Here is a 113,937-nt window from a genome sequence, read left to right on the forward strand (position 1 = left end):
CGAAAACTGATGCTGCTGCGCGCCTCGCTCGGGATGGCGATTGCCATTCTGCTGCAGGCCTTCGTCACCAACGTCTGGCAGCTGTTTTTCCTGCGCGCGGTGATGGGGCTGACATCCGGGTACATTCCGAATGCCATGGCGCTGGTCGCCTCTCAGGTGCCGCGCGAGCGTAGCGGCTGGGCGCTGAGTACGCTTTCCACGGCACAGATCAGCGGCGTCATCGGCGGTCCGCTGCTGGGGGGCTTTCTGGCGGACCACGTCGGGCTACGCGCGGTATTTATCATCACTGCGGTTCTGCTGGTGGTCAGTTTTCTGGTGACGCTCTTTCTTATTAAAGAGGGGGGCCGTCCGGTTATCAGTAAATCTGAACGCCTCAGCGGCAAGGCCGTCTTCGCCTCGCTGCCCTATCCGGGACTGATGATCAGCCTGTTTGTGACCACCATGGTGATCCAGCTTTGTAACGGTTCGGTCGGTCCGATTCTGGCGCTGTTTATCAAGTCGATGGAGCCGGATAGCACCAATATCGCTTTTCTGAGCGGCATGATTGCCGCCGTGCCGGGCGTATCCGCCCTGATTTCCGCGCCGCGTCTGGGCAAGCTGGGTGACAGGATCGGCACGGCGCGCATCCTGATGGCGACGCTGATCTTTGCGGTGATACTCTTCTTCGCGATGTCGTTTGTCACCTCTCCGCTTCAGCTTGGCGTATTGCGATTTCTGCTCGGGTTTGCTGATGGCGCCATGTTGCCTGCGGTGCAGACCCTGCTGGTTAAATATTCCAGCGACCAGGTGACGGGGCGTATTTTTGGATATAACCAGTCATTTATGTATCTGGGGAATGTTGCCGGTCCGCTTATTGGCGCATCCGTTTCCGCGATGGCCGGTTTTCGCTGGGTATTTGCGGCGACAGCGATTGTTGTTTTAATCAATATTATCCAGCTGGCTATTGCGCTGCGACGCCGCAGACAAATGGCGGAGGCCAAATCGGCGAGATAACACTTTCGCAGATGTATTATATATTCTTATGGTCGCCACATTTTTATATAACAAAATGCGGCGTCTTTTTATAGAAAAACGTTTCGATCACGGCGCTACCTCTTTATTTCTGTTCCTGTGTCACTTTTGCATACCATAATTAATTTCTTCTCTTTGCAATATGGATTCAGAGTGATAACGTCAGACAAAACTGAAAAAGGAACTGGCACGATGAAAAACCTCATTGCTGAATTGCTGGTTAAGCTGGCACAAAAGGAAGAAGAGTCAAAAGAGCTGGTGGCTCAGGTCGAAGCGCTTGAAATTGTCGTCACCGCGCTGCTGCGACAAATGGCAAAAACCGATCAACAGGCGTTGATAGAGAGCGTGGAAGGCGCGCTGGACAGCGTCAGGCCTGAATCGCAGGTTCCGGTTGAGGATGCCGAGATGCTCCACCAGTACGTAAAGAAGCTGTTAAGGCATCCGCGCAGCTAAACCGTCACAGGACGTAACGACGTGTCATAGAATTGTCATGCAGGATGCCTATAGTCGCTCTGTTTTTATTTTTATGTATTTGTACATGGAGAAAATAAATTGAAACAGAGCGCACTTTTCATTGCATTACTTCCCCTGTTAATTACCCCTGCCATTTATGCTGATACGACGCAAACCAGCGTGCTGGATAATCGTGCGGCAAAAGGGGATATCACCCAGCCTGGCGGCGCGCGCCGTTTATCAGAAGATCAAACTGCCGCTATTCGCGCTTCGCTGAATGATAAGCCGGCGAAAAATATTATTCTGCTGATTGGCGATGGAATGGGCGATTCCGAAATCACGGCGGCGCGAAATTATGCCGAGGGAGCGGGCGGCTTTTTTAAAGGTATCGACGCCTTACCTCTGACCGGACAATATACCCATTACGCGCTGGATAAAAAAACCGGTAAACCGGATTACGTAACGGACTCAGCGGCCTCTGCCACGGCGTGGTCCACCGGCGTGAAAACCTATAATGGTGCGCTGGGCGTGGATATTCACGAGAAAGATCATCAAACCCTTCTGGAGATGGCAAAAGCGGCGGGCCTGGCGACCGGCAACGTCTCCACTGCGGAACTCCAGGATGCAACGCCCGCGGCGCTGGTGGCGCACGTGACCTCGCGTAAGTGCTACGGCCCGTCAGTGACCAGTGAAAAATGCCCAACGAATGCGCTGGAAAAAGGCGGCAAAGGCTCGATTACGGAACAGCTGCTGAACGCGCGTCCTGACGTGACCCTGGGCGGCGGCGCGAAAACCTTCGCGGAAACCGCGACGGCGGGCGAGTGGCAGGGCAAAACGCTGCGCGAGCAGGCGCAGGCTCGCGGCTATCAGCTGGTGAGTGACGCAAATGCTCTGGCGGCGATAAGCGAGGCGAACCAGGACAAGCCGCTGCTGGGGCTGTTCTCTGACGGCAACATGCCCGTGCGCTGGGAAGGACCAAAAGCCTCGTATCACGGCAACATCGATCAGCCTGCTGTGACCTGTACGCAGAACCCGAAACGTACGGACAGCATTCCGACGCTGGCGGCGATGACCGATAAAGCGATCTCTCTTTTGAGCAAGAGCGAAAAAGGGTTCTTCCTGCAGGTTGAGGGCGCGTCGATTGATAAACAGGATCATGCTGCGAATCCGTGCGGTCAGATTGGTGAAACCGTCGATCTGGACGAAGCGGTGCAGAAGGCGCTCGCGTTCGCGAAAAAAGACGGTAACACCCTGGTGATCGTCACCGCGGACCATGCGCACGCCAGCCAGATCATTCCGCCAGATACCAAAGCCCCTGGCCTGACGCAGGCGCTGAACACCAAAGATGGCTCCGTCATGGTGATGAGCTACGGCAACTCTGAAGAAGAGTCCATGGAGCACACGGGCACCCAGCTGCGCATTGCCGCCTACGGTCCGCATGCGGCCAACGTGGTAGGCCTGACCGATCAAACGGATCTGTTCTACACCATGAAGGCGGCGCTGGGTCTGAAATGATAAAAGCCCGGCGGAAATCACATCTGTCGGCTGGTTTTTTTCCTGTCACGAACCAGACTTACAGGGAATGTTCACAAAAGGATGGTGCAATGAAAACAACATTACTGGTTACTCTGCTCTCCGGCCTGTTCCTGGTCGCATCGGCGAACGCGGAAGAGAAAACGTTAACGCCGCAGCAGCAGCGTATGACCACCTGTAATCAACAGGCGACGTCTCAGAGTCTGAAGGGCGATGCTCGCAAGACCTACATGAGCGACTGCCTCAAAAACGGCGCCGCGAAGCCGGCTGAAAAAAGCCTGACCCCGCAGCAGCAAAAAATGCGCGAGTGTAATGCGAAGGCAACCGAACAGTCCCTGAAAGGGGACGACCGCAGCAAGTTCATGAGTGCCTGCCTGAAGAAAAAAGTGTAGTTCTAACGGGTGAGCGGCACCGGCGGCTCACCCGAAATTTCATACTTTCCCCGCAGACCCCCTCTCTATAATTTGGGAAAATGTTTCAGAATATTCCCAAAAATGATGAATGATGAAACGTATTACAACAAAAAGCGCATTCGGGAAGAGTGGAATTTAACCCTTTCTCAGGATGACCCTCACCGCGCCGGCATTCAGTTTGCCCGGCGAGTTAGGCTGGCGCGCGCCGTGGGGCTGGCGGCGATGTTTTTCCCGGTTGCGGGAATGCTGGTCACCCATTTTTTACCCGGAGGCTGGTGGCTTTTACTGGTGGGGTGGTCGTTCGTCTGGCCCCATTTCGCCTGGCAGCTATCCTGCCGGGCCACGTCACCTCATCAGCAGGAAACTTTCAATCTTAAAATAGATGCCATTATTGCCGGGCTCTGGATCGGCGTGATGGGGATGAATGCGTTACCCACGGCAGCGCTGGTGATGATGGTGGGGATGAATATGATGGGCTCCGGGGGCTGTCGTCTGTTCATCCCGGGGATCGCGTTGACGCTGCTCTCCGCGCTGGTGACCCTGCCACTCGTCGGGAAGGTGGCCGTCTTCAACCCCGACCCCGTGGAGTGGGGCTTAACACTGCCTGTTCTCGTATTTTATCCTATGCTGTTTGCCTGGCTCAGCCACCGCACTGCCGTCAGGCTTGCGGAGCACAAGCAGCGGCTGGAAATGATGAGCACCCGCGACGGCATGACCGGGGTCTTTAACCGCCGACACTGGGAAATGCTGTTGCGAAATGAATTTGAGCATTGTCGGCGCGACCACAGCACCGCCACGATACTGCTGATTGATATCGACCACTTTAAAAACATCAACGACACCTGGGGGCACGACGTGGGCGATGAGGCGATCATTGCTATTACGCGCCAGCTCCAGCGGTCAGTACGGTCAGGCGATGCTATCGGCCGGTTTGGTGGGGATGAGTTTGCGGTGATCATGTCCCAGACAGCAGCTGAAAGCGCCATCGCCGTGATGTCGCGGTTGCATGAGCGGCTGGAAAACCTGACGTTACCATGCGCGCCAAAAGAAGCGCTGCGCATCAGCGTAGGCGTTGCCCCCTGGGGACCGCAGTTTGGACATTATCGGGAATGGCTAAAGGCGGCTGACGTGGCGCTGTACAGGGCGAAAAATGCCGGGCGCGGCCGCACCGAAGTGGCGGCCTGAAACCCGATGGAGAGTATCAAGATTTACTCAGCTTCTCTGATTTTTCCATGCATTTTGCCATCGCTTCAATGACCGCCGAGCGGAACCCGCGCTCTTCCAGCACCCGCACCGCTTCGATGGTGGTACCGCCCGGGGAGCAGACCATATCTTTCAGTTCACCCGGGTGTTTGCCGGTTTCCAGCACCATTTTGGCGGAGCCCATGACGGCCTGCGCGGCGAACTTATACGCCTGCGCGCGCGGCATTCCGCCAAGCACGGCGGCGTCGGCCATCGCTTCTAAAAACATGAAAACATAGGCAGGGGCTGAGCCACTCACGCCGACCACCGGATGGATCATCGATTCGGCAATCACTTCAGCTTCACCGAAGCAGCGGAAAATGTTCAGCACATCGGCCACTTCTTCCGTGGTCACCAGCGCGTTAGGCGTGACGGAGGTCATGCCGGCGTTGACCAGCGAAGGGGTGTTGGGCATCGCGCGGACGATTTTACGATCGTGACCCAGCGCGCGCGCCAGCTGATCGAGCGTGACGCCCGCGGCAATCGACACGACCAGCGTTTCTTTGTTCAGGCTGGAGGTGATATCGCTCAGCACTTTGATCATGATGTTCGGCTTGACGGCGCCAAAGACGATATCGGCGACCTGGGCCACTTCCTGCGCGCTTTCGGCAGCGTTGATCCCGTATTGATCGCGCAATGCGGCGACCTTGTCCGGTGACGGGGTATAGACCCAAATCTGACCCGGCAGCACCTGCCCGCTGGCGATCAGACCGCCCAGGATGGCTTTGCCCATGTTACCGCAGCCGATAAACCCGATTTTCTTGTCCATCACGATTCTCCGTCATTATGCGTTGTTTTCTCTGATTGATAGCTTAACAACGAAATGCAGGCGACAATAGTCGACAGAGTCATTATGGGGAGACAATATGGCGATTTGGGTTGATGCGGACGCGTGTCCGAATGTGATTAAAGAGATTTTATTTCGCGCCGCCGAGCGCGTTCAGATGCCGCTGACGCTGGTGGCAAACCAGAACATTCGCGTGCCGCCTTCGCGGTTCATCCGCTCTTTGCGCGTGCCGGCCGGGTTCGACGTGGCGGATAACGAAATTGTTCGCCTGTGCAGCGCGGAGGATCTGGTGATCACTGCGGATATTCCGCTGGCCGCTGAAGTGCTCGAGAAAGGGGCGGCGGCGCTCAATCCGCGCGGGGAGCGTTACTCGCCTTCGACCATTCGGGAAAAGCTCACCATGCGCGATTTTATGGATACGATGCGGGCCAGCGGCGTGCAGACCGGTGGACCGGACAGCTTGTCCCAGCGCGATCGCCAGCAGTTCGCTGCCGAACTGGATAAATGGCTGCTGGAAGTGAAGCGCCGCACAGCGTAATGATAATTATTGTCAATTTGTGGTACAGTGTGGCCTCCACAGGGTTGTCATCCCGTACCGCTTTGCAGTAAAGTAATCGAAACATCTTCTGCAATTATTTCTTTACACTCTTCAGCCATTCGGCATCAAGGGGAACACCTGGCATGACCCAACCCATCTTTTTAGTTGGCCCCCGCGGCTGTGGGAAAACCACCGTTGGCCTGGAGCTGGCACGCGTGTGTCATCGCCAGTTTGTTGATACCGACCACTGGCTGCAAACCGAGGCCGGAAAAACCATCGCTGAGATCGTTGAGCAAGAGGGATGGGAGAGCTTTCGCGCACGCGAAACCGCCGCACTGAAAGCGGTCACTACCCCGTCTGCCGTGATCGCGACCGGGGGTGGCATTGTTCTGGCGGAGTGTAATCGACACTTTATGCGCGAAAAGGGGATCGTGATTTATCTCAGCGCGCCGGTGTCGGCTCTGGTAGGGCGTCTGGAAGCTTTTCCGGAAGAGGGGCAACGCCCTGCGCTGACCTCCAGGCCACTCAACGAAGAGGTGAGTGAAGTGCTGGCCGAACGCGATGCGTTATACCGCGAAGCGGCTCACCACGTGGTGGATGCGTCAGCCACTCCCGAAGACGTTGTGATTCAGATTATTACCGCCCTGCGTTTGGCGTGTGCCAGCTAAGCGGCGTCTATACTTATAGCTCAGACATAAAAAAAGGATGAGCTATGCCAACCAGACCTCCCTATCCGCGTGAAGCGCGCATTGTTACCGTTGAAAAAGGCCATACGGGTCATACCGTGACCTGGTATCAACTGCGTGCGGATCACCCAAAACCGGACTCGCTGATCAGTGAACACGAGACTGAGCAGGAAGCGCTGGATGCGAAACGGCGCTATGAAGATCCCGACATAACCTGAATGTTTTCCTAAACGCTCCAGGATCGTGCCTGAATCACACTTTTTACTCATCGGGAAAGTTAAGCAGGAGTTAATATTTAGTTATTACAAGTAACTCCGGTATCGGCAGGCGATCTTTACATTTCGATGTCGGGATCACCTGCTACGCTTGGTGCTGTTTTGTTGAAAAAATGAACTGTGCAGCGTAGTGAGCCTGTACCTGTGTACACGATGTTGGAGTAATGGAAGGCGATAAAAATGAAGGCAACGTTGGCGATCCTCACCATTGGTGTGGTCCCTGTAAGCGAAGTGTTACCGCTCTTAACCGAGCACGTATCTGAACAACAGATAACGCATCTCAGCCTGCTGGGGAAGATGAGTCGGGAAGAGGTCATGGAAGACTACGCTGTCGAGGCGGGGGAGGATCCCCTGGCGACGTTATTAAGTGACGGTAAACTGGCGCACGTTTCACGCCAGAAAATCGAGCGCTCGCTGCAGGGCGTGATAGAAGTGCTCGATAATCAAGGTTATGACGTTATTTTGCTGATGAGTACTGCCCCCATTAAAGGTCTCACGGCGCGTAATGCGATTTTGCTGGAACCGATGCGCATCATTCCGCCGCTGGTGGCCTCTATCGTTGATGGTCATCAGGTGGGGGTGATTGTTCCCATTGAGGAGCTCATGGATAACCAGGAGGCAAAATGGCACGTGCTGGAAAAAGTGCCCTTGTATGCGCTGGCAAATCCGTTCTGGGACAGTGACGCTAAACTCATTGCTGCCGGGAAGGAACTGCTGGAGAGAGGGGCAGATGTCTTGATCCTGGACTGCCTGGGGTTCCACCAGCATCATCGTGATTTGCTGCAAAAAGCGCTGGATGTGCCGGTGCTGTTATCCAACGTTCTGATGGCTCGCCTGGCCTCGGAACTCCTCATGTAATGATTTTGCGTGACAGGTGATGAGCATGGCCCCTATAGTGAATTTTTATCTAAAAATATAAGGGCCAGTTCATGCTTCAGAGTAACGAATACTTTTCCGGTAAAGTGAAATCCATTGGTTTTACCAGCAGCAGCACTGGCCGCGCCAGTGTCGGCGTAATGGCGGAAGGGGAATACACCTTTGGCACCGCGGAAGCGGAAGAAATGACGGTGGTCAGCGGCGCGCTGAACGTCCTGCTGCCGGGTGAAACGGAATGGAAAGTTTACGCTGCCGGGCAAGTTTTCAACGTCCCTGGCCATAGCGAATTTCATTTGCAGGTGGCTGAGCCTACCTCTTATCTGTGCCGCTACCTGAAATAAAAAATTAGCCGGGTGGCGCTAACGCTTACCCGGCCTACGTTTTACCCGTTATCTCTGCGCTTCGCCGCCGAGACCTTCCACCAGATTCTGAATCAACGCGGCCAGCTCGCCGGTCATCAGGATGAAGTCCGCGTCAAAACGCTGGGCGTAATCTTCCCTGTCGATATCTTCGTTCTGATCGCGCAGCTCATCGCAGAACTTCAGACGCTTCACGGAGCCGTCGTCGCACATCACGAACTGAATACGCTGCTGCCAGTCGAGCGCCAGTTTGGTGACCACTTTACCCGCTTCAATGTGTACGGCGATCTCGTCGCTGACCAGATCCTGCTTCTTCGCGCGGATTACGCCACCGTCTTCCAGCAGGGCTTTCAGCTCGGCTTCATCTAGGATCTGGAAACCCTGTGCCGCAGCACCGCTGCGTACCCATTCGGTCAGCGTTAACTCAATTGGCGTTTCCAGCGCCAGCGGAACGACCGGTAACGAGCCGATGCTCTTACGCAGCAGGGCCAGCGTATCTTCTGCTTTCTTGGCGCTGGCGCAGTCCACCATGATCAGCCCGTTAACGGTGTCGATCCACATCATGGTCTGGCTGAAGCGGCTGAAGGCGCGCGGCAGCAGAGAGTGCAGCACTTCGTCTTTCAGCGAATCTTTTTCGGTCTTTTTCAGCTTGCGGCCCTGCTCGGCTTCCAGCTTGAAAATTTTCGCCTCGAGCGCCTGCTTAACCACCGGCGTCGGCAGGATTTTCTCTTCTTTACGGGCGCAGACGATGATTTGACCCGTGCTGCTGGCGTGGGTCAGTGCATCGCTTTGTGAACCCATTGGCGGAACCCAACCGGTTTTCGCCATATCCTGGCTACCGCAAGGGGAAAAGGTATAAGCGGCTAACTGTTTTTCCATCTCTTCTGCACGCAGCGAAACGTCGCGGCTGAGACGGTAAACCATCAAATTTTTGAACCACAGCATGATAATTTCCACGGCCTTGTCGTTAAATCAGCGGGCATGATAACGAATTGTCGCATCGCTTGCATTGCTAATCGGGAAGCGTGCTTCTACTCTGTTGATAATCAAAATAATGAGGAGAGTCTTGTGCGTATTGGGATCGATTTGGGCGGCACCAAAACAGAAGTTATCGCACTGAGCGAGCAGGGGGAGCAGCTGTTTCGCCATCGTCTGCCGACGCCGCGCGATGATTATCACCAGACTATCGAGACGATTGCCAGGCTGGTTGAGATGGCAGAGCAGGCGACTGGGCAAACCGGCAGCGTCGGGATGGGGATCCCGGGGTCGATCTCGCCGTATACCGGCGTGGTTAAAAATGCTAACTCCACCTGGCTCAACGGCCAGCCGTTTGATAAAGATTTAAGCGCGCGTCTGAACCGGGACGTGCGTCTGGCCAACGATGCCAACTGCCTGGCGGTCTCTGAGGCCATCGACGGCGCGGCAGCGGGTGTCCAGACCGTGTTTGCCGTTATTATCGGCACCGGCTGCGGCGCGGGGGTGGCGTTCGGGGGGCGCGCCCATATCGGCGGCAACGGCACGGCGGGCGAGTGGGGACACAACCCGCTGCCGTGGATGGATGAAGACGAGCTTAAATACCGCGCTGAAGTTCCGTGCTACTGCGGAAAACAAGGCTGTATCGAGACGTTTATCTCCGGCACCGGGTTTGCGACCGACTACCGCCGTCTGAGCGGCCAGCCGCTCAAGGGCAACGAAATCATGCGTCTGGTCGAAGAACAGGATCCTGTCGCCGAACTGGCGCTTAGCCGCTACGAAATGCGGCTGGCGAAATCGCTGGCCCACGTGGTGAATATTCTCGATCCTGACGTGATAGTGCTGGGTGGCGGCATGAGCAACGTCGATCGGCTGTACGCCACGGTGCCGAACCTGGTGAAACAGTGGGTCTTCGGCGGTGAATGCGAAACCCCGATCCGCAAAGCGCTGCACGGGGACTCAAGCGGCGTGCGCGGCGCGGCGTGGTTATGGCCAGAATAAACGTTTATTCCCTCTCCCTGTGGGAGAGGGCCAGGGTGAGGGCATCAGACCGCACGATCACCCCATTCATTCCACCGCAAACACCTTATCCAGCCTGCTATACCCCAGGCCGTTGATCTTCTTCACCTTGATCTGCACCGGAATACGCTCTTTCATCGCCTCAACGTGGCTGATCACGCCGATGGTTTTCCCGGTGGCGTTCAGCGCGTCGAGCGCATCCAGCGCGGTATCCAGCGTTTCACTGTCGAGCGTGCCGAACCCTTCATCCAGGAACAGGGAATCGATCCGCGTCTTATGACTCACCAGATCGGAAAGGGCCAGCGCCAGCGCCAGGCTGACCAGGAAGCTTTCACCGCCCGAGAGCGTACGGGTATCGCGAACCGCATCCGCCTGCCAGGTATCGACCACTTCCAGCTCCAGCGCGTCGCTGGCCTTACGCTGCAGCAGATAACGCCCGTGCAGACGGTTAAGCTGCTGGTTTGCGAGCCAGACAAGATTGTCCAGCGTCAGCCCCTGGGCGAACTTACGGAACTTGTCGCCGGTGCTGGAGCCGATCAGCGCGTTCAGGTACCCCCAGTCGTCCGCCTGGCGCGCGGTCTCTTCAATTTGCTGCATCAACGCCAACTGGTGCTGACGGTTATCGCTGTCCTGCTTAAGCTGCTGGCGGATCTCGCCCTGATGCGTGGTGTTCTCGCGCAGCCGCTGCGCCAGCTGCTGCAGCTGGCTTTGCAGCGCAGGTGCATCGGCGTCGAGCCCTTCCGGCCGCAGCGCCAGATGAGCCTGCAGCTGCTGGTTAGCCTGGCCGGAAAGGGCCGCGGCCTGCTGTATCTGGCTTTCCAGCGACTGTTTCAGCTGTGCGAGGTGGCGAATAGCGTCGTCATCCAACAGCGCGGCAAGGAACGCGTCCCGATCGGCAAAGCAGCTTGCCGAGAGCGCCGCGGTGAACTGCGTCTGCGACTGCTGCAGACGCTCTTGCTCCAGCGTCTCCTGCTGCTGTTGCGCGGTCAGCTGGCTCTGTAGCGACACGCACTCGTCGTGGATGTCGCGCCAGTTATCAGGAATAACCGGTTCGGCGTCTGCGCTGTTCGTTGCCGGAAGCGCGTCGAGCAGCGGCTTCAGGGCGTTTATGCGTTCCTGAAGCACGCCGTGCTGCGTTTGCTTCTCCTGCCACTGCGAGAATTCCGCTTCGCGGGCGTGCAGCCAGGAGGCTTCATTTCCGTCTTCAGGTACGTTGAGTGATAGCGAGAGCAGGGCGTGTTCCAGCGCCTGGCGCGCGGTAGTCAGCTGCTGCTGATACTGTCGCTCCTGCGCTTCCTGCTCGTTCAACTGGTTTTGCAGGGTCAGACGCTGGCTGAGCTGATAAAGTTGGCGCTCGTACTGTTCCTGCTCGTTCATCCATGGCGTGATATCGTCCTGAATATTCAACGCTATATTCAGGGAAGCACAGGCCTCAATCCACTCTTTAGTGAGTGCTTGCTCTTCCTGAGAGAGCGTCTGAAATTCGTCTGTCTCGCGCTGGATCTGCTGAGTCAGGGCATTAACCTGTCCCAGCACAAGCAGGCCTTCCTCTTTAAGCGCGGCGACCTCTTTTTCCAGGGCATCACGGCGGCGCTGGTTATCCGTCAGCTCAAGCGACTGGTATTGCTCAACGGCGGGATGCTCGCTGGAGCCGCATAGCGGACAGGGTTTGCCGGCCTCAAGCCGGGCACGATAGCTTTCCAGGTCTTTAATCGTCGCTTCGCGTTCGCACAGGGCCTTCAGGTCCAGATAGTGCTGGTGTTTCTCTTTGTACTGCTGGCGGCGCAGCGTCAGCGTTTCATTGAGTTTATTTTGTTCGGCCTGGGCCTTCTGCACGCTTTCACCGCTCTGGCGCAGGCGCTTTTGCAGCGGCTGATAGCGGGCATGCAGCGACGTTAGCCGCTGGCGCAGCGTGCGTGACCGGGACTGCTGCTCCATGGCCGCGCTGACCTCATCCGCCGTCAGGGTCAGCGCATTTTCCGGCATCTCAGCCAGCCTGTTGCGTAATTCACTCATCCGCGCAGCAAGCGAGGCTAACTGCGTTTTATCGCGGTTAAGCTGCGAGAACTGGGCGCGCCAGCCGGCAATCTCCTGGCCCAGCAGCCGATAGCGCTCGTGCTCCGCCAGCCACTGCGCCAGCGCCGTCAGTTCGGTCTGAAGCTGCTCGTGGTTACGCAGGGCGGTATTGCGGATACGTGAGCGCAGCGCGGTTCTGGCTTGTAAGCGAGTATTTACTTCGATAATTCGCTGCTGTGTCTGTGCCAGACGCGCGGTTTGCTCCTGCTGATGTTCCCAGAGCGGTCGAAGCTGGGCGGCGGGCAGAGCAAGCTGGAGCTTTGCCAGCTCTGGCGCAGCGTTCGTCAGCGCCTGTTGCGCCTGCAGCTGCGTCGCGGTGACGCGCTGTTGCTCGCGCACGAGCTCATCATGACGCGTAAGCCACTGAAAATCTTTCTGCTGGCTTTGCTGCTGAACCAGCAGGGTTTTCTCTTCGTCAGTAAGTGCCTGCAAACTTTGCTGTAACTGCTGCTGCTGTTCTTCGCTCAACAGCACGACGCCCGCCGCCTGCGCCTCGCACTTTTCAAGCACGCTGCGGGCGGCTTTATGTTTTTCAAACACCATGGCGGAAATCTGGCCGTAGATCTCGGTGCCGGTCAGCTCTTCCAGCAGCTCGGCACGATCGCTCGGTTTGGCATTAAGGAAGGCGGCAAACTGCCCCTGTGAGAGCAGCATCGAGCGGGTAAAGCGCCCGTAGTCCAGCCCGGTAAGCGCGGCGGTTTGCTCCAGCTTATCCGACACTTTGTCGGCCAGGATTTTGCCATCTTCACAGCGCGCCAGCTCCACGCGCGGCGCCTGCAGGTTCCCGTCCGGCTGGTTGCGCGCCCGGTTCTGGCTCCAGAAGGCGCGATAGGCGGTGCCTTTTACCTCGAACTCCACTTCTGCCAGGCATTCGGCGGTGTCGCGCGTCATCAGATCGTTTTGCGCCTGAGAGACCTTCTGCAGTCGCGGCGTTTCGTGATAAAGCGCCAGACAGATGGCGTCGAGCAGGGTAGTTTTTCCTGCTCCGGTCGCGCCGGTGATGGCAAACAGCCCGTTGCTGGCAAACGGCTCCGCGGTAAAGTCAATTTTCCACTCGCCCTTGAGTGAGTTGAGATTTTTCAGGCGCAGGCTCAAAATTTTCATGCGTTTTCTTCCTCATCATTGAGCGCATGCAGGGTATGGCTGAACAGTTCGCTGAGTCTTGCGCGCTTCGCGTCGTCAATCTCTTCCTGCGAGAGCCTGCGTTCAAACACCTCTTCAACCCGCAGTTCACTGAGCGTTTCACGTTGAGCGCTTAACAGAATTTTCTCGCGCTGCTCGCGGCTGCGGCGGACCAGTAAGACTTCGACGGGCAAATCCTCCGTCAGCGCCTGAATTTTGCGCTGCATATCGTGCAGGTAGTCATCGGTGGTGATTTCGATATCCAGCCAGACGGGGGGATCTTGTTCGACACCGCGCCACTGCTCCAGCTGGGCGGTGATGGCATCGAGATCGCCTTTCAGCACCGCCAGCGGCTGGGTGACCGGTACTTCCAGCGTCTCGACGGCGCGGAGTTTTCCCTCGCTGAAGCTCACCAGATGCACGGATTTGGCTTTGCCAGTTTCGTCAAAGCTGAGCGAAATAGGGGAGCCGCAGTAGCGGATGTGCTCGCTGCCGCCAATAACCTGCGCGCGGTGGATATGCCCGAGCGCAATGTAGTCGGCTGGCGGGAAGTTTTGCGCCGGAAAAGCATCCAGCGTGCCGATATAGATGTCACGCACGGCGTCACTTTTACTGGCCCCGACGGTGGTGAGATGCCCGGTCGCAATCACCGGAATAGGCTGGTCACCCCGCAGGGCACAGGCTTCGGCGTGCTGCTGGTGGTAATAGTCTGTGATGGCCTGTAAGAGATGTTGCTGCTTTTCTGTACCCGACAGCCCCGCCTGGCTTTGCACGATGTCCCGCGGACGTAAAAACGGTATCGGACACAGCACAGCCCCCGGCGACCCGTCGCGTTTATTCAGGATCTGTGGGGCGTGCCCGGCGCTGGCGACCACGGTGGTATTGAGAAATGCCAGGATATCGCGGGATTCATTGAGCGTGGCGACGGAATCATGGTTGCCGGCGACAATCACCAGGTGACAGCCAGTTTGCTGCAGATTCACCACGAAGCGGTTATACAGCTCACGCGCATAGCTGGGGGGCGAGCCGGTATCAAAGATGTCACCCGCCACAATAATCGCGTCCACCTCGTGCGTCCGGGCCGTTTCCAGCAGCCAGTTCAGGAACGCTTCATGTTCAGCCGCACGGCTTTTGCTGTAAAAATTTTGACCCAGATGCCAGTCCGAGGTGTGAAGTATGCGCATAGCTGATCCGTGGCAAAAAAGAGAAAGCAGGATTATAAACGTTCAGAGAAGGGAAAATAACCGCTGTAATAAAACAACGGTTTGCCCGTTATCGTGGTACTGTTTTTCATAAATCTGTCATAAATCTGACGCATAATGGCGCCGAATTACAAACTTGTAACTTAAATAAGATAAGACAGGGCAAAGTATGGCGAGACGTATTCTGGTCGTAGAAGATGAAGCTCCAATTCGTGAAATGGTGTGCTTCGTGCTCGAGCAAAACGGTTTCCAGCCGGTTGAAGCGGAAGATTATGACAGCGCAGTGAACCAGCTGAATGAACCCTGGCCCGATCTGATTCTGCTGGACTGGATGTTGCCTGGCGGCTCCGGACTGCAGTTTATCAAACACCTGAAGCGTGAAGCGCTGACCCGCGACATCCCGGTTGTGATGCTCACGGCGCGCGGAGAAGAAGAGGATCGCGTGCGCGGTCTTGAGACCGGCGCGGACGATTACATTACCAAACCGTTCTCCCCAAAAGAGCTGGTCGCCCGCATTAAAGCCGTGATGCGCCGTATTTCGCCGATGGCGGTGGAAGAGGTGATTGAGATGCAGGGGCTGAGCCTTGATCCCACCTCACACCGCGTGATGACCGGTGAAAATCCCCTCGACATGGGGCCTACCGAATTTAAACTCCTGCACTTCTTTATGACCCACCCGGAACGCGTGTACAGCCGCGAGCAGTTGCTGAATAACGTCTGGGGAACTAACGTGTATGTCGAAGACCGGACGGTTGACGTACATATTCGCCGCCTGCGAAAAGCACTGGAACTGAGCGGCCACGATCGCATGGTGCAGACGGTCCGCGGCACGGGTTATCGTTTTTCTACCCGTTTCTGAACAATGACAGGAGTGTGACGCGTGCTGGAACGTCTGTCATGGAAAAGGCTCGTCTTTGAACTGATCTTATGCTGTATTCCGGCCTTCCTTCTTGGGGCCTTTCTTGGACACCTGCCGTGGTTTCTGCTGGCGTCGGTCACCGGGCTGCTGATCTGGCATTTCTGGAACCTGCTGCGCCTCTCCTGGTGGCTGTGGGTTGACCGAAGTATGACGCCGCCGCCGGGAAGCGGCAGCTGGGAGCCGCTGCTGTACGGTCTGCATCAGATGCAGATGCGTAATAAAAAGCGTCGCCGCGAGCTGGGAAGCCTGATTAAGCGTTTCCGCAGCGGTGCAGAGTCGCTGCCGGATGCCGTGATTCTGACGACCGAAGAAGGGACGATCTTCTGGTGTAACGGCCTGGCGCAACAGCTGCTGGGCCTGCGCTGGCCGGATGACAACGGTCAAAATATCCTCAACCTTCTGCGCTATCCCGAGTTTACGCTGTACCTGAAAAAGCGTGATTTTACCCGTCCGCACAATCTGAAGCTCAATAATGGTCGCCATCTGGAGATCCGCGTGATGCCCTACAGCGATAAGCAGTGGCTGATGGTGGCGCGCGATGTTACCCAAATGCACCAGCTGGAAGGGGCGCGTCGCAACTTCTTCGCCAACGTCAGTCACGAACTGCGAACCCCGTTGACCGTGCTGCAGGGCTACCTGGAGATGATGCAGGAGCAAACGCTGGAAGGCGCGCCGCGTGAAAAAGCGCTGCACACCATGCGCGAGCAAACGCACCGGATGGAAGGGCTGGTGAAGCAGCTGCTGACGCTCTCGAAGATTGAAGCGGCGCCAACGCTGGCACTAAATGACACCATTGATGTCCCGATGATGCTGCGGGTCGTGGAGCGTGAAGCGCAGACGTTAAGCCACAAAAAGCATCACCTGACCTTTGAGGTCGACAATACGCTGAAGGTGCTGGGCAGCGAAGATGAACTGCGTAGCGCTATTTCCAACCTGGTGTATAACGCGGTGAATCATACGCCTGAGGGGACAAATATCGTGGTGCGCTGGCACCATGCCCCAACGGGGGCGGAGTTTAGCGTGGAAGACAATGGGCCGGGGATCGCGCCGGAGCATATTCCGCGTCTGACCGAGCGCTTTTACCGTGTGGATAAAGCGCGATCCCGGCAGACGGGCGGAAGCGGCCTGGGGCTGGCAATTGTGAAACACGCGGTGAATCACCACGAAAGCCGTCTCGATATTCAGAGTACGCTGGGTAAAGGAACCCGTTTCAGTTTCGTTATTCCGGAACGATTAATTGCCAAAAAGATCGCCTGACGGCAGGCGTGTCATTTTACCTTTCCACGGGTCAGCCATCGCTGGCCCGTTTGCTTTGCAGTCAAGCGAAACGCGGATGAATTTTATACGGCTGTCTGTTTTTTGTTCGCATGATTAGCCATGGGTTTTTCTTATAAACAGCGTATTATTCTAACGTGTATTTTCATGCTGGCATATTGTTCTGGTTTTGCGATCCCACCTTGCCTTTAAACGTTATAAGCGTTTAAATTGCGCCCCAGATACTGTCAGACCGACTGTATTTGCGTGGTAAATCGAAAAACTATTCTTCTCCACGCCAGGACGGGAGCATTTCCCGCTGAAATTGAGCAAATTTTCGGCTGTATCGTCCCGTCAGGGATATCGAAAATCTCAATGTTTTCAACACCACATCCACAGGCAGTAAGGTTTTATGACCCATCACTTAAAATCGCGTGACATCATCGCGCTGGGCTTTATGACATTTGCGCTGTTCGTTGGCGCAGGCAACATCATTTTCCCTCCAATGGTTGGCTTACAGGCGGGTGAACACGTCTGGACCGCCGCGTTTGGTTTCCTGATTACTGCCGTGGGTCTGCCGGTTCTCACCGTCGTCGCGCTGGCGAAAGTCGGTGGCGGTGTGGATAGCCTTAGCACCCCGATTGGTAAAGTGGCGGGCGTTCTGCTGGCAACCGTCTGCTATCTGGCCGTGGGCCCGCTGTTTGCGACCCCGCGTACGGCGACCGTTTCCTTTGAAGTGGGGATTGCTCCTCTGACCGGTGACGGCGCGATGCCGCTGTTTATCTACAGCCTGATCTACTTCGCGATCGTGATTCTGGTTTCCCTCTATCCGGGCAAACTGTTGGATACCGTGGGTAACTTCCTGGCTCCGCTCAAAATTGTGGCGCTGATTGTTCTGGCGGTAGCGGCCATCGTCTGGCCAGCGGGCCCGATTAGCGATGCGATGGATGCCTATAAAAACGCCGCGTTCTCTAACGGCTTTGTGAACGGCTACCTGACGATGGATACGCTGGGCGCCATGGTGTTTGGTATCGTTATCGTTAACGCCGCGCGTTCCCGCGGTGTGACCGAAGCGCGTCTGCTGACCCGCTATACCATCTGGGCTGGCCTGATGGCCGGTGTGGGTCTGACGCTGCTGTATCTGGCACTGTTCCGTCTGGGTTCCGACAGCGCCATGCTGGTCGATCAGAACGCCAACGGTGCGGCTATCCTGCACGCCTACGTTCAGCACACCTTCGGCGGTGCGGGCAGTATGCTGCTGGCGGCGCTCATCTTCCTGGCCTGTCTGGTCACCGCGGTTGGCCTGACCTGCGCCTGCGCAGAGTTCTTTGCACAGTATCTGCCGCTCTCTTACCGCACCCTGGTGTTTATCCTCGGCATCTTCTCTATGGCGGTGTCAAACCTCGGTCTGAGCCACCTGATTCAGGTCTCTATTCCGGTGCTGACGGCGATTTATCCGCCGTGCATCGTGCTGGTGGTGTTGAGCTTTACTCGCCCGTGGTGGAACAACTCTTCACGAATTATTGCGCCAGCCATGTTTATCAGCCTGATTTTTGGTATCCTTGACGGGATTAAAGCATCAGCTTTCGCGCACATACTGCCGGCATGGACACAGCGTCTGCCGCTGTCCGAGCAGGGTCTGGCCTGGCTGATGCCTACCGTTGTTGCACTGGTTCTGGCCATTATCTGGGACCGTGCTGCAGGGCGTCAGGTCGCATCGAACGCCCATTAATCAACGGCAACAAACTGTTTAACCACGGGGCTTAAGGCCCCGTGGTTTTTTGTTTTTTTCGTGTTGAATGGCAAGATTTAAATGGAAAGCACTAACAAACTTAAACGTGGATTGAGCACGCGCCACATCCGCTTTATGGCGCTGGGCTCTGCTATCGGCACCGGTCTTTTTTATGGCTCGGCAGATGCCATCAAAATGGCCGGTCCCAGCGTGCTGCTGGCGTACATCATCGGCGGCGTGGCGGCGTATATCATCATGCGCGCCCTCGGCGAAATGTCGGTTCACAACCCGTCTGCCAGCTCATTCTCCCGCTACGCGCAGGAAAACCTCGGCCCGCTGGCCGGGTTTATCACCGGCTGGACCTACTGCTTTGAAATCCTGATCGTGGCGATTGCCGACGTGACGGCGTTTGGCATCTATATGGGCGTCTGGTTCCCGGCGGTGCCGCACTGGATATGGGTGCTGAGCGTGGTGCTGATCATTTGCGCCGTCAACCTGATGAGCGTAAAGGTGTTCGGCGAGCTGGAGTTCTGGTTCTCCTTCTTCAAGGTCGCCACCATCATCATCATGATTGTGGCCGGTTTTGGCATCATCATCTGGGGAATCGGCAACGGCGGGCAGCCGACCGGCATCCATAACCTCTGGAGCAACGGCGGCTTCTTCAGCAACGGCTGGCTCGGCATGGTCATGTCGCTCCAGATGGTCATGTTCGCCTACGGCGGTATCGAGATTATCGGTATTACCGCCGGGGAAGCGAAAGACCCGGAGAAGTCTATTCCGCGCGCCATCAACTCGGTGCCAATGCGTATTCTGGTGTTCTATGTGGGCACCCTGTTTGTGATCATGTCCATTTACCCGTGGAACCAGGTGGGCACCAACGGTAGCCCGTTTGTTCTGACCTTCCAGCACATGGGGATTGCGTTTGCCGCCAGCATTCTGAACTTTGTGGTGCTGACCGCGTCGCTCTCCGCGATCAACAGTGACGTCTTTGGCGTGGGCCGTATGCTGCACGGCATGGCGGAGCAGGGCAGTGCGCCGAAGGTGTTCGCCAAAACCTCACGCCGCGGCACGCCGTGGGTGACCGTCGTGGTCATGACCGTGGCGCTGCTGTTCTCGGTTTACCTGAACTACATCATGCCGGAGAACGTCTTCCTGGTGATTGCATCGCTGGCGACCTTCGCGACGGTGTGGGTGTGGATCATGATCCTGCTGTCGCAGATTGCCTTCCGCCGTCGCCTGACGCCGGATGAGGCGAAAGCGCTGAAGTTCAAAGTACCGGGCGGCGTTGCGACGACCGTCGTCGGGCTGATCTTCCTGGTGTTTATCATTGCCCTGATTGGCTACCATCCGGATACCCGCATTTCCCTGTACGTGGGCTGCGCGTGGATCGTCCTGCTGCTGGTGGGCTGGGTGTTTAAATGCCGTCGCGACCGTCAGCTGGCAGAAGCGCAGTAATCTTTTTTCTCCCTCTCCCTGTGGGAGAGGGTTGGGGGGTGGGCATCAGGCCGCACTGATGCCTCCTCCTCCTTTCTCCTCCCCCAATAATCCCGATCGTGATGAGCTATCCTTAACCACCCTGTGGCAAGGTGACGTCAATTTCATCAAAGGGGATTCGTGATGTTAAACGCCTGGCACCTTCCGGTTGCCCCATTTGTTAAGCAAAACAAAGACAACCTTGTGATTACGCTCTGGCTGGCGGGGGAAAATCAGCCTGAACGCGTGACGCTCCGCGCCGAAATCGATAACGAAGAGACCGGGCTGAAAATGCACAAGCTGCGCAGCCAGCCGCAGCCGGGGATCACCGCCTGGCGGGCGAATATCGACCTGAGCCGCGGGCAGCCGCGCCGCCGCTACAGCTTCAAACTGCTGTGGAATAACCGCCAGCTGTGGTTTACCCCGCAGGGGTTTAGCCGTTTCCCGCCCGCACGGCTGGAGCAGTTTGCGGTCGATTATCCGGATAACGGCCCGCAGTGGGTTAACGACCAGGTCTTTTACCAGATTTTCCCGGACCGTTTTGCGCGCAGCGAAAAACGCACTGCCGACCAGGATAAGGTCTATCACCATCATGCGGCGGGCCATGACATTATCCTGAAAGCGTGGGACGAGCCATTAACCGCGCAGGCTGGCGGATCGACGTTTTATGGCGGCGATCTCGACGGTATCAGCGAAAAGCTGCCGTACCTGAAAAAACTGGGCGTGACGGCGCTGTATCTCAACCCGGTGTTTAAGGCCCCGAGCGTACACAAATACGATACCGAAGATTATCGCCACGTTGACGCGCAGTTTGGCGGTGACGAGGCGCTGCTGCGCCTGCGTAAGAACACCCAAAACGAAGGCATGCGCCTCATTCTTGACGGCGTGTTCAACCACAGCGGAGATTCACACGCCTGGTTTGACCGTCATAATCAGTCGATGGGCGGGGCATGTCATAACCCGGATTCGCCGCAGCGCGACTGGTACAGCTTTAACGAGGAGGGCCGTGCGCTGGACTGGCTGGGCTACCCGAGCCTCCCGAAGCTGGATTTCCAGTCGCCAACGCTTGTGAACGAGATTTACGGCGGGGAAGACAGCATCGTGCGTCACTGGCTGAAGGCGCCGTGGAATATGGACGGCTGGCGCCTGGACGTGGTGCATATGCTCGGCGAAGCGGGCGGGGCGCGGAATAACCTTCAGCACGTCGCCGGGATTACGCGCTCGGCAAAAGTAGCCCAGCCGGAGGCGTTCGTCTTTGGCGAGCACTTTGGCGACGCGCGCCAGTGGCTGCAGAACGATGCGGAAGATGCGGCGATGAACTATCGCGGCTTTACCTTCCCGCTGTGGGGATTCCTCGCTAACACCGATATCTCCTACGATCCGAATCATATCGACGCTGAAACCTGCATGGCGTGGATGGAGAACTACCGCGCCGGCCTGTCGCATCAGCAGCAGCTGCGGATGTTTAACCAGCTCGATAGCCACGATACCGCGCGCTTTAAATCCCTGCTGGGCAAGGATGTCGCGCGTCTGCCGCTGGCGGTGACCTGGCTCTTCACCTGGCCGGGCGTACCGTGCATCTACTACGGAGACGAGGTGGGGCTGGACGGCAACAACGATCCGTTCTGCCGCAAAACTTTCCCGTGGGAGCCAGCGAAACAGGACAAGGTGCTGTTCAGCCTGTATCAGCGGCTGGCAAAGCTGCGTAAGCAGAGTCTCGCCCTGCGCTACGGCGGCTGTCAGGTGCTGTACGCCCACGATAACGTGGTGGTATTTGCTCGCGTTTATAACCAGCAGCGCGTGCTGGTGGCCATCAACCGGGGCGAGGCCTGCGAAGTGGTGCTGGATGATTCACCGCTGCTGAAGGTGGTTATGTGGAAGAATAAAGAGGGCAAGGCGACGATACAGGACGGCGTGCTGGCGCTGCCTGCGGTATCCGCAACGATCTGGTCCGGCAGCTAAGACCTGCTAATGTTTCCACCTTTTAAGATGGCGCAAATGCAACGATTTGTGTCAATCTTAACGGATCGTTTACGGTGAAGGTGGAAACATGGACGAGCTTTACATCCTTGGCTGTTTGTTCCTGGTATTTGCGCTGGTGGTGGCACCCGTGCTTGCGGTTATAGGCTTTAATCGAAGTACGGCGGCGCGACAGGAGATTGCCCGGCTGCGCCAGCGCATTGAGGCGCTTGAGCAGCGCGGCGTGCCTGAGGACGCGCCGGAGCCGGTGCAGACCACGGCGCCGTCGCCTGTGACCGCGCCGGTGGTTGAGGACGCTCCCGCGCCTGTCGACCCCTGGCGCCCCGATACTCCCGCTGCCGTGGCAGAACCTGCCCCGGCCCCGGCGCCTGCGGCAAAACAACCTTCTGCCTTTGGCGGCATCCTGACGTCGCTGGTACGCTGGTTTATGCAGGGTAATCCGCTGGCGAAGCTTGGGATCCTGCTGCTTTTCCTTGGTCTTTCATTCCTGCTGCGCTATACCGTGGAACATTCCCTGTTCCCGCTTGAGCTGCGCCTCGTGGCAACGGCGCTGTTTGCCATCGTTCTGCTGGCTGTCGGGTGGCGGCTGCGGCACAGGCAGCGCGTCTATGCGCTGATCCTCCAGGGCGGGGCGACCGGCGTGCTCTACCTGACGGTGTTTGGCGCCTTCCGGCTCTGGCAAATGTTGCCGATGACGCTGGCCTTTGCGCTGCTGGTGGTGATTTGCGCGGCGAGCGTCGGGCTGGCGGTGCTGCAGAAGGCACTGAGCCTTGCCATGCTGGCGAGCCTCGGCGGCTATCTTGCGCCGCTGCTCTTGTCTACCGGGGGCGGCAGCTTTGTCGCGCTGTTCTCTTTCTATCTCCTGCTGTCTATCGGCATTCTCGCTATCAGCATCTGGCAACACTGGCGCGAGCTGAACCTGCTTGGGCTGCTGTTCACGTTCGGCGTCGGCGGCCTGTGGGGGCTGAGTGACTACCAGCCTGAAGACTATTGGATCTGCCAGCTGTTCCTGATTGCCAATACGCTGATATTCGGCGTCCTGAGCGTGGCGCTGTCGCTGCGGGCGCAGGAGAAAGGGAAGCAGATTATTGACGGCGTGCTGCTGTTTGCCCCGCCGCTGATCGGTTTTGGGATGCAGTACGGCATGACCCGGCACTGGGAATATGGCCCGGCCCTGAGTGCGCTGGGATACGGCGCATTTTATCTTACCCTCGCGTTCCTTGCGCTGCGGCGCTATCCCTCCCTCGGACGACCGCTGGTCATGGCGGCGCTGGCCATCGGCGGCGGGTTCGCGACGCTCGCGATTCCGCTGGCGCTGTCAGCGCGCTGGACGGCGATGGCCTGGGCGCTGGAAGGGCTGGGTATCCTCTGGCTGGGCGTGCAGCAGCACCAGCGTCGCATGAGCTATAGCGGGACGGTGCTGCTGGTGCTGGCGCTCGGCAGCGCGCTGTGGGCACAAACGAACGGCGTTACGTCGCTGAGTCTGCTGCTGATCTTCGCCATCCTCAGCCTTTGCTGGCTGGCGGCTGGCTGGCTGTGGCGGACTCTCTTCCTGCCGGTCAGCTGGGCGCTGCTGGCTGGCGGGCTGCTGTTCTGGCTCGTGGCGCTATTGGGCGCAGCGCGGCTGGCGCTGACGAAGGAATTACCGATTCTGGCGGGCGTGCTGGCGCTGACGGCGGCGTCGGTCTGGGGCTGGCGGCAGGTGGCCGCTCGTCTGGCGTGGCGGGAACTGGATGCCAGCAAATGGCTGCTGTGGCCGATTATGCTGCTGATGGTGGGCTATCAGCTCTGGCACCAGCAGATCGTCTCCGCTGGCTGGTCAAATCTGGCCTGGTGCGTTGCGCTTCCTGCCGCGCTGGTACTGCTGCGGCGCGACGGTGAAAGACTCCTGCCACGCATCGCAATGGGGCTGCATTTGTCGCTCTTCTGGATGATTTTACTGGCGCTGGCCGCCGAGCTTTACTGGTTTGCCCGGTCTCTGCCCTGGGGCATGGCGGCCTGGGGTAGCGGTTTAGCGATGGCCGCAGGCGGCGGGGTGATTATGGCGCTCTCTGCTGCGGTACGGCGTCGCGTGTGGCCGTTCCGGGAGTGGCCTGCGCTCTACGCCTGCCTGGCACCGATTCCTGTAGTCGTGGCGCTGCTGGTATTGCTGGTGGTGACCAATTTCCAGGACGGCGTGGTCTATCGTCAGACCTGGCTGCCGCTGGTGAACCCGCTTGAGGAAGGTGCTGCGTTCGCGTTGCTGGGGCTGGTCGTCTTTTATCGGGCGGTGGATCGCTACTACCCGGCGTGGCTTGCGCAAGCGCGCCCGTGGCCTGCCGTCGCGCTCATGGCGTTTGGCTTCTGGTGGCTTAACGGTGCGCTGATGCGCGCCCTGGCCTGGTACGGCGACGTGGCCTGGAATATGGCATCGCTGTGGGATTCGCGGCTTATCCAGACCAGTTTTGCCCTGTTCTGGATGCTGAGCGCGCTGGTGGTCATGATCCATGCCACCCGTCGGGCTTCCCGGCAGGAGTGGCTCTGCGGTGCCGCGTTGCTGGGTGTGGTAATGGTTAAACTGATGCTGGTGGACAGCGCGGGCGGAGGCGGTTTGTCGCGCGCGGTAGCGTTTATCGGCGTGGCGATACTGGTTCTGATTGTGGGGTATTTCTCACCGCTACCGCCCAAAACAGGAGATGAAAAATGAAATGGATGAAAGCGGTAGCGTGTACCGCGCTGCTGGCGCTTTCCGGCCCGGCATTTTGCGACGAGGGACAAACGGAATCGCCCCGGGACTATGCTTTTGGTCTTTCACTTGATACGTCTGTTCCTTCCCAGTGGTATCGGGTGATGCTGCCGCTCGCCGTCTATGAGCAAAGCACGTCGCCAGATCTGCATGATGTCCGCGTCTTTAACCAGTCGGGCGAGCCGGTTCCCTTCAGCCTGGTCAGCGCGACGCGTCCGCAGGCGTCAGTGCAATCCACGGCGCTGCGCCTCTTCCCGCTGGATGCCTCGCCGCTTGCGGCTTCGCAAGGATCCGGTGATAGCGATAAGATCCTGCTCCGCTCCGGAAACGGCGTTGAGATTGTGCTGGAGGGGCAAAAAGCCGCCGCAGCCGGGCAACATTATCTGCTGACCCTGCCGGAGCAGGCTACGGGGGAGATGGCCATATCCCAGCTGCAGCTGCTCTGGAATTCTCCTCAGACGCCGTGGCAGGGAACGGCGTCGGTCTATTACAGCGAGGATCTTAAGCGCTGGTATACCCTGCGCGAGGATATGCCATTGCTTGACGCCGTCAGCGGCCAGGATCGTCTTAAGCTCGATCGGATCGATACCGATACGGTTTTATCTCCCGATGCGAATCGCTATCTCATGGTGGTGCTGAACGCGCAGAGCCAGGGGATAACCTTGACCGGCGTTAACGCAATCATCGCACCTGCCCAGGCGATCCCGGAAGCGGTCGAGCTTGAGGGGGAAGGGGAGCAGCTATCGACAAGCGAAGCGCAGTGGCGCTGGGCGCGCCCGCAGCCGCTGAGTGCTGTCAGCATCTCACTGAACGGTGATGGCGTCCTTCCCGTGGAGATAGCGTGGCGGAGTACGGAAAAAGACGCATGGCACCCCCTGAAAAAAGAGGTCCTTTACCGTCTTGAGGGAAAAACGTCGCCACCGGTTTCGCTTAACGGGGGCCTGGTGCAGGCAGTGAAAATCACGACGCTGAATGCGCGTCTGCCAGAATACCTGCCGAGCGTCACGGGACATCGCGACCGCTACGATCTGGTGTTTAACGCCCAGGGGAAAGCGCCGTATGTGCTCGCCTGGGGCAACGGTGCCGCAAAGCCTGCCAGCGTGGAGCCCGGCATGCTGATCCCAGCCGACCTGCGCAAGACCTATGCTATGGCGAACCTGCCGCAGGCCGACATTGTGGATGACGTTGCGTTAGGCGGCGAGGGGCGTCTGACCGCCACCTCTGCGGTCGATCGGGCGAGCTGGATGAACGCCCTGCTGGTGTGGGGCGTGCTGATTGCGGGCGTGCTTCTGCTGGCGGGAATGGCCTGGCGCATCTGGCGTGAAACGCAGCGTAAGGCATAAAAAAAGGCCCGCATAAGCGGGCCTTTCTCGTAAACCGTGCCGATTACAGGCTGGATACGTTCTCAGACAGGTATTTAGCCACGCCGTCTGGGGAAGCAGCCATACCTTCTTTACCTTTTTCCCACTGAGCCGGGCACACTTCGCCGTGCTCTTCGTGGAACTGCAGCGCGTCAACCATGCGCAGCATTTCGTCGATGTTACGACCCAGCGGCAGATCGTTCACAACCTGGTGACGAACGATGCCGTTCGCGTCGATCAGGAAGGAACCGCGCAGCGCAACGCCAGCGTCCGGATGTTCGATACCGTAAGCCTGCTGGATTTCGCGTTTGATGTCCGCAACCATTGCGTATTTCACCGCACCGATGCCGCCTTTGTCGACAGGGGTGTTACGCCATGCGTTGTGTACAAATTCAGAGTCGAAGGAGACGCCAACAACTTCCACGCCACGCTTCTGGAATTCTTCATAACGTTTGTCGAAAGCGATCAGCTCAGACGGGCAAACGAAAGTGAAGTCCATTGGCCAGAAGAACAGAACGGTCGCTTTACCGTTGGTGTGCTGTTTGAAGTTGAAGTTTTCAACGATTTCACCGTTGCCCAGAACTGCTGCAGCTGTAAAATCCGGAGCCGGACGAGTTACCAGAACCATATGATTCTCCTGTAGATACTAAGGTTATTTGGAACGCAACGCGAGCCAGTATAGAGAGTGTTCATGGATAAGACAAAGAGGTGGTGACAATCGTTCCGCCAGCTTTTACCTATCAATCCAATCTCCATTAAAGTTGTTTGTTTTTCGCCTGCGCCATCATGCGCGGGTAAAACTGCCAGAATCGGGTCTCCAGCGCATCGTAATGTTCATCCAGGTCATACCAGGAATCCCGCAGCGCATCCAGGCGCGGGCGACGGCTCGCCATCCCATTCAACACGTTCTGGATGAAGTCCATCTCGCGATAGCGCTCCAGCCAGCGTTCCGACCACAGATAGTTATTCAGATTCACAAAGCGCGGCGGCGAGTCGGGCAGAATAATCGACACCTGCTGGTGGGCATAGCGCACAAACGCCGGCAGCGGCATCTCCGGTGACAGCTGTTCCCAGTGGCGCGACAGGAAGTGATCCCACATCACGTCGAGCGTGATCGGGGCAACGCGGCGCGTTTCCGGGCGGAACCAGGCTTTGGCTTCCGTCACTTCCGGCAGCTTATCCGTCAGCACGTCGATGCGGCGGTGCATAAAAATCCCGTCGACAACCTCAGGGGAGTAGTCTTCTGCGGGATTACCGCGTACGAAATCGGCCAGCAAATTGCCCGAGAGGGAGCTGTCAGCAAGGTGCGCGAGATGCAGGTGAGCGAGAAAATTCATGCGTTTTATTTGTCCGGGGGCGGCTAGTTGTTGCAGCAAAAGGGTGTGAGCACTAGACTATGCCGCCTGTTTTTAAGTCACGAGTATACGTCATGCGCGTCGCCGATTTCTCCTTTGAACTACCTGAATCCCTGATTGCTCACTATCCCATGCCTGAGCGCAGCAGCTGTCGCTTACTGTCACTGGATGGGCCAACGGGCGAGCTGACGCACGGTACTTTCACCGATTTGCTCGACAAGCTCAACCCTGGCGATCTGCTGGTTTTTAACAATACCCGCGTGATCCCGGCGCGCCTGTTTGGCCGTAAAACCAGCGGCGGTAAGATTGAAGTGCTGGTCGAACGTATGCTCGATGATAAACGTATTCTGGCACATATTCGCGCTTCTAAGGCGCCGAAGCCGGGCGCGGAGCTGCTGCTGGGCGATGATGAGAGCATCAAGGCGACCATGACCGCGCGCCACGACGCGCTGTTCGAGGTGGCGTTTGACGACGAGCGCACGGTGCTCGATATCCTGAACGCCATCGGTCACATGCCGCTGCCGCCATATATTGAGCGTCCGGACGAAGAGGCCGACCGCGAGCTGTACCAGACCGTCTACAGCCAGAAACCGGGTGCCGTCGCTGCGCCGACCGCGGGCCTGCATTTTGATGAGCCGCTGCTGGAAAAACTGCGTGCGAAGGGCGTGGAGATGGCGTTCGTGACGCTGCACGTCGGCGCGGGGACCTTCCAGCCGGTGCGCGTGGACAGCATTGAAGACCACATCATGCACTCTGAGTATGCTGAAGTGCCTCAGGATGTGGTGGACGCGGTGCTGGCGGCGAAAGCGCGCGGTAGCCGCGTCGTGGCGGTCGGGACGACGTCTGTGCGCTCGCTGGAGAGCGCCGCGCAGGCGGCGAAAAACGATCTTATCGAGCCGTTCTTTGGCGATACGCAGATCTTTATCTACCCGGGCTACCAGTACAAAGTGATTGACGCGCTGGTGACCAACTTCCATCTGCCTGAATCGACGCTGATTATGCTGGTTTCCGCGTTCGCGGGCTATCAGCATACGATGAATGCCTACAAGTCTGCGGTAGAACAAAAATATCGCTTTTTTAGCTACGGGGACGCGATGTTTATCACGTACAATCCGCTGGCTTTGAATGAGCGTGTCGGGGAATAAGTCCGCGGCACCGTTTTACAACGTTGGACTGTTTTTCTGACGTCGGAGAAAAAATGAAATTTGAACTCGATACCACCGACGGTCGCGCGCGTCGCGGTCGCCTGGTGTTTGATCGCGGCGTGGTGGAAACCCCCGCGTTTATGCCTGTGGGCACGTACGGCACCGTAAAAGGGATGACGCCGGAAGAAGTAGAAGCCACTGGCGCACAGATTATCCTCGGCAACACCTTCCACCTGTGGCTGCGTCCGGGTCAGGAGATCATGAAGCTCCACGGCGATCTGCACGATTTCATGCAGTGGAAAGGCCCCATCCTGACCGATTCCGGTGGCTTCCAGGTCTTCAGTCTGGGCGATATCCGCAAGATCACCGAGCAGGGCGTACACTTCCGTAACCCGATCAACGGCGATCCGATTTTCCTCGATCCCGAAAAGTCGATGGAGATTCAGTACGATCTCGGCTCTGACATTGTGATGATCTTCGACGAATGTACGCCGTACCCGGCGGACTGGGACTACGCAAAACGCTCCATGGAGATGTCCCTGCGCTGGGCGAAGCGTAGCCGTGACCGTTTTGACTCTCTGCAGAACAAAAATGCGCTGTTCGGCATTATCCAGGGCAGCGTTTACGAAGATTTACGCGATATCTCTGTTAAAGGTCTGGTAGAGATAGGTTTTGATGGCTACGCTGTCGGCGGTTTGGCTGTGGGTGAGCCGAAGGAAGACATGCACCGTATTCTGGAACATGTCTGCCCGCAAATCCCGGCGGATAAACCACGATACCTGATGGGCGTGGGTAAACCAGAAGATCTGGTTGAAGGCGTACGCCGCGGCATTGATATGTTTGACTGCGTCATGCCAACCCGCAACGCGCGTAACGGCCACTTGTTCGTTACCGATGGCGTGGTGAAAATCCGTAACGCGAAGCATAAGAGTGACACCAGCCCGCTCGATTCCGAGTGCGATTGCTATACCTGTCGCAATTATTCTCGCGCGTATCTGCATCATCTCGATCGTTGTAACGAGATTTTGGGCGCGCGTCTCAATACCATTCATAATCTTCGTTATTATCAGCGCTTAATGGCTGGTTTACGTAAGGCTATCGAAGAGGGTAAATTAGAGAGCTTCGTGACCGATTTCTACCAACGTCAGGGGCGGGATGTTCCACCGTTGAACGTTGATTAATTTTAATAATGAGGGAATTTGAATGAGCTTTTTTATTTCTGATGCGGTAGCGGCAACAGGTGCTCCAGCGCAGGGCAGCCCGATGTCTCTGATTCTGATGCTGGTTGTGTTCGGTCTGATCTTCTACTTCATGATCCTGCGTCCCCAGCAGAAGCGCACCAAAGAGCACAAAAACCTGATGAACTCCATTGCGAAAGGCGATGAAGTACTGACTAACGGTGGTCTGGTCGGTCGCGTAACCAAAGTGGCTGAAAACGGCTACATTGCTATCGCCCTGAACGACACCACTGAAGTGGTCATCAAACGTGACTTCGTAGCTGCCGTTCTGCCGAAAGGCACCATGAAGGCGCTGTAATCCCAACTTTTCCCAAAGGGAACTGCCGTGTTAAACCGTTATCCTTTGTGGAAGTACATCATGCTGGTCGTCGTGATTCTCGTCGGCCTGCTGTACGCGCTTCCCAACCTGTATGGTGAGGATCCGGCTGTTCAAATCACTGGCGCGCGCGGTGTCGCCGCCAGTGAGCAAACGCTGATCCAGGTCCAGAAAACGTTACAAGAAGAAAAAATTACCGCTAAGTCTGTGGCTCTGGAAGAGGGGGCAATTCTTGCTCGCTTCGACACCACCGACACGCAGCTCCGCGCTCGCGAAGCGCTGATGGGCGTGCTGGGTGACAAATACGTCGTGGCGCTTAACCTTGCCCCTGCAACCCCGCGTTGGCTGGCTGCGATGAAAGCAGAGCCAATGAAACTCGGTCTTGACCTGCGTGGCGGCGTTCACTTCCTGATGGAAGTGGATATGGATACCGCGCTTGGCAAGCTGCAGGAACAGAATATCGACAGCCTGCGCAGCGATCTGCGTGATAAAGGCATCGCTTACACCACCGTGCGTAAAGAAGATAATTACGGCATGAGCATCACGTTCCGCGACAGTGCGGCGCGCGATCAGGCTGTAGATTACCTGACCCAACGTCACCGTGACCTGGTCATCACCTCTCAGGGCAGCAACCAGCTGCGCGCGGTGATGACCGATGCGCGTCTGAAAGAAGCGCGTGAATATGCCGTTCAGCAGAACATCAACATTCTGCGTAACCGTGTAAACCAACTGGGCGTGGCTGAGCCGCTGGTACAGCGTCAGGGTGCTGACCGTATCGTGGTTGAACTGCCGGGTATCCAGGACACTGCGCGTGCGAAAGAGATTCTGGGTGCGACCGCAACCCTGGAATTCCGTCTGGTGAACTCCAACGTCGATCAGTCCGCTGCAGCCGCAGGGCGTATTCCGGGTGATTCCGAAGTGAAACAGACTCGCGAAGGTCAGCCTGTTGTGCTGTACAAACGCGTGATTCTTACCGGTGACCATATCACCGACTCCACGTCGAGCCAGGACGAATACAACCAGCCGCAGGTTAACATCTCGCTTGATAGCGCGGGTGGTAACATCATGTCTAACTTCACCAAGGACAACATCGGCAAGCCGATGGCAACCCTGTTCGTGGAGTACAAAGACAGCGGTAAGAAAGATGCAAACGGTCGTGCGGTGTTGGTGAAAGAGGAAGAGGTGATTAACATCGCCAACATCCAGTCTCGTCTGGGTAACAGCTTCCGCATTACCGGTATTAGCAACCCGAACGAAGCGCGTCAGCTCTCTCTGCTGCTGCGTGCCGGTGCGCTGATTGCGCCAATTCAGATTGTTGAAGAACGTACCATTGGTCCAACGCTGGGGATGCAAAACATCCAGCAGGGCCTGGAAGCGTGTCTGGCCGGTCTGGTGGTGTCTATCCTCTTCATGATCTTCTTCTATAAGAAGTTTGGTCTGATTGCCACCTCCGCGCTGATCGCGAACCTGGTGCTGATCATCGGCATTATGTCCCTGCTGCCGGGGGCCACGCTGACCATGCCGGGTATTGCGGGTATCGTTCTGACCCTTGCGGTGGCGGTCGACGCCAACGTACTGATTAACGAACGTATCAAAGAAGAGTTGAGCAACGGTCGCTCTGTTCAGCAGGCGATTGATGAAGGTTATAAAGGCGCGTTTAGCTCCATCTTCGATGCGAACGTAACAACACTGATTAAGGTTCTTATCCTGTATGCAGTGGGTACTGGCGCGATCAAAGGCTTTGCGATTACAACCGGTATCGGTGTCGCAACGTCAATGTTTACCGCTATTGTCGGCACCCGTGCCATCGTGAACCTGCTGTACGGCGGCAAGCGCGTCAAAAAGCTGTCTATCTGAGGAGTGCGTTGTGGCACAGGAATATACTGTTGAACAATTGAACCACGGCCGTAAAGTCTGGGACTTTATGCGCTGGGACTACTGGGCCTTCGGCATTTCAGGTTTCCTGCTGATTCTGTCCATCGTCATTATGGGCGTGAAAGGCTTTAACTGGGGTCTCGATTTCACCGGTGGTACGGTTATCGAGATCTCCCTGGAAAAACCGGTCGATATGGACCAGATGCGCCTGTCTCTGCAGAAAGCGGGCTTTGAAGAGCCGCTGCTGCAGAACTTCGGCAGCAGCCGCGACATCATGGTGCGTATGCCGCCGGTGCACGATGCTAACGGCAGCCAGGAGCTGGGCAGTAAGGTTGTTAGCGTGATTAACGAAACAACCAGCCAGAACGCGGCGGTTAAGCGTATTGAGTTCGTCGGCCCAAGCGTGGGTGCTGACCTGGCCCAGACCGGTGCGATGGCGCTGCTGGTGGCGCTGATCTCCATCCTGGTGTACGTCGGTTTCCGCTTTGAGTGGCGACTGGCGGCCGGTGTGGTTATCGCCCTGGCGCACGACGTGGTGATCACCATGGGCATACTGTCGCTGTTCCACATTGAGATTGACCTGACGATTGTGGCATCCCTGATGTCCGTTATCGGTTACTCACTGAACGACAGTATCGTGGTATCTGACCGTATTCGTGAAAACTTCCGTAAGATCCGTCGCGGTACGCCGTACGAAATCTTTAACGTGTCGTTGACCCAGACGCTGCACCGTACCTTGATCACCTCCGGTACTACCCTGATGGTGATCCTGATGCTGTTCCTCTTCGGTGGTCCGGTGCTGGAAGGCTTCTCGCTGACCATGTTGATTGGTGTTACCATCGGTACAGCGTCGTCTATCTACGTCGCGTCCGCACTGGCATTGAAACTCGGCATGAAGCGCGAGCACCTGCTCCAGCAGAAAGTCGAGAAAGAAGGGGCGGATCAGCCGTCCATTCTGCCGTAAGGCGACGTTTAGCGCGTTATCGAAATCCCGGTCGGTTGACCGGGATTTTTTTTATCTCCTTCTGACAAACACTCCTGACAGTATGCTGTCAGGAGCCCTGTCGTAGACTCCTTCTGAACCCAAACAACAGGCAGGAGGATGTATGAAAAGCGTCATTAACTGGTTTGAAATTCCGGTCTCGGATATGGAGCGCGCCATCAAATTTTATGAGCCGGTGATGCAGCTCGCGCTGCGTCGCGAGAAAATGGACTGCGCGGAGCTGGCGGTTTTCCCGCATGAGGATCCCGCCACCGGAGGCGCACTGGCAAAATTTGACGGCGTTACACCGTCTTTGCAGGGCGCTATTATTTACCTGCATACTGACAATCTGGCGGCCACGCTCGATCGCATCGCCTCTGCGGGCGGCGAGTGCGTGTTTGGCCCGCTGGAACTGCCGCATGGCATTGGCACTATCGCATTGTTTACCGACAGCGAGGGCAACCGCGTCGGCCTCCATCAACCTGCCTGAGAGCGGAATAATATATGACCCGACGCGCTGACCGTTTGTTTCAGATTGTGCAGATCCTGCGGGGCAGGCGTCTGACAACGGCAGCGCATCTGGCGGACCGGCTTGGCGTGTCCGAGCGCACGGTCTACCGCGATATCCGCGACCTGTCGCTTTCCGGTGTGCCGGTGGAAGGTGAAGCAGGGAGCGGATATCGGCTGATGTCGGGTTTTGACCTGCCGCCACTGATGCTGACAAATAAGGAATCTGAGGCGCTGATCGTCGCGATTCGCCTGCTCAAAACCTGGGGAGGCGAATCGCTGTCGCGCGAGCTGGAGTCGGCTCAGGAAAAGGTGCTGGCGATTCTGCCCGAGGAGAGTCGTCGAAAGGCGGAGCAGACGCGGATCTACGCCCCGGATTTTTGCATGCAAAGCCACTCCCGCAGCGATTTTGACAGGATTCATCAGGCGATTTCCGCCCAACAGGTGCTGGCGCTGCATTACCGTGATGAAGCAGGACAGCTGTCTAATCGTGAGGTTCAGCCGCTGGGGCTGTTCTTCTGGGGAGAGCGCTGGCTGCTGGCGGCGTGGTGTGAACGGCGCGATGACTATCGCTGTTTCCGGCTCGACAGATGCCTCAATATTGTGACTACGGAAAGGCGGTTTAGCGAGAGTGCGGACAGGTCTCTGGCAGATTTTTTGCGGAAGGTTAAGCAGTAAAAAGCCGGGTGGCGGCTACGCCTTACCCGGCCTGCATTCGGATCGTTGGCCCGGTAAGCGTAGCACCACCGGGCGAAACCCACACTGATTAGAAGTTGTAACCTACAACCAGGTAGCCACCCCAACCGGTTGATTTAGACGTGAAGTCACCCTCACCCCAGTTAACGGTATCCCCACCTTTCCACTGGCCGCCGTTATGGAAATAACGCGCGACGACAGAGTAGTGCCAGTGATCGTAGTTCAGGGCCAGAACGTGGCTGGACGCGATAGAGTTACTGGTACGGTTCTTGTCATCACCCAGATCTGAGCCCCAGTCGAAGTTGGTGAAGCCGATGTAGGTCAGTTGGCCACCCCAAACCTGAGTGATTGGCACAAAGTATTTTACTTTGAAACGGTAGCCATCCCACTCGTTTTCGTTTGAAGCGCCATAGTTCTGCCACTGGTATTTAGCATACACGTTCAGAGACAGGCCCATTGGCAGACCGGTATCGATATCTGTACCCAGACCCATGTACCAGGTGCTCTGACGGCTGCCTTTGTTATCGCCCATATCGTAGATATAGTTGTTGGCGAAATACCATTCTTTGAACGGACCAAAGCTCAGGTCGGTACCCGTCAGTTTATCAATAGAGAAACGCGGTTCGATTTCCATGAACAGCGGGGAACCGTCGGACCAGATACCTTTGTCGTTACCGTTACCCCAGTCAAAGGTCTTAGGAATATCGATATAGCCGTAGAAATCAAACCAGTCTTTTTTAGCAAACGCTTCGTATTCCAGATAAACGTCGTTGTTCAGCTTCGGAGAAAAGCGCGTGTGGTAGCTGCCGACCACGTTAACGCTCTGGTGCCACCAGTCGGAGAGATATTGTGGTTTATCGTTTTCCGCTGCGTTAACAGTGAAAGAGGAAGAAAGTGCCAGCACGGCGCCAGCTGCGAGTAATGTTTTTTTCATAATCATGCCACTGATTGAAATTCCCTTCCGGGAGTGAAAAATGCGCGAATTGCGTTTCTAAATATTTCGTGTTTCTGCGGTGCCTATTATAGGAATCCCTGCTCACAAAAATATGTGTTGTTTCACATATCTCTCACACGCGTAATCGATTGCGTTCACGTTTGCGTACTTTAAACGGCCGGGATTGTAGCGGCAATCATTTATGTTGCCAATCCATACGAAATGTAAATGTTAGCGGAGTGACATTTCACTCCGCTAAAAGTGGGGTTACTGAGCGGCGGGCTGGATATCGTGAATGCGGATGAAACCTAACTGATCCGGAGTCAGTCCGTTAAGCTGCAGTGGAATGTCAACATCGCTCGGAGCCAGCACGCTGGCCGGTGCGGTGAACAGCTGACGGTTAACATTCACCTCCTGGTAGCTCTCCGTGGTGCCCTGGATCTGTCCCCATTCGACGGTGCCGCTGAAGGCTGGCAACGGATCGTTGGATTCTCCCTGGATGCGTAATGTTGCGCGAGTACCATTTGCATTTGCCGCCACGTTCACCAGAGACATTTTCAGCGTGCCAATCTGACTATTGAGCCGCGCGGGCGTATTCGCCCCCGGTAGCAGATAAACCCCGCTGCTGGATTTAGCATTCAGCGCGTTTTGCTGGGTGATCTTCACCGTTTCTTTGTTCAGTTTGTCCATCGCCGTATTGAGCGTATTTACGCTCTGTTTCATCTGACGGACTTCGGTTTGCTGTGCACAGGCGCTAAGGGTGAAGAGGCTCCCCACCAGCAAAATTTTCAGGTAACGTCTTGTCATTGCGTTTATTTCCTTGAAATAACGGATCGTCCTAATGGTAGCCAGCATCATCGTGTCAGACATAGATCCTTTGTCTCAAAAAGCTCTTCCTTTGTTGTCAGGCCAGATCAGGGTAAAATGAAAATTAGTTAACCGGATAACAGGGATACCGTATGCATTGCCCATTCTGCTCCGCTGTGGATACCAAAGTCATCGACTCTCGTCTTGTGGGCGAAGGGTCATCCGTACGCCGTCGTCGGCAATGTCTGGTGTGCAACGAGCGTTTCACGACCTTTGAGGTTGCTGAGCTGGTAATGCCGCGCGTGGTAAAAAGCAACGACGTGCGAGAGCCGTTTAACGAAGAGAAACTGCGCAGCGGGATGCTGAAGGCCCTGGAAAAACGTCCCGTCAGCGCGGACGACGTTGAAATGGCGTTAAACCACATAAAATCTTACCTTCGTGGTTTGGGTGAGCGTGAAGTGCCGAGCAAAATGATCGGCAACCTGGTGATGGAGCAGCTGAAAAAGCTCGATAAGGTCGCCTATATCCGCTTCGCTTCGGTCTACCGCAGTTTCGAAGATATCAAAGAGTTTGGCGAAGAGATCGCCCGCTTACAGGATTAAGCTCATGCAGGATGAGATTTACATGGCGAGAGCCATGAAGCTGGCGCAGCGCGGTCGTTTTACTACCCATCCTAACCCGAACGTCGGGTGCGTTATCGTCAAAGATGGCGAGATCGTGGGGGAGGGGTTTCACTATCGTGCCGGCGAACCGCATGCTGAGGTTCATGCGCTGCGCATGGCCGGCGAGAAGGCGCGCGGTGCTACGGCCTACGTCACACTGGAGCCCTGCAGCCATCACGGGCGTACGCCGCCGTGCTGCGAAGCGCTTATCGCGGCAGGTGTTTCGCGCGTGGTCGCATCGATGCAGGATCCGAATCCGCAGGTAGCCGGACGCGGTCTGTATCGCCTGCAGCAGGAAGGCATTGACGTCAGCCATGGCCTGATGATGCAGGACGCGGAAGCGCTCAACAAAGGCTTTCTGAAGCGCATGCGCACGGGGTTCCCGTATATTCAGCTCAAGCTGGGCGCCTCGCTGGACGGTCGTACGGCGATGGCAAACGGCGAAAGCCAGTGGATCACGTCGCCACAGGCAAGGCGCGATGTGCAACGTCTGCGCGCGCAAAGCCATGCTATTCTCACCAGCAGTGAAACCGTTCTGGCTGACGATCCGGCTATGACCGTGCGCTGGGACGAACTGAATGCCGATACTCAGGCGCTTTACCCGCAGGAGAACCTGCGTCAGCCGCTGCGTATTGTCATTGATAGCCAGAACCGGGTGACGCCGGAGCACCGCATCGTCCAGCAGCCGGGTGAAACCTGGATTGCCCGCACTAAAGAAGATACGCGCGAATGGCCGGAAGGCGTGCGCAGCATTATGGTGGCGGAGCATAACGGTCATCTGGATCTGGTGGTGCTGATGATGCTGCTCGGCAAGCAGCAGGTGAACAGCATCTGGGTCGAAGCCGGGCCAATGCTCGCCGGTGCGCTCTTACAGGCCGGACTGGTGGATGAATTGATTGTTTACGTTGCGCCTAAACTGTTAGGTCACGATGCGCGCGGCCTGTTTGTGCTGCCTGGCCTTGAAAAACTGGCCGACGCACCGCAACTCAAATTTAGCGAGATTCGTCCGGTAGGTCCGGATGTCTGCCTCCACTTAACGACAGCGTAATTGCTCCTGAAATAGGGAAGCAGTGCGCAAAGTATTATGATAAAATCCGCCCCCCTGCGGGGCCAAATGAACCCGTAAAGGAAGAGTATGAACATTATTGAAGCTGCTGTAGCTACCCCGGACGCTCGCGTCGCCATCACCATTGCGCGTTTCAACAACTTCATCAACGACAGCCTGCTGGAAGGTGCTATTGACGCCCTGAAACGTATCGGCCAGGTTAAAGATGACAATATTACCGTTGTTTGGGTTCCAGGCGCTTACGAACTGCCACTGGCGGCGGGCGCGCTGGCGAAAACCGGTAAATATGACGCGGTGATTGCACTGGGTACCGTTATTCGTGGCGGCACTGCGCACTTCGAATACGTTGCGGGCGGTGCAAGCAACGGTCTGGCACACGTTGCGCAGGATGCTGAAATTCCTGTCGCGTTCGGCGTGCTGACCACCGAAAGTATTGAACAAGCCATCGAACGTGCTGGCACCAAAGCCGGTAACAAAGGTGCAGAAGCTGCACTGACCGCGCTTGAAATGATCAATGTATTGAAAGCCATCAAGGCCTGATTTTTTTGTAAGGGGAATTCCGTGAAACCTGCTGCTCGTCGCCGCGCCCGTGAATGTGCCGTCCAGGCACTTTACTCCTGGCAGTTGTCCCAGAACGACATCTCTGATGTTGAATACCAGTTCCTGTCAGAACAGGACGTGAAAGACGTTGACGTTCTGTACTTCCGTGAACTGCTGTCGGGAGTGGCGACTAATAGCGCGTATCTCGATGGTCTGATGAAGCCTTACCTGTCCCGTCTGCTCGAAGAGCTGGGCCAGGTAGAAAAAGCAGTGTTGCGTATTGCGCTGTTTGAGCTGTCTAAACGTGATGATGTGCCGTATAAAGTGGCCATCAACGAAGCGATCGAACTGGCGAAAACCTTCGGCGCTGAAGACAGCCACAAGTTTGTAAACGGCGTACTTGATAAAGCAGCACCTGCGATCCGTCCCCACAAAAAGTGATCCGCAAACCGGAGTCCTGCATTGCCTGACGGGCAGTGCGGCTCCGGTTTTTTCTTTTATTTGCTGAGGCATAACGTATGGCATGCGGCGAATTCTCCCTGATTGCCCGTTATTTCGACCGTGTCAGAACCTCTCGTCTTGATGTTGAAACCGGCATTGGCGATGACTGTGCACTTCTCAATATTCCCGAAAAACAGACGCTGGCAATCAGCACCGACACCTTAGTGTGCGGCCGTCATTTCTTACCGGATATCGATCCTGCCGATCTGGCGTATAAAGCGCTGGCGGTGAACGTCAGCGATCTGGCGGCGATGGGTGCCGATCCTGCGTGGCTGACGCTGGCTTTGACCCTGCCAGAGGTGGATGAAGCCTGGCTGGAAGCCTTTAGCGATGCGCTATTTGAGCAGCTTAGCTACTATGATATGCAGCTGATTGGCGGTGATACCACTGCCGGTCCGCTGTCGATGACGCTGGCGATCCACGGCTATGTGCCGCTTGGCCGTGCGCTTAAGCGCTCAGGCGCAAAACCCGGTGACTGGATCTACGTGACCGGTACGCCGGGCGACAGTGCGGCAGGGCTGGCGATCCTTCAGAACCGTTTAACGGTTGAAGATGCTGATGATGCGGCATATCTGGTAAAACGCCATCTGCGGCCAACACCGCGTATCTTGCACGGCCAGGCGCTGCGCGAGCGGGCGAGCTCGGCTATCGATCTCTCTGACGGGCTGATCTCAGACCTCGGCCATATTCTGAAGGCCAGCGGCGTCGGCGCGCGCGTTGACCTGGATCTGTTCCCGCTGTCAGAGGAACTGCTTCGCCATGTAGAGCCTGAGCAGGCACTGCTCTGGGCGCTGTCCGGTGGCGAAGATTATGAGCTGTGTTTTACCGTTCCGGAGCTGAACCGCGGAACGCTCGACGTGGCATTAGCGCATCTCGGCGCGAAATTTACCTGCATCGGTCAGATCATGCCGGAGAGTGAAGGGCTGAAGTTTGTGAAAGACGGTGAGCCGGTTACGCTGGACTGGAAAGGGTACGATCACTTCGCGTGATGTTGTGCGCTCTGTATTGCCGGGTGGCGGCTCCGCCTTACCCGGCCTACGTGCTTACTTAAATCCTACCACCGGATGCTGCTGATACGGCGTCTCAAGCTCGGCAACCTGCTCCGGCGTCAGCGTGATATCCACCGCATTCAGCAGTTCGTCAAGCTGCTCTTGCCGGGATGTGCCGATAATCGGCGCCGCGACGCCGCGTTTACCCAGCAGCCAGGCCAGCGCCACCTGGGCGCGGGTTGCACCGGTATCGTCGGCGATCCCGGCTAAACGTTCGGCAATTAGCGCATCGCTGGCTTCTGTACCACCATACAGATTTTTTCCCACTTCATCCGATACCAGACGGGCCGTGGTTTCTCCCCACGGACGGGTCAGACGACCGCGCGCCAGCGGGCTCCACGGGATCACCGCCACGCCCTCCTGATGGCACAGCGGCAACATTTCGCGCTCTTCTTCACGATAGATCAAGTTGTAGTGATCCTGCATGGTGACGAAGCGCGCCCAGCCGTGCTGCGCCTGGAGATCCAGCGCCTGAGCAAACTGCGACGCGTGCATAGACGACGCGCCGATGTAGCGTGCTTTACCGGCTTTGACCACATCGTTCAGCGCTTCAAGCGTCTCCTCGACTGGCGTGTTGTAATCCCAGCGGTGAATTTGCAGCAGGTCGACGTAATCCATGTTCAGGCGCCTAAGGCTGTCATCAATGGATCGCAGGATCTGTGCGCGAGAAAGGCCCTCAGCCAGGTCGCCTACCGGATAGTAGACCTTGGTGGCGACGACGATGTCATCACGACGGGCAAAATCGCGCAGGGCGCGGCCAACAATCTCCTCGCTGCTGCCGTCGGAGTAGCTGTTGGCGGTGTCAAAGAAGTTAATGCCGCCCTCAATGGCGCGTTTGATAATCGGACGGCTGCTCTCTTCCGGCAGCGTCCAGGCGTGGTTTCCCCGATCGGGCTCGCCAAAGGTCATGCATCCCAGACAAAGTCGGGAAACCTTAAGGTCCGTTTTTCCTAACGTAGTGTATTGCACGGTTCCGCTCCTGCTGTTTAAACACCAGGTTTAAGCATAGCAGGAGCGGAAAAGGGGGAAGGGGTCAGTCCAGCCAGCGGCGGATTTTAGCTTCGATACCGGCAGCGTCCAGGCCAATCGCCGCACGGGCTTCATCCTGGGTACCCTGAGGAATGAAATGATCCGGCAGGCCGAGGTTTAGCACCGGCACGGCTTTACGATTTGCCATCAGCACCTCGTTCACGCCGCTGCCCGCGCCGCCCATAATGGCGTTTTCTTCCAGCGTGACCAGCACGTCATGCGTCTCCGCCATACTCAGGATCAGCGATTCGTCGAGCGGTTTCACAAAGCGCATGTCCACCAGGGTGGCATTCAGCGCTTCAGCCGCTTTCGCCGCCTCTGGCATCAGCGTGCCGAAGTTCAGGATCGCCACTTTTTCACCGCGACGCTTCACCAGACCTTTACCGATCGGCAGTTTTTCCAGCGGCTGGAGCTCAACGCCCACCGCATTGCCGCGCGGGTAGCGAACGGCGCTTGGGCCATCCTGATAGTGGTAGCCGGTAAACAGCATCTGACGACATTCGTTCTCGTCGCTTGGCGTCATGACGACCATGTCCGGAATACAGCGCAGGAACGACAGGTCAAACGCGCCCTGGTGCGTCTGGCCGTCGGCACCGACGATGCCTGCACGATCGATAGCAAACAGCACCGGCAGCTTCTGAATCGCCACGTCGTGGATCACCTGATCGTAGGCGCGCTGCAGGAAGGTGGAATAGATCGCGACAACCGGCTTGTAGCCGCCAATGGCCAGGCCCGCCGCAAACGTCACCGCATGCTGCTCGGCAATGGCAACGTCAAAATACTGGTCAGGGTATTTTCTGGAGAACTCCACCATGCCGGAGCCTTCACGCATGGCCGGGGTGATCGCCATCAGCTTGTTGTCTTTCGCGGCGGTTTCGCACAGCCAGTCGCCGAATATTTTTGAATAGCTCGGCATGCCGCCGCTGCTTTTTGGCAGACAGCCGCTGGACGGGTCAAATTTCGGTACCGCGTGGAAGGTGATCGGATCTTTTTCCGCCGGTTCGTAGCCACGCCCTTTTTTGGTCATGATGTGCAGGAACTGCGGGCCTTTCAGGTCGCGCATGTTCTTGAGCGTGGTCACCAGACCGAGCACGTCATGGCCGTCAACCGGGCCGATATAGTTAAAGCCCAGCTCTTCAAACAGGGTGCCCGGCACGACCATGCCTTTGATGTGTTCTTCGGTACGCTTGAGCAACTCTTTGATCGGCGGTACGCCGGAGAAGACTTTCTTGCCGCCTTCACGCAGCGAAGAGTAAAGCTTGCCGGAGAGCAGCTGCGCCAGATGGTTGTTCAGCGCGCCGACGTTCTCGGAGATCGACATTTCGTTATCGTTAAGAATAACCAGCATGTCCGGCTTGATATCGCCCGCGTGGTTCATGGCTTCGAAGGCCATCCCTGCGGTGATGGCACCGTCGCCAATCACGCAGACGGTGCGGCGCTGCTTGTTCTCTTTTTCGGCGGCAACGGCAATCCCGATGCCCGCCGAAATGGAGGTAGAGGAGTGGCCGACGCTCAGCACGTCGTACTCGCTCTCATCGCGCCACGGGAACGGGTGCAGGCCGCCTTTCTGACGAATGGTGCCAATTTTATCGCGACGTCCGGTCAGAATTTTGTGCGGATAAGCCTGGTGGCCCACGTCCCAGATGAGCTGATCGAACGGCGTGTTATAGACATAGTGCAGCGCCACGGTCAGCTCTACCGTGCCAAGCCCGGAGGCGAAATGGCCGCTGGAGCGGCTAACGCTGTCGAGCAGGTAGCGACGCAGCTCGTCGCACAGCTTCGGCAGGCTCTCTTTCGGCAGCAGACGTAACTCCTGGGTGGAGTCAACTAACGCCAGTGTCGGGTATTTGGCAATATCAAAACTCATCAAAGGCTCATCGAGATATATAGTTTATTTATCACGCTGGATTATATAGTCCGCTAGCGCTTCCAGTGCCGAGGTATCCAGCGATTGCGCGGCCAGTTCATTTAGCGACTGGCGGGCATCGTCAATCAGATCCCGGGCTTTACGTTGGGCTTGCTCAAGGCCCAGTAGGGCGGGGTAGGTACTTTTGCCAAGCTGCTGGTCCGCACCCTGACGTTTACCCAATGTTGCAGTATCGCCCACCACATCCAGAATGTCATCCTGAACCTGGAATGCCAGACCGATACTTTCTGCGTATCTGTCCAGAATCGGCAGGGCTTTGCGCCCTTGTTCACCCGCGCTCAGCGCGCCCAGGCGAACGGCGGAACGGATCAACGCCCCTGTTTTATGGCGATGAATACGCTCCAGCTGTTCCAGATTAACCTGACGTCCTTCCGCTTCAAGATCCAGCGCCTGTCCGCCGCACATGCCGGCTACGCCGCTGGCCATTGCCAGCTCGGAGATCATCGCCAGGCGGTCGCGGTCAGCCACTTCCGCCATCGGGGCGTCGCTCAAAATCGAGAACGCCAGCGTTTGCAGGGCATCACCCGCCAGAATAGCATTCGCCTCGCCAAACTTGATATGGCAGGTGGGTTGACCCCGACGTAAATCGTCGTCGTCCATGGCCGGGAGATCGTCGTGGATCAGCGAGTAGGCATGGATGCACTCAACGGCGGCTGCCGGGGCGTCCAGCGTGTTATCGCTGATGCCAAACATATTGCCTGTGGCGTATACCAGGAACGGGCGCAGGCGCTTTCCACCCAAGAGTGCGCCATAGTGCATGGCTTCAACCAGTGGAGTGTTCTGAAAAGGCTGTGGCGCGATAAAACGGCGCAGGGCGTCGTTGGCGCGTACGACACGCGCCTGAAGCTCATTGGCAAAATCCATTTACTCGGCGTCCGGTGTGAAAGGCGTGGTTTTCGCGTCTTCGCTGTCGGAAAGCAGGATCTGCACGCGCTGCTCGGCCTGCTGCAGCTTGACCTGCCCCTGGCGCGCCAGCTGCACGCCACGCTCGAATTCGTTGAGCGCCTCTTCCAGCGGGAGATCGCCGCTCTCAAGGCGGGTAACAATTTGCTCCAGTTCACTCAGCGCAGTTTCGAAACTGGCCGGTGCGTCGTTCTTCTTCGGCATAGTGAATTGACTCTTATATTCTCAGCCCCGACATGGTAACGGACTCAGGGCAATTATCAAATAACGCGCAATGTGCACAGGAGCGGCGCGATGGTGGTATACTTGCGCGCCTGGATGCAGCCACGGGTGTGGGCTGCTGTACTCTTTTCCATTACAAGCCTTAATACGCTTGCCTAAGAAACATTGCCGCCATGAAGTTTATCATTAAATTGTTCCCTGAAATCACCATCAAAAGCCAATCTGTGCGTTTGCGCTTTATTAAAATTCTCACCGGGAACATTCGAAACGTATTAAAGCACTACGACGAAACCCTCGCCGTGGTGCGCCACTGGGACCACGTTGAGGTCCGTGCCAAAGACGAAAACAAACGTCAGGATATTCGCGACGCCCTGACCCGTATTCCGGGTATCCACCATATCCTGGAAGTGGAAGATGTCCCGTTCAGCGATATGCACGATATCTTCGAGAAAGCGCTGGTCCAGTACCGCGACCAGATCGAAGGCAAAACCTTCTGCGTGCGCGTAAAGCGTCGCGGCAAGCACGAGTTCAGCTCCATTGAAGTGGAACGTTACGTCGGCGGCGGTCTGAACCAGCACGTCGAGTCTGCGCGCGTGCGCCTGACCAACCCGGATGTGACCGTCAATCTGGAGATCGAAAACGATCGCCTGCTGCTGGTGAAAGGGCGCTATGAAGGCATCGGCGGCTTCCCGATCGGCACCCAGGAAGACGTCCTGTCCCTGATCTCCGGCGGCTTCGACTCCGGCGTCTCCAGCTATATGCTGATGCGCCGCGGATGCCGCGTACACTACTGCTTCTTCAACCTGGGCGGCGCGGCGCACGAGATCGGCGTTCGTCAGGTGGCGCATTACCTGTGGAACCGCTTCGGCAGCTCTCATCGCGTGCGTTTCGTGGCAATTAACTTCGAACCTGTGGTTGGCGAAATCCTCGAAAAAGTAGACGACGGCCAGATGGGCGTCATCCTGAAGCGCATGATGGTGCGCGCGGCGTCCAAAGTGGCTGAACGCTACGGCGTGCAGGCGCTGGTGACCGGCGAAGCGCTGGGCCAGGTTTCCAGCCAGACGCTGACCAACCTGCGTCTGATCGACAACGTGTCTGATACGCTGATCCTGCGTCCGCTGATCTCCCACGACAAAGAGCACATCATCGATCTGGCGCGCGAAATCGGCACCGAAGATTTTGCCCGCACCATGCCGGAATACTGCGGCGTGATCTCAAAAAGCCCAACGGTGAAAGCGGTGAAGGCGAAGATCGAAGCGGAAGAAGAGCACTTCGACTTCAGCATTCTGGAAAAAGTGGTGGCGGAAGCGTCCAACATTGATATCCGCGAGATTGCCCAGCAGACCGAGCAGGACGTGGTTGAAGTGGAAACCGTGAGCGGTTTCGGTGCTAACGATGCGATTCTGGATATCCGCTCTATTGACGAGCAGGATGACAAGCCGCTGAAGGTTGAAGGCGTCGACGTGGTTTCTCTGCCGTTCTACAAGCTGAGCACGAAGTTTGGCGATCTCGACCAGAGCAAAACGTACCTGCTGTGGTGTGAGCGCGGGGTGATGAGCCGCCTGCAGGCGCTGTATCTGCGCGAGCAGGGCTTTGCGAATGTGAAGGTGTATCGCCCGTAGTTTCTCGCCGGGGAGTGCGGTCTGATGCCCTCACCCCGGCCCTCTCCCACAGGGAGAGGGAGAAAACACCTATTCGTAATAATTATAAATCCCCGCCGGCATCACCAGCGATGACGCCACTTCGTACGCCTTCTCGCGTCCGACCAGTAGGTCAATAATCTTTAAGCCAAAATCAATTGCGGTGCCGGGCCCCTGGCTGGTCAGCAGGTTGACGCGCGGGTCCCAGACGACGCGTTTATCCACCCAATGCTCTTCCGGGATCGTATCCTTAAGCCCCGGGAAGCCGGTCATGTTGCCGATAGGGAAGATATCGTGCGGAATCAGCACCGTGCCGGCGGCGGCACAGATAGCGGCGACGATACGGCCGGATAAATGAAACTGACGCACGGTCTCGACCAGCAGCGGGCTGTCGCGAAAACATTCCGCGCCTTTCAGGCCACCGGGCAAAACGATGATATCGTAATCCCCGTCGGCTACCTGCACGAGCGGGGCATCCGCGAGCAGCTTCACGCCGCGCGAGCAGGTAATCGCCAGGCTGCCGTCGCTGGCGACGCTGGCGGTGGTCACCTTAATGCCGCCGCGCACCATCAAATCAATGGTGGTGACCGCTTCCATCTCTTCGCTACCAGGGGCGAGGCAGATCAGGGCTGACGCGCTCATATTCACTCTCCTTACGTTTAACCAGGTCATACAGACGGGCGTTTTCCGGCACCGCGATGCCGTGCGCGCGGGCGCGTTTTAGCAGATAACCGGTGATATAGTCGATCTCCGTGTGGCGTAATGCCCGAACATCCTGCAGCATCGAGGAGATGTTTTCTGCCGTGCTCTCAATGACCTGCTCGACATAACAGCGCAAATCGTCCGCCGACGTGTGCAGCCCTTCCCGCTCAACGACCGCCGCGATTTCTGCACACAGCACCGCAACGTCCTGTGGATGATTTTTTAGCTCTCCGTTCGGACAGTTCCACAGCGCCGTCAGCGGATTGATCACGCAGTTTACGGCCAGCTTGCGCCAGAGCTGAGGACGAATATGGTTATGCCAGGCCACGTCCGGCAGCACCTTCTGCAGCACATCGGCAAGATAGCTGTAGTCGCCATCCTGCGTTCTGGCGGGTCCAATGTGCGTCACCCCGCTGGCGACATGCACGATGATGTTGCCGTCGCGACGGGCAGCGTGCGTGGTCGTCGCCATCAGCAGGGGCTGCGGAACGCTTTTCAGCTCGTCAAGGGTCCCCATGCCGTTATGCAGCAGCAGTATGGGCGAAGTGGGGGGGAGCTGGGCGGACAGCGTCTTTACCGCGTCTGAGACCTGCCACGCTTTGAGCGTCACCAGTAAAAGGTCACTTTGCGCCAGGAAATCAGGATCGTTCGCGGTGAGGGATTCGTTAAAGATGCTTCCGTCTTCACCAATCAGGTTTACACTGCAATAGGGCTGGGGCACGCGCAGCCAGCCCTGAACCTCATGTCCGTGCTTGCACAGCGCGGTCAGCCACAGCTGACCAAGGGCTCCACATCCGAGCACTGTAATTTTCATTGTTCCTCCTCACCTGCAACTGCGCCAGGTGTTACAGCTTAATTATACAGCTAAGCTTCTGTTGAGTTATGCCTCGTAGCGGGTATTATGCAACGCAACAAAAGTGAAGGGAGAAGAAAAGATGCCATCTTTCGATATTGTTTCCGAAGTTGATATCCAGGAAGTTCGCAACGGCGTTGAGAACGCAACCCGCGAAGTTGAGTCACGTTTCGATTTTCGTGGCGTTGAGGCGTCGTTTGAGTTGAACGATGCAAATAAGACCATCAAGGTGTTGAGCGAGTCTGATTTCCAGGTAAATCAGCTGCTCGACATTCTGCGCGCTAAGCTGTTAAAGCGCGGCATCGAAGGGACGTCTCTGGATGTACCGGAAGAGTTTGTGCACAGCGGTAAGAACTGGTTTGTTGAAGCTAAGCTGAAGCAGGGCATCGAGAGCGCGGTGCAGAAGAAGATTGTGAAGCTCATCAAAGACAGCAAGCTGAAGGTGCAGGCGCAGATCCAGGGCGAAGAGATTCGCGTCACCGGGAAATCCCGTGATGACCTCCAGTCGGTGATGGCGCTGGTGCGCGGCGGCGATCTGGGGCAGCCGTTCCAGTTTAAAAACTTCCGCGATTAATATAAAAAGCCCGGTTTAACCGGGCTTTTTTTCACGCTTTGAGCGCCTGCTCAACTTCGAAGCGGTTGGTCATTTTACTGTCTATTTTGACGTAAGCGCTGCGCTCTTCGGGGACAATCAGCACTTCTGTCACGCCTTCTTTTGCTTCCAGACGCTGTTTCAGCGCATCGCCAATCTCAACGTCATTCGGGATTTCCACGCGCAGGCTGCTCACGTAGCGCGGCTCTTTCATGGTGCTGGCGACCAGCAGCCAGACTGTCGCCAACAGCGCACCGGCGAGAAACACGGTTTGTGAATCAAACAGGCCGTCCACCCAGCCGCCAAGCGAGCCGCCGATTGCCACGCCGAGAAACTGGCTGGTGGAATAAATGCCCATTGCCGTGCCTTTGTAACCGGCGGGGGACTCTTTGCTGATAAGCGACGGGAGCAACGCTTCCATCAGGTTAAAGGCCAGGAAGAACAGCTGCACGCCGGCAATCAGCTCCCAGAAGTGCGGGCCGGCACCCCAGAGCACGATCTCAGCAATCAGCAGGACCGCTACGCAGCCCACGAAGACGCGCTTCATTTTGCGCTTCACTTCGGCGTAGATGATGAACGGCACGACGGAGACAAACGAAATCAGCATCGTAACCAGATAGATTTTCCAGTGCTCAGCAGCCGGAAAACCCGCTGCGGCAAGCTGGCCGGGCAGGGCAACAAAGGTCGACATCAGCAGGATGTGCAAACACATAATGCCAAAATTCAGCTTCAGCAGGCGCGGCTCGACAATCACTTTGCTGAAGCAGCCTTTTACCATCCCCGACTCACGGTTGAGGACGTGGTTTTTGCTGTCCGGAACCACCCACAGGGTTAAGGCAATACCGATGGTCGCCAGCACGGCAATCATCCAGAACAGCGCGTGCAGACCCAATGTGTGCGTAATAATGGGGCCCAGCACCATCGCAATCGCAAACGTCACGCCAAAGCTCACGCCGATGAACGCCATCGCTTTAGTGCGGTTCTGCTCGCGGGTTAAGTCTGACAGCAGCGCCATCACCGCAGCGGCAATCGCGCCGGAACCCTGCAGGGCGCGGCCGAGAATAATTCCCCAGATGGAGTGGGAGAGGGCGGCAATGACGCTCCCGAGCACAAAGACCAGCAGCCCACCGACGATCAGCGGCTTTCGGCCCACCCGGTCAGAGAGCAGGCCAAACGGGATCTGGAACACCGCCTGCGCCAGACCATAAATGCCAATGGCGAGGCCAATTAGCGCCTCGCTGGCCCCCTGCAGCGCCATACCGTACGTGGTCAGAACAGGCAGGACCATAAACATGCCAAGCATCCGTAGCGAGAAGACAGTCCCTAAGCCCCAGGTCGCGCGAAGCTCGCCTGGCGTCATTTTATAATCGTTCATTACCACCTCAGTTCAAAAGCAGGCCATAGTGTAGTGCGGGGAAGGGGCGGGGTAAATAAAGGGTTATTTAACAAATATTACATGCGTTATTAATAAATTCCGTGAATAAAAAAGGGTGCCGAAGCACCCCTTTATTCACCTGTTGTGGCTTACCAGACGTAAGTCAGCAGGTTATGTGAATCTGGCACCATGAAATCGACAGACATCATCACGGACAGCGAGGTGATGGCCACAATCGAGAACACAAACAGTTTGCGCGCCCAGACTTTGTCATCTTCCACTTTGTAACCGCGCAGCGCCATACCGAGCCACCAGACGCTCACCGCAGCCGCTACCGCCAGATATTTATATCCAGCGTAACCACCCAGAGAGAGCATCAGCGTTGCCACGGCAAAGGCGATGATGTACAGCGTGATGTGGTTCTTGGCAACCGAAATGCCTTTCACGACCGGCAGAACCGGGATGTTCGCTGCCTGATAATCCTTAAAGCGGAAAATCGCGATGGCATAAGAGTGCGGCATCTGCCACAGGCTAAAGATAGCCAGCAGGATCAGAGCACCGCTGTCGAACTCGTTCGTGACCGCGCAGTAGCCAATCACCGGCGGCGCAGCGCCGGAGAGAGAACCAATCAGCGTGCCGTAGACGGAGTGGCGTTTCATATACAGGCTGTAGACGCCCACATACACCACGAACCCCATCACCCCCAGCCAGCAGGCCAGCGGGTTAGCACCAAACCACAGCAGCATAAAGCCAGCAATACCCAGCAAGGTGGCGTACACCAGCGAGACGGAAGGGGCGATCAGGCCTTTCACCAGCACCCGATTTTTGGTCCTTTCCATCTTCTTGTCGATATCCATGTCGATGTAGTTGTTAAATACACAACCGGACGCAACAACCAGTGACACACCGACCAGCGTGTAGATAAAGAGGGTGTAATCAATGCTGCCCTTAGAGGCCAGCAGGAACCCTCCGATCACGGAGATCAGGTTGCCAAAGATGATGCCTGGTTTCGTTACTTGCAGGTATTGCTTAAACATACTCGCCGCTCTTAGTGAACCATCATGTTGTAGTTGAGGTTCCACATAATCCAGATGGAACCGACTACCAGGATAGCGATGATAATCACGGTAAAGATAAAGGCGGTCATATTCCAGCCTTCATCGGACTTGGTGTTCATGTGCAGGAAGCAAACCAGATGCACCAGAATCTGAATCACCGCGGTCACCAGGATTGCACCCAGAATAACCGGCTTAGACGCAGAACCGCTCATCACCATCCAGAACGGGATCACCGTCAGGATGATCGACAGGATGAAACCTGTCATGTAGGTTTTTACGCTACCGTGGGAAGCGCCATGATCGTTTGAATGACTCATTACATCGCCCCCATCAGATATACAACAGAGAACACACAGATCCACACCACGTCCAGGAAGTGCCAGAACAGGCTCAGGCACATGATACGGGTACGGTTAGTGCTGGTCAGGCCGCGACGGGATACCTGGAACATCAGTACCGCCATCCAGATCAGACCAGAGGTGACGTGCAGACCGTGGGTACCTACCAGCGCGAAGAACGCGGACAGGAAGCCACTGCGATCCGGACCGAAACCTTCCAGAATCAGGTGATGGAATTCATAGATTTCCATCCCGATAAATCCAGCACCAAACAACCAGGTCAACGCCAGCCAGGACACAACCTGGCTCTTGTTGTTTTTGTACATGGCGATAGCCGCCATGCCGTAGGTGATGGAGCTGAATAACAGCAGTGCGGTTTCAACCAGAACGAACGGCAGTTCAAAGATATCCTTGCCAGCCGGGCCGCCCGCCGTGCCGTTCACCAGAACGGCATAGGTCGCGAACAGACAGCAGAACAGAATGCAGTCGCTCATCAGGTAGATCCAGAAACCGAAGACTTTGGTCGGTCCTGTATCGTGGTGCGCATGTTCATGCGCGTGGGCAGTTGAGTGCGCCAGAGTATCAGTTGCCATTTTTCAGCCCCGCTTTAGAAATCTCGTCGAAATGCTGATTTTCCAGCTTCTCAACTTCACGGACTGGTACGTAGTAGTCCACGTCCTCGTCAAAGCTCTTCACAATCCAGCTGATTACGATGCCGGCGAAGCCAACAATCGCCATCCACCAGATGTGCCAGATCATTGCGAAACCAAATACCGTTGCGAAGGCGGCAATCACGATGCCCGCACCGCTGTTTTTCGGCATGTGGATCTCTTCGTAATGAGCAGGTTGCTTGTACGCTTCACCTTTTTCTTTCATTTCCCAGAATGCGTCGCGTTCATGAACCTGCGGCACGATGGCAAAGTTATAGAAAGGCGGTGGAGAAGAGGTTGCCCACTCCAGCGTACGGCCACCCCATGGGTCACCGGTCAGGTCACGGTTCTGGTCGCGGTCGCGAATAGACACGTAGAACTGAATCAGCTGAGACGCGATACCACAGGCAATCAGCACGGCACCGCCCGCTGCAACCATCAGCATTGGGTGGAACTGCGGATCGATCTGCTGGCTCAGACGACGGGTCATACCCATGAAGCCCAGCACGTACAGCGGCATAAATGCTACGAAGAAGCCGATGATCCAGAACCAGAACGCGCGTTTACCCCATTTCTCGTTCAGCGTGAAGCCGAACGCTTTTGGCCACCAGTAGGTTACGCCAGCGAAGCAGCCGAAGACCACGCCACCGATGATAACGTTATGGAAGTGCGCAATCAGGAACAGACTGTTATGCAGAACGAAGTCAGCACCTGGTACCGCCAGCAGTACGCCGGTCATCCCACCTACGGAGAAGGTCACGATGAAGCCGATGGTCCACAGCATCGCTGAGTGGAACACGATACGGCCCTGGTACATGGTGAACAGCCAGTTGAAGATCTTCACCCCGGTAGGGATGGCGATAATCATAGTGGTGATACCGAAGAAGGCGTTTACGTTCGCGCCCGCACCCATGGTGAAGAAGTGGTGCAGCCAAACGATGAACGACAGAACGGTAATACACACGGTTGCCCACACCAGAGAGGTGTAACCAAACAGACGTTTACGCGAGAAGGTTGCTGCGATTTCGGAGAACACACCGAACACAGGCAGAACCAGAATGTACACTTCCGGGTGACCCCAGGCCCAAATCAGGTTGATGTACATCATCATGTTGCCACCCATATCATTCGTGAAGAAATGGGTGCCCAGGTAGCGGTCCAGGGTCAGCAGCGCAATGGTGACGGTCAGAATTGGGAAGGAGGCAATAATCAGGATGTTTGCGCACAGAGATGCCCAGGTAAATACCGGCATCTTGAACATGGTCATGCCAGGGGCACGCATCTTGATAATGGTCACGAAGAAGTTGATACCGGTCAGGGTAGTACCGACACCGGAGAGCTGAAGCGCCCAAATCCAGTAGTCGACGCCAACGCCCGGACTGTACTCAATTCCTGACAGCGGCGGGTAAGCCAGCCAGCCGGTCTGCGCGAATTCGCCCACACCCAGTGACAGGTTAACCAGAATAACGCCGACAACCGTGAACCAGAAGCTCAGGTTGTTCAGGAACGGGAACGCCACGTCGCGCGCGCCGATTTGCAGCGGAACGACAACGTTCATCAGACCGATAACCAGCGGCATCGCCACGAAGAAGATCATGATAACGCCGTGAGCGGTAAAGATCTGATCGTAGTGGTGCGGCGGCAGGAAGCCGGCTTCACCCGCAGAAGCGAGTGCCTGCTGGCTACGCATCATGATCGCATCCGCAAAGCCACGAATTAACATGACGATACCGACGATGCAGTACATGATACCGAGTTTTTTGTGGTCAACCGAAGTCAGCCACTCGTTCCACAGGTAGCTCCACTTACCGAAGTAAGTGATCAGGGCCAGTAAGGCCGCGCCACCAATGATAATTGCAGCCACCGTAACCACGATAATCGGTTCATGGTAGGGCACTGCATCCAGTGTCAATTTTCCGAACATTTTCTTCCTCGGCCCCTTAGTGAGCGGTTTCCGCGTGGCTCATGTCCATGCCTTCCATACCTTCATGCGCGCTGTGCTCGCCTTCAGGCTGGGTCATGTCCATGCTCTTGCCGTGATCCATAAATTTGCCAATAACGTCTTTGAACAAATCTGGTTTCACATTAGAGAAGTACTCCACCTTGTTGTATTCGCTAGGTGCAGCCACTTTTTCGAACGCCGCCATGTCAGACATGGTGTTTGGAGACTGCTTCGCTTTTTCAACCCACTGGTCGAAAGCGGCACGGTCCGGCGTCGCAATAGCTTTGAACTTCATACCTGAGAAGCCCGGGCCGCTATAGCTGGCGGAGATACCATCATAGGTGCCTGCTTCATTCGCGATCAGGTGCAGATTGGTCTGCATACCGGCCATCGCGTAAATCTGGCTACCCAGACGTGGGATGAAGAAGGAGTTCATTACGGAGTTGGAGGTCACTTTGAACTGAACCGGAGTGTTCGCCGGGAAGGCGATTTCATTCACGGTAGCAATACCCTGCTCTGGATAGATGAAGAACCATTTCCAGTCCATGGAGACCACTTCAATGGTAATAGGTTTCTCATCGTGAACCAGCGGTTTGCTTGGCTCAAGTGCGTGAGTGGTTTTCCAGGTCAGTACGGCAAGGAACAGGATGATCAGAATAGGTACCGTCCAGACCACAGCTTCCACTTTATTGGAGTGTGACCAGTTAGGGCTATACTTCGCATCTTTATTGCTCGCACGATACTTCCAGGCGAAACCAACAGCCATCAAAATGGCAGGAATAACCACAATCAACATCAGGCCAAAAGCCGTCAATATCAGTGAACGTTGTTCCAGTCCAATCTGTCCTTTGGGGTCTAGTAGTGCAGAATCGCAGCCACTGAGTAATACAGTGCCCGCGAATAATGACAACCATCCCAAACTTTTATTGTATTTCCCGAGTCTCATTTAACGACCTCAATTCCACGGAGTCTGGTGGCGTTTAAAGTGTGCGGGCATTTTACGGGAAGGTTACATTACTGTAAACATCATTAGGCCTGTGTCAGGAAGGTGTTACCGGGTTCTGCCGCACGTGTCACAAGTGTTGCAAATTATGTCGGTTCTTATGACCGAAGCCGCATGGCATGGGCTTTATAACGAAAGGACCCCCAAGCATACCCTAAAAGGGGCAATTGGTATAACCATTGTTGAAAATAAACAAAAAATTAACAATTAATTATCAATAAAAAGACATCTAAAAAACGAAAAATCAAACTCTCGCATGCTGAATCGTTTAATGAAAAATAGCGTTTTGGAATGGGAGCCAATAATTTCCAAATCCTATCCCGCACAAAACAACAAATATTTTTTTTGCGGTTGATGGCTATTTCGCCGTTATAATTTCGGTTAGTGATTACAACGGGAAATAACCTTTCGCATTTTTCTTCAGGTCATCTGCGTTTTACGCAAGGCCATGAAATCGAGCAGGCCCCCGGTCAGGATCCCGGCGATAGCCAGCAGGGCGCCTGCGTCCAGCAGAAGGGCTTCGAAGGGGAGTGCCAGTGACGTGCTGGCATTAATAATGAGCACCACCAGCCACAGTGCCAGAGCAAGGCAGCCCACCATTAACAGACGTAACGCAAAACGGTAGGCGCGGTGATATTCGGTGCGCGGCATAAAGTGTTCTGTCCGCTGGGTATATTCCAGCGTCTGGCGACACACCAGCAACAATAAAATCCCCGGCACGGCAGCCACGACCGAAAAGAGATAAAATGTTGGCCAACCGTGGGCTTCCACGAACCAGCCGGCAATCGGGCCAACGTATACGCGGCCTACGGCAGAGAGCGCCGAGAGCAGAGCGAACTGCGTGGCGGAAAATGACTTGTTGCACAGGGTCATCAGCAGGGCGACAAACGCCGCTGTGCCCATACCGCCGCAGAGGTTTTCGAAGAACACCGCCGCGGCCATGCTGATCGTATGTTTATCGGTAATCGACAGCAGCCAGTAGCCTGCGTTAGAGGCGCCCTGAAGGATGCCGAAAATCAGCAGCGCGCGGAACAGCGTCAGGCGCTGCATCAGCACGCCACCGTATAATGCCCCGACAATGGTCGCAAACAGCCCCAGCGTTTTATTCACCACACCCACTTCGCCGGCGTCAAAACCGACACCGCGGATCAGGAAGGTGGTGGTCAGGCTCATGGCAAAGGCATCGCCCAGCTTATAAAGGACGATGAGCAACAGGATCAGCCAGGCGTTGTTGCGGCCAAAGAAGTCACGAAGCGGTTCGGCGACGGCCTGCTCCAGCGAGCGGGGAACCGGGATAACGTCACTCGGTTCGGGCGCCAATAAGGTCGCGATAATGCAGGGGATCAGCAGGGCGGCCATCAGCCAGTACATGCCCTGCCAGCCGAGGTAACGGTCGGCAAGCCACAGCGCCAGCCCACCTGAGACCAGCATCCCGAGGCGATAGCCCAGCACGCTGATTGCCGCACCGGCGCCACGCTCTTCCGCAGGTAACACGTCCGTCTTCCAGGCATCGAACACGATATCCTGAGAGGCGGAACAGAAGGCTATCACCACCGCAAGCGCCGCCATCCAGCGAAGCTGCGTGGTAGGTTCAAGAAAGCCCATCGCCGCAATGGCCAGCAGCAGCAGGATCTGCGTCATCACCAGCCAGCCGCGACGACGCCCGAGGAAAGGCGGCGTGTAGCGATCCATGACTGGAGACCACAGGAACTTGAAGACATAGGCCTGACCCACAAGCGAGAAGAAGCCAATGGTTTTCAGATCGATGTTCTCGACCGTCATCCATGCCTGAAGCGTGCCGGAAGTGAGTGCGAGGGGTAAACCCGAGGCAAAGCCGAGGATCAGCAGAATCGCTGATTTCGGTTGCTGGAAAATGCGTAAGTAATGGCTGGACATGTTCTTATAAAACTGACCCGGTGATACACCGGGTCAGCGAGCGGGATTAACGCGCGTTCTGCTTGATGAAGTCGTGAATGCTGGTGTCCTGCGCCATATCGGCGATGGTATCGGTCAGCACGCTATTAACGGCGTTAGCAATGTTCTGGTTGGAGGCCTGGAACGCCCCTTCAACAGAGTAGCTGGCGCGGTAGTTTTTGGTCATCTTGTTGCCATTCTTCGCGGTGGCAATGATGGCGATATCCGCTTTGGTCGCGATGTTGTAGCGCACGTTGCCCTGAGACACGTCAGCATACAGGTTGTTCACGATGATCTGCAGATCAACCGCGCCGCTTGGGCCAATCATGTAGCCGCGAGCGGTCATCTGTTTCTCCAGCACTTCCTGGAGCAGGAAGCGCAGGTCGCGGGACGCGGTGAGGGTAACCTGCTGGTTATCGCGGGTCACTTTTGCCAGCGCCTGATCCTGACGCTGATCGGCGCCGTTGATGCTCACGGTGACGCCCATCAGGCTTGGGTCCTGCTGAGGCAGGGTGATTTTTGGTGAGACATCAATAGTGGTAGGCGGGGTAGCGCAGCCTGCCAGCATAAAAAGGGCTACCAACGGAAAGAAGAGTTTTTTTAACATTTTCGGGTTCTCAACGAATCGTAAGCATATAAAGAGAAAAATTGCCGCCATCATAACATCGCCAACGGCGAGGGGAAGTGGTCAACGCATGTAAATTCATCGCCTTGTCCGAAAACTGACCAGTTCACCGTTTTTCCCAATCCGTGTATGACAAAACGTATGAGTCTCACAGTGAACTTCATTCGTTTGAATGAGAAAATCAGACGAAAGCTAAATATTTGTTGTCAAGGTGTAATGGAAACGGTAAAAGCGGCTAACATTTAAAGGGATGGGTGACATCCTGGCGTTGTCGGAGGAGTAATTTCATGATGATACGTGAGCATATAGAAGATAAATTAAGGGCGGCGTTCAACCCTGTGTTCCTCGAAGTCGTCGACGAAAGCTATCGTCATAACGTGCCGGCAGGTTCTGAAAGCCACTTCAAAGTGGTTCTGGTTAGCGATCGCTTCACGGGAGAACGTTTCCTGAATCGGCATCGCTTGATCTACAGCACCTTGACGGAAGAACTCTCCACGACCGTACATGCGCTGGCACTGCATACCTACACCATTAAGGAATGGGAAGGCTTGCAGGATACGGTTTTTGCATCACCGCCCTGTCGCGGAGCAGGCACAATCGCCTGATAAATCGGATTTGCAACGGCTGGAGCTTTTCCAGTATGTTGCTTACAGATTTCCTCAAAACGGCCTCCGGGCCGTTTTGTTTTGTCTGAGTTTTGAGCGGATGGTGCGATTTTAAGGCTAAAAATAGCCTTAAAGTGTGAAAAAAGCCGCAGCAACATGCCCCAACCGTTCTCGACTCACCTAAGTGATGCCGCTATAATGCCGCGTCTTATTGAATGTCTTCGGGATGATTCTGGCGACAGGGAATGTGAATCTGCACTAAGAGAGCATCCCGGTATAACAGACAGATTCAGAGTTGACCGAGCACTGTGATTTTTTTGAGGTAACAAGATGCAAGTTTCAGTTGAAACCACTCAAGGCCTTGGCCGCCGTGTAACGATTACTATCGCTGCTGACAGCATCGAAACTGCTGTGAAAAGCGAGCTGGTCAACGTAGCAAAAAAAGTACGTATTGACGGCTTCCGCAAGGGCAAAGTACCAATGAATGTTGTTGCTCAGCGTTATGGCGCTTCCGTGCGTCAGGATGTGCTGGGTGAACTGATGAGCCGTAACTTTATTGATGCGATCATCAAAGAAAAAATCAATCCGGCCGGCGCGCCGAACTACGTTCCAGGCGAATACAAACTGGGCGAAGACTTCACCTACTCCGTAGAGTTCGAAGTGTACCCGGAAGTTGAGCTGAAAGGTCTGGAATCTATCGAAGTTGAAAAACCAGTTGTTTCCGTGACTGACGAAGACGTTGACGGCATGCTGGATACCCTGCGCAAGCAGCAGGCGAACTGGAAAGAGAAAGAAGGCGCTGTTGATGCTGAAGACCGTGTCACCATCGACTTCACCGGTTCTGTAGACGGCGAAGAGTTCGAAGGCGGTAAAGCGTCTGACTTCGTACTGGCAATGGGCCAGGGTCGTATGATCCCAGGCTTCGAAGACGGTATCAAAGGCCACAAGGCTGGCGAAGAGTTCACTATCGACGTGACCTTCCCGGAAGAATACCACGCTGAAAACCTGAAAGGGAAAGCAGCGAAGTTCGCTATCAACCTGAAGAAAGTTGAAGAGCGCGAACTGCCAGAACTGACTGAAGAATTCATCAAGCGTTTCGGCGTGGAAGATGGTTCCGTAGCGGGTCTGCGCACCGAAGTGCGTAAGAACATGGAACGCGAACTGAACGGCGCGGTGCGTAACCGTGTGAAATCTCAGGCGATCGAAGGTCTGGTGAAAGCCAACGACATCGACGTTCCAGCTGCCCTGATCGACAGCGAAATCGACGTTCTGCGCCGTCAGGCTGCACAGCGTTTCGGTGGCAACCAGCAGCAAGCGATGGAACTGCCACGCGAGCTGTTCGAAGAGCAAGCGAAACGCCGCGTAGTTGTTGGCCTGCTGCTGGGTGAAGTGATTCGTACCCACGAGCTGAAAGCTGACGAAGAGCGTGTGAAAGGCCTGATCGAAGAGATGGCTTCTGCATACGAAGATCCATCAGAAGTGATCGAGTTCTACGGTAAGAACAAAGAGCTGATGGACAACATGCGCAACGTCGCCCTGGAAGAGCAGGCTGTTGAAGCGGTACTGGCGAAAGCGAAAGTGTCCGAAAAAGCGACCTCTTTCAACGAACTGATGAACCAGCAGGCGTAATTTCGCCCCAACGGTTTAAAGTTTGAACAAAAACCCGTTGCCTTTTGGTGACGGGTTTTTTTTATCACACCAATAGCCCAGGAAGAGTGCTAAAACGCCCTTTCAGTGTTAGCGTAACAACAAAAGGTTGTTATGCTTGAAATAGGGCACTGTGAACCCCATAAGTACGTAATCACGATGAATGAGACTGGCTGATAATCCGTCCATAAGGTTACAATCAGTACAGCAGGTGTTTTCAATTTAGATCCAGGAGACGGAAATGTCATACAGTGGCGAACGAGATAACTTTGCACCCCATATGGCTCTGGTGCCAATGGTTATTGAACAGACCTCACGTGGTGAGCGATCTTTTGATATCTATTCCCGTCTGCTCAAGGAACGCGTTATCTTTCTGACCGGCCAGGTGGAAGACCACATGGCTAACCTGATCGTGGCGCAGATGCTGTTTCTGGAAGCGGAAAACCCGGAAAAAGACATTTACCTGTACATCAACTCCCCGGGGGGCGTGATTACAGCGGGGATGTCCATTTATGACACCATGCAATTCATCAAGCCAGATGTCAGCACTATCTGTATGGGTCAGGCTGCATCTATGGGCGCGTTCCTGTTAACAGCAGGGGCGAAAGGTAAGCGTTTCTGCTTGCCAAATTCCCGCGTGATGATTCACCAGCCGCTGGGCGGTTACCAGGGGCAGGCGACGGATATCGAAATCCACGCCCGCGAAATTCTGAAAGTAAAAGCGCGCATGAATGAACTTATGGCGCAGCATACGGGTCAACCACTCGAGCAGATCGAGCGCGATACCGAGCGCGATCGCTTCCTCTCTGCACCAGAGGCAGTTGAGTACGGCTTAGTCGACTCCGTGTTGACCCATCGTAATTGATGCCCGCGACGCGAGTGTGCCGCTATACTAAGGTAGGGCGGCACGCTGCTTATTGCAGCTTGCGTCTTAGATTGGCATTTGCGTCGTCATGTGCGGCACAAAGAACTTAAAAAGAGGTTTGGACTCATGACAGATAAACGCAAAGATGGTTCGGGCAAACTGCTGTACTGCTCTTTTTGCGGCAAAAGCCAGCATGAAGTGCGTAAACTGATTGCCGGGCCGTCCGTGTATATCTGCGACGAATGTGTCGATTTATGTAACGACATCATTCGCGAAGAGATTAAAGAAGTCGCACCGCACCGTGAGCGCAGCGCGCTGCCAACGCCGCATGAAATTCGTCATCACCTTGACGACTACGTCATCGGACAGGAGCAGGCCAAGAAAGTGCTGGCGGTAGCGGTCTATAACCACTACAAACGTCTGCGTAACGGCGACACCAGCAATGGCGTAGAACTGGGTAAAAGTAACATTCTGCTGATCGGCCCAACCGGTTCCGGTAAAACGCTGCTGGCTGAAACCCTGGCGCGTCTGCTTGATGTTCCGTTCACCATGGCGGATGCCACCACCCTGACCGAGGCCGGTTATGTGGGTGAGGATGTTGAAAACATCATCCAGAAACTGCTGCAGAAATGCGATTACGACGTACAGAAAGCCCAGCGCGGGATTGTTTACATCGATGAGATCGACAAGATCTCCCGTAAATCCGACAACCCGTCCATTACCCGTGACGTATCGGGTGAAGGCGTACAGCAGGCACTGCTGAAGCTGATCGAAGGTACGGTTGCCGCTGTTCCGCCACAGGGTGGTCGTAAACATCCTCAGCAGGAGTTCCTGCAGGTTGATACCTCTAAGATCCTGTTCATCTGTGGCGGTGCGTTTGCTGGTCTGGATAAAGTCATCTCCCACCGTGTTGAAACCGGCTCCGGCATTGGTTTTGGCGCAACGGTGAAATCGACGTCCGAAAAACCAAACGAAGGTGAACTGCTGTCTCAGGTTGAACCAGAAGATCTGATCAAATTCGGTCTGATCCCTGAATTCATCGGCCGTCTGCCGGTTGTGGCAACGCTGAATGAGCTGAGTGAGGACGCGCTGATCCAGATCCTGAAAGAGCCAAAAAATGCGCTGACCAAGCAGTATCAGGCGCTGTTCAATCTGGAAGGCGTTGACCTGGAATTCCGCGACGAAGCGCTGGATGCCATTGCCAAGAAAGCGATGATCCGTAAAACCGGTGCCCGTGGCCTGCGTTCTATCGTTGAAGCGGCACTGCTCGACACCATGTACGATCTGCCATCGATGGAAGACGTGGAGAAAGTGGTGATTGACGAGTCCGTCATCAGCGGTCAAACCAAGCCGCTGCTGATTTACGGCAAACCGGAAGCACAGCAGGCATCTGGCGAATAATTCACCAAATCATACAAGCAGTTAATCAAAAAGGGGGGATTTTATCTCCCCTTTACTTTTTCCGTATTCATAGCGTTGAATGTGTGGCAAACATCCCCATATACTGGATACATGTTAATGGTTATGTGAAGCACAGTGACATGACCAGCTTACCTGGCGGACACTAACTAAGAGAGAGCTCTATGAATCCTGAGCGTTCTGAACGCATTGAAATCCCCGTATTGCCGTTGCGCGATGTGGTGGTTTATCCGCACATGGTCATACCCTTATTTGTAGGGCGGGAAAAATCTATCCGTTGCCTCGAAGCCGCTATGGATCATGATAAAAAAATCATGCTGGTGGCGCAGAAAGAAGCATCAACGGATGAGCCGGGTGTAAACGATCTTTTCACCGTCGGGACCGTGGCCTCTATTTTGCAGATGCTGAAGCTGCCTGACGGCACCGTGAAGGTGCTGGTAGAAGGGCTGCAGCGTGCGCGTATTACCACTCTGTCAGACGATGGCGAGCACTTCTCTGCGAAGGCAGAGTACCTTGATTCGCCTGAGCTTGATGAGCGCGAGCAGGAAGTGCTGGTGCGCACCGCGATTAGCCAGTTTGAAGGCTATATCAAGCTGAACAAGAAAATCCCACCAGAAGTGCTGACGTCGCTGAACAGCATCGACGATCCTGCACGTCTGGCGGACACCATCGCTGCCCATATGCCGCTGAAGCTGGCTGACAAACAGTCCGTGCTGGAAATGTCCGACGTTAACGAACGTCTGGAATACCTGATGGCGATGATGGAGTCTGAAATCGATCTGCTGCAGGTTGAGAAGCGCATTCGCAACCGCGTGAAAAAGCAGATGGAGAAATCTCAGCGTGAGTACTATCTGAATGAGCAAATGAAGGCCATTCAGAAAGAGCTGGGCGAGATGGACGACGCGCCGGACGAAAACGAAGCGCTGAAGCGTAAGATCGACGCGGCGAAGATGCCGAAAGAGGCGAAAGAGAAAGCCGAAGCAGAACTGCAGAAGCTGAAAATGATGTCTCCAATGTCGGCTGAAGCGACCGTTGTACGCGGCTATATTGAGTGGATGGTGCAGGTTCCGTGGAACGCCCGCAGCAAGGTCAAAAAAGACCTGCGTCAGGCGCAGGAAATCCTGGATACCGACCACTACGGCCTGGAACGCGTGAAAGACCGCATTCTTGAGTACCTCGCGGTACAGAGCCGTGTAAACAAAATCAAAGGTCCAATTCTGTGCCTGGTCGGACCGCCGGGGGTGGGTAAAACCTCTCTGGGTCAGTCCATCGCCAAAGCGACCGGACGTAAGTATATCCGTATGGCGCTGGGTGGCGTACGCGATGAGGCGGAAATCCGCGGTCACCGCCGTACCTACATCGGTTCTATGCCGGGTAAACTGATCCAGAAGATGGCGAAAGTGGGGGTTAAAAACCCGCTGTTCCTGCTCGATGAGATCGATAAGATGTCGTCGGACATGCGTGGCGACCCTGCGTCTGCACTGCTGGAAGTGCTTGATCCAGAACAGAACGTGGCGTTCAGCGATCACTACCTGGAAGTGGACTACGACCTGAGCGATGTGATGTTCGTGGCGACCTCCAACTCCATGAACATTCCGGCCCCGCTGCTGGACCGTATGGAAGTGATCCGTCTCTCCGGTTATACCGAAGATGAGAAGCTGAACATTGCTAAGCAGCACCTGCTGCCGAAACAGATCGAGCGTAACGCGCTGAAAGCCAACGAGCTGACCGTCGAGGACACCGCGATTATCGGCATCATTCGCTACTACACCCGTGAAGCGGGCGTGCGTAGCCTTGAGCGTGAAATCTCTAAACTGTGTCGTAAAGCGGTGAAACAGCTGCTGCTGGATAAGAGCCTGAAACACATTGTGATTAACGGCGACAATCTGCATGCGTACCTGGGCGTCCAGCGCTTCGACTACGGTCGCGCGGACAACGAAAACCGCGTTGGTCAGGTGACTGGCCTGGCATGGACGGAAGTGGGTGGCGATCTGCTGACCATCGAAACCGCCTGTGTGCCAGGTAAAGGTAAACTGACCTACACCGGCTCGCTGGGTGAAGTAATGCAGGAGTCCATCCAGGCGGCGTTGACCGTGGTGCGTGCGCGTGCGGAGAAACTGGGTATCAACCCTGATTTCTACGAAAAACGCGACATCCACGTGCACGTACCTGAAGGGGCGACGCCGAAAGATGGTCCAAGCGCGGGTATTGCCATGTGTACCGCTCTGGTTTCCTGTCTGACAGGGAACCCGGTGCGTGCTGATGTTGCAATGACCGGTGAAATCACGCTGCGTGGTCAGGTTCTGCCGATTGGTGGTTTAAAAGAAAAACTGCTGGCGGCGCACCGCGGTGGGATCAAAACCGTATTGATCCCTTACGAAAATAAACGCGATCTGGAAGAGATTCCGGACAACGTGATTGCCGATCTGCAGATTCATCCTGTGAAGCGAATTGAGGAGGTTCTCAGTCTCGCACTGCAGAATGAACCCTCCGGAATGCAGGTTGTAACCGCAAAATAGTGACCTCGCGCAAAGAGCGTCAATAAAAACAAGGCTGGTAAGTCATTTCGCACTTGCCAGCCTTTTTTTGTATAGCTAATTTAGATTGCTGATTAGGTCAGCCATCAACAACGGGTGTTGTAAGGTCATGGCAGGCCTGATATAACTGCTGCGCGGTCGCGTTGTGAAGGATTCAGGCGCGATATAAATTATAAAGAGAGGAAGAGAACAGTGAATAAATCTCAACTGATTGACAAAATTGCTGCTGGTGCTGATATTTCTAAAGCTGCAGCTGGACGTGCCTTAGATGCATTAATTGCTTCTGTTACTGAATCTCTGCAGGCTGGGGACGACGTTGCACTGGTAGGCTTCGGTACTTTTGCTGTTAAAGAGCGTGCTGCCCGTACTGGCCGCAACCCTCAGACCGGTAAAGAGATCACCATTGCTGCTGCTAAAGTGCCGGGTTTCCGTGCAGGTAAAGCGCTGAAAGACGCAGTAAACTGATTGCTTTCCCGTTTCAGGGAAGCCGGAAAGTACAAGGGCGCATCATTTGATGTGCCTTTTTTGTTTGTCCAGACCTGATTTGTGCGAGTTTATGCGAGTTGTGGGCTGACAATCGCCCCGTTTTCTTGTCACAATACACCTTCACGCGCGACGGGCAGGATTTTCCGTCAGCGTCAGGTAACCAGTCACCTACAGCGGAGTGTTGTTACACCATGATGGACAGCTTACGCACGGCTGCTAACAGTCTCGTGCTCAAGATTATTTTCGGTATCATTATCGTGTCGTTCATATTGACCGGCGTGAGCAGTTACCTTATTGGCGGTGGCGCAAACTATGCCGCAAAAGTGAATGGCCAGGAGATCAGCCGTGGTCAGTTCGAGAATGCTTTTGCCGGTGAACGTAACCGTATGCAGCAACAGCTGGGCGACCAATTCTCTGAACTGGCGGCGAACGAAGGGTACATGAAGACCCTGCGCCAACAGACACTGAACCGTCTTATCGACGAAGCGCTTCTGGATCAGTATGCCAAAAAACTGGGCCTTGGCATCAGCGATGAGCAGGTGAAAAAAGCCATCTTCTCCACCCAGGCTTTCCAGTCTAACGGTAAATTCGACAACGCGCGTTATAACAGCATCGTCAACCAGATGGGGATGACGGCAGATCAGTACGCGCAGGCTCTGCGTAATCAACTGACCACCCAGCAGCTCATCAATGCCGTTGTGGGCACCGATTTCATGCTCAAAGGTGAAACGGACGAACTGGCCGCGCTGGTGGCGCAGCAGCGCGTTGTACGCGAAGCGACTATTGATGTGAACGCCCTGGCGGCGAAACAGCAGGTGAGCGACGCTGACGTTAACGCTTACTACGAGCAGAACAAGAATTCCTTTGTTTCTCCAGAGCAGTTCCGTGTGAGCTACATCAAGCTGGATGCTGCCGCGCTGCAGGAAACCGCGTCTGATGCGGAAATCCAGTCTTACTACGACCAGCATCAGGATCAGTTCACTCAGCCGCAGCGTAACCGCTACAGCGTGATTCAGACGAAGACCGAGGCTGATGCCAAAGCGGTACTGGAAGAGCTGAATAAAGGCGCTGATTTCGCGACCGTTGCGAAAGCGAAATCCACCGACATTATCTCTGCGAAAAACGGCGGTGATATGGGATGGCTGGAAGACGCGACCACACCGGATGAGCTGAAAAATGCCGGTCTGAAAGATAAAGGTCAACTTTCTGGCGTCATCAAGTCTTCCGTTGGTTTCCTGGTCGTGCGTCTGGACGACATCACCGCGGCGAAAACCAAGCCTCTGGCTGAGGTTCGCGACGATATCGCGGCGAAAGTGAAACAGGAAAAAGCGCTGGATGCCTACTACGCGCTGCAGCAGAAGGTGAGCGATGCTGCCAGCAACGACAACGAATCTCTGGCGGGTGCTGAGCAGGCGGCGGGTGTGAAGGCGGTTGAGACGGGCTGGTTTGGTCGTGACAACCTGCCGGAAGAGCTGAACTTTAAACCGGTTTCCGATGCCATCTTCAATGGTGGTCTGGTGGGTGAGAACGGCACGCCGGGCAGTAACTCTGACATCATTACCGTCGACGGCGATCGTGCGTTTGTGTTGCGCGTCAGCGAGCACAAGCCAGAAGCGGTCAAACCGCTGGCGGACGTGAAGGATCAGGTCGTCGCCCAGGTTAAGCACAACAAAGCGGAACAGCAGGCGAAGCTGGATGCTGAAAAGATTCTGTCTGATTTGAAAGCGGGTAAAGAAGACGCGCTGAAAGCGGCTGGCCTGAGCTTCGGTGAAGCGAAAACGCTGAGCCGTACCGGTCAGGACCCAATCAGCCAGGCCGCGTTTGCTCTGACTCTGCCTGCGAAGGATAAGTCAAGCTTCGGTACCACCACCGATGCGCAGGGTAACGTCGTTCTGCTGGCGCTGGATGAAGTGAAAGCCGGCACCCTGCCAGACGCGCAGAAGAAAGCGATGGTTCAGGGGATTACCCAGAACAATGCTCAGATTGCCTTCGAAGCCATGATGAGCAACCTGCGTAAAGAAGCCAAAATCAAGCTGGGTGATGTGATGACTCAGCAGCAGTAATTACGTGTCTGCTCGCAGATTTTCGTAACGCTCTGCAATAACTAAAGGCCGCTTTCGCGGCCTTTTCCATTTCTGCAATCTGCTGTTTGTGCCGGGTTTATCTGGCGGCTATCGTGACGTGGCTGTCAACAAACAAGGAGATAACAGCATGAAATGTGGAATCAAAGCACTGTTAATTACGCTGGCTATTGCCACCACCGGGATGAGCGCGGGCGCGCTGGCGGCGACGCCTGCCGCCAAACCACAGGCTACGCAGAGCAAGTCCGACGCAGCCGCGCCGGTGCAAGGACAAACCAAAGCGACTGACGCCGGTAAAAATGCGGATGATGACGGTACGCGGGTGAGTATCAATTCGGCCTCGGCGGAAGATCTGGCCCGCGTGATGAATGGCGTCGGATTGAAAAAAGCGCAGGCCATCGTCAGCTACCGCGAAGAGTATGGTCCTTTCAAAACGGTCGACGATCTCAAACAGGTTCCGGGCATGGGGGGCGCACTGGTTGAGCGCAACCTCTCACACCTGACGCTGTAATTACGCAATTTCTTGCACTGCGGCAAAATTTTGCCAGGATAAAGAGGTCATACCAGTTATGACCTCTCATCCTACAATAACAGTAAAGGCAATTGCGCTATGCAGACTAAAATCAAAGTACGCGGTTTTCATCTCGACGTTTACCAGCATGTGAACAACGCTCGCTATCTTGAGTTTCTTGAAGAAGCGCGCTGGGACGGGCTGGAAAATAGCGAAAGTTTTCAGTGGCTGACCGCGCACAACATCGCGTTTGTGGTCGTCAATATCAATATCAACTACCGGCGTCCGGCCGTGCTGGGCGATGTGCTCACGGTGACCAGCCAGGTGCAGCAGATCAACGGCAAAAGCGGGGTGCTAAGCCAGGTGGTGACGCTCGATCCTGAAGGGCAGGTGGTGGCTGATGCGCTGATTACTTTTGTCTGTATCGATCTGAAAACGCAGAAAGCGCTGCCGCTGGAAGGGGAACTGCGGGAAAAGCTGGAGTTGATGATCGCGTAGGAATTTGTCTTTTATAAAAGACAAAAGGGTTTTTCAGGGATAGAATAATGGACAGGGACTACGTTGTTGAACGTTACCGGACCCGTGACGGAAAAGTGCCGTTTGAAGAGTGGGTAGCCAGAATGAATCGAAAGGATCCGGATATGGTTTTCCGGATCCTTATGCGGATTAACCGTGCGATAAAACGTAATTTTGGCGATTACAGGTATCTCAGGGAAGGTGTTTGGGAGATGCGAGTCGACAGTGGCCCCGGCTACAGAATCTATTTTTTCAGTAGAGAATCGGCAGGTTTTATTGTTACTGATCGGTGGTGACAAAAAGAGCCAAAAAGCAGATATCCAACTGGCAGTAGATTACTGGAAAGATCATCAAACAAAAGGACATTCCAATGAGTGCCGCTGAACGAAAATATTCGAGCTCCGTTAACCACCATGATGCTGTTGTGAAAATGCTGCGAGAGAATCCTTCCTACGCTCAGCGTTATCTGCAAACGGCCCTGGAAGAGATCTATGAAGACCAGGGGATCCCTGCTTATCTCATTGCACTCCGTCAGGTCATCGAAGCGCGAGGCGGTATCGGAGAAATTTCTACCAAAGCAGGTCTGTCCCGCCAGCAGCTATACCGAACCTTATCAGACAACGGCAACCCAACGCTGACAACGCTGATGAAAGTCACCCGTGCTGCCGGTGTGAAACTGTTCGACAGCACGGTCAAATAGCCCTATTTAAGCCCGGTCTTTTTCTGCATCGCGGCCAACACGCCGACTTTATCGGCAAGATAGTGGTTCAGCCCGTTAGCGCGAAGATTACAGGCCGCGCACTGGCCGCAACCGTCGCCTTTGATACCGTTATAGCAGGTGAGCGTTTCGCTGCGAACGAGGTCCAGCTTGCCCCAGTAGTCCGCCAGCGCCCAGGTTTCTGCTTTATCCAGCCACATCAGCGGGGTTTCAAAGCGCGTCTCTTTCGCCATCCCCAGATTGACGGCGTGGTTTAACGCTTTCACGAACTCATCACGACAGTCCGGGTAGCCGGAGAAGTCGGTCTCGCACACGCCCGTGATCACCGATTCGGCTTTTACCTGGTAGGCGTAGATCGCCGTCAGGGTCAGGAAGAGGATATTACGACCCGGAACGAAGGTATTCGGAATGCCGCTGGCATCGGGTTCGTAGTCCGGGACGGGAATACTGTCCCGGGTGAGGCTGCTTACGGCCAGTTCATTTAACAGCGTAACGTCCAGCACCTTGTGCGCGCGTGCGCCCAGTTTCAGGGCAAGTTCACGGGCAACATCGATTTCAGCGCGATGACGCTGACCATAATCGAAAGTCACACAGTGAACTTCATCGTACTGATGAAGAGCCTGAACCAGGCAGGTAGTAGAGTCTTGTCCTCCGCTGAACACGACGACGGCACGTTTCATAAATCATCTCGACTGTTACGGTAAAAACGTTATGTTACCGTCAGACCACGACGGCGACCAGCTTCTTCACGATTTAGGGGCGGGCAGCCAGGCTTCGGTAAAGTCAAACCAGCCGCGGGTATTGAGGCGTATGCCGTTAACTCCCGGCGGGGCGCTGATCTGGTATTGATAATTGAACAGTGGGGTGATCACCGCCTTTTCCATGAGCCGGGAAAAAATGGCCCTGAGCCCGGCATGTCTGGCCTGATCGTCGGCCTGGGTCTGTACCGCATCCAGGGTGGCCTGCAGATGAGCATATTGCGGTGCGCTAAGCACATGTGGCCATAGGGCATCACAGCGCAGCCACTGTTCAAGCGTATATTCCGGCGCTTCGCCAATCAGCCTGTCACCCATCATGAGGTCCGCGTCCGCCAGTTGCTGGCATCCGTCCCAGGTTTTTGCGTCGTGAAAGATAACCGTTAGCTCGCAGCCCTGCTGCGCAAGATACTGTTTTAGCTGACGCGCCATCGTGTGTAACTCAACCGGTAAATGGTAAATCAGGGTTAACTTAGTCGGCAGAGAGACATGAGATAAATCCGACCACTGAGGGATTGCCCATCCTGGCAGTAACTCCTCTGTTGGGGTAATCAGCCCTTCGTTGAGCGGAAGCGTGTGCAGAAGCGATGAGAGATGAATGATGTTAATGAGCCGTCGTGCCTGCATTTCACTCAGACGCGGGCTTTGCTTCAGGGTGAGATAACAAAAGCCCAGACTGGTGCTGTTCGTCACCAGGCGCAGACTCTCCAGCTCATCCGGCTCGCCAATGGCGATCTGCACCGGATGGCGACAGCTGGTACCCAGCCCATAGTCAAACAGCGACGGTGTGATCCAGTATTCGATAGCCTTAAGCAGCGGGTGGCTGAGATGGTACTGTTCGTGGCTTTCCAGACGAACCAGATCCGGCTCATACACGCTGAGTCTGAAGGGGCCGCAGCCCGTCAGGGGCTGTTCGGGATGTGCAAGCCGACTACAGTAGGTGGCCAGGCGGTGTGCCAGCCAGTAATCCGGCTGGTGCAGTGTGAACGTCAGACACTGGGGATGGGTGACGTCAATGCGCAGGACGCTCTGGAACAGTTTACGCAGGGCGGGTAAGGCAAAAAGCGCATTCAGGCTTTGCTGAAGCTGTCCGGTTTCGACCTTATCGCCGTTATGCCAGTGCAGAGTGGAACGAATATAGAAATGCCAGCGCAAACCGTCCGTCGACACCTCCCAGTGATGAGCGAGATCGCCCGTGGGTTCACTGCTGTTGCCGTGAAATCGCGTCAGTCCGGAGAATACCTGTCCCGCAAGATGCTGCTCCGCCCGACCGGGTAAAAAACCCGGCTGAAGCGGATCCAGTGAGCGGTAATAGGGGATGCGCAGCGTTGGCGTGTCGTTTTGCCACTGCCCGCCTAAAAACGGATGCAGCAATGATCGTAATTCTGCGGGTGCAAGCTGGGCCAGTTCCAGCGCGTTATGCTGCTGCCCGCTCTTCAGCGCCTCCTCCATCATCGCATTGCGCAGTGACTCCGGCGTGACATGGAACGTAAGCTCACCCCGCTTACCGCGGCCAGACTGCGCTCGCCAGCTCAGCCAGCCCGCCTCCTGGGCCTGACGCAGCAGCGTTCGGACATGCCGCTCGCTACAAAAACAGCGGGCGGCCAGCTCGCTGATGGTGACCTGTTGCGTTGCACCCAGGGAAGGCTGCCACAGGCGGTGATACTGGTTGAGTCGATTGAGCTGGCGCATAAGAAACCCGGAACAATAATTATCATCTATTCACTATTACTTCCGTATATCTCACACGATACTGATGCACAAGTTAACCGCATCACATTTTGGGAGTAATCATGGCTCGGCTCGCTGCATTTGATATGGACGGTACGCTGTTAATGCCGGATCACCGTTTAGGGGAAAAAACCCTGAACACGCTGAAGCGCCTGCACGAGCGTAATGTCACCCTGACGTTTGCCACCGGGCGTCATGTGCTGGAAATGCGCCACCTGCTGGGGGCGTTTTCCCTCGACGCCTTTCTGATCACCGGCAACGGGACGCGAATTCACTCCGTAGAAGGCGACGTGCTGCATCGACAGGATCTCAACCCTGAAGTGGCGGACATCGTGCTGCACAGCACCTGGGACACGCAGGCCAGCATCCACGTCTTTAACGATCGGGGCTGGTTTACCGGAAGCGACATCCCGGAATTATTGCACGCGCATGTTTACAGCGGCTTTAAATACCAGCTTATCGATCTGCGTCGGATCCCCGCCCATGCGGTAACTAAGATCTGCTTCTGCGGCGATCACGACGATCTGTGCCGCTTACGGATTCAACTGAATGAGGCGCTGGGCGACCGGGCGCACCTGACCTTCTCGGCGGTGGATTGCCTGGAAGTGCTGCCGGTGGGCTGTAACAAAGGTTCCGCTCTGGCGGTTCTGAGCGACCACCTGGGCTTAACGCTGCAGGAGTGTATGGCGTTTGGTGACGCCATGAACGACCGCGAAATGCTGGGCAGCGTAGGTCGCGGTCTGATCATGGGGAATGCGATGGCGCAGCTGAAAGCAGAACTTCCTCATCTGCCGGTTATTGGTCACTGCCGTAATGAAGCGGTGTCCCATTTTTTGACGCATTGGCTGGACAACAACAACCTCCCATATTCCCCCGAATAGTGAGACCCTTCCAGCAAGCCAGACTTCGGTCTGGCTTTTTTTTATTTCACAAGCTGCGCAATCTGCGCTTTCCACGGCGTGATGTCGCCAATGTTGGCCTGCACCCACTCCGCGTTGTAGTAGGTTTCAAGATAACGCTCGCCGCTGTCACACAGCAGCGTGACGATGGAACCGGTTCGACCCTCTTCGCGCATACGTGCGGCAAGCTGCAGTGCGCCCCACATATTTGTGCCCGTGGAGGCGCCCACCTTGCGGCCCAGCTGCGTTTCCAGCCAGTGCGCCGTTGCCACGCTGGCGGCATCCGGCACGCGCATCATCTCGTCCACCACGTCGGGGATGAAAGAAGGCTCCACGCGCGGGCGGCCAATCCCTTCAATTTTACTCCCCACCGGGCTGCGCAGGCCGGCATCGCGATTTTGCCAGTAGTCGAGGAACACGGAGTTCTGCGGGTCAACCACCATCAGCTGGGTATCGTAGCCCTGACAGCGGATGTAGCGACCGATCGTGGCTGAGGTGCCGCCGGTACCGGCGCTCATGACAATATACGACGGAACCGGATGCGGTTCGTGGGTCATCTGGCGGAAGATACTGTCGGCAATGTTGTTATTGCCGCGCCAGTCCGTTGCGCGCTCGGCGAAGGTGAACTGGTCCATATAGTGACCGTTCAGCTCACGGGCCAGCATTTCGGAGGCGGCGTAGATTTCGCAGGCGCTTCCCACAAAGTGGCAGCGACCGCCGTAAAATTCGATCTGCTCGATTTTGCGTTTTGCGGTGCATGACGGCATCACCGCGATAAACGGCAGGCCCAGCAGGCGGGCAAAATAGGCTTCGGACACCGCCGTTGAACCGGATGAGGATTCTATGATGGTGGTGCCTTCTTTGATCCAGCCGTTACACAAACCGTATAAAAACAGCGAGCGCGCCAGGCGATGCTTCAGGCTACCGGTAGGATGGGTGCTTTCGTCTTTCAGATAGAGCTGAATGCCGTCAAATCCCGGCAGGGAAAGGCGAATCAGGTGTGTATCCGCCGAGCGCTGATAGTCGGCATTGATTTCGCTGATCGCATGTTTAACCCAGGTGCTATTCATCGTCGTTATCCGTTTGTCATTTTGTGCCTAGCATAGCGAAAAGCACAGAAAAAATTGTTGCTATCTGGCCTTTAAAATAGAATGAAGGGAGAAAAATTTTCTCTGTGAGGTGGGTATGCTAGATAAAATTGACCGCAAGCTCCTTTCATTGCTGCAAAATGACTGTACCCTCTCTTTGCAGGCGCTGGCAGATGCCGTTAATCTGACCACCACCCCGTGCTGGAAGCGTCTTAAGAAGCTGGAAGATGACGGCATTCTTCTGGGGCGCGTCGCGTTATTAGATCCCGAAAAGCTGGGGCTTGGGCTGACGGCATTTGTGTTGATTAAAACCCAGCATCACAGCAGCGAGTGGTATTGCCGCTTCGTCACTCAGGTGTCTGAGATGCCCGAGGTGCTCGGTTTCTGGCGCATGGCCGGCGAGTACGATTACCTGATGCGCGTCCAGGTGGCCGACATGAAGCGCTATGATGATTTCTACAAGCGGCTGGTGAACAGCGTACCCGGTTTGTCGGACGTCACCTCAAGTTTCGCCATGGAACAGATTAAATACACCACAGCATTACCTATTGAATAACTTCGTAAAATACCTTCAGGAACAAACCGCGTGCGATTATTTGCCCAATTAAGCTGGTACTTTCGTCGGGAGTGGCAACGCTACCTCGGTGCAGTAGCCCTGCTTATTATCATTGCCATCCTGCAGCTGATCCCGCCGAAAGTGGTGGGGTACGTCGTGGATGGCGTCACCGAACAGCATTACACCACCGCACGGGTGTTGATGTGGGTCGGCACGCTGGTGCTGACGGCGGTCATCGTTTATCTGCTGCGCTACGTCTGGCGCGTGCTGCTGTTTGGTGCGTCCTATCAGCTGGCCGTTGAGCTGCGTGAAGATTTTTACCGCCAGCTGAGCCGACAGCATCCTGAATTTTATCTGCGCCACCGTACCGGGGATCTTATCGCGCGCGCCACTAACGACGTTGACCGCGTGGTCTTTGCTGCCGGGGAAGGGGTATTGACGCTGGTGGACTCGCTGGTGATGGGCTGTGCGGTGCTGATCGTGATGTCCACGCAGATCAGCTGGCAGTTGACCCTGCTCGCTCTTCTGCCGATGCCGATCATGGCGCTGGCGATCAATCGCTATGGTGAACAGCTGCACGAGCGCTTTAAGCTGGCGCAGGCGGCGTTTTCGTCTCTGAACGATCGCACCCAGGAGAGCATGACCAGCATTCGCATGATCAAAGCGTTTGGCCTGGAAGACCGGCAATCTGCGCTGTTTGCGGCCGATGCGGCGGACACGGGAGCGAAAAACATGCGCGTCGCGCGTATTGACGCCCGCTTCGACCCGACGATCTATATCGCGATTGGCATGGCGAACCTTTTGGCGATTGGCGGCGGCAGCTGGATGGTGGTGCAGGGCACGTTGACCCTGGGGCAATTAACCAGCTTTGCGATGTATCTGGGGCTGATGATCTGGCCGATGCTGGCGCTGGCCTGGATGTTTAACATTGTTGAGCGCGGCAGTGCCGCCTATAGCCGCATTCGCGCCATGCTGGCCGAAGCGCCGGTGGTCATCGACGGTAGCGAAGCCGTACCGGAAGGGCGCGGCGTCATGCATGTCGACGTCCGCAAGTTTGTCTATCCGCATACGGAGCATCCGGTGCTGGAGAACGTCAGCTTTACGCTGCAGCCCGGCCAGATGCTGGGCATCTGTGGCCCGACGGGATCCGGCAAAAGTACCGTGCTGTCGCTGCTCCAGCGCCACTTTGACGTTACGCAGGGCGATATTCGCTTCCATGATATTCCGCTCACCAGCCTGCTGCTGGATGAGTGGCGTGGTCGCCTGGCGGTTGTCAGCCAGACGCCGTTTCTTTTTTCTGACACCGTGGCGAACAACATCGCGCTTGGGTGCCCGGCGGCAACGCAGGAAGAGATCGAGCATGTGGCACGTTTGGCCAGCGTGCATGATGACATTTTGCGCCTGCCGCAGGGCTACGACACCGAAGTCGGGGAACGCGGCGTCATGCTGTCCGGCGGGCAAAAACAGCGTATCTCCATTGCCCGCGCGCTGCTGCTGAATGCGGAAATCCTGATCCTGGATGATGCGCTTTCTGCCGTGGATGGCCGTACCGAGCACGAGATCCTGCATAACCTGCGCCAGTGGGGCGACGGACGCACGGTGATTATCAGCGCCCACCGTTTGTCAGCGCTCACCGAAGCCAGCGAAATTCTGGTCTTACAACACGGGCACATTGCCCAGCGCGGGCAGCATGAAACGCTGGCCGAGCAGCCGGGCTGGTATCGCGATATGTACCGCTATCAACAGCTTGAAGCGGCGCTGGACGATGCGCCGGAGCAGGATGAGGAGGCCGCCAATGCGTAAGCTCGGAACGATGTGGCCGACGCTTAAACGTCTGCTGGCCTACGGCTCGCCGTGGCGTAAACCGCTCTCGGTGGCCGTGCTTTTGCTCTGGATTGCGGCAATTGCCGAGGTGAGCGGTCCGCTGCTCATCAGCTATTTTATCGACAACATGGTTGCCAAAAGCTATCTACCGCTGGGTCTGGTGGCGGGTTTAGGCGTGGCCTACGTCGGCTTACAGCTGACGGCGGCAGGGTTGCACTATGCTCAGTCGCTGCTGTTTAACCGTGCAGCCGTGGGCGTTGTACAGCAGCTGCGTACGGACGTGATGGACGCGGCGCTTCGCCAGCCGCTCAGCGAGTTTGATATCCAGCCGGTCGGGCAGGTGATTTCGCGCGTAACCAACGATACCGAGGTGATCCGCGATCTGTACGTCACCGTGGTCGCGACGGTATTACGCAGCGCGGCGCTGATTGGCGCGATGCTGGTGGCGATGTTCAGCCTCGACTGGCGCATGGCGCTGGTGGCGATCACCATCTTCCCGGCGGTGCTGATTGTTATGGTGATTTACCAGCGCTACAGCACGCCGATTGTGCGTCGGGTGCGCGCTTACCTGGCCGATATCAATGATGGCTTCAACGAAGTGATCAACGGCATGAGCGTCATCCAGCAGTTCCGCCAGCAGGCGCGCTTTGGCGAACGCATGGGCGAAGCCAGCCGTTCGCACTATATGGCGCGTATGCAGACGCTGCGCCTGGACGGTTTCCTGCTGCGACCGCTGCTGAGCCTTTTCTCGGCGCTGGTGCTGTGTGGGTTGCTGATGCTCTTTGGCCTGAGCTCAAACGGTACGATTGAAGTGGGCGTGCTGTACGCTTTTATTAGCTATCTGGGACGCCTCAACGAGCCGCTGATCGAGCTCACTACGCAGCAATCGATGCTGCAACAGGCGGTCGTCGCCGGTGAGCGCGTCTTTGAGCTGATGGACAGGCCGCGTCAGGCCTACGGCAATGATGAGCGACCTCTGCAAAGCGGGGCTATCACCTTTGATAACGTCTCGTTTGCCTATCGCGAAGACCGCCTGGTGTTGCAGGACATCACGCTTGACGTTCCGTCGCGCGGTTTTGTGGCGCTGGTGGGGCATACCGGCAGTGGTAAGAGCACGCTTGCCAGCCTGTTGATGGGCTATTACCCGGTCACGCAAGGTGAAATCCGCCTCGACGGACGCCCGCTTGCGTCTCTCAGCCACACCGTGTTACGCAAAGGCGTTGCGATGGTGCAGCAGGATCCGGTCGTTCTGGCCGATACCTTCTACGCCAACGTGACCCTGGGGCGAGACTACACCCAGGAGCAGGTCTGGGACGTGCTGGAAAAAGTGCAGCTGGCAGAGCTGGCGCGCGGGTTCAGCGACGGGATCAACACGAAGCTGGGCGAGCAGGGGAACAATCTCTCTGTCGGGCAAAAGCAGCTTCTGGCACTGGCGCGGGTGCTGATTGAAACGCCGCAGATACTGATTCTGGATGAAGCGACGGCCAGTATTGACTCCGGCACCGAGCAGGCTATCCAGCAGGCGCTGGCCGCGGTACGCGATCATACGACGCTGGTGGTGATTGCCCACCGCCTTTCCACCGTCGTCGATGCGGATACCATTCTGGTGCTGCATCGCGGACAGGCCGTTGAACGCGGGACGCACCGTGAGCTGCTGGAAGCAAAAGGGCGCTACTGGCAGATGTACCAGCTGCAGCTGGCGGGCGAAGAGCTGGCCGCCAGCGTGCGTGATGAAGAGTCACTTAGCGCCTGATGCACTAAAATGAGGCGGCGCGCTAACAGTCATTCCTGTTGGTGCAAAACTGAAACGCACCCTGCACCGGCATGGTGCGTTTTTTTTCACCCGGGCGTTTAACAGAACCGTGTAACGCTCATCGCATCGCTGTTCCCCCTCTTTTTCATTTCTGGCACACCCCTTGCAATACCTTCTGCGTAAGCTGCGGCCATTACCGAATTCTGACTGGAGGGGATCTATGAAGCTGGTTACGGTTGTAATCAAACCATTCAAACTCGAAGACGTGCGCGAAGCATTGTCTTCAATGGGTATTCAGGGACTGACTGTCACCGAAGTGAAAGGCTTTGGTCGTCAGAAGGGGCATGCCGAGCTTTATCGCGGGGCGGAATACAGCGTTAACTTTCTGCCAAAAGTAAAAATTGATGTCGCGATTGCTGACGATCAGCTTGACGAAGTCATTGATGTCATTAGCAAAGCGGCCTACACCGGCAAAATTGGCGACGGCAAAATTTTCGTTGCCGAACTGCAGCGCGTCATTCGCATTCGTACCGGCGAATCTGACGAAGCGGCTCTGTAATTAACGCCTGGCACACAGTGATAGGGATCGAGAAAATGAAGATAGCAACACTTAAAACGGGTCTGGGTTCGCTGGCACTGCTGCCGGGCCTGGCGCTGGCTGCTACCCCTGCGGTGGTCGACAAAGCCGATAACGCCTTTATGATGATCAGCACCGCGCTGGTGCTGTTCATGTCCATTCCGGGCATTGCGCTGTTCTACGGTGGCCTGATCCGTGGCAAAAACGTTCTCTCCATGCTGACGCAGGTTGCCGTGACGTTCGCACTGGTCTGCGTGCTGTGGGTGGTTTACGGTTACTCGCTGGCGTTCGGCACGGGCAACGCGTTCTTTGGTAACTTCGACTGGGTGATGCTGAAAAATATTGAGCTGACCGCGCTGATGGGCAGCTTCTATCAGTATATTCACGTGGCGTTCCAGGGCTCCTTCGCCTGTATTACCGTCGGGCTGATTGTGGGCGCGCTCGCCGAGCGTATTCGTTTCTCTGCAGTCCTGATCTTCGTGGTGGTCTGGCTGACGCTCTCCTATGTGCCGATTGCGCACATGGTCTGGGGTGGCGGTCTGCTGGCAACGCACGGTGCGCTGGACTTCGCGGGCGGTACCGTTGTTCACATCAACGCCGCGGTAGCGGGTCTGGTGGGTGCCTACCTGATTGGCAAACGCGTGGGCTTCGGTAAAGAAGCGTTTAAACCGCACAACCTGCCGATGGTCTTTACCGGTACGGCTATCCTCTACTTTGGCTGGTTTGGCTTCAACGCCGGCTCAGCGAGTGCAGCAAACGAAATCGCCGCGCTGGCCTTCGTGAACACCGTTGTGGCCACGGCGGGTGCAATCCTCTCCTGGGTATTTGGCGAGTGGGCGGTACGCGGTAAACCTTCTCTGCTGGGCGCCTGTTCGGGTGCCATTGCCGGTCTGGTTGGCATCACCCCAGCATGTGGTTATGTCGGTGTGGGCGGTGCGCTGCTGGTCGGCCTGGTGTCCGGTCTGGCGGGTCTGTGGGGCGTGACTGCACTGAAACGTCTGCTGCGCGTTGACGACCCATGCGATGTGTTTGGCGTGCACGGCGTGTGCGGTATCGTCGGCTGTATCATGACCGGTATCTTCGCGGCGAAATCGCTCGGTGGTGTGGGCTACGCTGAAGGCGTCACTATGGTTCATCAGGTACTGGTGCAGCTGGAAAGTATTGCTATCACCGTGGTGTGGTCTGCCGTTGTCGCTTTCATTGGCTACAAACTGGCGGACATGACCGTCGGTCTGCGTGTCCCTGAAGAGCAGGAACGTGAAGGTCTGGACGTCAACAGCCACGGCGAGAATGCGTATAACGCCTAATAAACAGCAAAACGGCAACCTGAGGTTGCCGTTTTTAGTGTGTATTCCCTCTCCCCGTGGGAGAGGGTCAGGGTGAGGGCATCAGGCCGCACATAATCACCCGCGATTACGCATTACCCCTTCCTGCACCGTTGAAGCGACCAGCACGCCGTCCTGGGTATAAAACTCCCCACGCACAAACCCGCGAGCGCTCGACGCCGACGTACTCTCCACGCTGTAGAGCAGCCACTCATTCATGTTGAAGGGACGGTGGAACCACATCGAGTGATCGATCGTCGCGACCTGCATCCCTTTTTCGAGGAAGCCGACGCCGTGCGGCTGCAGCGCCACCGGCAGGAAGTTGAAATCTGACGCATAGCCCAGCAGATACTGATGCACTCGGAAATCTTCCGGCACGGTGCCGTTAGCTCGGATCCACACCTGGCGCTTTGGCTCGGCGGTGTGGCCCTTCATCGGGTTATGGAACTCAACCGGGCGGATCTCCAGCGGTTTATCGCAGAGAAACTTTTCTTTGACCTGAGGCGGAAGCAGATGCGCCAGCGCACGGGCGATATCCGTTTCCGATTTGAGATCGTCTGGCGCGGGTGCCGGCGGCATCACTTTCTGGTGTTCATACCCGGGTTCCGGCGCCTGGAAAGAGGCGGTCATGTAAAAGATCGGCTTGCCGTTCTGAATGGCCGCGACGCGGCGCGCGCTGAAGCTGTTGCCGTCTCTCAGGACCTCAACGTCATACACGATCGGTTTCGCGCTATCGCCAGGGCGTAAGAAGTAGCTGTGGAACGAATGCACCAGACGGTCTGCCGGGACAGTCTCCTTTGCAGCGTACAGCGCTTGTCCAACGACTTGCCCCCCGAAGACCTGGCGTAAACCTAAATCTTCGCTCTGTCCGCGAAAGAGTCCTTCCTCAATTTTTTCCAGATTCAGTAATGTCAGCAGATTGTTCAGTGCCTGACTCATAGTTGTCCTCAATAAACGCCGTAGCGAAAGATAGGCTGAGTATAACGCAGAAATGAAAGTGGTCCGATGGGTAGAATAATCTGAATATCAGGATGATTTCAGGCATTAATCAGTGAGTTGTGCCACACTTAAATACGTTATGTGATTGAAACGACATCGGATGGGATCGATCCCGCTGGTGCATTGATAAGGAGACTTCAATGAAACTCGTGCCCATGCTAAGTGGTGTAGCTATTGCGGTGGCGTTGTCCGCCTGTGCCGGTAAGAGCGCCCAGGTGCCAGTGCCAGCAGCAGACCCGAACGGGATTAATACCCTTTCGCAGCAATCCATTCAGCAGCCTAACGTTTCCGGTACCATCTGGATTAAACAGAGAGTTGCGCTGCCGCCGGATGCGGTATTAACCGTGACGCTGTCTGATGCTTCCCTGGCCGACGCACCGTCGAAAGTCGTGGCTCAGCGTGCCGTTCGTACTGAAGGCAAGCAGGCGCCGTTTAGCTTCGTGTTGCCGTATAACCCGTCGGACGTGCAGCCTAATGCCCGTATCCTGCTGAGCGCAGCGGTAACCATTAACGGTAAGCTGGTCTTCATTACCGATACGGTCCAGGAAGCGATTAACAACGGTGGGACCAAAATCGACCTGAACCTGGTGCCTGTGCAGCAGACCGAAGTGCCGGTCGCGCCGCAGACCAATCAGCCGTCCCTGCCAACCCCACCGACTCAGATGTAATGTGTATCCCCCTCTCCTTCGGGAGAGGGGTCAATATTCCCAGCGAAATTTCTGCAAATCGATCTGACCCGACCCTGACACCTGCACCCCCTCTGAAAGTAACGCCTGGCGCTGACGCTGGAGATCCGGCCCGGTGAGCGAAATGGTGCCATGACGATTCACTACCCGATGCCAGGGCAACGTACTGCCTTCCGGCAGCCGTTTCAGGACGCCTCCAACCTGTCGCGCCGCGCGCGGTGAACCGGCCAGGCGTGCGACATCACCATAGGTGGTGACATAGCCTTCCGGAATTGAGGCAACGATTTGCCATACGCGCTGTGGAAAGGAGTCGTGTTCGTCCATACCTTCACCTGTGGGGAGTTTCTGGAAAGCTATGGTAAACCAGGATCTTCATGATTGCTGCGTCTGTTTGCGCAAGAAACCAGCATCCGGTTCCTGGCGGCTTGCAATTGGGCCCTCGCACAGGGATAATGCGCCAGCGCGTTGGTTATCAACGCTCTCAATGGGGGCTCTGTTGGTTCTCCCGCAACGCTACTCTGTTCACCAGGTCAGGTCCGGAAGGAAGCAGCCAGGGCAGACGACGTGTGTGCCGGGATGTAGCTGGCAGGGCCCCCACCCATTTCTGCCCTCATAAGATCTTCCTGCTTCACCTTTCCCTTTAAACCGCTATCCCGCAATAATATTATGCCTATATCGTGTAATATATATTTCATCCCACTGAAATATTATTGTCATAAACCTGTAATAATAGACTGTCATTTTATAATTGGACGGTTATTTTGTTCCATAACTCAAAAAAATATATATCTGGATAACATTGTTAACTTCGTGTATTAAATAAAGTACTTATTCCGAAGGGAAGTGACAAACATGGCTACAGCGGTATTAAACGTTAAGATTGATGATGCGCTGAAAGAAAGACTTCGCCACTATGCGGAAGTGAATAACGAGAATTTAAGCGTGACGACAGAGAAACTGCTGCTGCTGGCGTTCGAAGCAGTAGAAGAGGCGGGAGTATCGGAAGAGGATATTGATAATCAGCACACGGAAGAAGAGAGTGTTTCTCCTTTTACTCCTAAAGAAATCAAAGCTCTACGCAAACTTCTGAAGAAGAGAAAATGAAACAACAACTGTCAACTGCCAGTGACTACAAAGAGGCCTGCGATCTGCTGCGTTCAGGCTACGTGAAGCATGTACGTCTTGGCTGGAATGTCGGAAGTGATGAGTTCTTTCGTATTGCGTCTGACTGGTGTGATACTGGCGCAAAAATAAAGAAAGACGGTGAAAACTTCGTTATTTCACTGAAAGGTTTTCCTATTCCTGCTCAGCATTAACTCCTGACTGGTGAAAACTGCTGACTGTATCCGTGACAGTCAGCAGTTTTTATTTTTTATGATCTGCTTCAAAAATTTTAATATTAGATCACGCTGCGTTTTAACGATGGCACGTTTTTATTCAGGGCGAGCCATAGCGGTTTGATCCTCAGCAACGCCTGTTCAAGCTCTGTCGATTCGAGCGAGAAGGGCATCCGTAAATAGCGGTCAAATGCGCCAGATAAACCAAACCGAGTACCGGTTCCCAGATTGATCCCCAGAATTTCAGCCCGCGCGGCAAGCTGTGTCGCCAGCATGCCCGGCAGCTCAATCCAGTAAGAGAGCCCGCCTTCCGCTTCATGGAATTTCCAGTCCGGGAAATGTTCGCGCAACAGTTCACCGCATCGATCGCGTCGTTCCGCCAGCATCTTCCGGCGCGCGGGCAGAAAGGTCTCGCTGTTGTTAATGAGCCATAGCATCGCCAGCTGTTCCAGCAGCGGCGAGCCTAAATCCAGAGTATCCCGCGTCTGGGCAAGCGTGGCGATCGTGCGCGAGGAGGCGCGGATCCAGCCAAGACGCAGCCCTCCCCAGAAACTTTTTCCGGCAGAACCTAAGGTGATGACGGTGGCCTGTGGATTAAAAGCGGCCAGCGGTGGCGGGGGAGGCGCGTCAAACCAGAGATCCACCATTGTTTCATCCACCACCAGCGCCGTGCGGGTTTGAGCAGCAATATCCGTGATGGCCCGACGGGTCGCGATATCCATACAGCGCCCGGTGGGGTTATGAAAATCTGGCATCAGATACGCCAGGCGAGGCGCCGTCTGGGCAAGCGTTGCCGCGAAGCCATCCGTATCCCAGCCGATTTCCGGTAGCGACACCCCCACGGGCCGACACTGCGCTCCCTGAATGGCGGCAATCGCCAGCGGATAGGTGGGGTGATCGACCACGACGCGATCCCCCGGCCCGGTCATCATCCGCAGCACCAGCGCAAAGCCGCTGACGGCGCCATTGACCACCATCACTTCGTCTGCCCGGGTGGGAAGACCCCGCGCGGTATAGCGCGCAGCGATGGCCTCCCGCAGCGTGGGCAGCCCAAGCTGATCGTAGCCCGTCAGCGAGAGATGCTGCGTAATGGCCGTGAGCGCATGGGCATAAGCCTGATGGATCTCCGGCCCGGCATTGAGGGCTGCAGTAGAGAGATCCAGTGCGGCACTTGCCGCTGAAAGGGTGGGAACGGCGCGCGTATCCGGTAGGAGCACGCGTGACCCGCTGCCGTGGCGGCTTTCAAGATAACCCTCTTCTCGCAGGTGGGCGAGGGCGCTGCTGATGGTGGTCCGGCTCACGTCCAGCGCGGAGGCCAGCTCACGCTCGCCCGGTAGCCGTGTATTCAGCGCCAGTCGGCCATCAAGGATTAACAGACGCAACGCGTCGGCCAGCTGTCGCCAGAGCGGGGTACGGGATGAGGCTTGCTGCCAGTGGCCTAAAAGGCGTACCAGAGACTGGCTTCCGAAGCGACGTGATGACATATGCAGTCCACTATTTGAAAACTGGACATTAATCATAGTGCCATTTTAGGTCAGGATGAAAGCCTGGTTCACTGGAGAAGATAAAAATGGTACGTCGTCTGCTACAACTCTATGTCGGTTTAGGACTGTATGGCCTTTCCACCGCAATGTTTATTCGTTCCGATTTGGGTGTCGATCCCTGGGATGTTTTTCACCTTGGGGTGGGGATGCAACTGGGGATGACGATCGGGACGGTGATCATTGTGACCGGCGCTGCGGTGCTGCTGCTGTGGATCCCCCTGCGCCAGATGCCGGGCCTGGGCACCATCAGCAACGTGATTTGTATCGGTCTGGCGGCGGACGCCAGCATGGCGCTTATTCCGGAACTGGATTCGTTACCGGTTCGCATCGCTTTCCTGGTGTCGGGTATCGTAATGAACGCGATTGCGACCAGCATGTACATTGGCGCAGGTTTTGGCCCTGGCCCACGCGACGGTCTGATGACCGGCATTCATGCCCGTCTGGGGTGGTCCATTCGCAGCGTGCGCACCTCCATTGAGGTGTCCGTCCTGCTGATTGGGTGCGTGCTTGGCGGCACGTTTGGGGTGGGAACCGTACTGTATGCCCTGACCATTGGCCCGCTTATTCAGCTCTGTCTGCCCTGGTTCCGCCAGAAGCCGCGCATTGAGGAAATACCCCAGCCGGAGCGGGTTGTCTAATTTTGCGAAGCGCTCACATGTTTTAACGGCGTCGCTGTGCCACAATAATGGGCCACGACTCACGCGATGCCACAATGCATGAAAGCGATCACTCTCTATGATGTCGCCCTCCTTGCGGGGGTTTCTTATCAGACCGTCTCTCGCGTCATTAACGACGCGGAACATGTGTCTGCCCGCACGCGGGAAAAGGTGCAGCAGGCGATGGCGGAGCTGCACTACGTTCCTAACCTGCGGGCACAGCAGCTGGCGGGTAAACGCACCCGCACGCTGGGACTCATCACCACCGATCTGGCCCTGCATGCGCCCTCGCAAATTGTGTCGGCGGTAAAATCCCGCGCGGCGGAACAGGGGGCGAGTGTCCTTATCTCCATGGTGGAGCAGCCGCAGCAGTGTCAGGCCGCGCTTCAGGCGCTGCTGGCGCAGCGGGTGGACGCGCTGCTGGTGAATGTGCCGCTCGACGATCCTGACGCCGAGGCGCTCAGGGCGCTGGCGTCGCCTGTTCCGGTGCTGTTCCTCGATGTATCCCCCTCAGCGCAGGTACACAGCCTCGTGTTTGACGCAGAGCAGGGGGCGCATCTGGGCGTTGAGCATCTGCTTTCTCTGGGACATCAGCGCATTGCACTGCTGAGCGGGCCGGAGAGCTCGGTCTCTGCTCGGGCGCGTCTGGCAGGATGGAAAGCGGCTCTGGCCCGGGTGGGGCTTGAAGCCGCTGCGGTGGCCTGCGGTGACTGGAGCGCGGCCAGCGGTTATGAGAAAGGGCATGTGCTGCTGTCGGGTAGCGCATTGCCGGATGCCATTCTGGTGGCGAACGATCAAATGGCGCTCGGGGTGATGCGCGCCTGCGCGGAAAAAGGGGTAGCGGTTCCGGGCCAGATATCGGTGGTTGGGTTCGACGATACGGCTGACAGCGCCTGGTTTTCTCCGCCGCTGACGACCATTCGCCAGGCATTTCGCGAGGCGGGTGAGCGCAGCGTGGAGTGGCTGCTGGCCCCCACCGAAGGCGAGACGTGCTGGCAGGTTCAGCTGCCGGTAACGCTGGTTACCCGTCATTCCACCGCGCGCCGCGCGACGCAGCAGGCCGAACGCGAGGATCTGGCGCAGCAGCTCAGAAGTCTGGCACTCCTGGCCGAGCAGCTTGCCCGCAAATAAAACTTTGTGATCGGACTCGCTACCCTGCGATTGGGCGCTTTACCGTCGCAGAGTGCCAGGGCATGTTAATCAAAATTGTGAGCGCTTCGCAAAGAGGTTGATATGTCTCATACATCTTCGCTGACCCTCAGCGACATCCTGGCCCGTCGGGACTGGGAAAACCCCGGCGTTACCCAGTGGAACCGTCTGGCCGCACACGCGCCGTTGCACAGCTGGCGTAATGAATCTTCTGCCAGAGATGACGCTGGTTCCCTCAGCAGGCGCTCCCTCAACGGGATCTGGCGGTTTAGCTACTTTTCAGCGCCGGAGCAGGTTCCTCAGGCATGGGTAACAGAAGATTGCGCGGATGCCATTGCGATGCCCGTGCCGTCTAACTGGCAGATGCAGGGGTTCGACACGCCCATCTATACCAATGTCACCTACCCGATCCCCGTCAACCCGCCTTTTGTGCCGCAGGAAAACCCGACCGGTTGTTACTCGCTCACATTCGATGTGGATGACGCCTGGCTGCAGAGCGGGCAAACCCGAATTATTTTTGATGGCGTGAACTCGGCGTTCCATCTGTGGTGCAATGGGCAGTGGATAGGCTATTCCCAGGACAGTCGATTGCCCGCCGAATTTGACCTCTCGGCGGCATTACGCCCAGGGCAGAACCGCCTGGCGGTCATGGTCTTGCGCTGGTGCGACGGCAGCTATCTGGAAGATCAGGACATGTGGCGCATGAGCGGCATTTTTCGCGATGTCTCCTTGCTGCATAAGCCGGAGACGCACATTGCGGATTATCATGTGGTTACCGATCTGAATGCGGAGCTGGACCGCGCGACGCTGAAAGTCGAGGTCTCGCTGACAGGCGCTGACTACGCGGAGTGCGACGTGGCGATAACGCTGTGGCGCAACGGTGAACGCTGTGGCAGCACTACCCAACGGCCAGGCTCTGCCATTATGGATGAACGCGGCAACTGGGCCGAGCGGTTAACGGCGGCGATCCCGGTTACAGCCCCCGCGTTATGGAGTGCGGAAACCCCGGAACTCTATCGCCTGACGATCGCACTTTTGGATGCGCAGGGCAACGTGCTGGAGACGGAAGCGTGCGATGTCGGCTTCCGCCGCGTTGAAATCAGCAACGGCCTGCTGAAGCTCAACGGAAAACCGCTGCTGATCCGCGGGGTTAACCGGCACGAGCATCATCCCGAAAACGGCCAGGTGATGGACGAAGCGACGATGCGTCGCGATATCGAGATCATGAAGCAGCACAACTTCAACGCCGTGCGCTGCTCGCACTACCCGAACCATCCGCTGTGGTACCGGCTTTGCGATCGCTACGGGCTGTACGTTGTTGACGAAGCCAACATCGAAACCCACGGCATGGTGCCGATGAGCCGCCTCGCTGACGATCCGCGCTGGCTGCCCGCCATGAGCGAGCGCGTGACCCGTATGGTGCAGCGCGATCGTAATCATCCCTCAATTATCATCTGGTCGCTGGGCAATGAGTCCGGGCACGGTGCAAACCACGACGCGCTGTATCGCTGGGTGAAATCCACGGATCCGACGCGTCCGGTGCAGTATGAAGGCGGCGGCGCGAACACGGCGGCGACGGATATTGTCTGTCCGATGTATGCCCGGGTCGATCAGGATCAGCCGTTCCCGGCAGTGCCTAAATGGTCAATCAAAAAATGGATCGGCATGCCGGATGAAACGCGTCCGCTGATCCTCTGCGAATACGCCCACGCGATGGGGAACAGCTTCGGCGGGTTCGCGAAATACTGGCAGGCGTTTCGCAGCCACCCTCGGTTGCAGGGGGGATTTGTCTGGGACTGGGTCGATCAGGCTCTGACGAAGCAAGATGAAGAGGGCAATACGTTCTGGGCATACGGCGGGGATTTTGGCGATAAGCCGAACGATCGACAGTTCTGTCTTAACGGGCTGGTGTTCCCCGATCGCACGCCGCACCCGGCGTTGTACGAGGCGCAGCGCGCCCAGCAGTTCTTTACCTTTACGCGAGTTAGCACCTCTCCGCTGGTGATTGAGGTGCAAAGCGGCTACCTGTTCCGCCACACCGATAACGAAGTGCTGAGCTGGACGGTTGCCCGGGACGGGGAGGTGCTGGCTTCGGGCGAGGTGACGCTGGCGATAGCCCCTGGAGGCGCTCAGCGTCTGGAGATCGCTCTGCCAGAATTGAAAGCCGAGCCGGGGGAAGTCTGGCTGAATGTTGAAGTACGCCAGCCGCGGGCAACGCCGTGGTCACCGGCAGACCACCGCTGCGCGTGGGATCAGTGGCCGCTTCCCGCTCCACTCTTTATTGCTCCGCCAGTCCCGGCGGGCGAGCCGCCGGTGTTAAGGCAAAGCGATCGCATCCTGGAGATCGCGCATGGTCAACAGCGCTGGCAGTTCGATCGCGCATCCGGAAACCTGACCCAATGGTGGCGAAATGGCGTTGAAACGCTGCTTTCACCTCTGACGGATAACGTCAGCCGTGCGCCGCTGGACAACGACATTGGCGTGAGTGAAGCGACGCAGATCGATCCGAATGCCTGGGTTGAACGCTGGAAAGCGGCGGGCATGTACGATCTCACTTTACGCGTTTTGCGCTGTGAGGCAGAGCAGCATGCGGGCGAAGTCGTGGTCACCACCCTCCACATCGGGGAGTATCATGGCAAAACGCTGTTCCTGAGCCGTAAAGTCTGGCGGGTGGACGATCGGGGCGATCTGCACGGCGATATTCAGGTCGATATGGCGTCTGATATTCCGGAACCTGCACGGATTGGCCTGAGCGTTCATCTCGCCGAAACGCCGGAAAACGTGTCCTGGCTGGGGCTGGGTCCGCATGAAAACTACCCGGACAGAAAGCTGGCGGCACAGCATGGGCGCTGGACATTACCCCTGGTGGAGATGCACACGCCGTATATCTTCCCGACGGAAAATGGTTTGCGCTGCGATACCCGCGAACTTGTGCTGGGAACGCATCAGCTGAATGGCAGGTTCCATTTCTCGGTGAGCCGCTACAGCCAGCAGCAGCTGCGGGAGACAACCCATCACCATTTGCTGCGGGAGGAGCCGGGGTGCTGGCTCAACCTCGATGCGTTCCATATGGGCGTGGGCGGCGACGATTCCTGGAGCCCCAGCGTTTCACCGGAATTCATTCTGCAGAAACGCCAGCTTCGCTACACCTTTAGCTGGCAGCAAAATCCTTAACTGACCAGGGGAGGCGGCCACACGGCGTGGCCGCACGCTTACCTCAGAATGCCGCTCAGACCGTGCAGGCTCATATAAATCCCTACCGCGGTAATCAGCGCTGCGGAGAACCACGGCGCTTTACGGGAAAATTCGCTAAATCCGGGCCAGCGTTTTGTCGCATGTTTGAGGCTCAAGGCGGCAATCGCGCCTGAAGCCACCAGGGTTAATGCCAGACCAATACTGAAGCTGAATACCAGCGTCGCGCCTAGGGCAAAATGCTTCAGCTGCAGGCAGATCAGCAAAACGGTGATGGACGCCGGGCAGGGGATAAGCCCGCCGGTCAGGCCAAACATGATGATCTGTCCGGTGGTGACGTTTTGACCGCTAAAACGGCGGTTAATATCCTGCGCGTGCGCGCGCTGGTGGGCGTCCTGCCACTCTTCTTCAATTAGCGAATGTTCATGGTGATGATGATCATGATGGTGGTCATGGTGATCATGGTCGTGATGATGATCGTGCGGCTGGCTCTCTTTCCAGGTTCGCCACGCCATCCACAGGGCGATCGCAACGATCAACACCCCGGAGATCAGCTGGAACCAGGGTTCGGACGTATGCGCATCCCAGCCCCGACCAAACCATAATCCCGCCATAGCAACGAGCCAGACCACCGCCGTATGGGAGAGCGTGGCCGCCAGGCCTAGCAGTACCGCCTGTTTCAGCGTGCCGCGGATGGCCACGATAAAAGCGGCCATCATGGTCTTTGAGTGGCCCGGTTCCAGGCCATGCAGCGCGCCAAGCAGGATAGCGCTGGGAACAAACAGCCAGGCATTACCCTGCTGCAGGAGTGAAGCAAAATCGGTCATGGGGGATTCCGGCGTGGAAAATGTCTGCAAATACTACTCCCCCCCAGTAGTCTAATACTACCCCCCAGTAGAAAAATACTCAGGGGGAGTAGAGCGTGTTATGCTTTAAAAGCCAAAAATAAGGGATAGAGAGATGTCACATACCGTTCGCGACAAGAAAATGTTACTGACTCGCCTGAAGAAAATTCAGGGGCAGAGTCATGCCCTGGAGAAAATGCTCAACAGCGATCACGAATGCGCCGAGGTGTTACAGCAGCTGGCGGCGATCCGCGGGGCGGTCAACGGCATGATGATGCAGGTGATAGAAGGGCATTTAACCGATCATGTGGTGAAAGAACCTGAAGAAGCGCAGCGTGAAGCCGATCTTGGCGTGGTGCTGCAGGTGATCAAATCCTATCTTAAGTAGAATGCGTGCCGAGGTTATTCTCTGCCCAAAGGATAAATTCCATTTTCGGCAGCGCTTTGCTGTAGTACCAGCCCTGTCCGTACTGCACGCCGTGCTGGTGCAGCCAGGCGAGCTGCCCGGCGGTCTCGACGCCTTCCGCAACCATCGCCAGCTGCAGCGACTTCGCCATTTCAATAATGTGCGGCGTCACGTTTTTGTACTCCAGCGCATCCACGAACGATTTATCAATTTTTAGCGTGTCGACATCCAGATCCTGCAGATAGCTCAGGCTGGAATAGCCCGTACCAAAATCATCTATATAGACAGGGTGCCCCGAACGACGGAATGCGGCGATAGCCGGCGCGCTGATTTTTGGATCGGCAAAGCCGCGCTCGGTGACCTCAAGGGCGATTTGGCTCGGGTGGACCTTCCATTTGTTCAGCAAGTGACTCAGCAGCGGCGGCAGCGTGCCGGAGATTAAATCGGCGGGCGCGAGGTTGATGGAGATATGCTGATCGGGGTGAAGGTGCAGCCAGTTGCCCATATCCTCGAACACTTTTTCGATAATGAGCTGCGTCAGCTGGGAGATAAGCCCGGTTTGCTCGGCAAGAGGAATAAAAATATCAGGCGAGAGGCTGCTTCCGTCCGGCTGCGGCCAGCGCGTCAGCGCTTCTGCGCCGACAATTTTTCCGCTACACAGCGCCACGATGGGCTGATAGTGAACCACAAAATCGCGGCTGTTAATGGCGTCAAGCAGGCGGTTGCGCGGCGACTGAATGCGACGCAGTATCCGCAGGACAAAGAGCGCGGCAAGCAGGCTTATCAGGACGCCGAAGGGGAGCCATAAAAGCAGCTGCCGGTGCCAGGTTTCCGCCAGCGGTTTGAGCGTAGCCCATGCGACAACGGTAAATCCCAGTTCAGGTACAGGCTTCATAACATACATTGAACCGTCGTACTGTATGCTGGTCATCTCCTGACCTTTGATCATGTCACGGATATGTGAATCGAGTGTATTGCTGCTGGCGAAGATACGGTGTGTTGTGCTTCCTACCAGGGCAGCATCAATCGCTATCTCGCCGAAAGGGATGACATCCACCAGTGAGGCCGGATCGACCAGGACAAGGTAATGACCTTGCCCCAGCACCGCCATGTAGCGGTTAAACCCAAGATCGTTTTGCGTGGTCAGCCATGCGCTGTAACCGTCTTCGGTAATGCGCATCGGCGGGGGGAAAGGGGCGGCATGGCTGGTTTGCTCAAGAGAGGAGCAGAGCGGCCTGAGGTTGTCGATATAAATCACTTCCTGAACGTATCGCCACGAGAAAGCGACCCGTCGCATCTCCCTTAACTGCAACGGGCTGCACGGCACGCCCTCAAAGGCCTGCAGATGATTAAGCGCTTCTTTCGCCTGATCCACGACCTTGTCGGTTCGTATCAGCACCCGTGAGGCATAGTTTTCCAGCGCATCGACAAATTTATCTTCCGCCTGGCGATGGGCCAGCCAGATGCTCAGGCAAATGGGGACCAGCACGGAAAAGATAAGTACGCCAGTCACCAGACTGACCAGATGTCGGGTTTTCATGCTGTCGTGTCCTTCCTCGTATACCCGTTCCTGAGCACTGAGTTCCCTGCCTGAAGAGAAAGATTTTACCGCGAAATGATATAGTTATAGCACGTGGATGGCCTGGTTTTCATTTTATCTCAGGTAAACCAGAAAATATCGTCAGAAGGAAGGGGTTGTTTTTAGAACCTGTCCTGGATATTATTTTGTTATGTTATAACAAAACATAAAGGATTGACGATGAAACCCAATATCCATCCAGCCTATCGCACCGTGGTCTTCCACGACACCAGCGCGAATGAATACTTCAAGGTTGGCTCAACCATTAAGACCGACCGCGAAATTGAACTCGACGGTGAAACATATCCGTATATCACCATCGAGGTTTCTTCAAAATCGCACCCGTTTTATACCGGTAAGCAGAAAACGTTCTCCACGGACGGTAGCGCAGCGCGCTTCCGCAAGCGTTTTGGCGGCTTTCTCAATGCGAAGCGGGGCTAACCATGCAGGTACTTAACTCAGTACGCAGTGCAAAGCAGCGTCACCCGGATTGCCAGATAGTCAAACGCAAGGGACGCTTATACGTGATTTGCAAATCCAATCCGCGCTTTAAGGCGGTTCAGGGACGTAAAAAAAGACGCTAGACGCGCGTTTCTCGCCAGCTTTCCAGGGATCTTTTCTGTTTGCCATCGGCAGTAAAATTGTCGGTGGCAAGCCAGCGTTCAAAGGCGTTCGCCAGCGTCGGCCACTCTTTATCGAGAATCGAAAACCAGTCGGTATCCCGGTTGTGGCCTTTTATCACCAGCGCCTGGCGAAAGCGCCCCTCAAACTGAAAACCCAGGCGCAGGGCGGCTTTGCGGGAAGGTTCGTTCAGGCTATTGCACTTCCACTCATAACGCCGGTAGCCCAGGGTATCGAACACATACCGCATCAGCAGATATTGCGCCTCTGTCGACATGGGCGTGCGGCTTAACAGGGGAGAGAAGTGAACGTGCCCCACTTCCACGACCCCGTTTTTAGGATCGATCCGCATCAGGGACAGCGTTCCAACGGGGGACTGAGTCCGGTTATCCATCACGGTAAAGTGGATGGGATCGGATAACTCACTTACGCTCGCCACCCATTCGGCAAACTCCTCTGCGGTGGCATCGGGTTCACGCAGTAGCCACGTCCAGCTGCGGGTATCTTCGGCCAGGGAATAGGCGGAGAACAGCGCCTGGGCATGCTCCACGCGCAGCGGCTCAAGCCGACAATAGTGACCCTGAAGGACCACCCGGGACGGGTGCTGACGGGGTTGCCAGTCGGTGAGCGCTTCGCCCACCGGCTGTCCGAACTGATTGAATGTCTTCATCTTAATTTCCGTGACGTTGAAAAGAGCTTCAGACTAGTGAATTGCTGGTTCCTTAAAAAGAACCACTGCGCTATGTTTTTATGGTTCCACGAGGAGGCGAGATGAATATACCGGGTGATGAATTTTATACCTTGCTCCATGCAGCCCTGAAAACACGCGGAGAAGAGACGCTCCAGCGCGCGCTCTACCTTGCTCTGCGGGAGGCCATACTGTGCGGAAGGCTACGATCCGGCAGCCAGCTTTCCGGTTCGCGAACGCTTGCCCAGCAGCTCTCCCTTTCCCGGAATACCGTCAATGCGGCGCTGGACCAGCTCACTCTCGAAGGGTATTTGCAGCGTAATCGCCAGGGAACGCGGGTGGCACAGTTAGCTCACCGTTCCGTCACCCGGACAATGCCGGACCCTGCCATCACGCTCGCAAAACGGGTCGGGCTGCTACCTGCGCCAGTGCCCCGGGACACGCCTGTTCTGGCGTTTACCCCAGGCACGCCGGCCATCAACTATTTTCCGCTGCCGCTGTGGCGGCGACTGTACGATCGCGTGATGCGGGAGGAGGGAAATGCTCTGCTAGGGTATGGCGACCCGGCCGGCGAGCCGTCGCTGCGGGCCGCGATTGCCCGACATCTTGCCCTGTCCCGGGGTATTGACTGCGACGCCAGCCAGATTGTGATAACCGAAGGCGCGCTTGAAGGCGTCAACCTGTGCACGATGCTGTTAAGCGAGCCGGGCAATGTCGCCTGGGTGGAAAACCCCGGCTATAGCGGGGCAAAAAGCGCGTTTGTTAAAACCGGCCTGGCAATGACGGGAATACCGGTTGATGACGAGGGAATGAGCTGGGAAGGGCTGGATGCGCCTGCACCCTCGCTGATTTTTACCTCACCTTCGCACCAGTTCCCTTACGGGAGCGTGCTCAGCGCGCGGCGGCGGCTGGCGCTGCTGGAACTGGCCCGGCAGCACAACGCGTGGATCATTGAAGATGATTACGACAGCGAGTTCCGTTATGCCGGTGAGCCCGTACCGGCGATGCTGGGAATGGTCAACAATGCGCCCGTTGTGTATCTGGGGACGTTCAGTAAAACGCTGTTTCCGTCGCTCCGGATGGGATTTATGGTGTTACCGCCAGCGCTGGCGAAAGCGGCTCGCCCGGCCATCGGCTCGCTGTTGCGCGGTGGGCACCGTGCCGAACAGCGCACGCTGGCGCTGTTCATTGAGGACGGTCATTACGCTCGCCATCTTGCCGCCATGCGTCGGCTCTACCGTAAACGCTATCGCCAACTGCGGGAGGTGCTGGGCGCAGAGCTTCATGCGCCGCACCGTATTCTGGCCGGTGAAGGCGGGATGCATCTGACGCTGGCGATAGACAATATTGATGACCAGAAACTGGTGGAGCAGGCGAGGGCGTTTCAACTGGCACCCGCTGCACTGAGCGGGTACTACCTGGAGGCGAAGCAGGGGCAAACCGGTCTGGTTTTAGGTTACGGCAATACCTCTGCTTCTCAGTTTGCCTCGGGGATCCGACGTCTGCAGGCGCTCATCACGCAGCAGCGGGGCGGGAAAGGCTAAAGACATCATAGAAAGAGAGCTGTCCTTTGGTGGAGACCATTTTCTGCAGTTTCTCTTTTTGCCCGGCTTCAACCGCCGGAGAATGCAGGATGTTTTCGATCAGTTCCGCTGGCACGAAACGCGTGTTGTACCATTCGCCGTTGTAGCAGACCCGGAAATCGAGCACGTCGATATCTTCGTAACGGTAGCGCGGATTCACGTCGAAAAAGAAAAAGGCGTTAAAGACGACAAACAGTACAACCAGCAGCCAGACGGAGTCCACCAGCGTTTCGGATGTCAGCATTACAATAAGCGTCGCCAGCCAGGCGGCATACATGGCGACAAACAGTCCAGGATGTTTGCGAATAAAGCTAATGCTAAAGCGTGGGCGATTGTCGCGCTTTTCGCGGAGGTTAAGATCGTCGATGGTGGCGGTAAGCAGGCGCTGTATCTCGGTCATTTTTTGCCTTCATGAGAGTTGACAATACAGGGTGTCTGCCAATTTTAGGGGAGCCATCAGGCTGAAAAAAGTAACAGTCTGGCGCTAAAAGACCATAACAGTTGGCTCCCCGTAACCTCACAGCGTTTTAATGATTTTGGCCGGGTTGCCGCCAACGACGACGTTAGCCGGGACGTCTTTCGTCACGACGGCGCCGGAGGCCACCACGACATTATCACCAATGGTGACGCCAGGGTTAATGACCGCCCGGCCACCAATCCAGACGTTATCGCCAATGCTGACAGGTTTTCCAAACTCCACGCCGCTATTGCGTTCCTCCGCATCCAGCGGGTGGGTTGCTGTATAAATATGAACACCCGGCGCGAGCATGCAGTTATCGCCAATATGAACAGGGCAGACATCCAGCATTACACAGTCGAAGTTAGCGTAAAAGTTTTTGCCCAGATAAATGTTATATCCATAGTCGCAGCGGAAGCTCGGTTCTATATAAGCGCCTTCGCTTTGTCCCAGAAGTTCCGCCAGAATGTTCTGGCGTTCTGTTTTTTCATCAGGTGCGGTGTGGTTATAGCGATAGACCAGATGGCGGGCTCGCAGTCGGTCGGCCCGTAACGTCTCATCGCCGGGACGATAATGTTCACCGGCAATCATCTTCTGTTTTTCTAAGCTCATTGGAAACCTCGCTGGATGTGATTACCGCAGGGTAATCTGAACAGGCCAGGAGGGGAACGTTCCCGAAAAGCCGATGTGACTGGCGTCACAACATTGCTGCTGAAAAACACGTTTTACACGGAGACCTGGCCTGGGCACAGGGAGTATAACGGGATAGGTAAAAACTGAGAACGAGGCGTAGAACTCTACAGACACCCTTCAAAGATTAACGGACAAATTTCCACACAGAAGTAGGGATTTTGTCATACAGCTTATTCATTGTCAGCTCGGCAAGACGATGGTCAGCGGCTGAATAAAATACCGCCAGCTCATTATCCGAAAGCTCGTATTTATTCTTTTCAATGACGCGCTCAAGCGTGTCAATTGACTGACAACGTCGTAAGCGCATCAAATAATCGACTTTTGTGAGTGGTTTATCAGACATAAATTCACCTTAGTAATTGTAATAATTTTAACAGGAAAGACTAACCGGGTTAGCTCTGCTCACGTTGACGAAACAGCGGAATAGCCGGTTCCCCGATTTACGCCATTTTTGCAAATCCTGGGCGTTAATGCCGTAACTGCTGAACAACATAAAGGTGTCGTCCAGGTATTCATCAATTTGCTCAATGAGCTTATTATCTTCATTGTACTTAATTTTATAATTAAGTGCGAAGGTTGCGATATGCTCTATCAGCTCATTCAACTGTAAATTGATAGCAGACGTTGGGTCGTTTACCCAGCCATGGTTGCTTTCATCAAGGTTGGCAAGGCAGTCATGGTACAAGGATTCGCAGAGAAATTTCAACTGCGCGATATCATGCCTTTTTGGCGAGTACTCGTCCATAGCGCATCCCCTTCTGAGTGATTTCTTACTCACCGAACATCATTGTCGGGATGGATACAACTGACTTAGCTACATGAGTGCTGTGTTCCTGATAACCTAACTATAAGCCACTCCTTCCTGGATTTCATCGCGCGATTACGAAAAATTACAAATAAAACCGCAGACATGCGAGCAAGTACGCAAATGGTCATCCCGGACTCAACTTTTTTATCCAAATTAACGAGGGTGCTTTATCGCTTCCTTACGTTTCATCGGCTTAGCAAAATGATGAGAAAAGTTCAGATTCAGACTTATCTTTGTAAGAACTTCTTATTAGGAATATTCCTAATAACTTAAGCGGAGAAATGAAATTAAAAAAATCCTGAATTCACCGATTAAGTTATCAGTTAATTATGATATGTCTATTTAAGATGGCAGAAAATAAATAGAACCACAATAAGCGTAATTTATGATTTTTTCTGAAAATGAAAAAGGCCGCTAATGCGGCCTTTTTATCATGTGAAACCGGTATCAGTGAGGTTCTACCGAATGCGTGTGCTCAATATCCTCATTCTTCCGGCTGAAGCGGCGGCGAACCACCACGAAGAACACCGGTACGAAGAAGATAGCGAGTACGGTTGCGGTAACCATACCACCCATAACGCCTGTACCAACTGCGTTCTGTGCACCGGAGCCTGCGCCGGAGCTGATAACCAGCGGCAGTACGCCGAGGATAAACGCCAGTGATGTCATCAGGATTGGGCGCAGACGCATACGAACAGCCTCAAGCGTCGCCTCAATAAGGCCTTTACCTTCTTTCTCCATCAGATCTTTGGCGAATTCAACGATAAGTATCGCGTTCTTCGCCGACAAGCCAATGGTTGTCAGCAGGCCTACCTGGAAGTACACGTCGTTGGTCAGTCCGCGGAACGTTGCCGCAAGCAGCGCACCGATAACCCCAAGCGGTACCACCAGCATAACGGAGAACGGAATTGACCAGCTCTCGTACAGCGCTGCCAGACACAGGAAGACGACGATCAGTGAAATCGCGTACAGGGCAGGGGCCTGGTTTCCGGACAGACGTTCCTGATAGGACATACCGGTCCAGTCGTAGCCGATACCCGAAGGCAGTTTACTCGCCAGCTCTTCCATCAGATTCATGGCTTCACCGGTGCTTCGGCCCGGCGCGGCCTGACCCAGGATTTCCATCGATGGCAGACCGTTATAGCGTTCCAGACGCGGCGAACCGTATTCCCAGCGTGACGTTGAGAACGCCGAGAACGGTACCATCTGACCATTGCTGCCGCGCACGAACCAGCTGTTGATATCGTTTGGCAACATACGGTATTGCGCCTCTGACATCACGTACACTTTCTTCACGCGACCACGGTCGATGAAGTCGTTAACGTAGCTACCGCCCCAGGCGGCGCCCAGCGTGGTATTAATGTCACTGATGGATACGCCCAGCGCCTGAGCTTTCTCCTGGTCGATGTCGATTTTGTACTGCGGCGTATCTTCCAGGCCGTTCGGACGCACGCCGACCAGCAGGTCAGGGTGCTTAGCCACTTCGCCAAACAGCTGGTTACGCGCCTGCGTCAGTTTTTCGTGACCCAGACCGCCCTGGTCAATCAGCTGGAAGTCGAAGCCGGTCGCGGTACCCAGTTCAACAATCGCTGGCAGGTTGAAGGCGAAGACCATCGCATCTTTAATCTGCGAGAAGGTGCCCATCGCACGGCCGGTAATGGCTTCAACCTTGTTCTCTTTGCCCGGACGTTCAGACCAGTCTTTCAGAGAAACGAAGGCAATACCGGTGTTCTGACCACGACCCGCAAAGCCAAAGCCGTTAACTGCAAACACGGATTCAACGTTGTCTTTCTCTTTGGTGAGGTAGTAGTCCGTCACTTCGTCCAGCACTTTCTGGGTTCGCTCTTGCGACGCACCCGCAGGAAGCTGTGCCATTGTCAGGAACACGCCCTGGTCTTCATCCGGCAGGAACGAGCTTGGCAGACGAACGAACAGGAACGCCATCCCCACCACGATGATGATATAGAGCAGCAGGTAACGACCGGTGCTGCGCAGGATGTTGCCCACGCTGTCGGTGTAGTGGTGCGTACTCTTGTCAAACATGCGGTTAAACCAGCCGAAGAACCCTTTATGCTCGCCGTGACCGCCTTTCTGAATCGGCTTCAGCATGGTGGCACACAGCGCAGGCGTCAGGATCAACGCGACCAGCACCGACAGCGCCATCGCGGAAACGATGGTAATCGAGAACTGACGGTAAATCGCACCGGTAGAGCCCCCGAAGAAGGCCATCGGGATAAATACCGCAGACAGCACCATCGCGATACCGACCAGCGCGCCCTGGATCTGGCCCATTGATTTACGGGTCGCTTCCTTCGGCGGAAGACCTTCTTCCGCCATCACGCGCTCGACGTTCTCTACCACCACGATGGCGTCATCCACCAGCAGGCCGATGGCGAGCACCATCCCGAACATCGTCAGGGTGTTTATCGAGTAGCCAAATATCGACAGGATCGCAAAGGTCCCGAGCAGAACAACCGGCACGGCAATCGTTGGGATAAGCGTCGCGCGGAAGTTTTGCAGGAACAGGTACATCACCAGGAAGACCAGGATGATCGCTTCTACCAGCGTTTTAACCACTTCGTGAATCGAAATTTTGACGAACGGCGTGGTGTCGTACGGGTAAACGATTTTCAGACCTGACGGGAAGAACGGTTCCATTTTCTTCAGCTCTGCGCGGATCGCCGTGGCGGTGTCCAGGGCGTTAGCACCTGTCGCCAGTTTGATACCCAGACCGGAAGCCGGTTTACCGTTAAACTTCGCGATGATGTCGTAGTTCTCACCGCCCAGCTCTACTTTTGCCACGTCGCGCAGGCGAACCTGGGAACCGTCCTGATTCACTTTCAGCAGAATTTTGCTGAACTCATCGGCAGAGGTCAGACGGGTCTGCGCGATGATCGAGGCGTTAAGCTGCTGGCCTTTCACCGGCGGCGTACCACCTAGCTGACCGGCTGCCACCTGGGCGTTCTGCGCTTTAATCGCATTGATCACGTCAACGGGGGTCAGCTGGAAGTTGTTCAGCTTGTTAGGATCCATCCAGATACGCATTGCGTACTGAGAACCGAACAGCTGAACGTCACCCACACCGGAAGTACGGCTGATGGCGTCCTTCATATTGGCACCCACGTAGTCGGAAATATCCTCCTGCGTCATGGTGCCGTTGGTGTTGATAACGCCGACAACCATCAGGAAGCTGCTGGACGATTTCTCGACGCTCACACCCTGCTGTTGTACTTCCTGCGGCAGCAAAGGCATCGCCAGCTGCAGTTTGTTCTGTACCTGAACCTGCGCAATGTCAGCATCCGTACCTGACTGGAAGGTCAGGGTGATCTGAACTGTACCGGTAGAGTCACTGTTTGAGGACATGTACATCAGGTTATCGATACCGTTCATGTTCTGTTCGATAACCTGAGTGACGGTGTCCTGCACCGTTTTCGCATCAGCCCCAGGGTAGGTTGCGGAGATGGTCACCGCCGGTGGCGCAATCGTTGGATATTGCGCGACAGGCAGCTTCAGGATCGCAAGTCCCCCGGCCAGCATGATGATAATGGCGATCACCCACGCAAATATGGGGCGATCGATAAAGAAATTAGGCATGTCTTAACGGCTCCTGTTTAAGTTAAGACTTGGTTTGTTCTGACTGGCCAGCGGCCGAAGCTTGTTGTTTATCGTCAGATTTCACTTCCTGTGCTTTAACCTGCGCGCCAGGACGAACTTTTTGCAAACCAGTAACAATCACGCGATCGCCATCTTTCAGACCTTCCGTCACCAGCCATTTATCGCCAATCGCCTGGGTGGCGGTGATATTGCGCGTTTCGACTTTGTCATCTGCACCAACAACCAGTGCGCTCGCATCGCCGCGTGGCGTACGGGTCACACCCTGCTGTGGAACCAGAAGGGCGGTTGGATTCGTTCCTTCTTCCAGACGTGCGCGAACGAACATACCTGGCAGCAGGTTTTTGTCAGGATTCGGGAAAATCGCACGTAAGGTGATGGAACCGGTGGTCTGGTCGACCGTCACGTCAGAGAATTCCAGCGTACCTTCCTGCGGGAACTTGATACCGTCGTTGGTAATCAGCTCCACTTTGGCTTTGCCGTTTTCCTGTTTCAGGGTGCCGTTAGCCAGCTCCTGTTTCAGGCGCAGGAAATCATTGCTGGACTGCGTCACGTCAACGTAGATCGGATCAAGCTGCTGCACGGTCGCCAGCGCGGTGGTCTGACCGTTCTGCACCAGTGCCCCTTCCGTGACGGAAGACTTACCAATACGACCGTTGATAGGGGAGGTCACTTTGGTATAGGCCAGGTTAATGCGCGCGGTTTCGACCGCCGCTTTGGCTGCCACTACGGCTGCGTTAGCCTGCTGCGCATCTGCCAGGGCGGTATCGTAATCCTGTTGGCTGATGTACTTGGTACCAAGCAGTTTTTGATAACGATTCACCGTCAGCTGGGCAATTTTTGCTGCGGCCTGTGCTTTCGCCAGGTCGCCTTTCGCGCTTTCATAATTTGCCTGATAGGTTGCGGGATCAATCTGATACAGAGACTCACCGGCCTTCACATCACCGCCTTCGGTGAAGTTACGCTTCAGGATAATGCCACTAACCTGAGGACGCACTTCCGCAATGCGGTAAGCATTTGTACGGCCTGGTAACTCGGTGGTGATTTGTAGAGGTTCAGATTTGAGCGTCACGACGCCTACTTCTGGCGCCTGCTGAGCTCCTTGTTGAGCTGGTTTGTCGTCACATCCTGTTAGCGCTAAGCTGCCTGAGAGCATCAGAACGACCGCCAGAGGCGTTAACCCTCTGTTTTTGTTCATATGTAAACCTCGAGTGTCCGATTTCAAATTGATCAAGGGTCCTGAGTCTAAAACCCGTTGCTGCGTTTATATTATCGTCATGCTATGGTACATACATTCACAAATGTATGTAAATCTGACTCCTGTAAATTCACCCACCTATGGCACGAAAAACTAAACAACAAGCGCTGGAAACCCGACAACACATTCTGGATGTGGCAATACGTTTGTTCTCTCAGCAGGGTGTTTCGTCAACCTCGCTGGCACAAATTGCTCAGGCTGCCGGTGTGACGCGGGGAGCGATTTACTGGCATTTTAAAGATAAGTCAGATCTGTTCGGTGAAATCTGGGAGCTTTCAGAGTCCAGCATTAGCGATCTCGAGAGTGAGTATCGGGCAAAATTCCCTGATGATCCACTCTCAGTAATGAGAGAAATATTAGTATATATCCTTGAAGCGACGGTAGTTGAAGAACGTCGCAGATTAATGATGGAAATAATTTATCATAAATGCGAGTTCGTGGGCGAAATGGCGGTGGTGCAACAGGCGCAACGCAGCCTCAGCCTCGAAAGCTATGACCGTATCGAACTGAACCTGAACCTGTGTATGCAGGCAAAGCTGTTACCGGCCAATCTCTTGACCCGCCGGGCGGCTATCCTGATGCGCGGCTACATTTCAGGTCTGATGGAAAACTGGCTGTTTGCCCCGCAATCCTTTGACCTCAAAGAGGAAGCCCGCAGCTACGTGGCGATTTTACTGGAAATGCTACAGCTCTGCCCGTCGCTGCGCAGCGACGCGCCATCGCTAACTGCCTGAGTCATTTCCAGGATTTATCTCAGAGGCTCACGTTCGCGCTATTCTGCTTCCGGCGAGCGTGATATTCTTCACGCCGGACTATTTTCGGTCATCTTCTGACATCATTCACAACTATGCTGCCCATCAATCGCTCGCAACATCCTGTTTTTGCATTGCTCTTTGCGATGCTGTTTTTCTTTGCCACGGCGCCGCTGACCTGGGCCCGCGCCGATAACAGCAATGACATTCCCTCGCGTGGCGATGTTCAGTCGCAGCTCGACGCGCTGAACAAACAAAAAGAGCTCTCTCCTCAGGATAAGCTTATCCAGCAGGATCTGACGGAAACGCTGGAAACGCTGGATAAAATTGAACGCGTCAAAGCCGATACCGCCCAGCTTCGTCAGAAGGTGGCGCAGGCTCCTGAAAACATGCGCAAAGCGACGGAATCACTGAACGCCCTGAGCGACGTCGATAACGATACCGAAACGCGCAAGACGCTCTCGACGCTCTCTTTACGTCAGCTGGAGTCGCGCGTCGCGCAACTGCTCGACGACCTGCAAACCGCGCAGTCCGACCTCGCGACCTATAACAGCCAGCTTGTCTCCCTGCAAACCCAGCCGGAACGCGTGCAAAACTTGATGTACTCCGCGTCTCAGCAGCTGCAGCAGATCCGCAACCGTCTGAACGGCACGACGGTGGGAGAGGGCACGCTGCGCCCGACCCAGCAAACGCTGCTGCTGGTTCAGCAGACGTTGCTCAACGCACAGATTGAACAGCAGCGTAAAAGCCTGGAAGGGAATACGGTGCTGCAGGACACCCTGCAAAAACAGCGTGATTACGTCACCGCCAACATTAATCGTCTTGAACACCAGCTTCAGCTGTTGCAGGAGGCGGTTAACAGCAAGCGCCTGACGCTGACGGAAAAAACCGCCCAGGAGGCCGTATCGCCTGATGAGACCGCCCGCATTCAGGCGAATCCGCTGGTGAAACAGGAGCTCGACGCCAACCACCAGCTTAGCCAGCGCCTGATACAGGCGACGGAAAAGGGTAACTCACTGGTTCAGCAAAATATCAAAGTGAAGAACTGGCTGGATCGCGCGCTGCAGGCTGAGCGCAACATCAAAGAGCAGATCGCGGTCCTGAAGGGCAGCCTCCTGCTGTCGCGTATTCTCTACCAGCAGCAGCAGACGCTCCCGTCCGCTGATGAGCTGGAAGACATGACCAACCGCATCGCGGATTTGCGTCTGGAACAGTTTGACGTCAACCAGCAGCGCGATGCCCTTTTCCAGAGCGATAGCTTTGTCGCCAAAATTGAAGAGGGCCATTCCAGCGACGTGAACCCGGAAGTGCACGACGCGCTGCTCCAGGTCGTCGATATGCGTCGCGAGCTGCTGGACCAGCTCAACAAACAGCTGGGTAACCAGCTGATGATGGCCATTAACCTGCAAATCAACCAGCAGCAGCTGGTGAGCGTCTCGAAAAGTCTGCAGGAGATCCTGACCCAGCAGATTTTCTGGGTAAACAGCAACAAACCGATGGACTGGGACTGGATTAAATCCTTCCCTGAGACGCTTAAAACGCAGATCAAGAGCATGAAGATCACCGTAAACTGGGAGAAAGCCTGGCCTGCGGTGACGATTGCCTTGCTGGCGGGATTACCGCTGCTGCTGATTGCTGGCCTGATCCGCTGGCGTCTGGCCTGGCTGAAAAAATACCAGGCGAAGCTGGCCTCCGAAGTGGGGCAACTGCGTAACGATAGCCAGCTTCATACGCCAAAAGCGATTCTGATCGATCTCATTCGCGCCCTGCCGGTGTGCCTGATTATTCTGGCTGTGGGCCTGATTCTGCTCACCATGCAGCTCAACGTCAGCGATCTGCTGTGGGCGTTCAGTAAAAAACTGGCGCTGTTCTGGCTGGTGTTTGGCGTGTGCTGGAAGGTGCTGGAAAAAGACGGCGTGGCGGTGCGTCATTTCAACATGCCTGCGCAGCTGACCAGCCACTGGCGTCGCCAGATTGTGCGCATCAGCCTGGCGCTCCTGCCGCTGCACTTCTGGTCGGTTGTTTCTGAGCTTTCCCCGCTGCATCTGATGGATGATGTGCTGGGGCAACTGGTCATCCTGCTGAACCTGCTGCTGATTGCGATCCTGATGTGGCCGATGTGCCGCGACAGCTGGCGTGATAAAGAGTCCCACAACATTCGTCTGGCCACCGTGACGGTGCTGGCGATCATTCCGCTGGCGCTGATGGTGCTGACGGCAACGGGCTACTTCTATACCACGCTGCGCCTGTCCGGGCGCTGGATTGAAACGGTCTATCTGGTGATCGTCTGGAACCTGCTCTATCAGACCGTACTGCGCGGCCTGAGCGTGGCGGCCCGCCGCATCGCCTATCGCCGTGCCATTGCGCGTCGTCAGCATCAGGTGAAAGAGGGGGCCGAAGGCGCGGAGCCGCAGGAAGAGCCAACCATCGCGCTGGAGCAGGTTAACCAGCAGACGCTGCGTATCACCATGCTGGTGATGATCGCCCTGTTTGCGGTGATGTTCTGGGCTATCTGGTCCGATCTTATTACCGTTTTCGCCTATCTCGACAGTATTACCCTCTGGCAATACAACGGCACCGAAGCGGGCGCGGCGGTCATGAAAAGCGTGACCATGGGCAGCCTGCTGTTTGCGCTGGTGTCGTCGGTGGTGGCCTGGGCGCTGATCCGCAACCTGCCAGGCCTGCTCGAAGTGCTGCTCCTGTCACGTCTGAATCTTCGCCAGGGGGCGTCCTACGCCATTACCACGATCCTCAACTACGTGATCATTATTGTTGGGGCGATGACGGTCTTTGGTTCGCTTGGCGTCTCGTGGGATAAACTGCAGTGGCTGGCGGCCGCCCTCTCGGTCGGTCTTGGTTTTGGCCTGCAGGAGATCTTCGGTAACTTTGTCTCCGGCCTGATCATCCTGTTCGAACGTCCGGTACGTATCGGCGATACCGTTACCATCGGTACCTTCTCCGGTACGGTCAGCAAGATCCGTATTCGTGCCACCACCATCACCGACTTCGATCGCAAAGAGGTGATCATCCCGAACAAAGCGTTCGTGACCGAGCGTCTGATCAACTGGTCGCTCTCGGATACGGTGACGCGCGTGGTGATCCGCCTGGGTGTGGCCTATGGATCGGATCTGGATAAGGTGAAAGAGGTGCTGCTGAAGGCGGCGTCTGAGCATCCGAAAGTGATGCACGATCCGGCTCCGGCGGTCTTCTTCACCACCTTTGGGCCGAGTACGCTGGATCACGAACTGCGTTTATACGTGCGTGAACTGCGTGACCGCAGCTACACGGTGGATGAACTTAACCGTTCTATCGATCGTCTGTGCCGTGAAAACGATATTAATATCGCCTTCAACCAGCTTGAGGTTCACCTGCGTAACGAGAAAGGTGATGAGCATACGGAAGTGAAGCGCGACATTAAGGGTGATGACCCTCACCCTAACCCTCTCCCTTGAAGGGAGAGGGAATAATCTGGTGCGGTCTGCTTTTGCTTTTACCCTCTCCCCTCAGGGGAGAGGGCAGGGTGAGGGGTAAGTTTCCCCTCAAAATCCCGCCGTACAATCTCCAGTGCCTTAAGCACCGTTTCGGCGGGGATCTCATGATTCTCCAGCAGCATAATCAAATCGACGGCCAGCTTGACCTCATCGGGTGCATTTTCCAGTGACATGGGTGTGGCTCCTGTTAACGGGTCAAACGTTCAATGACGCGCTCAATGTCATCCAGTGCCTGACGGCAGCGGACGATGCGTCCTTCCAGCGCGCTAATCTCGCGCATCAATAGCTGCTGCTCTTCCAGCGTTTCGCTGTTGTTCAGACGCACCTCGCGTTCGCGCTTCATCTCAAACAGTCGGCGTTCAAACTCCTGGTTCTCCAGCCGCTTGCGCTGCCATTTACCGAGCCCCGGGGAGGCGCTGTCCCAGGCGCGCAGCGGCCAGGCGGCGATTTCGCGATGCAGCGCGGTGATCTGCTCGGTGAGATGCGCCGCAAGCCACGCCACCTGTTCCTGCTGTTCACTCTCAACCGCATGGCGAAGCTCGTCGAGATTCGTCTGCGCTTCCGCCAGGTAATCCTGAATGACGGTGCTGCGGGTACGAAAAAGCTGTCGGTCAAAGCGCGGCTTCAGCGTGGCGTGCCCCATTAGTGGTATAGCCTGCTCCCGCAGAGCAATCAGCTGATTTTGCAGCCTCTCAAGAAGCAGTGCTGTTTTCAAGGCGCTCTCCAGTGGTAAAGTAGCCGTTCAGTTTGATAACGATTCGCATTATGAAGCGTACTATTTTAATCATCATTGGCTGGCTCGCGGTAGTGCTTGGCACGCTGGGTGTGTTTTTACCCTTACTGCCGACCACGCCATTTATCCTGCTGGCGGCCTGGTGCTTCGCCCGCTCGTCGCCGCGTTTTCACCACTGGCTGCTCTACCGCTCATGGTTTGGCGGCTATCTGCGGCACTGGCAAAAACACCGGGCCATGCCGCCCGGCGCGAAGCCGCGCGCGATCGCAGTGATCCTCATCACCTTCGCTATTTCATTATGGCTGGTGAAAATGATGTGGGTACGTATTCTGCTACTGGCGATCCTGACCTGCCTGCTTTTCTTTATGTGGCGGATCCCCGTGGTTGATGAAAAGCAACAAAAGCACTGAAGCCTCATCATGGCTGTTGCAATTATCACGCGCAGCCAGTAAATTCGACCGTTTTCGAGCACAGGTGCGCCTGGTCAAAGGTTAAACAATTGTTGCCTTGGCCGACTCGTTGCGCGCTGTGAGTAACACTGTTTTATTTAGGCACAAACCGATGACCGCAACTGCACAGCAGCTTGAATATCTGAAAAACAGCATCAAAAGCATCCAGGACTATCCAAAGCCTGGCATTCTTTTCCGTGATGTCACCAGCTTGCTGGAAGACCCGAAAGCGTACGCGCTCAGCATTGAACTGCTGGTCGAGCGTTATAAAAACGCCGGGATCACCAAAGTAGTAGGTACCGAAGCCCGTGGTTTCCTGTTTGGCGCACCGGTTGCGCTGGCAATGGGCGTGGGTTTTGTGCCGGTGCGTAAGCCGCGCAAGCTGCCGCGTGAAACCATCGCAGAAAGCTACGAGCTGGAGTACGGCACCGATCAGCTGGAGATCCACGTTGATGCGATCAAGCCGGGCGACAAAGTGCTGGTGGTCGACGATTTGCTGGCAACCGGCGGCACCATTGAAGCGACCGTGAAGCTGATCCGTCGTCTGGGTGGGGAAGTGACCGACGCGGCCTTCATCATCAACCTGTTCGATCTCGGCGGTGAACAGCGCCTGGAAAAACAGGGTATTACCAGCTATTGCCTGGTGCCTTTCCCGGGTCACTAATCCCGGTTTTCACAACCTCGCTCAATGGGTGAGGTTGTGATAGCATTCCCCTCCATAAATTCACCTTCCAGCGTTGCAGAGCCTGCCCATGAGTTATCAGGTGTTAGCCCGTAAATGGCGACCACAAACCTTTGCTGACGTTGTCGGTCAGGAACATGTGCTGACGGCCCTGGCGAACGGCTTGTCGCTAGGTCGCATCCATCACGCCTATCTTTTTTCCGGCACCCGCGGCGTCGGTAAGACCTCTATTGCCCGTTTGCTGGCAAAAGGTCTCAACTGCGAAACCGGGATCACCGCCACGCCGTGCGGCGTGTGTGATAACTGTCGGGAGATCGAGCAGGGGCGTTTTGTCGATCTGATCGAGATCGACGCCGCCTCGCGCACCAAAGTGGAAGATACCCGCGATCTGCTCGATAACGTGCAGTACGCCCCGGCGCGCGGCCGCTTCAAGGTCTACCTGATCGATGAAGTGCACATGCTGTCGCGCCACAGCTTTAACGCTCTGCTGAAAACGCTGGAAGAGCCGCCCGCGCACGTGAAGTTCCTGCTGGCGACCACCGATCCGCAAAAGCTGCCGGTCACGATCCTGTCGCGCTGCCTGCAGTTCCATCTGAAGGCGCTGGACGTTGAGCAGATCCGCGCGCAGCTTGAGCATATTCTTGATGAAGAGAAGATTGTCCACGAACCGCGCGCCCTGCAGCTGCTGGCCCGCGCGGCGGACGGCAGCCTGCGTGATGCGCTCAGCCTGACCGACCAGGCGATTGCCAGCGGTGACGGCAAGCTCTCCACCGAGGCGGTCAGCACCATGCTCGGCACGCTGGATGACGATCAGGCGCTGTCGCTTATCGAAGCGATGATTGCCGCCAACGGCGAACGCGTGATGTCGCAGGTGAATGCCGCCGCTGCCCGGGGTATTGAGTGGGAAGGGCTGCTGGTTGAGATGCTCAGCCTGTTGCACCGCGTGGCTATGCTGCAGCTTTCTCCCTCCGCCATTGGTGCGGATATGGCGACCATTGAACAGCGGATGCGTGAGCTTGCCCGCACCGTGCCGCCTGCCGACGTGCAGCTGTACTACCAGACGCTGCTGATTGGACGCAAAGAGTTACCGTTCGCGCCGGATCCGCGTATGGGCGTTGAAATGACGCTGCTGCGCGCGCTGGCGTTCCACCCGCGCATGCCATTGCCGGAGCCGGAAGTGCCGCGGCAGTCTTTCGCGCCGGTCGCCCCTACGGCGGTGATGTCGCCGCAGCAGGTGCCACCGCAGCCGACACCGCCGCCGCAGCAGAACGTACCGCTGTCGGATGCCACCAGTTCGGTGCTTGCCGCACGCAGCCAGCTGCAGCGTGCCCAGGGAGTAACCAAACCAAAAAAGAGTGAACCGGCAGCGCCAGGAAGAGCGCGGCCGGTGAACAACGCCGCGCTTGAACGACTGGCCTCGGTAACGGAGCGCGTACAGTCGCGTCCGGCACCGTCCGCGCTCGAGCAGAAAGCCCCGGTGAAAGAAGAGGCTTACCGCTGGAAGGCAACCACCATCACCGAAGAGGTGAAGGAAGAGGTCGCCACGCCGAAAGCGCTGAAAAAGGCGCTGGAGCATGAGAAAACGCCGGAGCTTTCCGCGAAGCTTGCCGAAGAGTCCATTGCGCGCGACGCCTGGGCCGCTGAGGTCAGCAAACTCCAGCTGCCGAAGCTGGTGGAGCAGGTCGCGCTGAACGCCTGGAAAGAGCAGGACGGCAATCAGGTGCGTCTGCACCTGCGTCCGGGCCAGCGACACCTCAATTCCCCTGGCGCGCAAAAGGCGCTGGCCGAGGCGCTCGCCACATTACAGGGCGCGCCGGTTGAATTGACTATCATTGAAGATGATAATCCGGCAGTGAAAACGCCGCTCGAGTGGCGTCAGGCCATTTATGAAGAAAAGCTCGCGCAGGCGCGCGAGGCGATTATTGCGGATAACAACATTCAGACCCTGCGCCGGTTCTTCGACGCCGATCTGGATGAAGAGAGTATTCGCCCCATTTGATCGTGAGTCTGACTTACGGTTGTAATCCTTAAACGTGAAAAAGAGAGAAGCCTATGTTTGGTGGAAAAGGCGGTCTGGGTGGCCTGATGAAGCAGGCTCAGCAGATGCAGGAAAAAATGCAGAAGATGCAGGAAGAGATCGCTCAGCTGGAAGTCACGGGTGAGTCCGGTGCCGGTCTGGTCAAAGTGACCATCAACGGTGCGCACAACTGCCGTCGCGTGGAAATCGACCCAAGCCTGCTCGAAGACGACAAAGAGATGCTGGAAGATCTGGTTGCAGCCGCGTTTAACGATGCCGCTCGCCGTATCGACGAAACTCAGAAAGAGAAAATGGCCTCTGTTTCCAGCGGTATGCAGCTGCCGCCTGGCTTCAAGATGCCATTCTGATGCAAACCAGTCCGCTGCTCACGCAGTTAATGGAAGCACTGCGCTGCCTGCCGGGCGTTGGCCCGAAGTCGGCGCAGCGCATGGCGTTTACGCTATTGCAGCGCGACCGCAGCGGCGGGATGCGCCTGGCGCAGGCTCTGACCCGCGCCATGTCAGAAATTGGTCACTGTGCGGACTGCCGTACCTTTACCGAGCAGGACGTGTGTAACATCTGTACGAACCCGCGTCGTCAGGAAAACGGTCAGATTTGCGTGGTGGAGAGTCCGGCGGACATCTACGCCATCGAACAAACCGGGCAGTTTTCCGGCCGCTACTTCGTGCTGATGGGGCATCTCTCCCCCCTGGACGGTATTGGCCCGGACGATATCGGTCTTGATCGCCTTGAACAGCGTCTTGAGTCCGAAACCATCAAAGAGGTGATCCTCGCCACCAACCCGACGGTGGAAGGGGAGGCAACCGCCAACTACATCGCCGAGCTGTGCTCGCAGTACGGCGTTGACGCCAGCCGCATCGCCCACGGCGTGCCGGTAGGCGGCGAGCTGGAGATGGTGGACGGCACCACGCTGTCGCACTCTCTGGCCGGACGTCACAAGATTATTTTCTGACCAAACGGAGGCTGCGCGCGCGGCCTCCGCTTGAAAATTTCCCCCCTTATCCCCATCTCTCACTCAACGTTTTAAAACCCCATTAAATGGCATTGTTGAGGTCGACATAGATGAAAGGACAAGAAACCCGTGGTTTCCAGTCAGAAGTAAAACAGCTTCTGCACCTGATGATCCATTCCCTGTATTCCAACAAAGAAATTTTCCTGCGTGAGCTGATTTCCAACGCATCCGATGCGGCGGACAAGCTGCGCTTCCGCGCGCTGTCTAACCCGGATCTGTACGAAGGCGACGGCGAGCTGCGCGTGCGCGTCTCGTTCAATAAAGAGAACCGCACCCTGACCATCGCCGATAACGGCATCGGGATGAACCGCGACGAGGTGATCGACCACCTCGGCACCATCGCCAAATCCGGCACCAAAGCGTTCCTCGAGTCCATGGGCTCGGACCAGGCGAAAGACAGCCAGCTCATCGGCCAGTTCGGCGTCGGTTTCTACTCGGCGTTTATCGTGGCCGACAAAGTCACCGTGCGCACCCGTGCGGCGGGCGACAGCGCTGAAAACGGCGTGCTGTGGGAATCCAAAGGGGAAGGCGAATATACCGTTGATGACATCACCAAAGCGGATCGCGGTACCGAAATCACCCTGCACCTGCGCGAAGGGGAAGACGATTTCCTGAACGACTGGCGCGTGCGCTCCATCATCAGCAAATATTCCGACCACATTGCCCTGCCGGTCGAGATTGAAAAACAGGAAGAGAAAGACGGTGAAACCGTGGTTTCCTGGGAGAAGATCAACAAGGCGCAGGCGCTGTGGACGCGCAACAAGTCTGAAATTAAAGACGACGAGTACAACGAATTCTACAAGCACATCGCCCACGATTTTACCGACCCGCTGACCTGGAGCCACAACCGTGTGGAAGGTAAGCAGGAGTACACCAGCCTGCTGTACATCCCGGCACAGGCGCCGTGGGACATGTGGAACCGCGATCACAAGCACGGTCTGAAGCTGTACGTGCAGCGCGTCTTTATCATGGACGACGCCGAGCAGTTCATGCCGAACTACCTGCGCTTTGTGCGCGGCCTGATCGATTCTAACGATCTGCCGCTCAACGTCTCCCGTGAAATTCTGCAGGACAGCACCGTCACCCGTAACTTGCGCAACGCCCTGACCAAACGTGCGCTGCAGATGCTGGAAAAACTGGCGAAAGACGATGCGGAAAAATATCAGACCTTCTGGAAACAGTTCGGCCTGGTGCTGAAAGAAGGCCCGGCAGAAGACACAGCGAACGTTGAAACCATCGCCAAACTGCTGCGCTTCGCCTCAACGCATACCGACTCCTCCGCGCAGACCGTGTCGCTGGAAGAGTACGTCTCCCGCATGAAAGAAGGGCAGGAGAAGATCTACTACATCACCGCCGACAGCTATGCGGCGGCGAAGAGCAGCCCGCACCTGGAGCTGTTGCGCAAGAAAGGCATCGAAGTGCTGCTGCTTTCTGACCGCATCGACGAGTGGATGATGAACTACCTGACCGAGTTCGACGGTAAATCCTTCCAGTCTGTGGCCAAAGCCGACGAGTCCATCGACAAGCTGGCGGATGAAGTGGACGAAAGCGCGAAAGAAGCCGAGAAGGCGCTGGAGCCGTTCGTTGAGCGCGTGAAAACCCTGCTGGGCGACCGCGTGAAAGAGGTGCGTTTCACGCACCGTCTGACCGACACTCCGGCGATTGTCACCACCGATGCCGACGAAATGGGCACTCAGATGGCGAAACTGTTCGCGGCGGCGGGCCAGGCGATGCCGGAAGTGAAATATATCTTTGAGCTTAATCCGGATCATCCGCTCGTGAAACGCGCGGCGGATACCCAGGACGACGCCCGCTTTGCCGAGTGGGTTGAACTGCTGCTGGATCAGTCCCTGCTGGCCGAGCGCGGCACGCTGGAAGATCCTAACCTGTTCATTAAACGTGTGAATGCGCTGCTGCTGGCGTAATTAAACACCTGCCCCTCACCCTGCCCTCTCCTCAAAGGGGAGAGGGTGTTCAAGTTCCCTCTCCCCTTTGAGGAGAGGGTTAGGGTGAGGGGGATCCCTCGCACCCTCCCAAATAATCTCCCCCCATTAACCGTTTCAGCCTTCCTGCCTTCCTTGAGCGATGCCCGTTCTGGTGGTATTGTTTAGCGCTTTTGAAAAATTGAAACGACTTTTGAGGGGATTTTCGCAATGCGTATTATTCTGCTTGGCGCTCCGGGCGCGGGTAAAGGAACTCAGGCTCAGTTCATCATGGAGAAATACGGTATTCCGCAAATCTCCACCGGTGATATGCTGCGCGCCGCTGTTAAATCTGGCTCCGAGCTGGGTAAACAGGCGAAAGACATCATGGACGCAGGCAAGCTGGTGACCGACGAGCTGGTGATTGCTCTGGTCAAAGAGCGCATTGCTCAGGAAGACTGCCGTAACGGTTTCCTGCTGGACGGCTTCCCACGCACCATTCCTCAGGCTGACGCCATGAAAGAAGCGGGCATCAACGTGGACTACGTTCTGGAGTTCGACGTACCGGACGAGCTGATCGTTGACCGCATCGTTGGTCGTCGCGTACACGCTGCTTCTGGCCGCGTTTACCACATCAAATTCAACCCGCCTAAGGTTGAAGGCAAAGACGACGTGACTGGCGAAGAGCTGACCACCCGTAAAGACGATCAGGAAGAGACCGTGCGCAAGCGCCTGGTGGAATACCATCAGATGACCGCGCCGCTGATCGGCTACTACACCAAAGAAGCGCAGGCGGGTAACACCAAATACGCGAAAGTTGACGGAACCAAAGCCGTGGCTGACGTACGTGCAGAGCTGGAAAAAATCCTCGGCTAATCGCATTTCTCTCACCCGGGTCCTCCGGGTGAGAAATATTCTCATCTTACCTATTACAGCAATGGGTTTCGTTTAAACACATTTCCGCTACAATTGACAACCTATCAAATGGTTAAGAGGCGTGAATGAGTCAGGCGAAAACCGGCATCCTGCTTGCCAATCTGGGCACCCCAGAAGCACCTACATCAGACGCGGTAAAACGCTACCTGCGACAGTTTTTAAGCGACACGCGCGTCGTGGATTTCCCGAGACTGCTGTGGTGGCCGCTGCTGCGTGGCGTCATTCTGCCGATTCGTTCTCCGCGCGTCGCCAAACTCTATCAGTCCGTCTGGATGGAAGAGGGCTCACCGCTGATGGTTTACAGCCGTCGTCAGGAAAAAGCGCTGGCCGCCCGCCTGCCGGATATGCCCGTCGCGCTCGGCATGAGCTACGGCAAACCCTCCCTGGAAAGCGCGGTAGAATCCCTGCTGGCGCAGGGCGTGGACCATATCGTCGTGCTGGCGCTCTACCCGCAGTACTCCTGCTCGACGGTGGCCGCCGTCTGGGACGAGCTGGCCCGCATTCTGGCGACCCGCCGCCGCATTCCGGGCGTGACCTTTATTCGCGACTACGCGGATAACGATCTCTACATCAAGGCGCTTGCCAACAGCGCGCGCGCGTCGTTTGAAAAGCACGGCGAGCCGGATCTGCTGCTGCTTTCCTATCACGGGATCCCGCAGCGTTTCGCAAACGAAGGGGATGATTACCCCCAGCGCTGCCGCGATACCACGCGCGAGCTGGTCTCCGCCCTTGGCCTGCCGCCGGAGAAGGTGATGATGACCTTCCAGTCGCGCTTCGGCCGCGAGCCGTGGTTGACGCCGTACACCGATGAAACCCTCAAAATGCTCGGCGAGAAGGGCGTGAAGCATATTCAGGTGATGTCGCCGGGCTTCTCGGCAGACTGTCTGGAAACGCTGGAGGAGATCGCGGTGCAAAATCGGGAATTTTTCCTGGAGGCTGGCGGCGAAAAGTACGAGTACATTCCGGCGCTTAACGACTCGCCTGAGCATATCGACATGATGGTCTCACTGGTGACGAACAGCCGCTGATCGCACTCCGGGCCGGGTTTGTGCTACCATTCCCGGCCCATATTCTTCGTACAGTTCAGACCATGAAATTTCCCGGTAAACGCAAATCCAAACACTACTTTCCCGTCGATGCCCGCGATCCGCTCCTGCAGCAAATCCAGCCAGAAAATGAAACCAGCGCGGCGTGGGTCGTCGGTATCGATCAGACGCTGGTGGACATTGAGGCGAAAGTGGATGATGCGTTTGTCGCCCGTTACGGTCTGAGCGCCGGACACTCGCTGGTGATTGAGGATGACGTTGCCGAAGCGCTGTACCAGGAGCTGGTGCGCGAAAACCTGATTACCCATCAGTTCGCCGGTGGCACCATCGGCAATACCATGCATAACTACTCCGTGCTGGCCGACGACCGTTCGGTACTGCTCGGCGTGATGTGCAGCAACATTGAAATTGGCGG

The 113,937-nt window shown here is 56.1% G+C and carries 108 protein-coding genes, 1 other RNA gene and 1 other annotated feature (2 of these 110 running past the window's edge); of the genes, 70 read left to right on the forward strand and 39 right to left on the reverse strand.

What is annotated here, in order from left to right; genetic code table 11:
- The 5 genes from AC0TNG_RS12190 to adrA all read left to right on the forward strand — a co-directional run.
- Nucleotides 1-993 carry the 3' portion of a multidrug efflux MFS transporter gene (locus AC0TNG_RS12190; protein ID WP_473713233.1) on the forward strand. Its footprint begins 222 nt before the window's first position, so only the last 993 of its 1,215 coding nucleotides appear in the window; the start codon falls outside the window, past its left edge; its stop codon occupies nt 991-993.
- Nucleotides 994-1,203: 210 nt separating this feature from the next.
- Nucleotides 1,204-1,464 (forward strand): anti-adapter protein IraP, encoded by a 261-nt coding sequence (gene iraP, locus AC0TNG_RS12195; protein WP_024906786.1) that lies wholly within the window; start codon nt 1,204-1,206, stop codon nt 1,462-1,464.
- A gap of 99 nt (nt 1,465-1,563) precedes the next feature.
- Complete coding sequence (phoA, locus tag AC0TNG_RS12200; RefSeq protein WP_024906787.1) at nt 1,564-2,979, forward strand: alkaline phosphatase; 1,416 nt, start codon at nt 1,564-1,566, stop codon at nt 2,977-2,979.
- Nucleotides 2,980-3,068: 89 nt separating this feature from the next.
- Nucleotides 3,069-3,389, forward strand: a complete 321-nt coding sequence (gene psiF, locus AC0TNG_RS12205; protein WP_023334671.1) for a phosphate starvation-inducible protein PsiF — start codon at nt 3,069-3,071, stop codon at nt 3,387-3,389.
- A gap of 102 nt (nt 3,390-3,491) precedes the next feature.
- Nucleotides 3,492-4,595: a diguanylate cyclase AdrA gene (adrA, locus tag AC0TNG_RS12210; RefSeq protein WP_024906788.1), complete on the forward strand. Its 1,104-nt coding sequence runs from the start codon at nt 3,492-3,494 to the stop codon at nt 4,593-4,595.
- Nucleotides 4,596-4,611: 16 nt separating this feature from the next.
- On the opposite strand, the gene proC is transcribed toward adrA, so the two are convergent.
- Nucleotides 4,612-5,421 carry a pyrroline-5-carboxylate reductase gene (gene proC / locus AC0TNG_RS12215; RefSeq protein ID WP_024906789.1) on the reverse strand — a complete coding sequence of 270 codons (810 nt, stop codon included), beginning with the start codon at nt 5,419-5,421 and terminating at the stop codon, nt 4,612-4,614.
- Nucleotides 5,422-5,518: 97 nt separating this feature from the next.
- On the opposite strand from proC, the gene AC0TNG_RS12220 reads away from it, so the two are divergent.
- The 5 genes from AC0TNG_RS12220 to ppnP all read left to right on the forward strand — a co-directional run bounded on the left by AC0TNG_RS12220 (nt 5,519) and on the right by ppnP (nt 8,155).
- Nucleotides 5,519-5,977: a YaiI/YqxD family protein gene (locus tag AC0TNG_RS12220; protein WP_010428006.1), complete on the forward strand. Its 459-nt coding sequence runs from the start codon at nt 5,519-5,521 to the stop codon at nt 5,975-5,977.
- 143 nt (nt 5,978-6,120) lie between these two features.
- Complete coding sequence (aroL, locus tag AC0TNG_RS12225; RefSeq protein ID WP_024906790.1) at nt 6,121-6,645, forward strand: shikimate kinase AroL; 525 nt, start codon at nt 6,121-6,123, stop codon at nt 6,643-6,645.
- 44 nt (nt 6,646-6,689) lie between these two features.
- Nucleotides 6,690-6,881, forward strand: a complete 192-nt coding sequence (gene yaiA, locus AC0TNG_RS12230; protein ID WP_023334675.1) for a protein YaiA — start codon at nt 6,690-6,692, stop codon at nt 6,879-6,881.
- 237 nt (nt 6,882-7,118) lie between these two features.
- Nucleotides 7,119-7,796, forward strand: coding sequence for an AroM family protein (locus AC0TNG_RS12235; protein ID WP_024906791.1), 678 nt, complete (start codon nt 7,119-7,121; stop codon nt 7,794-7,796).
- Nucleotides 7,797-7,867: 71 nt separating this feature from the next.
- Complete coding sequence (gene ppnP / locus AC0TNG_RS12240) at nt 7,868-8,155, forward strand: pyrimidine/purine nucleoside phosphorylase (protein ID WP_008503270.1); 288 nt, start codon at nt 7,868-7,870, stop codon at nt 8,153-8,155.
- 48 nt (nt 8,156-8,203) lie between these two features.
- Here the strand turns inward: ppnP and rdgC are convergent, their stop codons facing one another.
- Complete coding sequence (gene rdgC, locus AC0TNG_RS12245; protein ID WP_023310540.1) at nt 8,204-9,118, reverse strand: recombination-associated protein RdgC; 915 nt, start codon at nt 9,116-9,118, stop codon at nt 8,204-8,206.
- Nucleotides 9,119-9,241: 123 nt separating this feature from the next.
- Here rdgC and mak point away from each other — a divergent pair, with 123 nt between their 5' ends.
- Nucleotides 9,242-10,147 carry a fructokinase gene (mak, locus tag AC0TNG_RS12250; RefSeq protein WP_024906792.1) on the forward strand — a complete coding sequence of 302 codons (906 nt, stop codon included), beginning with the start codon at nt 9,242-9,244 and terminating at the stop codon, nt 10,145-10,147.
- 66 nt (nt 10,148-10,213) lie between these two features.
- Here mak and sbcC read toward each other — a convergent pair whose 3' ends face one another.
- Nucleotides 10,214-13,345 (reverse strand): exonuclease subunit SbcC, encoded by a 3,132-nt coding sequence (gene sbcC / locus AC0TNG_RS12255; protein WP_473713234.1) that lies wholly within the window; start codon nt 13,343-13,345, stop codon nt 10,214-10,216.
- Nucleotides 13,342-14,547 carry an exonuclease subunit SbcD gene (sbcD, locus tag AC0TNG_RS12260; RefSeq protein ID WP_463727013.1) on the reverse strand — a complete coding sequence of 402 codons (1,206 nt, stop codon included), beginning with the start codon at nt 14,545-14,547 and terminating at the stop codon, nt 13,342-13,344. The genes sbcC and sbcD overlap by 4 nt, the downstream gene beginning before the upstream one ends.
- Before the next feature lie 187 nt (nt 14,548-14,734).
- Between sbcD and phoB the strand changes: the two genes are divergently transcribed.
- From phoB to AC0TNG_RS12295, 7 genes are all read left to right on the forward strand, one after another.
- A complete protein-coding gene (phoB, locus tag AC0TNG_RS12265; protein WP_008503265.1) occupies nt 14,735-15,424 on the forward strand; it encodes a phosphate response regulator transcription factor PhoB in 690 nt (229 codons plus the stop codon).
- A 21-nt stretch (nt 15,425-15,445) separates the two neighbouring features.
- Nucleotides 15,446-16,741 carry a phosphate regulon sensor histidine kinase PhoR gene (gene phoR, locus AC0TNG_RS12270; protein ID WP_023310544.1) on the forward strand — a complete coding sequence of 432 codons (1,296 nt, stop codon included), beginning with the start codon at nt 15,446-15,448 and terminating at the stop codon, nt 16,739-16,741.
- Nucleotides 16,742-17,150: 409 nt separating this feature from the next.
- Nucleotides 17,151-18,470 carry a branched-chain amino acid transporter carrier protein BrnQ gene (gene brnQ / locus AC0TNG_RS12275; RefSeq protein ID WP_024906795.1) on the forward strand — a complete coding sequence of 440 codons (1,320 nt, stop codon included), beginning with the start codon at nt 17,151-17,153 and terminating at the stop codon, nt 18,468-18,470.
- Between the two features lie 81 nt (nt 18,471-18,551).
- The gene (proY, locus tag AC0TNG_RS12280; protein WP_024906796.1) at nt 18,552-19,925 is read left to right on the forward strand and encodes a proline-specific permease ProY; all 1,374 of its coding nucleotides are present in this window, start codon (nt 18,552-18,554) and stop codon (nt 19,923-19,925) included.
- Between the two features lie 162 nt (nt 19,926-20,087).
- Complete coding sequence (gene malZ, locus AC0TNG_RS12285; RefSeq protein ID WP_024906797.1) at nt 20,088-21,905, forward strand: maltodextrin glucosidase; 1,818 nt, start codon at nt 20,088-20,090, stop codon at nt 21,903-21,905.
- An 88-nt stretch (nt 21,906-21,993) separates the two neighbouring features.
- Complete coding sequence (locus AC0TNG_RS12290) at nt 21,994-24,609, forward strand: DUF2339 domain-containing protein (RefSeq protein WP_417926946.1); 2,616 nt, start codon at nt 21,994-21,996, stop codon at nt 24,607-24,609.
- On the forward strand, nt 24,606-25,991 hold the full coding sequence (locus AC0TNG_RS12295) for a DUF3999 domain-containing protein (protein WP_024906799.1): 1,386 nt from the start codon (nt 24,606-24,608) through the stop codon (nt 25,989-25,991). The genes AC0TNG_RS12290 and AC0TNG_RS12295 overlap by 4 nt, the downstream gene beginning before the upstream one ends.
- Before the next feature lie 43 nt (nt 25,992-26,034).
- On the opposite strand, the gene AC0TNG_RS12300 is transcribed toward AC0TNG_RS12295, so the two are convergent.
- Nucleotides 26,035-26,637: a peroxiredoxin gene (locus AC0TNG_RS12300; protein WP_008503347.1), complete on the reverse strand. Its 603-nt coding sequence runs from the start codon at nt 26,635-26,637 to the stop codon at nt 26,035-26,037.
- A 127-nt stretch (nt 26,638-26,764) separates the two neighbouring features.
- Nucleotides 26,765-27,346 (reverse strand): ACP phosphodiesterase, encoded by a 582-nt coding sequence (gene acpH / locus AC0TNG_RS12305; protein ID WP_024906800.1) that lies wholly within the window; start codon nt 27,344-27,346, stop codon nt 26,765-26,767.
- 92 nt (nt 27,347-27,438) lie between these two features.
- On the opposite strand from acpH, the gene queA reads away from it, so the two are divergent.
- From queA to AC0TNG_RS12340, 7 genes are all read left to right on the forward strand, one after another.
- Nucleotides 27,439-28,509: a tRNA preQ1(34) S-adenosylmethionine ribosyltransferase-isomerase QueA gene (gene queA / locus AC0TNG_RS12310; protein ID WP_024906801.1), complete on the forward strand. Its 1,071-nt coding sequence runs from the start codon at nt 27,439-27,441 to the stop codon at nt 28,507-28,509.
- A 53-nt stretch (nt 28,510-28,562) separates the two neighbouring features.
- Complete coding sequence (gene tgt, locus AC0TNG_RS12315) at nt 28,563-29,690, forward strand: tRNA guanosine(34) transglycosylase Tgt (protein WP_003859110.1); 1,128 nt, start codon at nt 28,563-28,565, stop codon at nt 29,688-29,690.
- Nucleotides 29,691-29,712: 22 nt separating this feature from the next.
- Complete coding sequence (gene yajC / locus AC0TNG_RS12320) at nt 29,713-30,045, forward strand: preprotein translocase subunit YajC (protein ID WP_003859109.1); 333 nt, start codon at nt 29,713-29,715, stop codon at nt 30,043-30,045.
- A 27-nt stretch (nt 30,046-30,072) separates the two neighbouring features.
- On the forward strand, nt 30,073-31,920 hold the full coding sequence (gene secD / locus AC0TNG_RS12325; RefSeq protein WP_071994447.1) for a protein translocase subunit SecD: 1,848 nt from the start codon (nt 30,073-30,075) through the stop codon (nt 31,918-31,920).
- A 10-nt stretch (nt 31,921-31,930) separates the two neighbouring features.
- Nucleotides 31,931-32,902, forward strand: a complete 972-nt coding sequence (gene secF, locus AC0TNG_RS12330; RefSeq protein ID WP_024906803.1) for a protein translocase subunit SecF — start codon at nt 31,931-31,933, stop codon at nt 32,900-32,902.
- A 142-nt stretch (nt 32,903-33,044) separates the two neighbouring features.
- A complete protein-coding gene (locus AC0TNG_RS12335; RefSeq protein ID WP_024906804.1) occupies nt 33,045-33,410 on the forward strand; it encodes a VOC family protein in 366 nt (121 codons plus the stop codon).
- A gap of 14 nt (nt 33,411-33,424) precedes the next feature.
- Entirely contained in the window at nt 33,425-34,105 is a 681-nt protein-coding gene (locus AC0TNG_RS12340) for a helix-turn-helix transcriptional regulator (RefSeq protein ID WP_048992545.1), read from the forward strand.
- A gap of 88 nt (nt 34,106-34,193) precedes the next feature.
- On the opposite strand, the gene AC0TNG_RS12345 is transcribed toward AC0TNG_RS12340, so the two are convergent.
- On the reverse strand, nt 34,194-35,057 hold the full coding sequence (locus tag AC0TNG_RS12345; RefSeq protein ID WP_024906806.1) for a nucleoside-specific channel-forming protein Tsx: 864 nt from the start codon (nt 35,055-35,057) through the stop codon (nt 34,194-34,196).
- A 267-nt stretch (nt 35,058-35,324) separates the two neighbouring features.
- Nucleotides 35,325-35,864 carry a SadB/YajI family lipoprotein gene (locus AC0TNG_RS12350; protein ID WP_024906807.1) on the reverse strand — a complete coding sequence of 180 codons (540 nt, stop codon included), beginning with the start codon at nt 35,862-35,864 and terminating at the stop codon, nt 35,325-35,327.
- Between the two features lie 152 nt (nt 35,865-36,016).
- Here AC0TNG_RS12350 and nrdR point away from each other — a divergent pair, with 152 nt between their 5' ends.
- From nrdR to thiL, 5 genes are all read left to right on the forward strand, one after another.
- Entirely contained in the window at nt 36,017-36,466 is a 450-nt protein-coding gene (gene nrdR / locus AC0TNG_RS12355) for a transcriptional regulator NrdR (protein ID WP_008503337.1), read from the forward strand.
- 4 nt (nt 36,467-36,470) lie between these two features.
- On the forward strand, nt 36,471-37,574 hold the full coding sequence (gene ribD, locus AC0TNG_RS12360; RefSeq protein ID WP_267217148.1) for a bifunctional diaminohydroxyphosphoribosylaminopyrimidine deaminase/5-amino-6-(5-phosphoribosylamino)uracil reductase RibD: 1,104 nt from the start codon (nt 36,471-36,473) through the stop codon (nt 37,572-37,574).
- Nucleotides 37,575-37,661: 87 nt separating this feature from the next.
- Entirely contained in the window at nt 37,662-38,132 is a 471-nt protein-coding gene (ribH, locus tag AC0TNG_RS12365) for a 6,7-dimethyl-8-ribityllumazine synthase (RefSeq protein ID WP_006176874.1), read from the forward strand.
- Nucleotides 38,133-38,153: 21 nt separating this feature from the next.
- Complete coding sequence (nusB, locus tag AC0TNG_RS12370) at nt 38,154-38,573, forward strand: transcription antitermination factor NusB (RefSeq protein ID WP_024906809.1); 420 nt, start codon at nt 38,154-38,156, stop codon at nt 38,571-38,573.
- A gap of 77 nt (nt 38,574-38,650) precedes the next feature.
- A complete protein-coding gene (thiL, locus tag AC0TNG_RS12375) occupies nt 38,651-39,622 on the forward strand; it encodes a thiamine-phosphate kinase (RefSeq protein ID WP_473713235.1) in 972 nt (323 codons plus the stop codon).
- 54 nt (nt 39,623-39,676) lie between these two features.
- On the opposite strand, the gene AC0TNG_RS12380 is transcribed toward thiL, so the two are convergent.
- The 4 genes from AC0TNG_RS12380 to xseB all read right to left on the reverse strand — a co-directional run bounded on the left by AC0TNG_RS12380 (nt 39,677) and on the right by xseB (nt 43,745).
- Nucleotides 39,677-40,651 carry an aldo/keto reductase gene (locus tag AC0TNG_RS12380; RefSeq protein ID WP_148769544.1) on the reverse strand — a complete coding sequence of 325 codons (975 nt, stop codon included), beginning with the start codon at nt 40,649-40,651 and terminating at the stop codon, nt 39,677-39,679.
- A 64-nt stretch (nt 40,652-40,715) separates the two neighbouring features.
- A complete protein-coding gene (gene dxs / locus AC0TNG_RS12385; RefSeq protein ID WP_290094524.1) occupies nt 40,716-42,578 on the reverse strand; it encodes a 1-deoxy-D-xylulose-5-phosphate synthase in 1,863 nt (620 codons plus the stop codon).
- 24 nt (nt 42,579-42,602) lie between these two features.
- The gene (ispA, locus tag AC0TNG_RS12390; protein WP_008503332.1) at nt 42,603-43,502 is read right to left on the reverse strand and encodes a (2E,6E)-farnesyl diphosphate synthase; all 900 of its coding nucleotides are present in this window, start codon (nt 43,500-43,502) and stop codon (nt 42,603-42,605) included.
- The gene (gene xseB / locus AC0TNG_RS12395) at nt 43,503-43,745 is read right to left on the reverse strand and encodes an exodeoxyribonuclease VII small subunit (protein ID WP_008503331.1); all 243 of its coding nucleotides are present in this window, start codon (nt 43,743-43,745) and stop codon (nt 43,503-43,505) included.
- 191 nt (nt 43,746-43,936) lie between these two features.
- Here xseB and thiI point away from each other — a divergent pair, with 191 nt between their 5' ends.
- Nucleotides 43,937-45,385 (forward strand): tRNA uracil 4-sulfurtransferase ThiI, encoded by a 1,449-nt coding sequence (gene thiI / locus AC0TNG_RS12400; RefSeq protein WP_407859507.1) that lies wholly within the window; start codon nt 43,937-43,939, stop codon nt 45,383-45,385.
- A gap of 69 nt (nt 45,386-45,454) precedes the next feature.
- On the opposite strand, the gene yajL is transcribed toward thiI, so the two are convergent.
- Together yajL and panE are read right to left on the reverse strand one after the other, a co-directional pair.
- Nucleotides 45,455-46,045, reverse strand: a complete 591-nt coding sequence (yajL, locus tag AC0TNG_RS12405; RefSeq protein ID WP_024906814.1) for a protein deglycase YajL — start codon at nt 46,043-46,045, stop codon at nt 45,455-45,457.
- Nucleotides 46,008-46,919: a 2-dehydropantoate 2-reductase gene (gene panE, locus AC0TNG_RS12410; RefSeq protein WP_032646160.1), complete on the reverse strand. Its 912-nt coding sequence runs from the start codon at nt 46,917-46,919 to the stop codon at nt 46,008-46,010. The genes yajL and panE overlap by 38 nt, the downstream gene beginning before the upstream one ends.
- Before the next feature lie 121 nt (nt 46,920-47,040).
- Here panE and AC0TNG_RS12415 point away from each other — a divergent pair, with 121 nt between their 5' ends.
- The gene (locus tag AC0TNG_RS12415; RefSeq protein ID WP_023334701.1) at nt 47,041-47,532 is read left to right on the forward strand and encodes a YajQ family cyclic di-GMP-binding protein; all 492 of its coding nucleotides are present in this window, start codon (nt 47,041-47,043) and stop codon (nt 47,530-47,532) included.
- A 31-nt stretch (nt 47,533-47,563) separates the two neighbouring features.
- On the opposite strand, the gene AC0TNG_RS12420 is transcribed toward AC0TNG_RS12415, so the two are convergent.
- The 8 genes from AC0TNG_RS12420 to AC0TNG_RS12455 all read right to left on the reverse strand — a co-directional run bounded on the left by AC0TNG_RS12420 (nt 47,564) and on the right by AC0TNG_RS12455 (nt 56,437).
- A complete protein-coding gene (locus AC0TNG_RS12420) occupies nt 47,564-48,925 on the reverse strand; it encodes an MFS transporter (RefSeq protein WP_090418034.1) in 1,362 nt (453 codons plus the stop codon).
- Between the two features lie 149 nt (nt 48,926-49,074).
- The gene (cyoE, locus tag AC0TNG_RS12425) at nt 49,075-49,962 is read right to left on the reverse strand and encodes a heme o synthase (protein ID WP_013095848.1); all 888 of its coding nucleotides are present in this window, start codon (nt 49,960-49,962) and stop codon (nt 49,075-49,077) included.
- Nucleotides 49,963-49,973: 11 nt separating this feature from the next.
- Nucleotides 49,974-50,300 carry a cytochrome o ubiquinol oxidase subunit IV gene (locus AC0TNG_RS12430; protein WP_006176899.1) on the reverse strand — a complete coding sequence of 109 codons (327 nt, stop codon included), beginning with the start codon at nt 50,298-50,300 and terminating at the stop codon, nt 49,974-49,976.
- Nucleotides 50,300-50,914 (reverse strand): cytochrome o ubiquinol oxidase subunit III, encoded by a 615-nt coding sequence (locus tag AC0TNG_RS12435; protein WP_023334703.1) that lies wholly within the window; start codon nt 50,912-50,914, stop codon nt 50,300-50,302. The genes AC0TNG_RS12430 and AC0TNG_RS12435 overlap by 1 nt, the downstream gene beginning before the upstream one ends.
- Entirely contained in the window at nt 50,904-52,895 is a 1,992-nt protein-coding gene (cyoB, locus tag AC0TNG_RS12440) for a cytochrome o ubiquinol oxidase subunit I (RefSeq protein ID WP_014168864.1), read from the reverse strand. Before cyoB ends, AC0TNG_RS12435 begins: the two co-directional genes overlap by 11 nt.
- Before the next feature lie 16 nt (nt 52,896-52,911).
- Complete coding sequence (gene cyoA, locus AC0TNG_RS12445) at nt 52,912-53,859, reverse strand: cytochrome o ubiquinol oxidase subunit II (RefSeq protein WP_014882770.1); 948 nt, start codon at nt 53,857-53,859, stop codon at nt 52,912-52,914.
- A 477-nt stretch (nt 53,860-54,336) separates the two neighbouring features.
- Nucleotides 54,337-55,812 carry a muropeptide MFS transporter AmpG gene (gene ampG, locus AC0TNG_RS12450; RefSeq protein ID WP_032646163.1) on the reverse strand — a complete coding sequence of 492 codons (1,476 nt, stop codon included), beginning with the start codon at nt 55,810-55,812 and terminating at the stop codon, nt 54,337-54,339.
- Between the two features lie 46 nt (nt 55,813-55,858).
- Entirely contained in the window at nt 55,859-56,437 is a 579-nt protein-coding gene (locus tag AC0TNG_RS12455; RefSeq protein WP_023310568.1) for a lipoprotein, read from the reverse strand.
- Between the two features lie 305 nt (nt 56,438-56,742).
- Here AC0TNG_RS12455 and bolA point away from each other — a divergent pair, with 305 nt between their 5' ends.
- The 10 genes from bolA to AC0TNG_RS12505 all read left to right on the forward strand — a co-directional run bounded on the left by bolA (nt 56,743) and on the right by AC0TNG_RS12505 (nt 67,822).
- Nucleotides 56,743-57,060 (forward strand): transcriptional regulator BolA, encoded by a 318-nt coding sequence (bolA, locus tag AC0TNG_RS12460; RefSeq protein ID WP_021241655.1) that lies wholly within the window; start codon nt 56,743-56,745, stop codon nt 57,058-57,060.
- A 330-nt stretch (nt 57,061-57,390) separates the two neighbouring features.
- On the forward strand, nt 57,391-58,689 hold the full coding sequence (tig, locus tag AC0TNG_RS12465) for a trigger factor (protein ID WP_024906818.1): 1,299 nt from the start codon (nt 57,391-57,393) through the stop codon (nt 58,687-58,689).
- Between the two features lie 259 nt (nt 58,690-58,948).
- Nucleotides 58,949-59,572: an ATP-dependent Clp endopeptidase proteolytic subunit ClpP gene (gene clpP / locus AC0TNG_RS12470; RefSeq protein WP_010428105.1), complete on the forward strand. Its 624-nt coding sequence runs from the start codon at nt 58,949-58,951 to the stop codon at nt 59,570-59,572.
- Nucleotides 59,573-59,698: 126 nt separating this feature from the next.
- Nucleotides 59,699-60,973 (forward strand): ATP-dependent protease ATP-binding subunit ClpX, encoded by a 1,275-nt coding sequence (gene clpX / locus AC0TNG_RS12475; RefSeq protein WP_024906819.1) that lies wholly within the window; start codon nt 59,699-59,701, stop codon nt 60,971-60,973.
- 182 nt (nt 60,974-61,155) lie between these two features.
- Nucleotides 61,156-63,510, forward strand: a complete 2,355-nt coding sequence (gene lon, locus AC0TNG_RS12480) for an endopeptidase La (protein WP_267217146.1) — start codon at nt 61,156-61,158, stop codon at nt 63,508-63,510.
- A 210-nt stretch (nt 63,511-63,720) separates the two neighbouring features.
- Entirely contained in the window at nt 63,721-63,993 is a 273-nt protein-coding gene (gene hupB / locus AC0TNG_RS12485; protein ID WP_002444653.1) for a nucleoid-associated protein HU-beta, read from the forward strand.
- A gap of 212 nt (nt 63,994-64,205) precedes the next feature.
- On the forward strand, nt 64,206-66,077 hold the full coding sequence (gene ppiD / locus AC0TNG_RS12490; protein ID WP_473713236.1) for a peptidylprolyl isomerase: 1,872 nt from the start codon (nt 64,206-64,208) through the stop codon (nt 66,075-66,077).
- Nucleotides 66,078-66,225: 148 nt separating this feature from the next.
- Nucleotides 66,226-66,606 carry a helix-hairpin-helix domain-containing protein gene (locus AC0TNG_RS12495; RefSeq protein WP_061715872.1) on the forward strand — a complete coding sequence of 127 codons (381 nt, stop codon included), beginning with the start codon at nt 66,226-66,228 and terminating at the stop codon, nt 66,604-66,606.
- Nucleotides 66,607-66,705: 99 nt separating this feature from the next.
- Entirely contained in the window at nt 66,706-67,104 is a 399-nt protein-coding gene (locus AC0TNG_RS12500; protein ID WP_024906822.1) for a YbgC/FadM family acyl-CoA thioesterase, read from the forward strand.
- A 388-nt stretch (nt 67,105-67,492) separates the two neighbouring features.
- Nucleotides 67,493-67,822 (forward strand): addiction module antidote protein, encoded by a 330-nt coding sequence (locus AC0TNG_RS12505; protein ID WP_024906824.1) that lies wholly within the window; start codon nt 67,493-67,495, stop codon nt 67,820-67,822.
- Between the two features lie 2 nt (nt 67,823-67,824).
- Here AC0TNG_RS12505 and queC read toward each other — a convergent pair whose 3' ends face one another.
- Entirely contained in the window at nt 67,825-68,520 is a 696-nt protein-coding gene (gene queC, locus AC0TNG_RS12510) for a 7-cyano-7-deazaguanine synthase QueC (RefSeq protein WP_473713237.1), read from the reverse strand.
- A 66-nt stretch (nt 68,521-68,586) separates the two neighbouring features.
- On the reverse strand, nt 68,587-70,287 hold the full coding sequence (locus AC0TNG_RS12515; protein WP_024906826.1) for an SgrR family transcriptional regulator: 1,701 nt from the start codon (nt 70,285-70,287) through the stop codon (nt 68,587-68,589).
- A 101-nt stretch (nt 70,288-70,388) separates the two neighbouring features.
- Between AC0TNG_RS12515 and cof the strand changes: the two genes are divergently transcribed.
- Entirely contained in the window at nt 70,389-71,207 is an 819-nt protein-coding gene (cof, locus tag AC0TNG_RS12520; RefSeq protein ID WP_024906827.1) for an HMP-PP phosphatase, read from the forward strand.
- Nucleotides 71,208-71,248: 41 nt separating this feature from the next.
- On the opposite strand, the gene AC0TNG_RS12525 is transcribed toward cof, so the two are convergent.
- Nucleotides 71,249-72,295, reverse strand: a complete 1,047-nt coding sequence (locus AC0TNG_RS12525; RefSeq protein WP_024906828.1) for a PLP-dependent cysteine synthase family protein — start codon at nt 72,293-72,295, stop codon at nt 71,249-71,251.
- A gap of 115 nt (nt 72,296-72,410) precedes the next feature.
- On the opposite strand from AC0TNG_RS12525, the gene AC0TNG_RS12530 reads away from it, so the two are divergent.
- From AC0TNG_RS12530 to amtB, 5 genes are all read left to right on the forward strand, one after another.
- A complete protein-coding gene (locus tag AC0TNG_RS12530) occupies nt 72,411-72,869 on the forward strand; it encodes an Lrp/AsnC family transcriptional regulator (RefSeq protein WP_023310581.1) in 459 nt (152 codons plus the stop codon).
- Between the two features lie 30 nt (nt 72,870-72,899).
- Nucleotides 72,900-74,672 carry a SmdA family multidrug ABC transporter permease/ATP-binding protein gene (locus AC0TNG_RS12535; protein WP_417926970.1) on the forward strand — a complete coding sequence of 591 codons (1,773 nt, stop codon included), beginning with the start codon at nt 72,900-72,902 and terminating at the stop codon, nt 74,670-74,672.
- Nucleotides 74,665-76,446, forward strand: a complete 1,782-nt coding sequence (locus AC0TNG_RS12540; RefSeq protein WP_024906830.1) for a SmdB family multidrug efflux ABC transporter permease/ATP-binding protein — start codon at nt 74,665-74,667, stop codon at nt 76,444-76,446. The genes AC0TNG_RS12535 and AC0TNG_RS12540 overlap by 8 nt, the downstream gene beginning before the upstream one ends.
- A gap of 220 nt (nt 76,447-76,666) precedes the next feature.
- Nucleotides 76,667-77,005 (forward strand): P-II family nitrogen regulator, encoded by a 339-nt coding sequence (gene glnK / locus AC0TNG_RS12545; RefSeq protein WP_008503304.1) that lies wholly within the window; start codon nt 76,667-76,669, stop codon nt 77,003-77,005.
- A 35-nt stretch (nt 77,006-77,040) separates the two neighbouring features.
- Complete coding sequence (gene amtB / locus AC0TNG_RS12550) at nt 77,041-78,330, forward strand: ammonium transporter AmtB (protein WP_024906831.1); 1,290 nt, start codon at nt 77,041-77,043, stop codon at nt 78,328-78,330.
- 96 nt (nt 78,331-78,426) lie between these two features.
- On the opposite strand, the gene tesB is transcribed toward amtB, so the two are convergent.
- A complete protein-coding gene (tesB, locus tag AC0TNG_RS12555) occupies nt 78,427-79,287 on the reverse strand; it encodes an acyl-CoA thioesterase II (RefSeq protein WP_024906832.1) in 861 nt (286 codons plus the stop codon).
- Between the two features lie 200 nt (nt 79,288-79,487).
- Between tesB and AC0TNG_RS12560 the strand changes: the two genes are divergently transcribed.
- Nucleotides 79,488-80,015 carry a YbaY family lipoprotein gene (locus tag AC0TNG_RS12560; protein WP_024906833.1) on the forward strand — a complete coding sequence of 176 codons (528 nt, stop codon included), beginning with the start codon at nt 79,488-79,490 and terminating at the stop codon, nt 80,013-80,015.
- A gap of 30 nt (nt 80,016-80,045) precedes the next feature.
- Here the strand turns inward: AC0TNG_RS12560 and AC0TNG_RS12565 are convergent, their stop codons facing one another.
- The gene (locus AC0TNG_RS12565; RefSeq protein WP_061715865.1) at nt 80,046-80,357 is read right to left on the reverse strand and encodes an MGMT family protein; all 312 of its coding nucleotides are present in this window, start codon (nt 80,355-80,357) and stop codon (nt 80,046-80,048) included.
- A 170-nt stretch (nt 80,358-80,527) separates the two neighbouring features.
- Here AC0TNG_RS12565 and ffs point away from each other — a divergent pair.
- From ffs to AC0TNG_RS12580, 3 genes are all read left to right on the forward strand, one after another.
- Nucleotides 80,528-80,624: signal recognition particle sRNA small type (ffs, locus tag AC0TNG_RS12570), an RNA gene on the forward strand.
- Between the two features lie 261 nt (nt 80,625-80,885).
- Nucleotides 80,886-81,137: a hypothetical protein gene (locus AC0TNG_RS12575; RefSeq protein ID WP_023310587.1), complete on the forward strand. Its 252-nt coding sequence runs from the start codon at nt 80,886-80,888 to the stop codon at nt 81,135-81,137.
- Nucleotides 81,134-81,349, forward strand: coding sequence for a hypothetical protein (locus AC0TNG_RS12580; protein WP_008503298.1), 216 nt, complete (start codon nt 81,134-81,136; stop codon nt 81,347-81,349). Before AC0TNG_RS12575 ends, AC0TNG_RS12580 begins: the two co-directional genes overlap by 4 nt.
- Nucleotides 81,350-81,432: 83 nt before the next feature.
- On the opposite strand, the gene yczR is transcribed toward AC0TNG_RS12580, so the two are convergent.
- The gene (gene yczR, locus AC0TNG_RS12585) at nt 81,433-82,854 is read right to left on the reverse strand and encodes a MocR-like transcription factor YczR (protein ID WP_473713238.1); all 1,422 of its coding nucleotides are present in this window, start codon (nt 82,852-82,854) and stop codon (nt 81,433-81,435) included.
- Nucleotides 82,855-82,940: 86 nt separating this feature from the next.
- Between yczR and yczE the strand changes: the two genes are divergently transcribed.
- From yczE to AC0TNG_RS12600, 3 genes are all read left to right on the forward strand, one after another.
- Nucleotides 82,941-83,552, forward strand: a complete 612-nt coding sequence (gene yczE / locus AC0TNG_RS12590) for a membrane protein YczE (RefSeq protein ID WP_024906836.1) — start codon at nt 82,941-82,943, stop codon at nt 83,550-83,552.
- Nucleotides 83,553-83,630: 78 nt separating this feature from the next.
- On the forward strand, nt 83,631-84,701 hold the full coding sequence (locus AC0TNG_RS12595; protein WP_473713239.1) for a LacI family DNA-binding transcriptional regulator: 1,071 nt from the start codon (nt 83,631-83,633) through the stop codon (nt 84,699-84,701).
- 102 nt (nt 84,702-84,803) lie between these two features.
- Nucleotides 84,804-87,893 (forward strand): beta-galactosidase, encoded by a 3,090-nt coding sequence (locus AC0TNG_RS12600; protein ID WP_473713240.1) that lies wholly within the window; start codon nt 84,804-84,806, stop codon nt 87,891-87,893.
- Nucleotides 87,894-87,931: 38 nt separating this feature from the next.
- On the opposite strand, the gene AC0TNG_RS12605 is transcribed toward AC0TNG_RS12600, so the two are convergent.
- On the reverse strand, nt 87,932-88,738 hold the full coding sequence (locus AC0TNG_RS12605; protein ID WP_473713241.1) for a nickel/cobalt efflux protein RcnA: 807 nt from the start codon (nt 88,736-88,738) through the stop codon (nt 87,932-87,934).
- Nucleotides 88,739-88,871: 133 nt separating this feature from the next.
- Here AC0TNG_RS12605 and AC0TNG_RS12610 point away from each other — a divergent pair, with 133 nt between their 5' ends.
- Nucleotides 88,872-89,144 carry a metal/formaldehyde-sensitive transcriptional repressor gene (locus tag AC0TNG_RS12610; protein WP_032646179.1) on the forward strand — a complete coding sequence of 91 codons (273 nt, stop codon included), beginning with the start codon at nt 88,872-88,874 and terminating at the stop codon, nt 89,142-89,144.
- Here the strand turns inward: AC0TNG_RS12610 and AC0TNG_RS12615 are convergent.
- Nucleotides 89,137-90,702: an EAL domain-containing protein gene (locus tag AC0TNG_RS12615; protein ID WP_473713242.1), complete on the reverse strand. Its 1,566-nt coding sequence runs from the start codon at nt 90,700-90,702 to the stop codon at nt 89,137-89,139. The two genes, AC0TNG_RS12610 and AC0TNG_RS12615, sit on opposite strands and share 8 nt — an antisense overlap.
- Before the next feature lie 219 nt (nt 90,703-90,921).
- On the opposite strand from AC0TNG_RS12615, the gene AC0TNG_RS12620 reads away from it, so the two are divergent.
- A complete protein-coding gene (locus AC0TNG_RS12620; RefSeq protein ID WP_006176933.1) occupies nt 90,922-91,182 on the forward strand; it encodes a type B 50S ribosomal protein L31 in 261 nt (86 codons plus the stop codon).
- 2 nt (nt 91,183-91,184) lie between these two features.
- The gene (gene ykgO, locus AC0TNG_RS12625; protein WP_473713243.1) at nt 91,185-91,325 is read left to right on the forward strand and encodes a type B 50S ribosomal protein L36; all 141 of its coding nucleotides are present in this window, start codon (nt 91,185-91,187) and stop codon (nt 91,323-91,325) included.
- Here ykgO and AC0TNG_RS12630 read toward each other — a convergent pair.
- On the reverse strand, nt 91,322-92,032 hold the full coding sequence (locus AC0TNG_RS12630; RefSeq protein ID WP_248272964.1) for a GNAT family N-acetyltransferase: 711 nt from the start codon (nt 92,030-92,032) through the stop codon (nt 91,322-91,324). The genes ykgO and AC0TNG_RS12630 overlap by 4 nt on opposite strands.
- Nucleotides 92,033-92,133: 101 nt before the next feature.
- Between AC0TNG_RS12630 and pdxR the strand changes: the two genes are divergently transcribed.
- A complete protein-coding gene (gene pdxR, locus AC0TNG_RS12635) occupies nt 92,134-93,594 on the forward strand; it encodes a MocR-like pyridoxine biosynthesis transcription factor PdxR (RefSeq protein ID WP_473713244.1) in 1,461 nt (486 codons plus the stop codon).
- Here the strand turns inward: pdxR and AC0TNG_RS12640 are convergent.
- The 6 genes from AC0TNG_RS12640 to acrA form a co-directional block, all read right to left on the reverse strand.
- Nucleotides 93,566-94,033, reverse strand: coding sequence for a YlaC family protein (locus AC0TNG_RS12640; RefSeq protein ID WP_024906844.1), 468 nt, complete (start codon nt 94,031-94,033; stop codon nt 93,566-93,568). The two genes, pdxR and AC0TNG_RS12640, sit on opposite strands and share 29 nt — an antisense overlap.
- Nucleotides 94,034-94,150: 117 nt before the next feature.
- Nucleotides 94,151-94,702, reverse strand: a complete 552-nt coding sequence (maa, locus tag AC0TNG_RS12645; protein WP_090417995.1) for a maltose O-acetyltransferase — start codon at nt 94,700-94,702, stop codon at nt 94,151-94,153.
- A 205-nt stretch (nt 94,703-94,907) separates the two neighbouring features.
- Nucleotides 94,908-95,126, reverse strand: coding sequence for an HHA domain-containing protein (locus AC0TNG_RS12650; RefSeq protein ID WP_010428174.1), 219 nt, complete (start codon nt 95,124-95,126; stop codon nt 94,908-94,910).
- 27 nt (nt 95,127-95,153) lie between these two features.
- A complete protein-coding gene (gene tomB, locus AC0TNG_RS12655) occupies nt 95,154-95,528 on the reverse strand; it encodes an Hha toxicity modulator TomB (protein ID WP_008499288.1) in 375 nt (124 codons plus the stop codon).
- A 510-nt stretch (nt 95,529-96,038) separates the two neighbouring features.
- Nucleotides 96,039-99,185, reverse strand: a complete 3,147-nt coding sequence (gene acrB / locus AC0TNG_RS12660) for a multidrug efflux RND transporter permease subunit AcrB (protein ID WP_045909754.1) — start codon at nt 99,183-99,185, stop codon at nt 96,039-96,041.
- A gap of 22 nt (nt 99,186-99,207) precedes the next feature.
- A complete protein-coding gene (acrA, locus tag AC0TNG_RS12665; RefSeq protein ID WP_032646183.1) occupies nt 99,208-100,401 on the reverse strand; it encodes a multidrug efflux RND transporter periplasmic adaptor subunit AcrA in 1,194 nt (397 codons plus the stop codon).
- A gap of 140 nt (nt 100,402-100,541) precedes the next feature.
- Here acrA and acrR point away from each other — a divergent pair, with 140 nt between their 5' ends.
- Nucleotides 100,542-101,195 (forward strand): multidrug efflux transporter transcriptional repressor AcrR, encoded by a 654-nt coding sequence (gene acrR / locus AC0TNG_RS12670; protein ID WP_024906848.1) that lies wholly within the window; start codon nt 100,542-100,544, stop codon nt 101,193-101,195.
- A 113-nt stretch (nt 101,196-101,308) separates the two neighbouring features.
- Complete coding sequence (gene mscK / locus AC0TNG_RS12675; RefSeq protein ID WP_024906849.1) at nt 101,309-104,665, forward strand: mechanosensitive channel MscK; 3,357 nt, start codon at nt 101,309-101,311, stop codon at nt 104,663-104,665.
- Between the two features lie 38 nt (nt 104,666-104,703).
- On the opposite strand, the gene rsmS is transcribed toward mscK, so the two are convergent.
- The gene (gene rsmS / locus AC0TNG_RS12680; protein ID WP_032645111.1) at nt 104,704-104,877 is read right to left on the reverse strand and encodes a pleiotropic regulatory protein RsmS; all 174 of its coding nucleotides are present in this window, start codon (nt 104,875-104,877) and stop codon (nt 104,704-104,706) included.
- Nucleotides 104,878-104,891: 14 nt separating this feature from the next.
- Nucleotides 104,892-105,419 carry a primosomal replication protein N'' gene (gene priC, locus AC0TNG_RS12685; RefSeq protein ID WP_024906850.1) on the reverse strand — a complete coding sequence of 176 codons (528 nt, stop codon included), beginning with the start codon at nt 105,417-105,419 and terminating at the stop codon, nt 104,892-104,894.
- Between the two features lie 50 nt (nt 105,420-105,469).
- Between priC and AC0TNG_RS12690 the strand changes: the two genes are divergently transcribed.
- The 9 genes from AC0TNG_RS12690 to AC0TNG_RS12730 form a co-directional block, all read left to right on the forward strand.
- Entirely contained in the window at nt 105,470-105,847 is a 378-nt protein-coding gene (locus AC0TNG_RS12690) for a DUF454 family protein (RefSeq protein ID WP_024906851.1), read from the forward strand.
- Between the two features lie 151 nt (nt 105,848-105,998).
- Nucleotides 105,999-106,550 carry an adenine phosphoribosyltransferase gene (gene apt, locus AC0TNG_RS12695; protein ID WP_006176947.1) on the forward strand — a complete coding sequence of 184 codons (552 nt, stop codon included), beginning with the start codon at nt 105,999-106,001 and terminating at the stop codon, nt 106,548-106,550.
- Between the two features lie 88 nt (nt 106,551-106,638).
- A complete protein-coding gene (gene dnaX, locus AC0TNG_RS12700) occupies nt 106,639-108,567 on the forward strand; it encodes a DNA polymerase III subunit gamma/tau (protein ID WP_024906852.1) in 1,929 nt (642 codons plus the stop codon).
- Nucleotides 107,897-107,961 (forward strand) — a sequence feature (DnaX frameshifting element). Its footprint overlaps the gene before it by 65 nt.
- Nucleotides 108,568-108,620: 53 nt before the next feature.
- On the forward strand, nt 108,621-108,953 hold the full coding sequence (locus tag AC0TNG_RS12705; protein ID WP_003858972.1) for a YbaB/EbfC family nucleoid-associated protein: 333 nt from the start codon (nt 108,621-108,623) through the stop codon (nt 108,951-108,953).
- Nucleotides 108,953-109,558, forward strand: a complete 606-nt coding sequence (recR, locus tag AC0TNG_RS12710) for a recombination mediator RecR (RefSeq protein WP_008499298.1) — start codon at nt 108,953-108,955, stop codon at nt 109,556-109,558. The genes AC0TNG_RS12705 and recR overlap by 1 nt, the downstream gene beginning before the upstream one ends.
- 110 nt (nt 109,559-109,668) lie before the next feature.
- On the forward strand, nt 109,669-111,543 hold the full coding sequence (gene htpG / locus AC0TNG_RS12715; RefSeq protein ID WP_024906853.1) for a molecular chaperone HtpG: 1,875 nt from the start codon (nt 109,669-109,671) through the stop codon (nt 111,541-111,543).
- A gap of 228 nt (nt 111,544-111,771) precedes the next feature.
- Complete coding sequence (gene adk / locus AC0TNG_RS12720; RefSeq protein ID WP_006809841.1) at nt 111,772-112,416, forward strand: adenylate kinase; 645 nt, start codon at nt 111,772-111,774, stop codon at nt 112,414-112,416.
- A 125-nt stretch (nt 112,417-112,541) separates the two neighbouring features.
- The gene (gene hemH / locus AC0TNG_RS12725; protein ID WP_014882814.1) at nt 112,542-113,504 is read left to right on the forward strand and encodes a ferrochelatase; all 963 of its coding nucleotides are present in this window, start codon (nt 112,542-112,544) and stop codon (nt 113,502-113,504) included.
- A gap of 62 nt (nt 113,505-113,566) precedes the next feature.
- On the forward strand, nt 113,567-113,937 hold the 5' end (the start) of the coding sequence (locus AC0TNG_RS12730) for an inosine/guanosine kinase (RefSeq protein WP_024906855.1). It continues 934 nt past the right edge of the window; only the first 371 of its 1,305 coding nucleotides appear in the window; the start codon lies at nt 113,567-113,569; its stop codon lies off the right edge, out of view.

The sequence above is a fragment of the Enterobacter sp. PL_is514 genome, from assembly GCF_055816715.1.

What these genes read in the sequence shown, in the direction of transcription:
- AC0TNG_RS12415 (WP_023334701.1), top strand. Translation starts at nt 47,041, where the DNA reads ATGCCATCTTTCGATATTGTTTCCGAAGTTGATATCCAGGAAGTTCGC.
- acrA (WP_032646183.1), bottom strand. Translation starts at nt 100,401, where the DNA reads ATGAACAAAAACAGAGGGTTAACGCCTCTGGCGGTCGTTCTGATGCTC.
- AC0TNG_RS12610 (WP_032646179.1), top strand. Translation starts at nt 88,872, where the DNA reads ATGTCACATACCGTTCGCGACAAGAAAATGTTACTGACTCGCCTGAAG.
- AC0TNG_RS12335 (WP_024906804.1), top strand. Translation starts at nt 33,045, where the DNA reads ATGAAAAGCGTCATTAACTGGTTTGAAATTCCGGTCTCGGATATGGAG.
- pdxR (WP_473713244.1), top strand. Translation starts at nt 92,134, where the DNA reads ATGAATATACCGGGTGATGAATTTTATACCTTGCTCCATGCAGCCCTG.
- tgt (WP_003859110.1), top strand. Translation starts at nt 28,563, where the DNA reads ATGAAATTTGAACTCGATACCACCGACGGTCGCGCGCGTCGCGGTCGC.
- recR (WP_008499298.1), top strand. Translation starts at nt 108,953, where the DNA reads ATGCAAACCAGTCCGCTGCTCACGCAGTTAATGGAAGCACTGCGCTGC.
- ykgO (WP_473713243.1), top strand. Translation starts at nt 91,185, where the DNA reads ATGCAGGTACTTAACTCAGTACGCAGTGCAAAGCAGCGTCACCCGGAT.
- maa (WP_090417995.1), bottom strand. Translation starts at nt 94,702, where the DNA reads ATGAGCTTAGAAAAACAGAAGATGATTGCCGGTGAACATTATCGTCCC.
- cof (WP_024906827.1), top strand. Translation starts at nt 70,389, where the DNA reads ATGGCTCGGCTCGCTGCATTTGATATGGACGGTACGCTGTTAATGCCG.
- AC0TNG_RS12340 (WP_048992545.1), top strand. Translation starts at nt 33,425, where the DNA reads ATGACCCGACGCGCTGACCGTTTGTTTCAGATTGTGCAGATCCTGCGG.
- proC (WP_024906789.1), bottom strand. Translation starts at nt 5,421, where the DNA reads ATGGACAAGAAAATCGGGTTTATCGGCTGCGGTAACATGGGCAAAGCC.
- sbcD (WP_463727013.1), bottom strand. Translation starts at nt 14,547, where the DNA reads ATGCGCATACTTCACACCTCGGACTGGCATCTGGGTCAAAATTTTTAC.
- lon (WP_267217146.1), top strand. Translation starts at nt 61,156, where the DNA reads ATGAATCCTGAGCGTTCTGAACGCATTGAAATCCCCGTATTGCCGTTG.
- rsmS (WP_032645111.1), bottom strand. Translation starts at nt 104,877, where the DNA reads ATGTCACTGGAAAATGCACCCGATGAGGTCAAGCTGGCCGTCGATTTG.
- ribH (WP_006176874.1), top strand. Translation starts at nt 37,662, where the DNA reads ATGAACATTATTGAAGCTGCTGTAGCTACCCCGGACGCTCGCGTCGCC.
- tesB (WP_024906832.1), bottom strand. Translation starts at nt 79,287, where the DNA reads ATGAGTCAGGCACTGAACAATCTGCTGACATTACTGAATCTGGAAAAA.
- dxs (WP_290094524.1), bottom strand. Translation starts at nt 42,578, where the DNA reads ATGAGTTTTGATATTGCCAAATACCCGACACTGGCGTTAGTTGACTCC.
- AC0TNG_RS12650 (WP_010428174.1), bottom strand. Translation starts at nt 95,126, where the DNA reads ATGTCTGATAAACCACTCACAAAAGTCGATTATTTGATGCGCTTACGA.
- rdgC (WP_023310540.1), bottom strand. Translation starts at nt 9,118, where the DNA reads ATGCTGTGGTTCAAAAATTTGATGGTTTACCGTCTCAGCCGCGACGTT.
- AC0TNG_RS12350 (WP_024906807.1), bottom strand. Translation starts at nt 35,864, where the DNA reads ATGACAAGACGTTACCTGAAAATTTTGCTGGTGGGGAGCCTCTTCACC.
- AC0TNG_RS12435 (WP_023334703.1), bottom strand. Translation starts at nt 50,914, where the DNA reads ATGGCAACTGATACTCTGGCGCACTCAACTGCCCACGCGCATGAACAT.
- apt (WP_006176947.1), top strand. Translation starts at nt 105,999, where the DNA reads ATGACCGCAACTGCACAGCAGCTTGAATATCTGAAAAACAGCATCAAA.
- AC0TNG_RS12690 (WP_024906851.1), top strand. Translation starts at nt 105,470, where the DNA reads ATGAAGCGTACTATTTTAATCATCATTGGCTGGCTCGCGGTAGTGCTT.
- ispA (WP_008503332.1), bottom strand. Translation starts at nt 43,502, where the DNA reads ATGGATTTTGCCAATGAGCTTCAGGCGCGTGTCGTACGCGCCAACGAC.
- acrR (WP_024906848.1), top strand. Translation starts at nt 100,542, where the DNA reads ATGGCACGAAAAACTAAACAACAAGCGCTGGAAACCCGACAACACATT.
- queA (WP_024906801.1), top strand. Translation starts at nt 27,439, where the DNA reads ATGCGCGTCGCCGATTTCTCCTTTGAACTACCTGAATCCCTGATTGCT.
- AC0TNG_RS12615 (WP_473713242.1), bottom strand. Translation starts at nt 90,702, where the DNA reads ATGAAAACCCGACATCTGGTCAGTCTGGTGACTGGCGTACTTATCTTT.
- yczR (WP_473713238.1), bottom strand. Translation starts at nt 82,854, where the DNA reads ATGTCATCACGTCGCTTCGGAAGCCAGTCTCTGGTACGCCTTTTAGGC.
- nrdR (WP_008503337.1), top strand. Translation starts at nt 36,017, where the DNA reads ATGCATTGCCCATTCTGCTCCGCTGTGGATACCAAAGTCATCGACTCT.
- brnQ (WP_024906795.1), top strand. Translation starts at nt 17,151, where the DNA reads ATGACCCATCACTTAAAATCGCGTGACATCATCGCGCTGGGCTTTATG.
- AC0TNG_RS12495 (WP_061715872.1), top strand. Translation starts at nt 66,226, where the DNA reads ATGAAATGTGGAATCAAAGCACTGTTAATTACGCTGGCTATTGCCACC.
- malZ (WP_024906797.1), top strand. Translation starts at nt 20,088, where the DNA reads ATGTTAAACGCCTGGCACCTTCCGGTTGCCCCATTTGTTAAGCAAAAC.
- acpH (WP_024906800.1), bottom strand. Translation starts at nt 27,346, where the DNA reads ATGAATTTTCTCGCTCACCTGCATCTCGCGCACCTTGCTGACAGCTCC.
- queC (WP_473713237.1), bottom strand. Translation starts at nt 68,520, where the DNA reads ATGAAACGTGCCGTCGTCGTGTTCAGCGGAGGACAAGACTCTACTACC.
- AC0TNG_RS12500 (WP_024906822.1), top strand. Translation starts at nt 66,706, where the DNA reads ATGCAGACTAAAATCAAAGTACGCGGTTTTCATCTCGACGTTTACCAG.
- AC0TNG_RS12420 (WP_090418034.1), bottom strand. Translation starts at nt 48,925, where the DNA reads ATGAACGATTATAAAATGACGCCAGGCGAGCTTCGCGCGACCTGGGGC.
- phoB (WP_008503265.1), top strand. Translation starts at nt 14,735, where the DNA reads ATGGCGAGACGTATTCTGGTCGTAGAAGATGAAGCTCCAATTCGTGAA.
- AC0TNG_RS12540 (WP_024906830.1), top strand. Translation starts at nt 74,665, where the DNA reads ATGCGTAAGCTCGGAACGATGTGGCCGACGCTTAAACGTCTGCTGGCC.
- clpX (WP_024906819.1), top strand. Translation starts at nt 59,699, where the DNA reads ATGACAGATAAACGCAAAGATGGTTCGGGCAAACTGCTGTACTGCTCT.
- glnK (WP_008503304.1), top strand. Translation starts at nt 76,667, where the DNA reads ATGAAGCTGGTTACGGTTGTAATCAAACCATTCAAACTCGAAGACGTG.
- mscK (WP_024906849.1), top strand. Translation starts at nt 101,309, where the DNA reads ATGCTGCCCATCAATCGCTCGCAACATCCTGTTTTTGCATTGCTCTTT.
- cyoB (WP_014168864.1), bottom strand. Translation starts at nt 52,895, where the DNA reads ATGTTCGGAAAATTGACACTGGATGCAGTGCCCTACCATGAACCGATT.
- AC0TNG_RS12455 (WP_023310568.1), bottom strand. Translation starts at nt 56,437, where the DNA reads ATGTTAAAAAAACTCTTCTTTCCGTTGGTAGCCCTTTTTATGCTGGCA.
- thiL (WP_473713235.1), top strand. Translation starts at nt 38,651, where the DNA reads ATGGCATGCGGCGAATTCTCCCTGATTGCCCGTTATTTCGACCGTGTC.
- AC0TNG_RS12430 (WP_006176899.1), bottom strand. Translation starts at nt 50,300, where the DNA reads ATGAGTCATTCAAACGATCATGGCGCTTCCCACGGTAGCGTAAAAACC.
- thiI (WP_407859507.1), top strand. Translation starts at nt 43,937, where the DNA reads ATGAAGTTTATCATTAAATTGTTCCCTGAAATCACCATCAAAAGCCAA.
- sbcC (WP_473713234.1), bottom strand. Translation starts at nt 13,345, where the DNA reads ATGAAAATTTTGAGCCTGCGCCTGAAAAATCTCAACTCACTCAAGGGC.
- AC0TNG_RS12630 (WP_248272964.1), bottom strand. Translation starts at nt 92,032, where the DNA reads ATGAAGACATTCAATCAGTTCGGACAGCCGGTGGGCGAAGCGCTCACC.
- psiF (WP_023334671.1), top strand. Translation starts at nt 3,069, where the DNA reads ATGAAAACAACATTACTGGTTACTCTGCTCTCCGGCCTGTTCCTGGTC.
- bolA (WP_021241655.1), top strand. Translation starts at nt 56,743, where the DNA reads ATGATGATACGTGAGCATATAGAAGATAAATTAAGGGCGGCGTTCAAC.
- AC0TNG_RS12235 (WP_024906791.1), top strand. Translation starts at nt 7,119, where the DNA reads ATGAAGGCAACGTTGGCGATCCTCACCATTGGTGTGGTCCCTGTAAGC.
- AC0TNG_RS12300 (WP_008503347.1), bottom strand. Translation starts at nt 26,637, where the DNA reads ATGGTTCTGGTAACTCGTCCGGCTCCGGATTTTACAGCTGCAGCAGTT.
- cyoE (WP_013095848.1), bottom strand. Translation starts at nt 49,962, where the DNA reads ATGTTTAAGCAATACCTGCAAGTAACGAAACCAGGCATCATCTTTGGC.
- htpG (WP_024906853.1), top strand. Translation starts at nt 109,669, where the DNA reads ATGAAAGGACAAGAAACCCGTGGTTTCCAGTCAGAAGTAAAACAGCTT.
- yajC (WP_003859109.1), top strand. Translation starts at nt 29,713, where the DNA reads ATGAGCTTTTTTATTTCTGATGCGGTAGCGGCAACAGGTGCTCCAGCG.
- tomB (WP_008499288.1), bottom strand. Translation starts at nt 95,528, where the DNA reads ATGGACGAGTACTCGCCAAAAAGGCATGATATCGCGCAGTTGAAATTT.
- hemH (WP_014882814.1), top strand. Translation starts at nt 112,542, where the DNA reads ATGAGTCAGGCGAAAACCGGCATCCTGCTTGCCAATCTGGGCACCCCA.
- acrB (WP_045909754.1), bottom strand. Translation starts at nt 99,185, where the DNA reads ATGCCTAATTTCTTTATCGATCGCCCCATATTTGCGTGGGTGATCGCC.
- adrA (WP_024906788.1), top strand. Translation starts at nt 3,492, where the DNA reads ATGATGAATGATGAAACGTATTACAACAAAAAGCGCATTCGGGAAGAG.
- xseB (WP_008503331.1), bottom strand. Translation starts at nt 43,745, where the DNA reads ATGCCGAAGAAGAACGACGCACCGGCCAGTTTCGAAACTGCGCTGAGT.
- AC0TNG_RS12295 (WP_024906799.1), top strand. Translation starts at nt 24,606, where the DNA reads ATGAAATGGATGAAAGCGGTAGCGTGTACCGCGCTGCTGGCGCTTTCC.
- tig (WP_024906818.1), top strand. Translation starts at nt 57,391, where the DNA reads ATGCAAGTTTCAGTTGAAACCACTCAAGGCCTTGGCCGCCGTGTAACG.
- AC0TNG_RS12515 (WP_024906826.1), bottom strand. Translation starts at nt 70,287, where the DNA reads ATGCGCCAGCTCAATCGACTCAACCAGTATCACCGCCTGTGGCAGCCT.
- panE (WP_032646160.1), bottom strand. Translation starts at nt 46,919, where the DNA reads ATGAAAATTACAGTGCTCGGATGTGGAGCCCTTGGTCAGCTGTGGCTG.
- AC0TNG_RS12575 (WP_023310587.1), top strand. Translation starts at nt 80,886, where the DNA reads ATGGCTACAGCGGTATTAAACGTTAAGATTGATGATGCGCTGAAAGAA.
- AC0TNG_RS12530 (WP_023310581.1), top strand. Translation starts at nt 72,411, where the DNA reads ATGCTAGATAAAATTGACCGCAAGCTCCTTTCATTGCTGCAAAATGAC.
- AC0TNG_RS12345 (WP_024906806.1), bottom strand. Translation starts at nt 35,057, where the DNA reads ATGAAAAAAACATTACTCGCAGCTGGCGCCGTGCTGGCACTTTCTTCC.
- AC0TNG_RS12505 (WP_024906824.1), top strand. Translation starts at nt 67,493, where the DNA reads ATGAGTGCCGCTGAACGAAAATATTCGAGCTCCGTTAACCACCATGAT.
- cyoA (WP_014882770.1), bottom strand. Translation starts at nt 53,859, where the DNA reads ATGAGACTCGGGAAATACAATAAAAGTTTGGGATGGTTGTCATTATTC.
- AC0TNG_RS12580 (WP_008503298.1), top strand. Translation starts at nt 81,134, where the DNA reads ATGAAACAACAACTGTCAACTGCCAGTGACTACAAAGAGGCCTGCGAT.
- AC0TNG_RS12220 (WP_010428006.1), top strand. Translation starts at nt 5,519, where the DNA reads ATGGCGATTTGGGTTGATGCGGACGCGTGTCCGAATGTGATTAAAGAG.
- adk (WP_006809841.1), top strand. Translation starts at nt 111,772, where the DNA reads ATGCGTATTATTCTGCTTGGCGCTCCGGGCGCGGGTAAAGGAACTCAG.
- ppiD (WP_473713236.1), top strand. Translation starts at nt 64,206, where the DNA reads ATGATGGACAGCTTACGCACGGCTGCTAACAGTCTCGTGCTCAAGATT.
- amtB (WP_024906831.1), top strand. Translation starts at nt 77,041, where the DNA reads ATGAAGATAGCAACACTTAAAACGGGTCTGGGTTCGCTGGCACTGCTG.
- AC0TNG_RS12705 (WP_003858972.1), top strand. Translation starts at nt 108,621, where the DNA reads ATGTTTGGTGGAAAAGGCGGTCTGGGTGGCCTGATGAAGCAGGCTCAG.
- iraP (WP_024906786.1), top strand. Translation starts at nt 1,204, where the DNA reads ATGAAAAACCTCATTGCTGAATTGCTGGTTAAGCTGGCACAAAAGGAA.
- AC0TNG_RS12640 (WP_024906844.1), bottom strand. Translation starts at nt 94,033, where the DNA reads ATGACCGAGATACAGCGCCTGCTTACCGCCACCATCGACGATCTTAAC.
- AC0TNG_RS12620 (WP_006176933.1), top strand. Translation starts at nt 90,922, where the DNA reads ATGAAACCCAATATCCATCCAGCCTATCGCACCGTGGTCTTCCACGAC.
- yczE (WP_024906836.1), top strand. Translation starts at nt 82,941, where the DNA reads ATGGTACGTCGTCTGCTACAACTCTATGTCGGTTTAGGACTGTATGGC.
- AC0TNG_RS12595 (WP_473713239.1), top strand. Translation starts at nt 83,631, where the DNA reads ATGAAAGCGATCACTCTCTATGATGTCGCCCTCCTTGCGGGGGTTTCT.
- AC0TNG_RS12560 (WP_024906833.1), top strand. Translation starts at nt 79,488, where the DNA reads ATGAAACTCGTGCCCATGCTAAGTGGTGTAGCTATTGCGGTGGCGTTG.
- proY (WP_024906796.1), top strand. Translation starts at nt 18,552, where the DNA reads ATGGAAAGCACTAACAAACTTAAACGTGGATTGAGCACGCGCCACATC.
- AC0TNG_RS12290 (WP_417926946.1), top strand. Translation starts at nt 21,994, where the DNA reads ATGGACGAGCTTTACATCCTTGGCTGTTTGTTCCTGGTATTTGCGCTG.
- aroL (WP_024906790.1), top strand. Translation starts at nt 6,121, where the DNA reads ATGACCCAACCCATCTTTTTAGTTGGCCCCCGCGGCTGTGGGAAAACC.
- ppnP (WP_008503270.1), top strand. Translation starts at nt 7,868, where the DNA reads ATGCTTCAGAGTAACGAATACTTTTCCGGTAAAGTGAAATCCATTGGT.
- AC0TNG_RS12565 (WP_061715865.1), bottom strand. Translation starts at nt 80,357, where the DNA reads ATGGACGAACACGACTCCTTTCCACAGCGCGTATGGCAAATCGTTGCC.
- dnaX (WP_024906852.1), top strand. Translation starts at nt 106,639, where the DNA reads ATGAGTTATCAGGTGTTAGCCCGTAAATGGCGACCACAAACCTTTGCT.
- yaiA (WP_023334675.1), top strand. Translation starts at nt 6,690, where the DNA reads ATGCCAACCAGACCTCCCTATCCGCGTGAAGCGCGCATTGTTACCGTT.
- AC0TNG_RS12525 (WP_024906828.1), bottom strand. Translation starts at nt 72,295, where the DNA reads ATGAATAGCACCTGGGTTAAACATGCGATCAGCGAAATCAATGCCGAC.
- ampG (WP_032646163.1), bottom strand. Translation starts at nt 55,812, where the DNA reads ATGTCCAGCCATTACTTACGCATTTTCCAGCAACCGAAATCAGCGATT.
- clpP (WP_010428105.1), top strand. Translation starts at nt 58,949, where the DNA reads ATGTCATACAGTGGCGAACGAGATAACTTTGCACCCCATATGGCTCTG.
- ribD (WP_267217148.1), top strand. Translation starts at nt 36,471, where the DNA reads ATGCAGGATGAGATTTACATGGCGAGAGCCATGAAGCTGGCGCAGCGC.
- AC0TNG_RS12605 (WP_473713241.1), bottom strand. Translation starts at nt 88,738, where the DNA reads ATGACCGATTTTGCTTCACTCCTGCAGCAGGGTAATGCCTGGCTGTTT.
- yajL (WP_024906814.1), bottom strand. Translation starts at nt 46,045, where the DNA reads ATGAGCGCGTCAGCCCTGATCTGCCTCGCCCCTGGTAGCGAAGAGATG.
- AC0TNG_RS12600 (WP_473713240.1), top strand. Translation starts at nt 84,804, where the DNA reads ATGTCTCATACATCTTCGCTGACCCTCAGCGACATCCTGGCCCGTCGG.